This window comes from Geodermatophilus sp. URMC 65, assembly GCF_053502545.1.
The window spans coordinates 2834665-2948390 of sequence record NZ_CP199954.1; the positions used below are offsets into that span (position 1 = coordinate 2834665).

A 113726-nucleotide genomic window follows, 5' to 3' on the forward strand; every position below is an offset into this window, starting at 1 on the left:
TGTAGTCCTGGACGCCGAGCGTCGCCGGGTCGATGGTGAACGTGACGTGCCGGCCACGGACGGCGATCGGACCGGTCGGGGTCACGTCGCGCAGTCGCGCCTCCGAGCCGGCGGCCGGGTTCGTGGTGCGGCCGTTGACGGTGACGGCGAAGTCGCCGCCGGTGCCGGTGGCCGTCGTTCCCCCGCCGTCCTCGGCGGCGGCGGGGTCGTCGCCCTTGGCGGCGGCGGTCCCGGGGGCGAGCAGGACGGTGAGACCGAGCAGGAGGGCCAGCAGGCGGCGCGGGCGGGTGGTCGCGGACACGGGGCTCCTTCGACGGGGGGCGGTGCGTGTGCAACCGCTCACATAGAGTGCATGAAGCGTCAACCAGTCCCGTGGCGGCGCGCCGGGCGGCCGAAATGCGACGGCGGGGCACAGGAGTCCGTTGCTACGGTCGCGGAGCCACCCGAGAGACCGGCGGGCAGCCCCGCACTCGCCTGTGGCCAGGAAGCGCGAGACGTCCCGTGTCACCCCGCACCGTGTTCGGCCCCTACGCCCGCCTGTTCGCCGTCCCCGGCTCGCTGGCGTTCTCCTTCGCCGGGTGGGTCGCCCGGCTGCCCATCCCCATGCTCGGCCTGGGCGCCGTCCTGCTCGTCGCCGGCGAGACCGGCAGCTACGGCCTGGCCGGCGCGGTCTCCGGCACGCTCGCGCTGAGCTTCTCCGTCGCCAGCCCCCAGTGGGCCCGCGCCATGGACCGCCGCGGGCAGGGCGCCGTCCTGCGCTGGGCGATGACCGGCTACCTGGTCTGCGGCTACGGCTTCGTGGCCGCGGTGACCCTCGGCGCGCCGCTGTGGAGCTGGTTCGTGCTGGCCGCGCTGTGCGGGGCCAGCGGGCCCAACATCGGGTCCCTGGTGCGGGCCCGCTGGGCCGAGGCGCTGGCCGAGCCGGGCCGCCGGCAGACCGCCTTCGCCCTCGAGGCGGTCGTCGACGAGGTCGTCTTCGTCGTCGGCCCGCCACTGGTCACCCTGCTCGCGACGCTCATCGCCCCGCCCGTCGGCTTCCTCACCGGCATCACGCTCGGCGCGGTCGGCGGCCTGTGGCTGGCCGGCCAGCGCGCCACCGAGCCCGCCGTCCAGCCGGTCGAGCCGGGGGCGCCGTCCCGGAGGTGGGCCGCCCTCAACGCGACGGTGCTGGTCGTGGCGGTCACCTACGCGGCGGTCGGCACCGTGTTCGGGGCGATGGACGTCGTCGTCGTGGGCTTCGCCGACGAGCAGGGCGCGCCGGCGCTGGCCGGTGTGGCGCTGGCCGTCTACGCGTTCGGCAGTCTCGTCGCGGGCCTGGTCTACGGCGTCGCCCGGCTGCCCGGCACGCTGTCCGCCCGGTTCCTGGCCACCGCCGTCGCCTTCGGCCTGGCCGCGCAGCTGTTGTGGGGCGTCGGCTCGCTGGCGGTGCTGGTGGTCGCGGGCTTCCTCGCCGGCACCGCGATCGCGCCGGTGCTGGTCTCGGGCACCTCGCTGGTCGAGTCGCGGGTCCCGCGCACCGCCCTCACCGAGGCGCTGTCGTGGACGACCACCGGGCTCACCCTCGGCGTCACGGCCGGGTCCGCGCTGGCGGGCGCCGCCGTCGACGCCTGGGGCGCGGAGTCGGCGTTCGCCGTCCCGGCGGGGGCCGCGGCGCTCGCGGCGCTGCTCGCGCTGGCCGGGGCCCCGCTGCTGCGGACGCGCCGCGCGCCGGTGCCCGCCGACCTGGCCCGGGAGGCCGCGTGACCGTCACCGTCCGGCCGCTGGCCGACGACGAGCTGCCCGCTGCGTGGGAGCTGGGCCGGCTGGCCTTCGGCGGGTCGTCGACCGCGCCGGAGTGGGCGCTGCGGCCGGTCCCCGGGATCCTGCGGCTGGGCGCCTTCGACGCGCGCGGCCGGCTGGTCGGCAAGGCCACCGACACCGGCCACGGGCAGTGGTGGGGCGGCCGGGCGGTCGCCACCGCGGACGTCGGCGGGGTCGCCGTCCTGCCCGAGCACCGCGGCGGCGGGGTGGCCCGGGCGCTGCTCGCCGACCTGCTGGCCCGCGGCCGCGAGCGCGGCGCCGCGGTCAGCGCGCTCTACCCGACCGTGTCGGCGGTCTACCGCCGGCTGGGGTGGGAGGTCGTGGGCGCGCTGCAGCGGGTCGAGCTGGACACCGCCTCGCTGCCGTCGGCCCCGGTGCCCGGCGTCGCGGTGCGCCCGGGCGAGCCGGCCGACCTCGCGGTCGTCGACGCGCTGTACGAGACGCTCGCCCGGCCGCGCGCCGGGCTGCTCACCCGCCGCGGCGGTGCGTTCGACCTGCCGCACGAGGGCCGGTGGCCCGACGGGGTGGACGGCGTCACGGTCGCCGAGCAGGACGGCGTCCCCACCGGCGTCCTGGTGTACGAGCGCGGCGCGGGCTATGGGCCCGAGGCGCGGCTGACCGTGCACGACCTGCTCGCGGTCACCGCCGAGGCGGCGCGGGCGCTGGTCGGCGTGCTGGCCGGCTGGCGCACCGTGACGCGCACCGTCCGCGTGCCGCTGCTGGCCGGCGACGCGGTGTCCGGCGTGCTGCCGCTCGAGCGCTCACCGGAGGGGCCCGGGGCGGCGGTCATGCACCGGCCGGTCGACGTGGCGCGCGCCGTCGCCGACCGCGGCTGGCCGGGACACGTGCGCGGTCGGGTGGCGTTCACGCTGCTCGACCCGGTCGTGACGGAGAACACCGGGCCGTGGGAGCTGGAGCTCGCCGATGGCGCCGGGGAGCTGCGCCGTCCCGACCGGGAGCCGGGGCTGACCCTCGACGTCCGCGGGTTCGCGCAGCTCTACTGCGGGACCACCACCGGACGGGCCGCGGCGCTGGCCGGGCTGGTCTCCGGCCCGGAGGACCCGTCCGCGCTGGACCTGCTCGCCTCGGGCCCGCCGGCCCAGCTGCTCGACTACTTCTGACGACGGGTTGAGCGCGGGGCTCGCGGGTAGGCGGGCTGTCGGCAGGCTGCGTACCCACGCGAGTGCGCGGCGCCTCCACCCGTCAGCGAGAGGAGCCCTCGTGGCCACAGTGCCCACGATCCGACTCAACAACGGCGTCGAGATCCCCCAGCTGGGGTTCGGCGTCTACCAGGTCCCGCCGGAGGACACCGCCGACGCCGTCGCCACGGCTCTGGAGATCGGCTACCGGCACATCGACACCGCCGAGATGTACGGCAACGAGAAGGGCGTCGGTGAGGCCGTCGCGCGCTCCGGCATCGACCGCGGCGAGGTCTTCGTGACCAGCAAGCTGAACAACGGCTTCCACCGCCGGGACGACGCGCTGCGCGCCTTCGACCAGTCGCTGGGCGACCTGGGCTTCGAGTACCTGGACCTCTTCCTCGTCCACTGGCCGCTGCCCGGGATCGACGTCGACTACATCGAGACCTGGAAGGCGATGGAGGAGATCTACGCCAGCGGCCGCTGCCGCGCGATCGGCGTCTCCAACTTCCAGACCCACCACCTGCGCCGGCTGTTCAGCGAGACCCAGGTGCGCCCGGCCGTGAACCAGATCGAGGTGCACCCCTACCTCACGCAGGAGGAGCTGCGGGCCTTCGACGCCGACCACGAGATCGTCACCGAGGCCTGGTCGCCGATCGCGCAGGGCAAGGTGCTCGGCGACCCGGCGATCGTGGCCATCGCCGAGCGGCTGGGCCGTACCCCGGCCCAGGTCGTGCTGCGGTGGCACGTGCAGCGTGGGGACGTCGTCTTCCCGAAGTCGGTCTCCCGCCAGCGCATGCAGGAGAACTTCGAGCTGTTCGACTTCGAGCTCGGCACCGAGGACATGGCCACGCTCACCGGCCTGGACCGCGGCGAGCGCACCGGTCCCGACCCGGACACCTTCAACTACATCCCAGGCTGAGGGCGGCTCCCCCAGCTCACACGATCATGGCGTCGTGACCGCTCCGGGCCCGCCGGAGGTGGTCACGACGCCATGATCGTCGGCTCTGACCACTCCCGGAGGGGGCTCAGCGCGGGCCGGGGGCGACTCCTGGCCGCGGTGCGATACGGAGGATCACGGTGTCGTCGTGACGAAGTCGATGAGCTCCTCGACGCGGCCGATCAGCGCCGGCTCCAGGTCCGTCCAGGTGCGCACCCGGGCGAGGATGCGCTGCGCCCAGACGTAACCGGTGTCGTCCTCCCAGCCCAGCCGTCGGCAGACGCCGTCCTTCCACGACTCGCCCTTGGGCACCGTCGGCCAGGCCCGGATCCCGACGACCGACGGCTTGACGGCCTGCCAGATGTCGATGAAGGGGTGGCCGACGACCAGGGCGTGCTCGCCGGGGGCCCCGGCCCCCGTCCGCATGACCTCAGCGGCGATGCGGGACTCCTTGGAGCCGGCCACCAGGTGGTCGACCAGCACGCCGAGCCGTCGTCCCGACGCCGGACGGAAGTCGCGCACGATGCCGGGGAGGTCGTCGACGCCGTGCAGCGGCTCGACCACGACGCCCTCGATGCGCAGGTCGTGGCCCCACACCTTCTCGACCAGCTCCGCGTCGTGCTTGCCCTCGACGTAGATCCGCCCCTCGCGGGCGACGTGCGCGCGGGCGCCGGCGACGTAGGTCGAGCCCGACGCGCTGCGCGTGGGGGCGGCCGGCGCCTGCGGCTTCGGTCGCACCAGCACGACCGGCCGGCCGTCGACCCAGAACCCGGGGCCGAGCGGGTAGGCGCGGACGCGGCCGAAGCGGTCCTCGAGGTGGACGACGTCCTTCTCGCAGCGCACGACCGCGCCCACGAAGCCGGAACTCGGGTCCTCCACGACCAGGTCGCGCTCGGCCTCGACCTGGGGACTCGGCTTCTTCACGGTGCGCGGGTGGACCAGGTTGTCGTACGGCGAGCGGGGAGGCACGCCCTCCAGGATGAGGAGGCGGACCGCGGACCGCGGGGCCGACGCGCCGAGATGGCGCGATGTACGACACGCCCGTGCGACTGGACGTGACCAGACGTGGTCGGTCGTCACGCATCCCGGGTGATCCGCGTCACTCCCCACCGCCTCCTCGCTGAGCTGCCCGGATGTGGTGCGCGCGACACGTCATGGGGTCTCCGGGCGCCCCTCACCAGCACCGACCGGGCGTGTCGGGACGACCGTGGCCGTTTCGTGACCCGCCGGGCGGACACCCCTGTGATCGACAGGACCCACCCAGCTCAGATGGGAGCGACTCCACCATGATCGGCACCGAAGCCATCAGCCGCGTGATCGGCAAGGACGTCTACGACCAGAGCGGCGACAAGATCGGCTCGGCGTCGGAGGTCTACCTCGACGACGAGAGCGGCCAGCCGGAGTGGGTCACCGTGCGCACCGGCCTGTTCGGCACCAAGGAGTCCTTCGTCCCGCTCCGCGACGCCGACCTCACCGACGACGGGGTGCGCGTACCGGTGAGCAAGGCCCAGGTGAAGGGCGCGCCGAAGATCGACACCGACGGGCACCTGTCGCCGCAGGAGGAGCAGGAGCTCTACCGCTACTACGGGCTCGGCTCCGGCCAGGGGACGACCGACACCACGACGGCCGGGAACATCGGCACCGCGGGCATGGCCGGCACCGGGCGCACCGACCGGGACGAGACGACGGGCACGGCTGGGACCGCCGGGATGGCGGGGACCGCCGGCACTGCCGGGAACATCGGCACCGCGGGCATGGCCGGCACCGGGCGCACCGACCGGGACGAGACGACGGGCACGGCTGGGACCGCCGGCATGGCGGGCACCGCCGGCACCGCGGGTCTGGCCGGGACCGACCGCGACCGTGACGGGCGCCCCGACCACACCGGCGAGGCCGGCGTCGTCGGCCGGGACGTCTCCGGTCCCACCACCGACGAGGCGATGACCCGCTCGGAGGAGCGCCTGAACGTGGGCACCCGCTCCGAGGAGGTCGGCCGGGCCCGGCTGCGCAAGTACGTGGTCACCGAGAACGTCACCGAGACCGTGCCGGTCTCCCGCGAGGAGGTGCGGGTCGAGCGCGAGCCGATCACCGACGCCAACGTCGGCAACGCCCTGGACGGCCCGGCGATCTCCGAGGAGGAGCACGAGGTCACCCTGCACGCCGAGCGTCCGGTGGTGGAGAAGGAGGCCGTGCCGGTCGAGCGGGTGCGGCTGGACAAGGAGACCGTCACCGACCAGGAGCGGGTGGCCGCCGACGTCCGCAAGGAGGAGATCGAGGTCGACGGCGCCCAGGGCACCGGCGTGACCGGTGGGGACGACCGCAGCTTCACCCAGAAGGCCAAGGACACCCTCGACCGCGACGACGACGGCCGGATCGGCCGCTGACCGCAGGCACCTGACAGCACCGCCCGGGCCCGGCCCGGGGCACAGACGGCGGTGGCCGGCCGAGGACCTGATCCCGGCCGGCCATCTGCCGTTCCTGCCCCGGAGCAGGTCCACCCGACCGGGCAGGGCCACGTCGGCGGTACGGGTGGGATGCTCGGGACGTGAGCGAGACCACGGTGCGGCCGGTGACCGGCGCGGACGGCGGGATCGGCGGCCCCGACGAGCTCGCCGCGGCCCTCGAGCGGACCGGCTACCTGCCCGACGAGGGCCTGGCGACCGCCGCCTACCTGGCCCTGGTCATGCACCGCCCGTTGTTCCTGGAGGGCGAGGCCGGCGTCGGCAAGACCGCGCTGGCCCAGGCGCTGGCGCGGGTCACCGGTCGGCCGCTGTACCGGCTGCAGTGCTACGAGGGCCTGGAGGCCAGCCAGGCGCTCTACGACTGGGACTTCGGCCGGCAGCTGCTGCACCTGCGCGCCGCCGAGGCCGCGCACGCCACCGGTGACACCGAGACGCTGGAGGCCTCCCTCTACGACCGCCGGTTCCTGCTGGCCCGGCCGCTGCTGCAGGCGCTGGAGGACTCCCCGAGCGTGCTGCTGGTCGACGAGGTCGACCGCGCCGACGACGAGTTCGAGGCCTTCCTGCTCGAGGTCCTCTCCGACTTCACGATCTCCATCCCCGAGCTCGGCACCATCCGCGCGGCCACCCCGCCGCTCGTCGTCCTCACCTCGAACCGCACCCGCGAGGTGCACGACGCCCTCAAGCGGCGCTGCCTCTACCACTGGCTGCAGCACCCGGACTTCGACCGCGAGGTGGCGATCCTGCGCCGCCGGCTGCCGGACGTGACCGAGCAGCTGGCCCGCGAGGTGGCCCGTGCGACGGCGAAGCTGCGCACCCTCGACCTGCTCAAGCCGCCCGGGGTCGCCGAGGCGATGGACTGGGCGACCGCACTGCACACCCTCGGCGCCCGGGAGCTGGACCCCGACGTCGCCGCGCGGACGCTGGGCGCCGTCCTCAAGTACCGGGAGGACACCGACCGCGTGCACGCCCTGGCCCGGGGGGCGCTGTTCGGTGGCGGCTGAGAAAGGACCTCGTCCTCCCCACCCCTCGCAAGCTCGGGGCGGGCCCCGGGACGAGGCCGCCCATCCTCCTCGGGGAGGACCCCGCTCTCCTCACCCCTCGCACACTCGGGGCGAGCCTCCGGGCGGGGCCGCCCGTCCCCGCGATGTCGTCGACACGGTGCTGGGCTTCGCGCGCACCCTCCGGGCCGCCGGGGTGACCGCCTCCCCGGACCGGGTCGAGGCGATGCTGGCCGCCGTCGCCGCGCTCGACGTCCTCGAGGCGACCGACGTGTACTGGAGCGGCCGGCTGACGCTGTGCGCGGGCCCGGACGACCTGGAGCGCTACGACGCCGCCTTCGCCGCGTACTTCGGCGGCGAGACGCCGCGGCCGGTGCCGCCGGCGGCCCAGCAGCGGCAGCGGACGGTCACCACCGCGCCGATGGACCCGGGGGAGGGGCAGGGGGACGACGAGTCGCCGCCGGACCTCGCCGGCCAGGCCAGCGCCGACGAGGTGCTGCGCCACCGGGACGTCGCCGAGCTGACGGGTGCCGAGCGCGAGCAGCTGCGCCGCCTGTTCGCGCTGCTGGTCCCCGCCGCGCCGATGCGGCTCTCGCGCCGACGCCGGCCCAGCCCGCACGGCGCCGTCCACGCCTCCCGCACCGTCCGCCGCGCGCTGCACGACGGCGGCGAGGTCACCCGGCTGCTGCACCGGCGGGCCCGGCCCCGCCCGCGCCGGGTCGTCCTGCTCATCGACGTCTCCGGCTCGATGACCCCCTACGCCGACGCGCTGCTGCGGTTCGCGCACGCCGCCGTCCGGGCGCGCCCGGCCGCGACCGAGGTCTTCACCATCGGCACGCGGCTGACCCGGGTCACCCGGGAGCTGCGGCTGCGCGACCCCGACAAGGCGCTGGCCGCCAGCGGCTCGGCGATCCCCGACTGGTCCGGCGGCACCCGTCTCGGGGAGGTGCTCAAGGCGTTCCTCGACCGGTGGGGGCAGCGCGGCACCGCCCGCGGCGCGGTCGTCGTCGTGTGCAGCGACGGCTGGGAGCGCGGCGGCACCGAGGTGCTGGCCGAGCAGATGGCCCGCCTGCGGCGGCTGGCGCACGCGGTCGTGTGGGTCAACCCCCACAAGGGCCGGGAGGGCTACGAGCCGCTCACCGGCGGGATGCAGGCGGCGCTGCCGTCGGTGGACCACTTCGTGGCCGGGCACAGCCTGGCCGCGTTCCAACAGCTGGCGGGGGTGATCTCCCGTGCCTGAGAGAGGACCTCGTCCTCATCCCTCGCACGCTCGGGACGAGCCTCTGGACGAGGCCGGAGGGGTCATCATGGCTCGATCCCGAGAGGAGGAGCGGTCGGATGCGTGACGTGCTCGAGGACCTGATCGGCTGGTGGCAGGCGGGCGAGACCGTCGGCATGGGCACGGTGGTGGCCACCTGGCGGTCCGCCCCCCGTCCGGCGGGTGCGTCGATGCTCGTCGGACCCGACGGCACCGCTGTGGGCAGCGTCTCCGGCGGCTGCGTCGAGGGCGCGGTCTACGAGGAGGCCAAGGACGTCGTCGAGTCCGGCGTCCCGACCCTCGAGCGGTACGGCGTCAGCGACGACGACGCCTTCGCCGTGGGGCTGACCTGCGGCGGGATCCTCGACGTCTTCGTCGAGGCGGTGTCGCGGGAGTCCTTCCCCGAGCTCGGCGAGGTGGCCGAGTCGGTGGCGCGGCACGAGCCGGTCGCCGTCGTCACCTGCGTCGCCGGCCCGGAGGACCGGGTGGGACGGCGGCTGGTCGTGTGGCCCGACCGCAGCTCGGGCACCCTCGGCCTGCAGCGGCTGGACGACGCCGTGGCCGACGACGCACGCGGCATGCTGGCCGCCGGCCGCACCGGGATGCTGCACGTCGGCCACGACGGCGAGCGCCGGGGGGACGACCTGTCGCTGTTCGTCAACGCCTTCGCGCCGGCCGCCCGGATGATCGTCTTCGGGGCCATCGACTTCGCCGCCGCCGTCGCCCGCGTCGGGGCCTTCCTCGGCTACCGGGTCACCGTGTGCGACGCCCGCCCGGTCTTCGCCACACCCAAGCGCTTCCCCGACGCGCACGAGGTCGTCGTCGAGTGGCCGCACCGCTACCTGCAGGGCGAGGTCGACGCCGACCGGATCGACGAGCGCACCGTGCTGTGCGTGCTCACCCACGACCCGAAGTTCGACGTCCCGCTGCTGGAGGTCGCGCTGCGGCTGCCGGTCGCCTACGTCGGCGCCATGGGCTCGCGGCGCACGCACGAGGAGCGGCTGGCCCGGCTGGAGGAGGCGGGGCTCTCGAAGGAGGAACTGGCCCGGCTCTCCTCCCCGATCGGGCTGGACCTCGGCGCCCGCACGCCCGAGGAGACGGCCATCTCGATCGCCGCCGAGGTCATCGCAGGCCGCTGGGGCGGCTCGGGGGAGCGGCTCACCGGCATCGAGGGCCCGATCCACAAGACCGCGGAGCGATAGGGGCTGCTCCGGCGCTCACGCGGCGCGACCCGGTCCCCTCCAGGGCACCGCACCGAGCGTGCGAGGGGTGGGGAGGAGGGGTCCTCCCCATAGCGGATCAGCGATATCGTCGCTGCTGTGCCGGCCGAGCCTCGTCGCAGCGCCTTCCCCGGACTGGGTGATGTCTCGGCGCGCCGGCACGAGCTGATCGAGCAGCTGGCCCGCGCCCGCCGGGAGAGCGGGCTGAGCCAGACGGAGATCGCCGCCCGGATGGGGACGACCCAGTCCGCCGTCGCCCGGCTGGAGAGCGGCGAGCTGGACGCGCGGCTGTCCACGCTCGAGCGCTACGCGGCCGCGCTCGGCCGCACCGTCGACTGGCAGGTCCGACCGTCCGAGGAGCCCCGATGACCATGCCGCACGGCACCTTCCCGCCCCTGCCGCCGCACCCCCCGGAGCCGCCGCGACCGCGGCACGACCCGTGGCACCCGGAACCGCGCCCGCCCGCGCCGGGCGCGGCGTCGGCGTCCGCGGCCCTGGTCGTCGGCGGGGGTGACTGGCTCGCCGAGCGGCTGCTCGACCAGCGGGTGGTCACCCTCTCCGGCGAGCTGGACACCGGTGCCGTCAACCGGGCGGTCGCCGAGCTGGCGCTGCTCGACGCGACGGGTGACGACCCGGTCCGGCTCCGGCTCTCCGGGGTGGGCGCCGACCTCGAGGGCGCCCTGACGCTGGTGGACGCGCTCGACCTGGTCGGTGTCCCGGTGCACGCGACCAGCCTGGGCACCCTCAGCGGACCGGCGGTCGCGGTCCTCGCCGTCGCCGACCGGCGGGTCGCCGGTGCGCACGCGATGGTCCGGCTGTGCGAGCCCCGGGCGCCGCGCGGCGTCCCCGGCCACGAGGTGGAGGCCTGGGCCGCCGAGCACGCTCGGCAGCTGCGCCGACTGCAGGAGCGGTTGGCCGGAGCCTGCGGGCGGTCCGTGGACGAGGTGGCCGCGGACATGCGCGCCGGGAGACTGCTCGACGCGGAGGAGGCCCGCGCCTACGGGCTGGTCGACCATCAGGCCCCCTCCCGAGCGGGCGAGGGGTGAGGTGAGGGGGTCCCCCGTCTCCCGTACCGGTACGACGTCGAGGTCGTGGCGCTGCTGGCCTCGCCCGTGCACCGCTACGGCGGCCGGCCGGCAGGCCCCGTCCCTCCGCAGGACGGCGACCGGCGCGAGGCGGTCGAGGTGCGGGCCGGGGTCGGCGTGGTCGGGGACCGCTACGCCGGCCGCCCGGCGCACCGCGACGCCCAGCTGACCGTGCTCGCCGTCGAGGCGCTGGAGGCCGTCGCCGCCGAGACCGGCTCCGCCCCGTTCGACCCGCACCTGGCCCGGCGCACCGTCGTGCTGCGCGGCGCGGAGGTGGAGGCGCTGCGCGGGCAGCGGTTCACGCTGGACACCGGGTCCGGGCCGGTGCTGCTCGGCGGCGGGCGGCCGGCCCACCCCTGCGCCTGGATGGACGTCGTCCTGGCGCCGGGCGCGCACCGGGCCCTGCGCGGCCGGGGTGGCGTGCGCTGCGCCGCGCTGTCCGACGCCGAGCTGCGGCTCGGTCCCGCCGTCCTCGGCTCGGCCGTCCCGCTGGACCCGGCGCGGGCCGGGGTGGCGGTCAGCCCAGCAGCGTCCGGACGGCCGCGGGGGCGTGCGTCGGCTTGAGCAGCGGCGCCACCCGGCCGTCACCGGCGGCCGCCAGCGCGGCGCAGTTGGCCACCGACTCCGGCTCCTCCGACAGCGAGAGCACGTGCAGGTGCGCGCCGGCGCGGGCCAGCGCCGCCGCGGCCGGCAGCGGGTCGGGGCTGTCGGTGGGCATCCCGTCGGAGAGCAGCAGCACGTCCCGGGCGGCCGCGCGGGAGCGGGCCATCTGGGCCGCCGCGGTGCGCAGACCCAGGTCCAGGTCGGTGGTGCCGCCGCCCCGCAGGTCGAACAGCCGGTCGATGACGGCGTCCGTGCGCGGGTCGGTGGACAGCGCCCGCAGCACGACCGCCCGCGACCAGAAGGCGACGACGGCCAGCTCGTCCTCGGGCCGCATCCGCTGGGACAGCGCCGAGGCGGTGAGGACGGCGACCGCGAGTTCGTCGCCTGCGACCGAGCCGGAGGCGTCGACGAGCAGCACGCACGCCCGGCCGGTGGAGCGCCAGCCGCGGGTGTGCAGGTGCTCGGCCCGCCAGTGCGGCTCGGCACCGCGTGCGGCGAGCGTCGCGTCCAGGTCGATGTCGCCGCCGGTCTCGTCGCGGCGGGTCACCACGCGGCGGGTGCCCGGGCGGTCGGGGACCCCGGCGCGCGGCGCGCCCACCGGCAGCCGGCAGGCCAGCGCCCGCGCGGCGGCCCGCAACGCCGGGTCGAACGCCCTTCCCATGGCCGTCAGCAGCCGGTTGGCCGCGTCGGGGTCGCGGGTGGTGAGGTCGGCCAGCGCGTCCTCGTCGAGCTCCCCGAGCTGCGGGGAGACCTGCCGGAACTCCGGGTGGGCCCGGGCCAGCTCCTCCCGCCCGGCCCGCCGCGCCATGTGCTGCTGGAGGACCTGCTCGACGTCGTCGGCGTCATCCGCCGGGGCCGGCTGCGGGGGACGGCGTCCCGGGGGGTCCTGCAGGCTCCCGGCGCCGGGCGGGGGTGGGGGCGGCTCGGCCGCGCCGGCGGGGTCGCCCGGTTCCTCGGGCGTCAGGCTTTTCCCAGCTCCTCACCCGCCCGGCGCCAGATGTCCGCGACGACGTCCTCGACCGGCCGGGCCGCGCCGTCGGCCAGGGTCACCTTGCCGGTGAGCGCGGCGAGGGCGGCGTCGAGTCCGGTCGTGTACTCGACGGCCTCGTGCCCGCGGACCGTGGCCAGCTCCAGCGCGATGAGCACCGTGTCCAGGGCGCCGCGCACCGAGGAGCCGATCCGCAGCTCGGGGTGGTCGCGGGTGATCCGGACCGCCCGCACCGCCTGCGCGACCAGCCCCGCCGGCCCGCCGGTCGCGGCGGCGACGACGGCCAGCTCGGCTTCCTCGTCCTGGTAGCCCATCGCCACCCGGCAGGAGCGGTCGTACAGCGCCGGCGTCACCCGCGCGGTCCCCACCGCGTCGAACGGGTTCATGGCGGCGACCAGCCGGAACGTGGGCCGCGCGGTGACCCGGCCGAAGCGCGGCACGTGCATCTCCCGCTCCGACAGCACACCGAGGAGCACGTTCATCGTCTCCTCGGGGACCCGGTTGAACTCCTCGACGTAGAGGATCGCGCCGTCGGTCATGGCCCGGGTGAGCGGGCCGGGCACGAAGTTCTCGGGGCGGTAGTCCTCGGTGAGCACCCGTGAGGCGTCGTGGTGGCCGACCAGCCGGGTGGGGGTGAGCTCGGCGTTGCCCTCGACCAGCACCAGTGGCACGCCGGCACCGTCGGCCAGCGAGCGCAGCAGCGTCGTCTTGCCCGTGCCCGGCGGGCCCTCCAGCAGGACGTTGCGGCCGGCCGACAGCGCGGCGGCGACGACCTCGGCCTCGCGGATGCGGGCGACCACGCGCTCGCGGGCGACCCGGACCATGCCGGTCACGTCGAGCCGCCGGGCGGTGGCGGTGGTGCTCACGGCGTCGTGCTCCTCAGGTGGGTGGGACATGCGACCGGGGCGCCCCCGCGAGGGGACGCCCCGGTCGTGGCCCCGTCCCGGTCCCCGGCCCGCTGCAGGGTCCCGCCGCCAGCTCGTGAGCGATGGGGGGCAGAGGGTCCTTCTCCGAAGGGTGGGGAGGACGGGGTCCTCTCTCAGTCGTCGTAGATGATCACGCCGCGGATGTTCTTGCCGGCCTTCATGTCCTCGTAGCCCTGGTTGACGTCGTCGAGCTTGTACCGGTTGGTGATCAGCTCGTCGAGCTTGAGCTTCCCCTCCTGGTAGAGGCGGAGCATCTTGAGGATGTCGGCGCTCGGGTTCTGGTCGCCGAACAGCGCGCCGCGGATCTCCTTGGTGAACAACGCCAGCATGCTGGGGTTGATCGGGATGCCCACGTCGGTCAGGTCGCCGAGGCCGGTGATGACGACCCGCCCGCCCTTGCCGATCGCCTCGAAGGCCTGCGCGACGTGTTCGCCCTTCAGCACCCCGACGGTGATAAGCGCCTTGTCCGCGCCCTGTCCGTTGGTGACGCTGCGCGCGAAGTCGGCGGCCTCCTCGATGCTCTCGAAAGCGTGGGTGGCGCCGACCTCCTGCGCCTTCTCCCGCTTGAAGGCGATCGGGTCGACGGCGATGACGTGGCTGGCGCCGGCGTGCGCCGCACCCTGGACGGCGTTGATGCCGATGCCGCCGATGCCCATCACGATCACCGTGTCGCCGGCCTTGACCTCGCCGGCCTGCACCGCGGTGCCCCAGCCGGTGCCCACGCCGCAGCCGGTCAGGCATGCGACGTCGAGCGGGATGTCGTCGGGGATCTTCACCGTGGAGCGGACGTCGACGGTCGTCACCTCGGCGAAGGTGCCCAGGCCGCACATCTGGCCGACCGGCGTGCCGTCGCTGGTCTGGAAGCGGAAGCTCTCCGCGTCGTCCCAGCGGGAGCCGACCAGCAGGTTCGCGCCGGAGTCGCAGATGTACTGCTGGCCGTTGGCGCAGTAGCGGCACCGGCCGCAGCCGGGCAGGAACGAGAAGACGACGTGGTCGCCCTCCTTGAACCCCGGGGTGCCCGGGCCGACGGCGGTGACGACGCCGGAACCCTCGTGGCCGCCGAGGAACGGGTAGTGGCCGACCTGCATGTCGCCGGTGGCGATGTGGTCGTCCGAGTGGCAGAGACCGGACGCCGCCAGCTTGACCTGGAGTTCGCCCTGTCGCGGGTCGTCCGCGACCAGGTCGGTGACCTCCCACTGGCCGGGAGCGGAGCGCAGGATCGCGCCGCGGGTGTTCACAGGCACAGAAGACCTCCTCGTCGCCCTCACCGCTGAGGGCCGCCTGCATGCACGAGATGCATGTCCGTGACCGGAACGTTATGGCGTGGGTCACACACGTGGGAAGGCGGGTGCAACGTTGCCGCTACCCCGTCGTCCGTGGGCTGCGAGAGTGACCCCGTGTCGGGGAGCCCGGTGGCCGTCGTCGGAGCGGGGCCGGTGGGGCTGACGGCGGCGCTGCTGCTCGCCCGTCGCGGCCTGCGGGTGGTCGTGCTGGAACGGCAGGCCGCGCCCTACGGGCAGCCCCGCGCGGTGCACCTGGACGACGAGGCCCTGCGCGCGCTCGCCGACGCCGGGGTCGCCGACGGCTTCCTCGCGCTCAGCCGCCCGATGCGGGGGCTGCGGCTGCTCGACGGGCGCCACCGGGTGCTCGCCGAGTTCGCCCGTGCGTCGTCGTCCGGGCCGCACGGCTGGCCGCAGGGGTCGATGTTCGCCCAGCCCGACCTCGAGGAGCTGCTGCTGGCCGCCGTCCGCCGCGAGCCGCTCGTCGAGCTGCACACCGGCTGCGAGGTCGTGGGCCTGACCCAGGACGGGGGCGTGACGCTGGACGCGCTCGACCGGGCCTCCGGCGCGCACTCCCGGGTGCGCGCCGCCGCGGTGCTCGGCTGCGACGGCGCGAACAGCACGGTGCGGTCGCTGGTCGGGGCCCGCATGCGCGACCTGGGGCGCCCCGACCGCTGGCTGGTGGCCGACCTGCGCTCGGCCGAGCCGCTGCCGCTGTGGCCCGGGGTGCACCAGGTCTGCGACCCGCACCGGGCGGCGACCGCCATGCCGGTGTCCGGGGACCGCTACCGCTTCGAGTTCCGCCTGCTGCCCGGCGAGACCCGCGACGACCTGGTGTCCCGGCTGCCCGCGCTGCTGGCCCCGTACGGCGCAGCCGACGCCGAGGTGGAGCGGGTCGCCGAGTACGTCTACCGGGCCCAGGTGGCCGACCGTTGGCGGTCGGGGCGGGTGCTGCTCGCCGGCGACGCCGCGCACCTGACCCCGCCGTTCATCGGGCAGGGGGTGGGGCTCGGGCTCCGCGACGCCCACCAGCTGGCCTGGAAGCTGGCCGCCGTCCTGGCCGGGACGGCGCCCGAGCGGCTGCTCGACACCCACCAGGCCGAGCGCGAGCCGCACGCGCGGGCGATGGTGCGGCTGGCGCTGCTGCTGGGCCGGCTGATGACCGGTGGTGGCCGCGGGGCGGCGGTGCTGCGCCGCGCGGTGCTGGCGGGGGTGGGCCGGGTGCCCGCCGTGGCCCGCTTCGCCACCGACAGCCGCACCCCGCCGCTGCACCGCGGGCCGCTGGTGGTGCGCCGCGGGCGTGCCGGACGGCGCCTGGCGGGTTCCCTGCTGCCGCGGGCCGCCGTGGCGCTCGACGGCCGGACGGTGCCGGTGGACGACGTGCTCGGGGCCGGGACGGCGCGGCTGCGACTGCTGGCCCCCGGTCGGCTGGCGGTGCGCCCTGCGGGGGACCGCGAGGTCGAGGTGGCCGACGTCGACGGCGTGCTCAGCGGGTGGCTGCGGCGGGCCGGGGCGGTCGCCGTCGTCGTCCGGCCGGACCGGATCGTGCTCTCGGCGTCCTGAGCCGCGTGGACCCCCGGGTCCCGGGTAGGGGCAGGGCATGCAGATCGACAAGAACCAGATCCTCGAGCTCCTCCGCAACCAGGGCGACGACGCCAAGGCGCAGCAGGCCGACCAGGAGCTGCCCGGCACCGTCGACACCGACCAGCACGCCGGCATCCTCGAGAAGCTGGGCCTCTCGCCCATGGACCTGATCAGCAAGCTCGGCGGCGGTGGCGGCGGCGGGCTGGGCGGCCTCCTCGGCGGCCGCTGAGCCGACGCTCTGTGCACTCATCGTGGTCTCCGACCCCGTCGAGACCACGATGAGTGCACACCCGGCGAACGAGGGACGCCGCCGCCTCGCCCCTCGGGGACCGCGCTGTGTGCACACACCGCGACGCGGCATGCTGCCCGGGTGAGCTACGACGTCGCCCCCGTCCGCGCCTGCTTCCCCGCCCTGCGCGCCGGGGCCGCCCACTTCGACGGCCCGGGCGGCTCCCAGGTGCCCGAGTCGGTGGCCGCCGCGGTGGCGGCCACCCTCACCTTGCCGATCGCCAACCGCGGGCGGGTCACCCAGGCCGAGCGCAACGCCGACGACGTCGTCCTGGCCGCGCGGCAGGCGGTCGCCGACCTCGTAGCCGGTGACCCCGGCGGCGTGGTGTTCGGCCGCAGCGCGACCCAGCTGACCTACGACCTCTCCCGCGCGCTGTCCGCGGGGTGGGGTGCGGGCGACGAGGTCGTGGTGACCCGGCTGGACCACGACGCCAACGTGCGCCCGTGGGTGCAGGCCGCGCAGGCCCGCGGGGCGACGGTGCGCTGGGCGGAGTTCGACCCGGCCACCGGCGAGCTCGCCCCCGAGGCGGTCGGGCGGGTCCTCTCCGACCGCACCCGGCTGGTCGCCGTCACCGGCGCCTCCAACCTCATCGGCACCCGGCCGGACGTCGCGGCGATCAGCGCGCTCGCTCACGACGCCGGCGCCCTCACGTACGTCGACGGCGTGCACCTCACCGCGCACGTCGCCGTCGACGTCGCCGCGCTCGGCGCCGACCTCTACACCTGCTCGCCGTACAAGTTCCTCGGCCCGCACCTGGGCTGCGTCGTCGCGGACCCCGGCCTGCTGGGGGCGCTGCACCCCGACAAGCTGCTGCCCTCCACCGACGCCGTCCCCGAGCGGTTCGAGCTGGGCACGCTGCCCTACGAGCTGCTGGCCGGCACCACCGCGGCGGTGGACTTCCTCGCCGGCCTGGGTGGGCCGGAGGGCGACCGCCGGGCGCGGCTGGAGGCCGGGATGGCGGCGCTCGAGGAGCACGAGGACCGGCTGCGGGAGCGCATCGAGGACGGCGTCCGCGCGTTGCCCGGCGTCACCGTGTGGTCCCGGGCGGCCCGCCGCACGCCCACCCTGCTGCTCACGTTCGACGGGCGGGACGCCGCCGACGCGTACCGGTTCCTCGCCGAGCGCGGGGTCAACGCGCCCGCCGGGTCGTTCTACGCGATCGAGGCCTCCCGCCACCTCGGCCTCGGTGACACCGGCGGCCTGCGGGTCGGGCTCGCGCCCTACAACGACGACGAGGACGTCGACCGGCTGCTGACCGGCCTGCGCGAGTGGCTCACCTGGCCCGATTCGATGGTGTGCAACCGGACCGTGTGACAGCGGTCACCGGCGGGTTAGTCTGACCGCACCGCCGAGAGCCCGGAGGTCCTCGTGCCCGCTGCCGTGCGCACCCCGAGCGGGGCGACGACCACCGCCGCCGCCCCGGCCGGGTTCGCGTCCCCCAGCGGTGTCGCGGTGCACCCGGCCCCGGCCGTCGCCGCGTTCACCAAGTACCTGGTGCCCGAGGTCGTCTTCGGCTGGGGCGCGCTGTCCGAGGCCGGCTGGGCCGCCCGGCGGCTCGGGGCGCACCGGCCGTTCGTGGTCACCGACGCCGGGCTGGTGCAGGCCGGCTGGTGGGCCGAGCTCGCCGGCCACCTCGCCGAGGCCGGGCTGCGCGCGACCGTCTGGCAGGAGCTCACCCCGAACCCCAAGGACCACGAGGTCGCCGCGGGGGCGCAGCGCTACCTGGAGAGCGGGTGCGACGTCATCGTCGGCCTGGGCGGCGGCTCGGTCATCGACGCGGCCAAGGCGATCGCGGTCGTGGCGAGCAACGGCGGGCAGATCCTCGACTACGAGGGCGTCGACAAGGTCACCGCCGCGATCCCGCCGACCGTGATGTGCCCCAGCACCGCCGGCACCGGCGCCGACGTCTCGCAGTTCGCCGTCATCACCGACACCACCCGCCGGCTCAAGGCCACCCTCATCGGCCGGGCGCTGGTCCCCGACATCTCGATCACCGATCCGCGGCTGCTCACCACGATGCCCGACGACCTCGCCGCCGCGACCGGCCTGGACGCGCTGACCCACGGCATCGAGGCGTTCGTCTCCCGGGCGTCCGGCCCGCTCACCGACGTGCACGCGCTGCACGCCATCGAGCTGATCTGCGGCTCGCTGCGCGGCACCCTCGACCGGCCGGAGGACCCCGCCGCGCGCACCGCGATGGCCCAGGCCAGCCTCGAGGCGGGGCTGGCCTTCACCAACGCGATCCTCGGCGCCACCCACGCCATGAGCCACCAGGTCGGCGGGCTGCTCGACCTGCCGCACGGCGTCGTGAACGGCGTCCTGCTGCCGCACGTCATCCGGTTCAACGCGCGCAGTGCGCCGGACCGGTTCGTCCCCATCGCGCGGGCCATGGGCATCGACGTCACCGGGCTGCCGGCCGACGTCGCCGCCGAGGAGGCTGCCGAGGCCGTCGGCCGGCTGGCCGCGGACCTGGGCTGCCCGCGCGGGCTGGCCGAGCTCGGCGTGCGCGAGACCGACATCGGGACCCTCGCCACCACCACCCTCGGCGACGCGTGCCTGTCGACCAACCCCCGCGACGCCGACTCCACCGACATCGCGGCGCTGTTCCGCAGCGCGCTCTGATGCGCGCCCCGGACATCTCCGAGCTCACCGGGCTGCGCTCGTCCAAGCCGAGCTGGTACGCCGAGTACCGGCAGACCGTCGACGACCTCGACCGCGCGCTGGGCTCGCTGGAGCACATCGCCGGCGTCCTCTCGGCCACCGGGCAGGGCGCCCACGCGCTGTGCCGGGCCGTCGTCGACGCCACCGCCGAGCACCTCGGCGAGCCGTGGGCAGTCCTGGCGCTGTCCGGGACGGCGCTGCCGCTGGCCCGTCCGCGGATGCTCGGTCGCGGCCCGTCGGGGGTCGGGGTGGGCCACCTGGCGCTGCTGCCCGAGGTGGTCCGCCGTCCGGTGCTCGAGGCGCTGGCCGCCGACGCCGTCGAGCCGTGGCAGACCGCGGACGGCGCGGTCGTCGTCCCCCTCGTCGTCGACGGCGAGCCGGTCGGGGCGCTGGTCGCCTGCGGGGGGCCCCGGCGGACGGCGACCGCCGCGGACCTGGCCATCCTGCGGATCGTGGCCAACCAGTCGGCGGTCGCGCTGCTCTCGGACCACCTGCTGGCGCGGTCGGAGGGGCTGCGCCGGCAGACCGAGGAGCTCTACGCGCAGGCCGAGCAGCGGGCCCGCGACCTCGCCGACCGGCACGAGCAGCTGGCCGACGCCGAGCGCCGGCTGGACGTCGCCGCGCAGCGGGAGGCGGTGGACGCCGAGCGGCACCGGATCGCCCGCGAGCTGCACGACAGCGTGGCCCAGCACGTGCTCTCGGCGGGGATGACGATCGAGTGGTGCCGGCCGGAGGTGGCCCACCACAGCGAGGTCTACGAACGGCTCGGACACGCCAAGGCGCTGACCCGCGAGGCGGTGGAGCGGCTGCGCGGCGCCATCCACGCGCTCTCCTCCCACGAGCACGGGGACGACGGCGGGCTGCCCGCGCTGCTGGGCCGGCTCTCCGACGTCGCCCCGGTGCCGGGCCTGGCCGTCGCCGTCCGGGTGGAGGGGCGCCCGCGCGAGCTGCCCGCGGAGGTCGAGCACTCGCTGTTCCGGATCGCCTCGGAGTGCCTGTTCAACACCGCCCGGCACGCGCAGGCCACCCGGAGCACCGTGCGGCTGGCCTACCGGCCCGGCGAGCTGCGGCTCTCGGTCGCCGACGACGGCTGCGGCGACCCCGACGTGCTGCGCCGGGCGCTGCGGGCATCGGGACGCCGGGACGACGGGTACCACCGCGGGCTGGGCAACATCGCCTCCCGCTGCAGGGAGATGGGGGCGACGGTGCGGATCACGCGGGCCCGGATGGGCGGGGTGCGGGTGGAGGTCCGGATGCCGTGGGACGCCGTCGATGGCTGAGCGCGCCGAGGGGGGCATCCGGCTGGTCATCGTCGACGACCACGCGATCGTCCGGCAGGGGCTGCGCTCGATCCTGGAGCGCGAGCCCGACATCGAGGTGGTCGGCGAGGCGGCGTCGGCCGGGGAGGCGCTGGACCTGGTGGCCGCCAGCCGCCCGCACATCGTGCTGCTCGACCTGAAGCTGTCGGCCGGCTCCGATGTCGCCGGCCTGGCCCTGTGCGGGCAGCTCACCGCCGCGACCCCGGCCCCCGGCGTCCTGGTGGTGACGACCTTCCTCGACCAGCAGCTGGTGCTCGAGGCGATCCAGCGCGGCGCCCGCGGCTACGTGCTCAAGGACGTCGACGCGGTCGCGCTGGTCGCGGCGATCCGGGCGGTGCGCCGCGGGGAGAGCGCCTTCGACAGCCACAGCGCGACGATGGTGGTGCGCTCGCTGGCCGCCCCCGCGCCGTCCCCCGTGGCCCCTGCCGGTCCGGACCTCACCGCGCGCGAGCGCGAGGTGCTCACCCTGCTGGCGCGTGGGCTGTCCAACGAGGCGATCGGCAGGGAGCTCTACATCTCGGCGACGACGGCGAAGTTCCACGTCGGCAACGTGATGCGCAAGCTCGCCGTGTCCCGCCGCGCAGAGGCGGTGTACGCGGGCTCCAAGCTCGGGTTGATCTGACCCGACACGCGCGGCACGCCGGGCGACGCCGCACGGCCCGTGACGGCCGCGCCGGGGGCCGCGCCGGACCCGTTGACCGGTGGGACTACGCCCCTAGGTTTGCCCGGCATGACGACGACTGCAGCGGGCTCTGGGCAGGTCACCCTCGGCGACCGGACCGTGCACCGGGTGGGCTTCGGCGGCATGAAGCTCTCCGGGCCGCGCTTCCTCGGGCCACCGGCCGACCGGGGGGCGGCGCTCGCCGTCCTCCGCCGGGCCGTCGAGCTGGGGGTGACCCACGTCGACACCAGCGGCCTGTACGGCCCGCACGTCGTCAACGACCTCATCCGGGAGGCGCTGCACCCCTATCCCGAGGACCTGGTGATCGTCACCCGGGTCGGCGCCCGCCGGACGCCGGAGGGGGGCTGGGAGGAGGCGCTGGCCCCGGACGAGCTGCGCCGGTCGGTGGAGGAGGAGTGCGAGCACCTCGGCCTCGACGCGCTGCACGTGGCCAACCTGCGGATGCCGGGACTCGGCGAGCCGGCGGAGCGCTCCCTCGCCGAGCCGTTCGAGGCGCTGGCGCAGCTGCAGCAGGAGGGGCTGGTCCGCGGCCTCGGGGTCAGCCACATCACCAGTCGGCAGGTCGCGGAGGCGCAGGGCATCGCGCCGCTGGCCTGCGTGCAGAACCACTACAATCTGATCCACCGCACGGACGACGACCTGGTGGCGGAGCTGGCGCGGGAGGGGATCGCCTACACGGCGCTGGAGGGCGTCTCCTACACGTCGTTCTTCCCGATGGGCGAGATGGAGCCGGCGCAGTCCGAGGTGCTGGGGGCGGTCGCGCAGCGGGTGGGCGCGAGCCCGCTGCAGGTGGCGATGGCCTGGCTGCTGGCCCGCTCGCCCAACGTGCTGCTCATCCCCGGCGCCACCACGGTGGCGGAGCTGGAGCAGGCCCTCGCGGCGGCCGAGGTGGTGCTCGGCCCGGCCGAGATCGAGGAGCTGGACCGCATCGAGGGCCTCGGCGGACCTCCCCCCGCGCCGGCGTGGGGCGGTGGGGGCCCGGGCGGCCGGCCTCCGGGTGGTGGGTGGTCGGGAGGCCGGCCGCCGGCCTGACCGCTGAGCGGGAGAGGGCGCGGGAACGGCGCCGGTCGACCGGGATCGGCGAGCCGACAGCGGACGGAGGGACGGCCGGTGATCTCCAGGGACGTGCTCCACGGCAGGCGGCGTCCGGCGCGTGCGGTCCTCGGCGGGGCCGCCGTCGCCGGTGTCCTCGTCCTCGGGGTCGGGGTGGGTGGTGGGGTCGTCATACCCGCCTCAGCGCAGGCAGCGCCGCCGGCGCCGGGGCAACCCGGTGTGGCGGCGACCTGGTCGCCGGGGGACAAGGACGGGTTCGGCACCGCGATCGGCGCCCTGGAGAGCACGGTCTGGTACACGCTGGAGGGCGGGACCCTCAGCGAGGTCTTCGCCCCGGGGATCGACACGCAGAGCTCCCGGGACACCCAGTTCGTCGTCACCGACGGCGCCACCTTCGCCGATCGCGAGGACGAGGCGACCGAGTCGGTCGTCGAGCTGGTCGACCCCCGTGCCCTGGTCTACCGGCAGGTCAACACCGCGACCAGCGGCCGGTACCGCATCACCAAGACCTACACCACCGACCCCGACCGGGCCGCGGTGCTCGTCGACGTCCGCTTCGAGTCCCTCGACAGCCAGCCGTACCAGGTGTACGTGCTGCACGACGTCGGACTGGGCCTCGACGCCAACGACGACACCGGGCGCTCGGCAGACGGGCGGCTGCTGGCCACCGACGGTGCGCTGAGCAGCGCCGTCACCGCCTCGGGCGGCCTCACCGACACCTCCAGCGGATACCTCGGGAGCAGCGACGGCTGGACCGACCTGAGCCAGGACCTCGTCCTCGACGACACGTGGGACGCGACCACCCCCGGCAACGTCGTCCAGATCGGGCGAACCGGCCTCACCGGTCTGGACGGCGGCCAGCAGCTCACCCTGGCGCTCGGCTTCGGGACCACGGAGGACGACGCCGCGCAGGCCGCCGACCAGGCGCTGGACCGGGGCTTCGACTCCGCCCTGCAGGCCTACACCGAGGGCTGGCACGCCTACCTCGACGGCCTCGCCCCGGTGCCGGCCAGCGCCGAGCAGTGGCGCACGGAGTACCAGGTCTCGGCGATGGTGATCGCGGCGTCGGAGGACAAGACCGTCCGCGGGGGCTTCGTCGCCTCTCCCGGCCGGCCGTGGGCGTGGGCCAACGAGCTGCAGCAGTTCCCCGTCTACCACGCCGTCTGGTCGCGCGACCTGTACCAGCACGCGACCGCCCTGATCGCCATGGGCGACGTCGCGGCCGCCGACCGGGCCCTGGACCACCTGTGGACGGTGCAGCAGCGCCCCGACGGGTCGTTCCCGCAGAACGCGCGGCTCGACGGGGAGCCGGTCTTCGGCGGGCTGCAGATGGACGAGGTCGCTCTGCCGATCGTGCTCGCCTGGCAGCTCGGCCGGACCGGGCCGGCGGACTGGGAGCGGGTGCGGCTCTCGGCGGACTTCCTGGTGGCCCAGGGGCCGGCCACCGAGCAGGAGCGGTGGGAGAACCTGGGCGGGTACTCGCCCAACACCATCGCCGCGGAGATCGCCGGCCTGGTCACCGCGGCCGACATCGCCCGCGCCAACGGCGACGGCGCCCGGGCGGACACCTACCTCACCACGGCCGACGAGTGGCGCGCGGGCCTGGCGGAGTGGACGGTGACCACCACCGGCCCGCTGTCGTCCGAGCCCTACTTCCTGCGGATCACCGCCGACGGGGACGCCGACGCCGGCACGCAGATCCAGATCGCCGACGGCGGCCCGCTGGTCGACCAGCGGGAGGTGCTCGACCCGAGCTTCCTCGACCTGGTCCGGCTCGGCGTGGTCCCGGCCGACGACCCGGTCGTCGCCACCACGCTGCGCCTCGTCGACGAGCAGCTCGCCTACGACACCGCCAACGGCCGGTTCTGGCACCGGGCGAGCTTCGACGGGTACGGGGAGCGGCCCGACGGCACCCAGTGGGAGCCGGTGGACCCGGGCTCGCGGGAGACCATCGGCCGCGGCTGGCCGCTGCTGACCGGTGAGCGCGGCGAGTACGAGCTGGCGCTCGGGGGCGACGCCGCTGCCCTCGCCCAGGAGCGGCTGGACACGATGGCCCGCTCGGCCGACGACGGGTCGCTGTTCCTCGCCGAGCAGGTGTGGGACGACCAGCCGCCGTCGGCCGAGGGCACGGAGTTCGTGCCGGGGGAGCCGACGTCCTCGGCGACGCCGCTGTCCTGGACCCACGCCGGCTTCATCCGGCTGGCCCGCGCCATCGACGTCGGCCGTCCCGTCGACACGCCGTCCGTCGTGGCCTGCCGGTACCAGACCTCGCTCTGCCAGAGGTGAGAGAGGACCCCGTCCTCCCCACCCTTCGCGAGCTCAGGACGGGCTCCGGGACGGGGCCACGGGGGGGGGCTAACGGGAGGCGGCGCGGGTGACGACGTCGGTCGCCCAGCTCTCCAGCCCCGAGTGGTCGCGGATGACCTCGACCCGGTCGCAGCTCTCCGCGTAGGCCGGCAGGTCGCAGCCGCCCAGCGCCCACGAGTACCGCGGCTCCGGGGTCAGCCAGATCGTCTCGCGCACCCGGCGGGTCAGGTCGGCGAAGACGTCCAGCCGCGGGGCGTTGCCGTTGCCCCGGCCGTCGCCGAGCACCAGCAGCGTGGAGCGGCGGGTGAACGCGCCGGAGTGGTCGGCGGCGAGCGTGGCGAACACCGCGCCGTAGTCGCTGGAGGCGTCCACGTCGATGACGTCGCCGCCGAAGACCAGGCCCAGCGCGTGCTCCAGCGGGTGCTCGTCGAACAGGTCGGTGATCTCGACGACGTCGTCCACGAACGCGAAGGTGCGCACCTGCGCGAACAGGTCCTGCAGCGCGTGGACGACGTGCAGCGTGAACCGCGCCGTCGTCCGCACCGACAGGCTGACGTCGGCGACCACGACCAGCCGCGGCTTGTCCTCGGCCAGCCGGGTGGTCACCGGCCGGAACGGGACGCCGTCGTAGCGCAGGTTGCGCCGCATCGTGCGCGCGACGTCGACCCGGCCGCGCGGGGACTGCCGCTTCTTGTGCGTCAGCCCGCCGTGCAGCGAGGTGGCCAGCCGGCGCAGCGACTCCTCGATCCGCGCCCGCTCGGCCTCGGTCACCTTCTCCACCGGCGCCCGGGCCGGCTCGCGCTCCTCGATGGCGAGGTCGGTCATCTCGGCGAGCTTCTGCAGGTGCGCGGCGAGCAGCTCGGGCAGGTCCTCGATCACCCCGGCGAGCTGCCGGCGCAGCGCCTCGGCGACCTCCGGGTCCAGGTCGCCGACCGGGTCGGCCAGCCAGTCGCGCAGCGCCTGCTGCTGGGCCACCGAGAGCTCCAGGTCCAGCTGGGTGCCCCCGCCGCGCACCAGGTCTCCCGGCAGGCCCGGGTCGTGCAGCCGGGTGACCTCCAGCTGCACCTTCTGCACGTCGTCGGCCGGCCCGCCGCGGCTCTCCGACGACAGCACGATCTGCTGGGTCAGCGAGGCCAGGTCGACCTTGTCGGCCTCCTGGTGCAGGTTGTACTGCGCCGCGAGGTCCTCGGACTTGAAGAACTCCTTGATGTCGACCGGCTTGCCGTGGCTGTGCCCCTCCTGCACGTCGGCGGCGGGGTCCGGCGACCAGGTCATCCGCTGCAGCTCGCCGGTGTCGGCCAGGTCGTCGTGGGCGTGCCCGTGCCCGTCCTCCTCCTCGACCACCGCCCGCAGGCCGAAGAAGCGGGCGAAGGTGTCGGCGAAGACCTCGGCGTCCCGGCGGTCCTTGAGCAGCGCCGCGCCGAGCGCGGCCTCCAGCGCGGACCGGTCGCTCACCCCGACCGCCGCCGCGGCGGCGGAGGCGTCGATCGCCTCCGCCGTCGAGATCCGCATCCCGCGCAGTCGGAGCAGCCGGATGAACCGGTGCAGGGCCCCCTCCATGTCCGATCAGCGCCCGTCAGACCGGCCGCCGTCGCGCGCCGCCCCCGCGGTTGGGGGCGAAGGAGCGGGCGCCCTGGCCGGCGCGGACCTGACGCGGGGGAGCCGGCCGCCCGGACTCGGTCGGTGCCTGCTGGCCGTAGTAGTTCTCGTCGTGCCGGCCCGGGGCGTCCTTGGCCGCGCGCGCCCGGCGGCCGTCGTCCTCGTGGTCGTGGGTGTGCCCGCCGTGGGTGTGCGCCCCGTGCGAGTGGGTGTGCCCGTGCGCGTGGTCGTGCCCGTGCCCCGGGGACTCGGGGACCGCCGCGTTCGGGTCGACCAGCCGGGGCAGCGCCTCGCGGGAGCGCTGCACGTCGCGCTCGTACTTGGCGACGACGGAGACGGTGTCGCTGAGCACCCCGGCGTCCAGCTCGCTCACGCCCAGGACGGCGAGGGTGCGGGCCCAGTCGATGGTCTCGGAGATGCTCGGGGCCTTGCGCAGGTCCAGGCTGCGCAGCCCGCGGACGATCTCGACCAGCCGCTGCGCCGCCGCGTCGTCCAGGCCGGTCTCCTTCGACCGCAGGATCTCCAGCTCGCGCTCGGCGTCGGGGTACTCGAGGAACAGGTGCAGGCAGCGGCGCTTGAGCGCCGCTGAGAGGTCGCGGGTGTTGTTGGAGGTCAGGACGACGTAGGGCGGCGCCTCGGCCACGAACGTGCCGATCTCGGGCACCGACACCTGGTACTCCGCGAGCATCTCCAGCAGCACCGCCTCCAGGGCCTCGTCGGCGCGGTCGACCTCGTCGACCAGCAGCACGACCGGCTCCGGCGAGCGCACCGCCTCCAGCAGCGGGCGCGGGGCGAGGAAGCGCTCGTTGAAGAACGCGCTGTCGGCACCGGCGATCCGGTCGACGGCGTCCTCCAGCGTGGTGGTGTCCTCCAGCAGCTCGGCGGCCTTGTCCCGCAGGATCTGGGTGTAGAGGAGCTGCTTTCCGTAGTCCCACTCGCAGAGGGCCTTGGTCTCGTCCTGGCCCTCGTAGCACTGCAGGCGCAGCAGCCTGCGCCCGGTGGCGGCGGCCAGCGTCTTGGCCAGCTCGGTCTTGCCGACGCCGGCCGGGCCCTCCAGCAGCAGCGGCTTGGCCAGGCGGGACATCACGAAGGTCGTCGTCGCCAGCCGCCGGTCGGCGATGTAGCCGTGCTCGGCGAAGGCGCGGGCCACGTCCTCAGGGGAGTCGAACTCGGGGGAGGCGGGGACGGCGCCGGCGGGCACGGGCTGGACGGTCATGCAGAGCTCCTCATCAGGAGGGTGGGGCGGGGGAGCGGCCGGCTCCCCCCGCCCCCCCGGAGGTCGGATCAGCTGAGGAGGTCGTCCAGGTCGCCGTTCATGCAGTGCTCGACCACGGGGCGGACGGTCTCGAAGGTGCACTCCTTGGCGTTGCCCGGGGTGCAGGCGTCGCCGAGGACGTGGTTGGTGATGCGGTCGACGTCGGTGTCGTCGCCCTTGATCACCGCGGCGTTCTCGTAGAACGTCGTCGGGCCCTGGCCCAGCCGGTTCTTCGAGTAGCTGTCCTGGGTGACGTCGGTGAACTTCTCCGGGATGCCGACGTCGCGCAGCAGGCGGATCGCGGCGGCCAGCGCTGCGTCGGCGGCCTGGGGGGCGGTCATGCCGTGGGTGTCGACGCCCATGGCCTCGGCGATGTCGGCGAAGCGCTGGTACTGCGTGGGCATGTTGAACGCCCACACGCGGGGCAGCGCGATCGCGTTGTTCAGGCCGTGGTGGGTGTCGTAGAAGGCGCTCACCGCGTGGCTGATCGAGTGGATGATGCCGAGGCCGCCGGAGTTGAACGCCTGGGCGGCGATGTACTGCGCGTACATCATCCCCTCGCGGCCGGCGAGGTCCTGACCGTTCCACACCGCCTGGCGCAGGTGCTCCGAGGTCAGCTTGATGGCGTACAGCGCGTTGCCGAGGGACGGCTGGAAGTTCAGCCGGGAGACGTAGGGCTCGCTGGCGTGCGCGAGGACGTCGAAGCCGCACTGGGCGGTGTAGTCGATCGGGCAGTCGTAGTAGAGCACCGGGTCGTCGATCGCCAGCGTCGTCACCGAGGTGTCGTCGAACGCCACGTACTTGTGCGGGTTGTCCGGGTCGGTCGTGGTGTCGGTGATGACGTAGGCCCAGCTGGTCTCCGAGCCGGTGCCGGCCGTGGTGGAGACGGCGATGTGCGGCGGGTTCCTCGGGTTCTCGGACTGGTTGAAGCCCTCGAACTCGTTCACGCTGCGGCCGTCGTGGGCCACCGAGATGCGCGCGCCCTTGCAGGCGTCGTGGCTGGAGCCGCCGCCGATGGAGACGAAGCTGTCGCACTCGTTCTCCTGGTACAGCGCCACGGCGTCCATGACGTTGTAGTCCTTGGGGTTCGACTCGACCTTGTCGTAGACCACGACCTCGAGACCGTGGTACCTCATCGACTCGGCGATCTTGTGGACGACGTCCGTGCCGCGCAGGCCCGACGTCATGACCAGCGTCCGCCTGAAGCCCAGCTTGAGCGCCTCCGGGCCGATGATCTCGTGCGCGCCGGGACCCATCAGGGCCCGCGGGAACGGGTGGAACTCCTTGATCGGGAAGGGCTTGAGGAGTTCTTCGACCTTCATGGCGGGGGTCCTTCCTGCCTGCCTGCCGGAGCCGTCGGCGCGGACGCTACGAGCGGCGTTCCACGTCGCGGCAGGGGTGGACAGGAGGAACCGGCCGTCCGGAGGAGCAGGTCGGCCCACCCGGCGAGGTGCACCTGCCCGACCGGGCAGGAGAAGGACCCCGTCCGGTCGAGATCGCGCGATCTCGCACGCTCACGGGCCGTCATCCGTGCGAGATCACGCGATCTCGCCCAGGGACGGCGTCAGGCGGAGGTCGGGTTGCGCAGGCCGGGGAAGCCCCGCGCCAGCTGGTCGAAGGCCGCGTGCAGGGCGGCGGCGAGCGTCGTCGTCCCGTCGGCCAGCCAGACCTCGAACGCCGTCGTCGCGGCCGCCCGGGTGCTGGTCGCGACCAGCCGGGGGAGCAGTGCCTCCGGGGACTGACCGGTGCGGCGGGCGACGTGCTCGGCGACCACCCGGTCGATCTCGGCGTAGCGGACCTGCGAGTGGGCCTGCAGCGCCGGCTCGCCGAGGATGAGCGCCATCCGCTGCCGCAGGGTCGGCAGGTGCTCGTCGGCGTAGTCGTTGACCTCGACGTAGGCCGCGCAGATCGAGGCGAGCACCGGCTGGTCGTCGCGGGTGGCCGCCAGGAGCTCCTCCAGTCGGGCGACGTGCGCCTCGAACTCGCCCCAGACCGCGTCGGCCTTGGTGGCGAAGCAGCGGAAGAACGTGCGCCTGCTGATCCCCGCCGCGTCGGCGATCTCGTCAGCGGTGACCTGCTCGAAGCCGGTCCGCGTGAACAGCTCCAGGGCCGCCTGCTGGACGCGGGCGCGGGTGTCGCCGCGCACGTCCGGAGGCGCCTCGGTCACGCCCCCATCTTGCGTCACGGACACGCGGAGGACGGCGCGCCGCGTCGGCAGACCGGTGTTGCCGGTGGCACTCGGTGTCACTAACGTCCCCGCCACCCGTGTAACCCAGATCACAGGAGGCGCCGTGCCCGAGAACGACGACACCCAGGCCGTGAGCAGCCGGGAGGCGGCCCCCGCGGTCGAGGAGGCCCTGGTCGAGGAGTCCCTCGTCGAGGAGGTCTCGATCGACGGCATGTGCGGGGTGTACTGATCGACACCCACGTCGCGGCGCCGGCCGAGCAGGTGCGCGAGGCCGGCGCCGCCCCTCCACCGGGCTCCGGCGCACCCGCGCCCGCCCCCACCGACTTCGACCCGTCGCTGCCCTGGCGGCGGGCCCGTTCCGTGGCGCTGCGCCCGGAGCCCTTCGGCGCGCTCGTCTACCACTTCGGGAACCGGAAGCTGTCCTTCCTGAAGTCGAGAACGCTGGTCGCCGTCGTGGAGACGCTGGCCGAGCACCCCAGCGCCGATGCCACCCTCGTCGCCAACGGGGTCCCCGACGCGCAGCTGCCCGCCTACCGCCGGGCGCTGGCCGACCTCGCGCGGTCCCAGATGATCGAAGAAAGGACCTCGTCGCCCCCCGCAGCTCGCCAGCTCGCAGCGGGCCCCTGCGACGAGGCCGACCCGGAGGCTCGCCCATGACCGCCGTCCTGCCGTCCCGCCCCACCGGTGGGCGCCTCATCGACCAGTTCGAGTACGGGCTGGACGCGCCGATCTGCCTGACCTGGGAGCTCACCTACGCGTGCAACCTGGCGTGCGCGCACTGCCTCTCCTCGTCGGGACGGCGTGACCCGCGCGAGCTGTCCACCGCCGAGGCCGAGGCGGTGATCGACGAGCTGCAGCGGATGCAGGTGTTCTACGTCAACGTCGGCGGCGGCGAGCCGACCGTCCGGCCGGACTTCTGGCACCTGCTTGACTACGCCATCGGCCACGACGTCGGCGTCAAGTTCTCCACCAACGGCGTCAAGCTCGACAAGGCCCGCGCCGAGCAGCTGGCCCGCACCGACTACGTCGACGTCCAGATCTCGCTCGACGGCGCGACCGCCGAGGTCAACGACCGGGTCCGCGGCACCGGCTCGTACGCCACCGCCGTCCGCGCGCTGGAGAACCTGGCCGAGGCGGGGATGAAGGACTTCAAGGTCTCCGTCGTCGTCACCCGGGAGAACGTCTCCCAGCTGGATGCGTTCACGGCGCTCACCGACCGCTACGGCGCCCAGCTGCGGATCACCCGGCTGCGCCCGTCGGGTCGTGGCGCCGACGTCTGGGACGAGCTGCACCCCACGCAGGCCCAGCAGCGCGAGCTCTACTCCTGGCTGCTGGCCAACGGCGAGCGCGTGCTCACCGGCGACTCGTTCTTCCACCTGTCGGCCTACGGCGAGGCGCTGCCCGGCCTGAACCTGTGCGGCGCCGGTCGCGTGGTCTGCCTCATCGACCCGGTGGGCGACGTCTACGCCTGCCCGTTCGCCATCCACGAGGACTTCCTCGCCGGCAACGTGCGCGACGAGGGCGGCTTCCAGCGGGTCTGGCGGTCCTCCGAGCTGTTCGCCGACCTGCGCAGCCCGCAGACCGGCGGCGCCTGCACGAAGTGCGCCCACTTCGACGCCTGCCGGGGCGGCTGCATGGCGGCCAAGTTCTTCACCGGCCTGCCGCTCGACGGGCCCGACCCGGAGTGCGTGCAGGGCTACGGCGAGAGCGCCCTGGCCGCCCGCGACCTCGAGCTGGTCACCCCGCGCAGCTCCGTCGACCACTCGCACACCGGCCCGGTGCGCGGCCAGCCGACGCTGCTCGGCATGCCGTCGATCCCGAGGGCCGCTACGGCCGTGTCCTCACCCACACCGCCCGCCAAGATGTGCGACGAGTCGCCGCTGGCCGGGCTCGAGCTGCGCTGACGGGACTCCTCGACCCGCTGGTCCTGGCGGGCCGGACGGCGCCCTCCCGGGTGCTGTTCGGCCCGCACGAGACCAACCTGGGCCGCGGGCGGGCGCTCTCGGAGGGGCACGTCGCGTACTACGCCCGCCGGGCCGCGGGCGGCTGCGGCGTCGTGGTCACCGAGACCGCGTCGGTGCACGGGAGCGACTGGCCCTACGAGCGGGCGCCGCTGGCCGCCGATTGCGGCCCGGGCTGGGCGGACGTCGTCGCCGCCTGCCGCCCGCACGGCGCGCTGGTGCTCGCCTCGCTCGGGCACACCGGCGCGCAGGGCAGCTCCGGGCACGCGCAGACCGCGCTGTGGGCGCCGTCCGCCGTGCCCGACGTCGTCACCCGCGAGGTGCCGGTGGCGATGGAGCAGCCGGAGATCGACGCGCTGGTCGCGGGCTTCGCGGCGGGCGCCCGGACCGCGGTCGGCGCCGGCGCGGACGGCGTGGAGGTCGACGCCGGCGCGCGCTCGCTGCTGCGCCAGTTCGCCTCCGGCCTGACCAACACCCGCACCGACGGGTACGGCGCCGACCGGATGCGCCTGCTGCGGGAGGTGCTGGTCGCCGTCCGCGCGGAGCTCGGACCCGGGCGGGCGCTCGCGCTGCGCCTCTCCTGCGACGAGGAGGCGCCCTGGGCCGGGATCACGCCCGACCTGGCCGTCGGGCACGTCCACGAGCTCGCCCCGATGGTCGACCTGCTCGTCGTCGTGCGCGGCAGCGGACCGGCGCCCTCGGCGTACCGGCCCGACGGGCACACCGCGCCGGGGTTCAACAGCGACCTCACCCGCTCCGTGCGGGCGGCCGCCGGCGGGACGCCGGTCGTGCTGCAGGGCTCGGTCGTGGACGTCGCCGCCGCGCAGCGGGCGCTGGCCGACGGGGTCGCCGACGCGGTGGAGATGACCCGCGCGCAGATCGCCGATGCCGACCTCGTGCGCAGGGCGCGGGCCGGCGTCCCGGTGCGGCCCTGCACCCTGTGCAACCAGGCCTGCCAGGTGCGCGACGTCCGCAACCCGCTGGTCAGCTGCGTCGCCGACCCGTCCGACGAGGGCGCCCTGCCCGACAGCGCCGGGCGGCGGGTGACCGTCGTCGGCGGCGGGCCGGCCGGGCTGGAGGCCGCGCGGGTGTTGGCATCCGCGGGCGCCGAGGTCCAGCTGGTGGAGCGCACCGGCCGGCTCGGCGGGGCGCTGCAGCTGGTCGCCGCGCTGCCCGGGCGGTCGCGCTTCGCCGACCTCGCCGACTGGCTGGCCGGGGAGGTGGCGCGGCTGGGAGTGCGGGTCGAGCTGGGGACGACCGCGGAGGGCGGGGACGTCGTCGCGACCGGCGCCCGCCGGCCCCCGGGTCCGAGCGCCGCCGACGTGCTGGCCGGTGCGGAGCTGCCGCCCGGCCCGGTGGTGGTGCACGACCCGGTCGGCGGGCCGGTCGGCGTGGGGGTGGCCGAGCTGCTCGCCGCGGCGGGCCGCGAGGTCACGCTGGTGACCCCGGACGCGGTGGCCGGCGAGCGGCTCGGCGGCGACCTGGCGCCGGCCAACGCCCGGCTGGCGCGGGCGGGGGTGCGGCGGGAGACGTCGTCCCGGCTGTGCTCGGCCAGGGACGGCGTCGCGGTGCTGGCCGACCGCTGGACGGGGGAGGAGCGGGCCGTGCCGTTCGCCGTCGTCGTCGACGCGGGCCCCGGCCTGCCGGGTGACGTCCCCCCGGGGGTGCTGGCCGCCGGGGACGCCATCGCGCCGCGCACCGTTCTCGAGGCGGTGCTCGAGGGACGGCGCGCGGCGCGGGCGCTGCTCGCTGCGTCGCCGCGCTAGCGCGGCAGCACGACCGACGCCGCACGGTCGTACGGCAGCAGGTCGGCCACGGTCAACGTGGCGAGGAAGACGAGCAGGACGGCGATGGTGAGCACCGGGCACCTCCGAGGGGGGACGTCCTCCACGGTGGCGCCGCCGGCTGGAGTCCCGGTGCGCGCCGGCTGGGAGCCGGCTGTCAGAGGTCGACCCGCTCGTTCTCCCCGGCGTCGATGCGCTGTCCGGTGGCCTTGGCCTTGACGAAGCTGAGCGCAGTGGCCAGCCGGCCCCCCGCGGCGTCCCAGTACTCGGCGGACCGGCCGTCCACCTTGATCAGCACGACCGACGCGTCGTCCGGCCCCTGGGGCAGCCATGCCTCGACGCCGCCGTTCCACAGTTCGCGCTTCTTGCCGGGGTCGTCGACGACGTGCGCCTCCCCGGTCAACGACACCCAGGTGCCGCCGGATCCGGTGGTCACGTTGACCTGGGGACGGGCGGCGATGTGGGCGACCTTGCGGGAGTCACGCTCGGCGAAGAACCACAGGTCGCCGTCGAACTCGACCTCCTGCAGCGCCATCGGGCGGCTGACCAGGGTGCCGTCAGGCTCGGTGGTGGTGAGGAAACCGAGTCGTTCGTCCTTGAGGAGTTCGGCGACCTTGCGGGTGCCATCGGCGCTCATGAAAGTCCTCTCGGAGTGCGCGGTCGGGTGTCGCACGACTCCTGCCCACGGCCCCTTGCGCCGACACACGCCGTCCGTTGGCGCTCGGTGGACGTCGACGGTGGTGTCAACGCCGACTGCGAGTCTGTGGACGGGCCCTTGAGCTGTGGTTTCGTGTTGTCCTGCACACTCGTGACCGGTATTCTTCGTACGTGCGTTCGAGCGGTGCGGGAGGTGTCGTGGCCGGGGTGCCGGTGCTCGCCGACGACGACCTGCACGCTCTGGACGACGGTGCGCTGCTGGACCGCACCGCGGAGCTGATCCGCGAGCGGAACCGGATCGACGCCGAGCTGGCCCGCACCCTGCGCGTCGCGGATGCGCGACGGGCCTGCGAGCACGACGGGCTGAAGACGATGCCGTCCTGGCTGCGGAACCACATCCGTCTCTCGGCCGCGGCGGCTGCTCAGCTGGTCCGGTGCGGGCGGGCGCTGGAGCACCTGCCGGCGCTGGCGGCCGCGTTCGCGGCCGGGGACGTGACCGCCGACCAGGTCGCCGTGGTCGCGCCGATCGCGCGCGAGGAGCGGCTCGCGGCCGCCGCCGAGCAAGGCGTGGACCTGACCGAGATCGCCACCGCGCTGACGGTGATCGCCACCGCGCAGCCGCACCAGGTGCTCGGCCAGGCGGTGGACCGCTATCTGGCGATGCTCGATCAGGACGGCCCGGAGCCCGACCCCACCGAGGGGCGGCGGCTGGTCATCGTCAAGCACGCCGACGGGTCCGGCACGGGCCGGTTCGACCTGGACGCGGTGGGCCTGGAGAAGGTGCAGACCGCGCTGGAGGCCGTGCTGCAGGCCGGCCGCTGCGCCGCCGACGAGCGCACCCGTCAGCAGCAGCAGGCTGACGCTTTCGTGCAGCTGTGCAACAACCAGCTCGCATCGGGGAACTCGCCGGTCCTGCGCGGGCACAAGCCGCAGATCATCGTCAAGATCAACGCGGAAGACCTGTTCGGCCCCGGCACGAACCCCGGCGCGGGCGAGATGGGGTTCGGCGCGACGATCTCCGCGGCGCGGGCCCCCTGGCTGGCCTGCGACGGGGCTGTCACCCGGATCGTGATGGGCCCCGATGGGATGCCGCTGGACCACGGCCGCACCCTCCGGCTGGTGCCACCGCACGTGCGGCGGGCCGCCGAGGTCCGCGACGGGGGCTGCGTGTTCACCGGCTGCGGGGCCCCGACCTTCTGGTGCGACGTCCATCACCTGCTTGCCTGGATCGACGGCGGCGAGACCAGCCTGGACAACTCCGCGCTGCTGTGCGAGCGGCACCACACGAGGGTCCACCACGGCTTCCGGGTGGAACGACAACCCGACGGCCGATGGCGCACCTGGCGACCCGACGGCACCGAGATCCTGATCGGACCCCAGCGCGCCGGCCCGGGCCGTACCGGACCACCCCTGACCACCGCCGCCTGACCCGACCGACGACGCCGGCGGCCGTCGCACACGCCTCACACCGCGTCGAGGTACCGCCACGCGCCGTCCTCGCGGACGAAGCGGCTGACCTCGTGCTGGCTGCCGGTCTCGCCCTCGTGCCGGTACCAGGCCCGGAACTCCACCGTGCCCTCCGCGGCGAGCAATCCGCCGTCGGTGGTGGCGAGCACGTCGAGGCCGGTCCAGCGCACGGTCGGGTCGAGCTCCACCCACGGCGGACGCGTCGAGGGGTGCCAGGTGTCGAGCAGGTACGCCGGGTCCCCCACGGCGAAGGCGCTGTACCGCGAGCGCATCAGCTGCTCGGCGGTCCCCGCCGTCGCGGTGCCGTCGTGCAGCCGACCGCAGCACTCGGCGTAGGGCAGGCCGGTTCCGCAGGGACAGCGTCGAGGGGCCATGCCTGCGAGTCTCTACCGTCCCGAGGAGCCGGCCGACCGCGGAGGGAGACCACGTGCGACACCTGTCTGCGCCGCTGCGGGTCGGGCCGGTGACGCTGCCCAACCGGCTGGTCTTCCCGGCCCACCTGACGAACTACGCCGTCGACGGCCGGTTCACCGAGCGGCACGCCGCCTACTACGCGGCCCGCGCGGCCGGCGGTGCCGGGCTGGTCGTCACCGAGGAGCTCTCGACCGACCCCGCCGACCGGCCCTACGAGAAGCTCGTCCGCGGCTCCGACCCGGACGCCCTGCCCGGGATGCGTCGGGTCGCCGATGCCGTCCACGCACAGGGCGTCCCGGTGTTCGCCCAGGTCAACCACAACGGCGGGCAGGCGGACTCGCTGCACACCCGCACGCCGGTCCTCGCGCCGTCCCCGGTGCCCGACCCGCTGTTCCGCGAGGTGCCGCGCGAGGCCAGCACCGCCGACCTGGCCCGGCTGGTCGCCGGCTACGCCGACGTCGCCGCCCGCTGTGCCGCCGCCGGGTTCGACGGCGTGGAGGTCCAGGCCTCGCAGTCCTCGCTGGCCCGGCAGTTCCTCTCCCGCGCCACCAACCGGCGCACCGACCGCTACGGCGGCCCGCTCGAGTCCCGCGCCCGCTTCCTCGTCGAGGTGCTCACCGCCGTCCGGGAGGCGCTCGGCCCCGGCCGCGGCCTCGGCGTCCGGTTGGCCGACGAGGAGGGCGCGAGCGGCGGGACGACGCTCCCCGAGGCCGTCGCCACCGCGCGGCTGCTCGCCGGGTGCGGCCTGGTGGACTACGTGAGCACCACCGTCGGCGTCGCGACGGCGAGCCTCGACCGCGTCGTCCCGCCGATGACCGCCCCACCCGGCTACGCCCGGTACCTGTCCGCGGCGATCCGGGCCGCCGTCGACGTGCCGGTGGTCGGCGTCGGCCGGTTCCTCACCCCCGCGCAGGCCGAGCGTGCGCTGGTCGACGGCGACTGCGACCTGGTCGGCGCCGTCCGCGCGCAGATCGCCGACCCCGAGTTCGCCGCCAAGGCGCTGACCGGGCGGGACGGCGAGGTCCGCCGCTGCCTGGGCTGCAACCAGGAGTGCGTCGGCCGCGTGGGCCTGAACCGGCCGCTGGGCTGCGTGACCAACCCGCGCGCCGGCCGTGAGGCGCCGCTGCCGGTACCGGGGCGCCGCCGCCGGGTGCTCGTCGTCGGCGGCGGGCCGGCCGGGCTCCGCGCCGCCGCCACCGCCGCCGCCCGCGGGCACGCGGTCACCGTGTGGGAGCAGGCGCCCGACACCGGCGGTGCGATCCGGGTCGCGGCGTCCGCCCCCGGCCGCGAGGGGCTGCGCCCGCTGGTCGACGATCTCGCCGCCGAGTGCGCCCGGACGGGAGTGACGGTCCGCACCGGCGTGCGCGCCACCGCCGAGGCGGTGCGGGCGGAGGCACCGGACGTCGTCGTCCTCGCCACCGGCGCCCGCCCGGTGCGCCCGGACTGGGCGGGGGACAGCGACCGAGTGGTCGACGTCCGCGCCGTGCTCACCGGCGCGGCCGAACCGACCGGAGACGTCCTGGTGGTCGACGACCTCGGCGCCGCCGCGGCGACCTCGGTCGCCGAGCTGCTCGCCGCGCGCGGCTGCACGGTCGAGGTGGTGACGGCGGCGCTGGTCGTCGGCCAGGACCTCGGCCCCACCCTCGACCGGCCCGGCTGGGAGCGGCGGGCCGCGGGCTGGCGCATCCGGCGGACGACGGAGCGGCTGGTCACCGCCGTCGACGGCCGCACCGTGCGGCTGCTGCACCACCCGACCGGCGCGGTCGAGGAGCGCACCGTCGACTGGCTGGTCGCCGCCACCGCTCCGCGGGCGGACGCCGGGCTGTGGTACGCACTGCGCGGCAGCGGCCTGGAGGTGCACCGGGTCGGCGACTGCCTCGCCCCGCGCCGGGCCGGCGCGGCCACCCTGGACGGGGACCGGGTGGGCGTCGCAGTCTGACCGGTGGCGCTCTGACTACCGTGGCGCCGGTGACCGACGCCGTCCCGACGACCAGGCTCGCCGGCGCCACCTGGCCCTACCTGCCCGAGCGCCCGCTGCTGCTCGTGCCGCTCGGCGCCGTCGAGCAGCACGGCCACCACCTGCCGCTGGCCACCGACACCACCGTGGCCTGCGCGGTCGCCGAGGCCGCCGTGGACGACCTGGACGGCGCCCTGCTCGCCCCGGCACTGGCCTACGGCGCCAGCGGCGAGCACGAGGACTTCCCCGGCACCGTCTCGATCGGCACCGAGGCGCTGACCGGGCTGCTCGTCGAGTACGGCCGCTCGGCGTGCCGCTGGGTCGGGCGGCTGGTGCTGGTCAACGGCCACGGCGGCAACCTCGACGCGCTGCGCACGGCCGGCGCGCAGCTGCGGGCCGAGGGGCGCGAGGTGGCCTGGTTCCCCTGCGGCGTCGCCGGCGCCGACGCGCACGCCGGGCGCACCGAGACGTCGCTGATGTTGCACGTGGAACCGGACGCCGTCCGCGAGGACCGGGCGGTGGCAGGGGAGACCACCCCGATCGCCGAGCTGCTGCCCCGGTTGCGCGCCGAGGGGGTGCGCGCGGTCAGCCCGACCGGGGTCCTCGGCGACCCCGCCGGGGCGTCGGCGGAGGAGGGCGCGGAGCTGCTCGCCGGGATGGCCGGGCGACTGGCCACCGCCGTCCGGGCGTGGGACGTCGACCCCGCCGGCCGGCTGCGCGGCTGACGGAACCGCACCGGCCGCCCGGGGTTATCGTCCGGGGCATGGGGTCCCCGTCCGGCTGGCTGGTCGTCGTCGACTACCAGGAGGTCTTCCGCGATCCGACCTCGCCGTGGACGACGCCGCGCTTCGACGAGATCCGGCCGCGCATCCGCTCGCTGGTCGAGGCCTTCGGCGACCGCGTCGTCTTCACCCGCTTCGTCGTCCCGGACGAGCCGACCGGCGCGTGGGCCGACTACTACGCCAAGTACGACTACTTCACGCAGGCGCACGCCATCCCGCTGTTCCAGCTCTCCGAGGACCCCGGCGACCGCCCCGTCGTCGACGCGCCGACCTTCGGCAAGTGGGTCCCCGCCGTCGCGGAGCTGGTCGGCGACGGCCCGGTCACCGTCGCCGGGGTGGCCACCGACTGCTGCGTGCTCTCCACCGTGCTGCCCGCGGCGGACGCAGGCGTGCTGGTCCGGGTGGTCTCCGACGCCTGCGCCGGCGCGGACGACGAGGCGCACGACGACACCATGCGGATCCTCGGCTGCTACGCCCCGCTGGTCGAGGTCACCACGACCGCCGAGGTCCTGGCCGAGGCATGAGCGGGGGGCTCGCGGTCGCCGCACCCCCGCCCGACCGGCTCCCCGACGGCACCGCCGTCCGCCTCGACCCCCGCGTCCGCCGCCGCGACGGGGGGACGACGCTGCTCGGCGGCTCCCCGCTGCGGCTGCTGCGCCTGCAGCCGCGCGCCCGCGACCTGCTGCACACCGACCGGCTCGTCGTCCGGGACGCCACCACCGCCGCCCTGGCCGCCCGGCTGCTCGACGCCGGTCTCGCCCACCCCGAGCCGGACGGCGACCCGGCGGGGGAGCTGACCGTCGTCGTCCCGGTCAAGGACCGCCCGGCCGAGCTGGCGCGGCTGCTCGCCGCGCTGCGCGCCGACCCCGGCACCGCCGCCGTCCCGGTGCTCGTGGTGGACGACGGCTCCGCCGACCCGGCCGCGGTGACCGCCGTCGCCTGCCGGCACGGCGCCCGGGTGCTGCGGCACGCCACCGCCCGCGGCCCGGCCGCCGCCCGCAACGCCGGCCTGCGCGCGGCGACCACCCCGCTCGTGGCGTTCCTCGACTCCGACTGCGTGCCCCTGCCGGGCTGGTCCGGGCCGCTGGTGCGGCTTCCCGCCGATCCGCGGCTGGCGCTCGTTGCACCCCGGATCACCGCGCTCCCGTCGGACGGCGGCGGCTGGATGGCGCCGTACGAGGCCACGGTCAGCGCGCTGGACATGGGGCCCGACCCGGCGCCGGTCGCCCCGGGGACGGCGGTGTCCTACCTGCCCAGCGCCGCGATGGTGGCCCGCCGGGACGCCCTCGGCGACGGCTTCGACGAGTCGATGCGGGTCGCCGAGGACGTCGACCTGGTGTGGCGCCTGGTCGCGGCCGGCTGGCGGGTGCGCTACGAGCCGTCGGCCGCCGTCGCCCACGAGCACCCGGCGGCGACCGGGGAGTGGCTGCGCCGCCGCGCCTTCTACGGCACCGGCGCCGCGCTGCTGGCCGCGCGGCACGGGACCGCCGTCGCCCCCGTCGTGCTCTCGCCGTGGTCGGCGGCGGCCTGGGCGCTCGCGCTGACCGGACGCCGCTCCGGCGCGCTGGGCTGCGCCGCGGTGCTCGCCGTCGCCACCGCCCGCCTCGCGCCCCGGCTGGCCCGGCCCGGGCAGCGCGCACCGGTCGGGCTCGCGGCGGCGCTCGTCGTGCGGGGCAGCGCCGCGGCGGGCAGGACCCTGGCGCGCAGCGTCACCCGGCACCACTGGCCGCTGGCCCTGGCCGCGGCTGCGGTCTCCAGCCGGGCCCGCCGGCTCGCCGCGGCGGCCGCCGTCGCCGACGCCGTCCTCGCCTGGTGGCCGCACCGTCGCCGGGTCGGCCCGCTGCGCTTCACCGCCGGCCGGCGCCTCGAGGACCTCGCCTACGGCGCCGGTCTGTGGGCCGGCGCGCTGCGGGCCGGGGACCTGCGGGCGCTGCTGCCCGCCCGGCCTGCAGCGATACCTCCTCCGAACCGGTCGCGTACGACCCGTTCCCTGGTGGAATCGCGGAAGGGCGGTCACGATGGGCGGACGATGGACCCGAGCCCGCGGACGACCACATGACGACTGAGCCGTGACGACGCTGAACCCGTGGGTCGCGCTGCCCGACGGCCGGCCCGACCCCGCGCACACACGGCGGCTGCGCGCCGCCCACGAGGCACTCGTCACCAGCTCCGACCCCGCCGCGCCGGACCTGGTGCGCGCCGTCGTCTGGGACTCCTGGCGGCGCAGTCTCGCCGGCGGGGTCGACCCCGACGGCGCCGCCCCGCCGGTCGACCTGCTCGACGACGAGCTGCTGGCCTACCGCGCCGCCCACCCGTTGGCACCGGTGCTGCCGGTCATCCGCAAGCTGCTGGTCGAGGACGCCGAGGCCGACCGGATGATCGTCGCGGTCACCGACGCCGACGGCCGGATGCTGTGGGTCGAGGGTGACCGGCAGCTGCGGGCACGCGCCGAGGCCATGCACTTCGTCGAGGGCGCCCGGTGGTCCGAGGACGTCGCCGGCACCAACGCCCCCGGCACCGCGCTGGCCCTCGACCACGCCGTCCAGATCTACGGCAGCGAGCACTACCGCCGCCCGGTGCAGCCGTGGAGCTGCTCGGCCGCGCCGGTGCACCACCCGGTCACCGGCGTGCTGCTGGGCGCCATCGACGTCACCGGTGGCGACCACGTGGCCAGCCCGCAGGTGCTCACCCTCGTCCGCGCCACGGTCGCCGCCGTCGAGGCCGAGCTGCGCTGGCTGCACCGCGAGGACGCCGCCCGGCCGGACGCCCCGGCGCCCCGCCCGGCCGCCCGCCCCGTCCCGCGGCTGGAGGTGCTCGGCCGCGAGCGCGCCCGGCTGCAGCTGCCGTCCGGCCCCGCGGAGCTCTCGCTGCGCCACTCCGAGCTGCTGCTCCTGCTCGCCGAGGCGGCGGCCGGGGGCGGTGGGCGCACGGCCGAGCAGCTGGCCGCCGAGTGCCACGCCGGCGACGCGGCCGCGGTGACCGTCCGGGCCGAGCTCTCCCGGCTGCGCCGGCTGGTCGGAGCCCACCTGCTCGGCTCCCGCCCCTACCGGCTGACCGGCCCGCTGGAGACCGACCTGGACCAGGTGCGCCGGCTGCTCGCGCGCGGCACCGTCGGCCCGGCGCTCGAGCGGTACCCGGGCGCCGTGCTGCCCCGCTCGTCGGCGCCCGGTGTGGTCGCCGCTCGCGACCGGCTGTCCGCGGCGCTGCGGCAGGCCGTGCTCACCGCCCGCCGTCCCGAGCTGCTGCTGCGCTACACGCGGCTGCCCGAGGCCCAGCACGACGCCGCGGTGTGGCAGGCCTGCCTGGAGACCCTGCCGCCCGGCGCCCCGAGCCGGCCGGCCGTCGCCGCGCACCTGCACCGGCTGCGCCGGGTCCCGCGCGGCCCGCTGCAGCAAGGACCCCCTTGCCCCCCGCCAGTCGCAGGCCCGCGGCGGGCCCCTGCAAGGGGGCCGTCAGGGGCTCGCGGCGAACCTCGGGACGGGGCCGTTCCGGCACGTCGCTGACGCGGGGAATGCGGCTGGACCGGGCCGCCTTGCCCCTCTCACGAGTGCACCGCCTGACGTCCCCCAGCTCAGCCCCCGGCGGGTCGTCGCCGCGGTCGTCGCCCTCGCGCTGGGCGGCTTCGCCATCGGCACGACCGAGTTCGTGACGATGGGCGTGCTGCCGGAGATCGCCGAGGGCGTCGGCGTCGACATCCCCACCGCAGGTCACGTCATCTCCGCCTACGCGCTCGGCGTGGTCGTGGGCGCCCCGGTCATCGCCGCGCTCGGCGCCCGGCTGCCGCGGCGGGGGCTGCTCGTCGGCCTCGTGGTCGCGTTCCTGCTCGGCAACCTCGGCAGCGCGCTGGCCGTCGGGCCCTCCTCGCTGCTGGTCGCCCGCTTCGTCAGCGGGCTGCCGCACGGCGCGTACTTCGGGGTGGCCTCGCTCGTGGCCGCCTCGCTGGTGCGGGACGAGCTGCGGGGCCGCGCGGTCAGCTCGGTCATGCTCGGCCTGGCGGTGGCCAACCTGGCGGGGGTCCCGGCGGCGACCGGGCTCGGGCAGACGCTGGGCTGGCGCGCGGCCTACTGGGCGGTCGTCGTCCTCGCCGTGGCCACCGTGCTGGCGGTGCTGGCGTTCGTGCCGTCCACGCCCGGTCGGGACGAGGTCACGATCGCCACCGAGCTCACCGCGCTGCGGCGTCCGCAGGTGCTGCTGACCCTGCTGGTCGGCACGGTCGGCTTCGGCGGCATGTTCGCCGTCTACAGCTACGTCTCGCCGCTGAGCACGGAGGAGGCCGGGCTGCCGCGCAGTGCGGTGCCGTGGGTGCTGCTGGTCTTCGGCGTGGGCGGCGTCCTCGGGACGGCGCTCGGCGGTCGGCTCGCCGACCTCGCGCTGTTCCGCTCGCTGGTCGGGGCCATGGTGACGATGGGGGTGCTGCTGGCCCTGGTGGCGCTGCTCGCCGGCTGGGCGCCGGGGCTGCTGGCCGCCCTCTTCCTGCTCTCGGCGACCGCCTCGGTGCTGGTGGTGACCCTGCAGCTGCGGCTCATGGAGGTCGCCGGCGAGGCGCAGATGCTGGGCGCGGCGCTCAACCACTCGGCGCTGAACGCGGCCAATGCGCTCGGCGCCTGGCTGGGTGGCGTGGTCATCGCGGCCGGCCTGGGCTGGACCGCCCCGGCCGCGGTCGGCGCGGCGCTGGCCGCGGTCGGGCTCGCCGTGCTCACCGCCTCGGCGGTGCTGCGCCGTCGCGAGCAGCGGATCGGGCCGGTGCGGACGGCGCCCGCACCGGCCCGGTGACGGACCTCCTTGCCCCGCGCCACTGGCAAGCTCGTGGCGGGACCCTGCAAGGAGGCCACGGTCAGGGCTGCAGCGTCTCGGCGAACAGCGGGACGGCGTTCTCCAGCGCGTACTGGGTGCCCAGTGCCGAGCCGCTGGAGAAGGCGTTGGACAGGGTCTGCTCCTCGAGCACCAGGGCGTTGCCCTGCTGCACCGAGGGCAGCGACTGCCACAGCGGGTTGTCGGTGATCTGCGACGCCTCGACGAAGATCGGGAAGACCACGGTCAGGGGCGCGTCGAGCAGCGGCACCTGCTCCTCGCTGATCGACACGAAGAAGCTCTCCCCGGCCAGGTCCTGGATGGCCGGCTCGTTGGTGAAGCCCAGCGCCTCCATGAAGTCGACGCGGGTGTCGCCGCGGACGTAGGCGCCGAAGCCCTCGGAGGTGTAGGCGCCGACGGCGACCTCGGTGCCGTCGAACTCCGGGTGGGCCTCCGCGGCCGCGGTGAACTGCTGCTCGACCTGGGCCTGCAGCTCGTCGGCCTGCTCCTCGCGGCCCAGCGCCCGGCCGACCAGGTCCAGCTGCTGCTGCCAGGTGGTCAGGTACGGGCCCACGCCCTCGGGCTGGCCGACGGTCGGCGCGATGGAGCTGAGCGCGTCGTAGCGCTCCTGCGTGGCGGGGGAGCGGGTGTCCAGGATGAGGTCGGGCTGCAGCGCGGCGACCGCCTCGAGGCTCGGCTCGAGCGTCTCGACGATCTCCGGGGCCTCGTCGTAGCGCCCCTCGGCCCACGGGCCGACGCCCTCGCCGCCGAAGGCCAGCCAGTCGCTCGCGCCCACCGGCTGGACGCCCAGCGCCAGCGCGGTCTCGGCGTCCGACCAGCCGAGGGCCACGACCCGCTGGGGCTCCTCCGGGATCTCGACGTCCCCGAAGGCCGTCTCGACGGTGACGGGGAAGGCGCCGCCGGAGCCCGCAGGGCTGCTGGACGCGGCAGCATCCCCGGGGGACCCCGCGTCGCCGGAGCCGCAGCCGGCGACGAGGACGGTGGCGGCGAGCAGGGCGGCGCCGCGCAGGGACGGGCGAACGGGCATGGGCTTCCCTTCAAGTAGGTGAGGCTCACCTAACTACGCCGCCCTGGAGCCGTTCCACCCGGGTCCGCGCACCGGCGCCGGGCCGAACTGCTGCAACGCCGCTGCAACGTTGCCCGGCTCCCGCAGAGGCGGACTCCACGGCGTTGATTGCGCTGCGCGAGCGGAGGATCATGAGGCAGATCGCCCGCTGGTGCGGCGATCCCCTGATGCGACGGCCTCAGGTAAGCGTGGCCTAAGTCATGTGCTCCTCGACACACTCGCCGCAGGTGGGGCTGTGCCCGGCACCACGCGTGACCCCTGCAGAGGAGCGGAGGAACGGTGACCCAGATCAACGTGCGGGTGGACGGGGTGACGTACACCGACGACGTCGAACCCCGGACACTGCTGGTGCACTACCTGAGGGAGCAGCTGGGGAAGGTCGGCACCGTCATCGGGTGCGACACCAGCAACTGCGGCGCGTGCACCGTCCACCTGGACGGCGCGGCCGTGAAGTCCTGCACCGTGCTGGCCGTCCAGGCCGACGGCGGCGAGGTGACGACCATCGAGGGGCTCGCGCCGAACGGCGGCCTGCACCCGGTGCAGAAGGCGTTCCACGAGATGCACGGCCTGCAGTGCGGGTACTGCACACCGGGGATGATCATGGCCTCGGTCGACCTGCTCAAGGAGAACCCGGACCCGAGCGACACCGAGGTCCGCGAGGGCATCGAGGGCAACCTCTGCCGCTGCACCGGCTACCAGAACATCGTCCGCGCGGTGCAGCAGGCCGCCGGCGAGATGCGCGGCGCCACCGGCGGTTCCGTCTCCCCGGCCGAGGTCGACACCGCGGCCGCTCCGCACGTGGCGGCCCAGTCGTGAGCGAGCTCGCGAGCTCAGCAGTCCACCCAGCCCCGTCGGGCAGCGCGCCGACGAGTGCCAGCGAGGAGGCACGATGACCGCGGTCGAGGACCGGGCCACCACCGAGGCGCCGGAGCGCGAGGTCGGCAAGGCCCGCCGCCGCAAGGAGGACGCCCGGCTGATCACCGGCCGGACCACCTGGACCGACAACATGGTGCTGCCCGGCATGCTGCACCTGGCCGTCGTCCGCAGCCCCGTGGCGCACGCGAAGATCAGCTCGATCGACGTGAGCGCCGCCCAGGAGGCTCCGGGCGTCATCGCCGTCCTCACCGGGCGCGACGTGGCCGACGAGCAGGGCTCGATCCCGTGCGCCTGGCCGGTCACCCCCGACATGGTCAACCCCGGCCACCCGTCGATCGCCGTGGACGAGGTCAACCACGTCGGCGAGGCCGTCGCGGTCATCGTGGCGCGCAGCAAGGCCGCTGCGCAGGACGCCGTCGAGCTGGTGGACGTCGACTACGACCTGCTGCCCGCGGTGCTGGACATGGAGGACGCGGTCGCCGAGGGCGCCCAGCTGACCCACGACCACCTCGAGTCCAACCGCAGCTTCCACTTCGTCTTCGAGTCGGGGGACGCCGGTACCGGCCAGCACAGCGACGAGGCGTTCCGCGACGCCGAGGTCGTGGTCAGCCGCCGGTTCGTGCAGCAGCGGCTGATCCCGGCGTTCATGGAGCCCCGCTCGGTCGTCGTCCAGCCGCAGGGCGACAACTACACGATGTGGTCCTCGACCCAGGTGCCGCACATCCTGCGGATCATGCTGGCGATGGTCACCGGTGTGCCCGAGCACAAGCTGCGGGTGGTCGCCCCCGACGTCGGCGGCGGCTTCGGCGGCAAGCTGCAGGTCACCCCCGAGGAGGTCATCAGCCTGCTCGTGGCCCGTCGGCTCGGGAAGCCGGTCAAGTGGACCGAGACCCGCAGCGAGTCGCTGATGACGGCCCACCACGGCCGGGACCAGATCCAGTACATCGACATCGCCGCAGACCGCGAGGGCAACGTCAAGGGCCTGCGCTGCCGGATCCTCGCCGACATGGGCGCCTACCTGCGCCTGGTCAGCCCAGGCGTCCCGGTGCTGGGTGCCTTCATGTTCAACGGCATCTACAAGTTCCCGGCCTACCGCTTCGAGTGCGACGGCATCTTCACCAACAAGACGCCCACCGACGCCTACCGCGGCGCCGGGCGTCCCGAGGCGACCTTCGCCATCGAGCGGATCATGGACGAGCTCGCCGTCGAGCTGGACATGGACCCGCTGGAGCTGCGCCGCAGGAACTGGATCCGGGCCGAGGAGTTCCCGTTCACCTCGGTGGCCGGGATGACCTACGACAGCGGCGACTACGAGACCGCGACCCAGAAGGCCCTGGAGCTGCTCGGCTACGACGAGCTGCGCGCGGAGCAGCGCCGCCGGCGGGAGTCGAACGACCCGGTGCAGCTCGGCATCGGCGTCTCCACCTTCACCGAGATGTGCGGCCTGGCGCCCTCCCGGGTGCTCGGCTCGCTGTCCTACGGGGCCGGTGGCTGGGAGCACGCCTCCATCCGGATGCTCCCGACCGGCAAGGTCGAGGTGGTCAGCGGGGCGACCCCGCACGGCCAGGGTCACGAGACGGCGTGGAGCCAGCTGGTCGCCGACCGGCTCGGCGTGCCGTTCGAGGACATCGAGGTGCTGCACGGCGACACCTCGGTCTCGCCGCGCGGGCTGGACACCTACGGGTCCCGGTCGCTCGTGGTCGGCGGGGCCGCGGTGGTCAACGCGGCCGAGAAGGTCGTGGCGAAGGCCCGCAGGGTCGCCGCGCACCTGCTCGAGGCGAGCGAGGACGACCTCGACTTCTCCGGCGGGAAGTTCTCCGTCCGCGGCACCCCGGGCGCGGAGGTCTCCATCCAGGAGATCGCGCTGGCCACGTTCGCGGCGCACAACTTCCCCGAGGGCGTGGAGCCCTCGATCGACGCGGACGCGACCTTCGACCCGGAGAACTTCTCCTTCCCGCACGGCACGCACCTCTGCGCCATGGAGGTCGACACCGAGACCGGCATGGTGGAGATCCGCAAGTACGCCTGCGTGGACGACGTCGGCACGATCGTCAACCCGCTCATCGTCGAGGGGCAGATCCACGGGGGGCTGGCGCAGGGCATCGCCCAGGCGCTGTTCGAGGAGGCCGTGTACGACGCCGACGGCAACCTCACCACCGGCACCTTCGTCGACTACCTGGTGCCCTCGGCCGCCGACCTGCCGCACTTCGACACCGGCAACACGGTGCACGAGGCCCCGGGCAACCCGATCGGCGCGAAGGGGGTCGGCGAGGCCGGCACCATCGCGAGCACGCCGGCCGTGGTGAACGCCGCGCTGGACGCCGTCCGGCACCTCGGGGTGCGCGACATCCGGATGCCCCTGACCCCGGAACGGGTCTGGCGGGCCATCCACGGCGGTGGGGACGGCGGCGACCGCGCCACTGCCGGCACCAACGCGTACGGCGGGGCGCAGACCGAGACCACCGCCGGCGTCTCCACCCCCCAGTCCGCCCTCGGAGGTGACCGGTGATCCCCGCTGCGTTCGAGTACGCCCGTCCCACCAGCGTCGACGAGGCCCTGCAGGCCATCGCCGACGGCGGGGACGACGTGAAGGTCCTCGCCGGCGGCCAGTCGCTGATCCCGGTCATGCGGCTGCGGCTGGCCGCGCCGGAGACGGTGGTCGACCTGGGCCGGGTCGCCGAGCTGCGCGGCGTCCGGGACGACGGCGACGCCATCGTCATCGGGGCCATGACGACGCACCACGACGTCATGACCGACCCGCTGGTGCAGCAGTTCGCCCCGCTCATCGCCGAGGCGACCGAGACGGTGGCCGACCGGCAGGTCCGCGCCCGCGGCACCTTCGGCGGGGCCCTGGTCCACGCCGACCCCGCGGGCGACCTGCCGGCGGTGGCCCTCGCCCTGGACGCGGAGTTCGTCATCGCCGGCCTCGAGGGACGGCGGACGGTGCCGGCGGCGGAGTTCTTCGTCGACTACCTGACCACCGCGGTCGGGGAGGGGGAGCTGCTCGTCGAGGTCCGCGTCCCCAAGCTGGCCGGTGAGTGGGGCATGCGCTACGAGAAGTTCAACCGGGTGGCGCAGGCGTGGTCGATCGTGGCGGTGGCCGCGGTCGTCCGGCGGGAGGACGGGCACATCGCCGAGGCCCGGATCGGGCTGACCAACATGGGCACCACGCCGCTGCGGGCCTCCGCGGTGGAGGCCGCGCTGGCCGGTGCTCAGGCCACGCCCGAGGCGATCGCCGCAGCGGCCCGGTCGGCCGCCGAGGGGACCTCTCCCACCAGCGACCTCAACGCCCAGGCGGACTACCGGGAACACCTGGCGCAGGTGCTCACTCGTCGCGCGGTGAGCGCCGCCGCGGGGCTGTAGCGTCGGTCCACCCCTCGGAACCCGCTCGACCCGACTCGGCCGGCCCGCCCTCACCCGGGGGCGGACCGGCCGAGCTCCGTACCCCAGGAGGTAGCACCGTGCAGTTGGAGAACTCGTTCACCGTCCCCGTGCCGATCGACGAAGCCTGGCGGGTGCTGCTGGACATCGAGCGGATCGCACCGTGCATGCCGGGCGCCGCCCTGGACTCGGTCACCGGTGACGACTTCACCGGCCGGGTCAAGGTCAAGCTCGGCCCGATCAACCTGACCTACCAGGGCAAGGCCTCGTTCGTCGAGAAGGACGAGGCGGCGCACAAGGCGGTCATCGACGGCCGCGGCAAGGACCAGCGCGGCAACGGCACCGCGGCCGCGCTCATCACCGCCCAGCTCAAGGCCGAGGGCGACACCACGCGGGTCGACGTCCTCACCGACCTGAACATCACCGGCCGGCCGGCCCAGTTCGGCCGCGGCGTCATGACCGACGTCGGCAACAAGCTGCTCGGCCAGTTCGCCGACAAGCTCGCCGCCCAGCTGGGTGCCGGCGACGCGGGAGTGACGGCCGCACCCGCGACGGAGACTCCGACGCAGAAGGTCGCGACCACGGCGGCAGGTGCCGCCGAGGAGGTCGCCGCCTCCGTGGCGCAGGTGCCGGGGGACGGCGCCGTGGCGGAGCAGACCCGCTCGACCGCGGCGGCGGCGAGGGAGACCGCGGCCGCGGCCGCAGACCGGGCGTCGGGCGGCGACACCGCCCCGGCCGCCGGCGACACCGCCCCGGCCGCCGGCGACACCGCTCCGGCCGCCGTCGTCCCGGGCCCGCCGCCGGCCCGGACGACGACCCCGGCGGCCCCGGCCGCGCGGACCACGGGTCCCAAGCACGCCGAGCCCGAGCCGATCGACCTGCTCGAGGTCGCCGGCGGGGCCGCGCTGACCCGCTACGCGGCGCCGCTGGCCGGTGCCGCGGTGCTGGTGCTGGTCGTCACGCTGGTCGTGCGGCGCCGACGCCGCTGACGGCCGCGGGGTCGCCGGGGTCCGCCCCGGCGACCCCGGCCAGCCAGTCGACGGCGGCCAGGGCGACCACGTGCGGGCTGCGGGTCAGCGCGTGGTCGCCGGGGACGGCGTAGAGCGAGGCGCCGGGTCGTCCGGTCAGCACCGCGGCGAGCTCCTCCGGGCGGCCCAACGCGTCCCGCTCGCCCTGCACGACGCCCAGTGGCACCCCCACGGCGGTCAGTTCGCCGGCGCGGCTGCGCTCGGGCCGGCCCGGCGGGTGAAGGGGGAACGCCAGGCAGAGCACGCCGTCGGCTCCGAGCGCGGCCGCCGTCCGGCAGGCCACCCGGGCGCCGGCGCTGCGACCGCAGACCACCAGCGGTCCGCTCAGCCGGTCGTCGTCCCGCAGCGTGCCGAGGACCGCCGTCCAGCCCTCGTCCAGCCGGGGCGGCGCGGGCGCGATGCGCTTGCCCGCCACCCGCCAGGGCTGCTCGACGCCCAGCACCCGCCAGCCGGCCGCGGCGGCGCCGGCGGTCACCGCGGTCAGGTCGGCCGACCCGATGCCCCCGCCCGCGCCGTGACCGAGCACCAGGGTGCCGACGACGGCGCCCGCGGGCTCGGTGGTGGTGACCCGCGCCGGGCCGAGCGGGGTCTCGACCTCCCGGGTCACGCCGGAGGGAGCGCGAGCAGCGCGTCGACCGCGCCGGCGAGGTCGCCGGCCACCAGCGCGGCGGGGTCGTACACGGCCGGGTAGACGCGCTCGGTGCGTGGGAACCAGGCCGCGGTCAGGCCCGCCCGCAGCGCGCCGTGGACGTCCCAGCCGTGCGCCGCGACCAGCGCCAGCCGCGCCGGCTCGACGTCGCAGACCCCGGCCGCCCAGAGGTAGACCTCGCGGGCCGGCTTCCACGCCCGGATGACCTCGCTGGACAGCGAGCGCTCCACCAGGGGGCTCACCCCGCCGCGCTCCAGCCCGGCCTCGGCGACCCCGGGGGAGCCGTGGGTCAGGGTCACCACACGGACGCCGGCCTCGACCAGCCGGCGCAGGGCGGGCTCGACGTCGGGGTGCGGCGCCAGCTCGAGGAATGCGTCGGCCACCCGGGACCGGTCGGCGTCCCCCAGGTCGGTGGCCTGGGCGAGGGCCGCGTCGAACGCCTCGCGGAAGCGGCACCAGGTGCCGGCCGTGGCGGCGGCGAAGCCGGTGAGCAGGGTGCGGGAGAACACCGCGGGCAGCAGGTCGGCCGGCTGCCCGAGCTCGACCAGTGCGGCGCGCAGCGGGCCGAGGTCGAGCAGCGTCTCGTTGACGTCGAAGGCGACGACGGTGGGGCGGGTGGGGGACATGGAGCCAGGGGGCAGCGGGCTCACGCCGGCCGGCTCTCGTCGGTGCCGGCGCGACGGGCCTGCCGGTGCCGGCGCACGTCCCGCCAGCGCTTGTAGACCAGGTAGCCGATGCCGAGCGCGACCGCGGCCACGACGGCGTAGTCCAGGTAGTGCAGGTTCTGCTGCACGAAGTCGCCGGCCGCGACGCCCAGGCCGATGAGCACGCTGTTCCAGATCAGGCTGCCCGCGGCGGAGTAGACGACGAACTGGGCGAGGGGCATGCGCACGACCCCCGCCGGTACGGAGATGAAGCTGCGCACGATCGGCACCATCCGGCCGAAGAACACCGCCGAGCGCCCGTGCCGCTCGAACCAGGCGAAGGTCTTGTCGACGTCCTCGGTCTCCACCAGCGGCAGCCGGTCGAGGAAGGCGTGCGAGCGGCGCGGGCCCAGCGCCCGGCCGACGTAGTAGAAGAAGACCGCGCCCAGGATCGACCCGAGGGTGGCGCACAGGACCACCGGGACGATGTCGAGCCGGCCGTCGTTGATGAGCACCCCGGCCAGGCCCAGCACCGCCTCGCTGGGGATGGGCGGGACGACCGTCTCCAGCAGGATGGCGAAGCCGACGCCCACCGCGCCCAGCCGCTCCACCATGTCGAGCAGGAAGCCGGTGATGCCGCCCTGGTCGGAGGAGGCCGCGGCGGCGAGGAAGGACATGCGCCCCACGGTAACGGCGCGCTCCGGGCGGCACCGGGAAGCCGCGGGGGTAGGTTCGCCACCCATGCGGCAGCGCTTCACCGCCCGGGCCGTCGTCGTCGGGGACCGCGCCGGCACCGTCGTGCCCGACGCCGCGGTCGACGTCGAGGACGGCACGTTCACCTGGGTCGGCCCGGCCGCCGACGCGCCGGACGCCGAGGACGCCGAGGTCGTCGCCGTCCCCGGGGTGCTGCTGCCGGGGCTGGTGAACGCCCACTCGCACGCGCCGATGGTGCTGTTCCGCGGCCAGGCCGAGGGGCTGCCGCTCGCCCGCTGGCTGCGCGAGGTGATCTGGCCGCGCGAGGCGCAGCTGACCCCCGAGGACGTCGAGGTGGCGATGACCGCGGCCTCGGCCGAGATGCTGCGCGGCGGGGTCACCACCAGCGTCGAGATGTACTTCTCGCCCGAGCGGATCGCCGCTGCCGTCGGCCGCACCGGGGCCCGCGCGGTGGTCGCCAGCCCGCTGCTGCCGCTGCCCGGGATGCCGCCGCTGGCCGAGCAGCTGGCCGACGCGGTGACGCTGGCGACCTCCGTGCCCGGCGACGGCGCCGTGGAGTACGGCATCGGCCCGCACGCGGCCTACACGCTGCCGCTGCCGGTGCTGCGCGACGCCGCGGCCGCCGCCCGGGAGCACGGCCTGCTGCTGCACCTGCACGTCGCCGAGACCGCCGCCGAGGGCGCGGACCTGCTGGCCACCCACGGGCTGTCGGTGCCCGCCCTGCTGGCCGCGCACGACGTCCTGGGCGGCCGGGTGCTCGCCGCGCACAGCGTGCACGTCGACGACGGCGACCTGGAGCTGTGGCGGGAGTACGACGTGGCGGTGGCGCACTGCCCCGCGAGCAACGCCAAGCTGGCCAGTGGCATCGCGCCGGTGCGGGCGATGCTCGACCGCGGCGTCCGGGTGGGGTTGGGCACCGACGGGCCGGCGTCCAACGACGGGCTGGACCTGCTGGCCGACGTCCGGCTGGCCGCGGGCCTGGCCCGGCTCCGGGAGGGCTCGGCCACCGCGCTGACCGCAGCCGAGGCGTTCTGGCTGGCCACCGGCGCGGCCGCCGACGCGATCGGCCGCCCGGACGTCGGCCAGGTCGCCGTCGGCCGCCGGGCGGACCTGGTGCACGTCGACACCCGCGACCTGGTCTTCGAGCCGGTCCTCGACCCGGTGGACCTGCTCACCCACCTGGTCTGGTCGGGCACCTCGCGGCTGGTGCGCGACACCTGGGTCGGTGGGCGGCAGGTGGTGCGCGACGGCGTCTGCACGACGGTGGACGCCGAGGCCCTGCGCGCCGACGTCGCCGAGCGGGCCGTACGGCTGGCTAGGCGCGCAGGCTGATCGTCTCGCCGCGGGTGACCGCGCGGATCTCGCCGGGTGCGCGCCGGGCGGCCACCTCGCGGACGAAGTCGCCCAGCGGCGAGGCGAACCGGTCGTAGTCGTCGTAGTGCACCGGCACGGTGACCGGCGGCTTGAGCAGCTCCACCAGGTCGGCGCCCTGCCGGCCGTCCATGGTCACGGTGAAGCCGAGCGCCTTGGTGCCGCCCAGGTGCGGGATGACGACGTCCAGCGGCCCGCAGCGCTCGAGGACCTCGCCGAGCTCGGGACGGAAGACGGTGTCGCCGCTGATGTAGCCCCGCCAGGACACCTCGCCGTCGCGCAGCAGCTCGAGCACGCTGCCCATCACCGGCGGCAGCAGCTTCGCGACGGGCTGGGGGCCGTGGACGCCGGGGACCGAGGTGATCCGCAGCGTAGCGCTGTCGCGGCTGAGCTCGTGGCGCTGCCAGGGGCCGAGGTCGACGGTCTCCCGGAAACCGCGCCGGCCCAGCGCGCGGGCGGCGGCCTGGGTCGTGATCACCGGCGTGCCGCGGTCGAGGGTGCGGGTGGCGATGCGGTCCCAGTGGTCGGCGTGCAGGTGCGACAGCAGGATCGAGTCCAGCGTCGGCAGCTGGGTGGGCTGCAGCGCGGGCTCGGTGAGCCGCTTGGTCCACAGCCCCTTGCCGAGGTAGGCGCGCTGCCCGCGGTGCAGGAAGTTCGGGTCGGTCAGCAGCGTGAAGGGCCCGAGTCGCAGCAGCGTGGTGGCGTTCCCGCCGAAGGTGAGCGTGACGTCGTCGGCAGGGGACGGCGGGGAGGACTCGGCCATGTGCTGGCGTCTACCCCGGTCGTCTCGCGGCCACGCCGCCCGGAGCCGGTGACCGGGTCAGCCCCCGGGGTGCTCCCAGCCGTGGTCCCAGCAGGCCCGCACGAAGTTGGCGCCCGCCTCGACGACCGCGGCGTAGTCGAGGTCGTCCTCCCGGGTGTCCCGGAAGCGCTCGTAGGGGTCGGTCAGCGGTGTCGAGTCCGACTGCCCGAGCAGGTCGCCGGCCCGCTCGGTGACCGGGGCCCGCTGGTCGGCCGGGCTCCCCGCGTCGATCCAGGCGGCCACGGCGTCGCACGCCTCGGTGGCTGGCCGGTCCAGCCCGCCGCCCCCGCAGGCGGCGAGGGCGAGGGCCGCCGCCAGGACGGCCCAGATCCGGCGTCGGGGCACCCAGCGAGGCTAGTGGCGCCGGTGCCCGGCCGGGCGGCGGACCCCTCGGGCCCGGCGTGGACCCTGCCGCCCGCGCTGGTAGACAGGGGCGGTGGCTGCCTCCCGCGACGTGGACGCGTCCTTCCTCGCCCTGCCGCTGTCCGCGCTGACCGACGCCGCGCTCACCCGGGCCCTCGACCTCGGCTGCGAGCACGCCGACCTCCGGGTGGAGCGGATCCGCACCCAGTCGATCAGCCTGCGCGACGCCCGGCTGGAGTCCCTGGCCGACGGCGAGGACCTCGGCCTGGCCGTGCGCGTGGTCTACGAGGGGACCTGGGGGTTCGCCGCGGGCGTCGTCCTCACCGCGGCGGAGGCCGTGCGGCTGGCCGAGGAGGCGGTCGCCGTCGCGCAGGTGTCGGCGGCGGTCAACAGCGACCGCGTCGAGCTCGCGCCCGAGCCGGTGTACCCCGACGCGGTCTGGGTGTCCGACTACGACATCGACCCGTTCGAGGTGCCCGACGCGGAGAAGACCGGGCTGCTCACCGAGCTGTCCGAGCAGCTGCTGGCCGCCGACGGTGTCGAGCACGTGCAGGCGGTCTGCCAGGCGGTGAAGGAGCAGAAGTACTACGCCGACACCGCCGGCACCCGCACCCGGCAGCAGCGGGTGCGCATCAACCCCGACCTCACCGCGCTCACCGTCGACCGCTCCACCGGCGCGTTCGAGAGCATGCGCACCGTCGCGCCGCCGGCCGGCCGCGGCTGGGAGTACCTGACCGGCACCGGCTGGGACTGGCGCGGCGAGATCGCCGAGATCCCGTCGCTGCTGATGGAGAAGACCAAGGCGCCCTCGGTCGAGGCGGGCCGCTACGACCTCGTCGTCGACCCGTCGAACCTGTGGCTGACCATCCACGAGTCCATCGGCCACGCCACCGAGCTGGACCGGGCGCTGGGCTACGAGGCCGCCTACGCCGGCACCTCGTTCGCCACGGTCGACCAGCTCGGCACCCTGCAGTACGGCTCCGAGATCATGGACGTGACCGGCGACCGCACCGCCCCGCACGGGCTCTCCACGATCGGCTGGGACGACGAGGGCGTCGCCGGGCAGCAGTGGGACATCATCAGGGACGGCGTGCTGGTCGGCTACCAGGTCGACCGGAACACCGCGCGGATGAGCGGGATGACGCGCTCCAACGGCTGCGCCTTCGCCGACTCGCCGCAGCACACGCCGGTGCAGCGGATGGCCAACGTCTCGCTGCAGCCGGCTCCCGACGGGCCCTCCACCGCCGACGTCATCGCCGGCGTCGAGCGCGGCATCTACGTCGTCGGCGACAAGAGCTGGTCGATCGACATGCAGCGCTACAACTTCCAGTTCACCGGCCAGCGCTTCTACCGGATCGAGGGCGGCAGGCTCGCCGGCCAGCTGCGCGACGTGGCCTACCAGGCGACGACGACGGACTTCTGGGGCTCGATGCGCGTCGTCGGCGGCCCGCAGACGTACCTGCTCGGCGGCGCGTTCAACTGCGGCAAGGCCCAGCCCGGGCAGGTCGCCCCGGTCAGCCACGGCTGCCCGGTGGCGCTGTTCGAGAACGTGAACATCCTGAACACCGTGCAGGAGGCCGGGCGATGAGCGGTGCGAGCGCCAGCGAGCGAGGAGAGGGACGATGAGTTCGTGGTCGCGTCCGCAGGACGTCGTCGAGAAGGCGCTGGCCGCCTCCACCGCCGACGGGCAGGTCGCCTTCGTCGTGGAGAGCTCCGAGGCGAACCTGCGCTGGGCGAAGAACAGCCTCACCACGAACGGCTCGATGCGCTCCCGGCAGGTCGTCGTCGTCTCGTTCGTCGACGGCGGGGCGGGGATGGCGGCCGGCACGGTGGCGCGCACCGGCAGCCCGGACGTCGAGGAGCTGGTGGCGGCCAGCGAGCAGGCCGCCCGCGACGCCGGCCCGGCCGAGGACGCCGTCCCGCTGGTCAGCGAGGCGCCGCCCGGCGCCGGCGACTGGGACGCCGAGCCCGCGGAGACCTCGATCGGCGTCTTCCGCGACTTCGCGCCCGCGCTGGGGGAGGCCTTCGGCGGCGCCCGCGACCGCGCCGAGCTGCTCTTCGGCTACGCCGAGCACGCCATGGCCACCACCTACCTGGGGACGTCGACCGGGCTGCGGCTGCGGCACGACCAGCCCAGCGGCCGGGTGGAGCTCAACGGCAAGAGCGGCGACATGAGCCGCTCGGTGTGGGCCGGCGTCGGCACCCGCGACTTCGCCGACGTGTCGGTGGCCGACCTGGTCGCCGACGTGCGGCGCAAGCTCGGCTGGTCGCAGCGCCGGGTCGACCTGCCCGCCGGGCGCTACGAGACGCTGCTGCCGCCCTCGGCGGTCAGTGACCTGATGATCTACGCGCACTGGACGATGGAGGCCCGCGACGCCGACGAGGGCCGCAACGTCTACGCGAAGCCCGGCGGCGGCAACCGGATCGGCGAGCGGCTGGCCGCGCTGCCGCTGACGCTGCGCAGCGACCCGTTCGAGCCCGGCCTGGAGGCCTGCCCGTTCCAGGTGGTGAGCGGCTCGTCGGGCACGGCGTCGGTGTTCGACAACGGCATGGCGACGCCGGCGGTCGAGTGGATCTCCGGCGGTGTGCTGACCAACCTGATCCGGCCGCGGGCCTGGGCGCTGAAGACCACCGCGCCGGCCACCGCCACCGTCGACAACCTGGTCCTCGAGCTGCCGGGCGCCACGGCGTCCCTCGACGAGATGGTCGCGGGCACCGAGCGCGGGCTGCTGCTGACGACGCTCTGGTACATCCGCGAGGTCGACCCGCAGACGCTGCTGCTCACCGGGCTCACCCGCGACGGCGTCTTCCTGGTCGAGGGCGGGGAGGTGACCGGCGCGGTGAACAACTTCCGGTTCAACGAGTCGCCGGTCGACCTGCTCGGCCGGATCACCCAGGCCGGGCGCACCGAGCGCACCCTGCCCCGCGAGTGGAACGACTGGTTCACGCGCGCCGCGATGCCCACCGTGCGGGTGCCGGACTTCAACATGAGCTCGGTGTCGCCGGCCAGCTGAGAGGACTTCCTGCCCTGGTGGCGAGGCCTCCCGGACCCGTACGGGTGGTGCTCGTGGGACTCGCGAGGTGGAGCGACCGGTCCGTCACACTCCTCGCGCATGGTGCCGTGACGTTCTGCGTTCGGTCGCCTACTGTCTGTCTCGCGGGAGCGGGAACTCGACTTCACCAGCCCGCGCGCACGCCGAAACGTGCACCGAGCGGAACGAGGCTCTCCGCTCGCCAACGGACGGGCTCCGGCACAGCCGGACCGGTGAGGGGAGGGTCCCATGACCAGGACTCAGAAGCCGTCGGTCTTCCAGATCGGCAGGGTGTGGGACGACGGGCGCGCCGTCGTCGTCTCCGGCTGGGGCCTGGGCCTGTGTGCCGCGGCCTGCGCCTGCCACCGCCACCCCTCCGTCGGCAGCCTGGCGATCGCCGAGGACCAGACCCAGGGCCTGCTCGGCCTGGTGAGCTACCGCGAGGGCGGCTGCGACTGCTGCGAGCCGTGGACCGCCGTCGAGCTCTCCGCCATCGTCCGCGACCTGCAGATGGTCACCGGCCTCGACGCCTCCGAGCCGCTCGCCGGCTGAAGGCGGACCACCTCTGCCCCCACGCCTCGCGTGCTCGGCGCGGGACCCTGCAGGGGGCCGACGAGCGCTCCACCCGGCCCGGCTCCGCACTCGCGGGGCCGGGTCGCGGTTCTCCTGCACCCGCCCGGGTAGGGCCGTCCCATGCTGGGACGCGCTGCCCTCGGAGGTGCCCTCGCCGGGCTGGCCGGCACCGCGGCCATGACGCTGGCCGAGAAGGTCGAGCAGTCGGTGACCCACCGCCCGGACTCGTACGTGCCCGCGCGCACCCTGACCGCGCTGACCACCCGCCGCCGCCTGCCGGGGTCCGCGCGCCCGCCCGTGCGCAACCACCTCATGCACTGGGGCACCGGCGCGCTCGTCGGCGCCCTGCGCGGCGTGTGGTCGGCCAGCGGTCTGCGCGGCTGGCGCGCCTCGGCCTGGCACACCTCGGTCCGGCTGGCCACCGACCAGACCCTGGAGAACGCCACCGGCGTCGGCGCGCCGCCGTGGACGTGGTCGCGCCGCGACCAGGTCGTCGACATCGGCGGCAAGGCCGTCTACTCCTTCGTGACCGGCGCGGTGGCCGACCGGCTGGTCCCCCTCGCGCCCGACCGCACCCCGTCGGGCTCCGCTCCGCCCCGGCGCCGGTAGCCGGTCCTCCCGCGTCGCACGGGACCCGCGGTACCGCTGTGACGACTGAGGTGCTCACCCCGGTCGGCAGCCCGCGCGCCGTCCCCTACCCCTTGACGTCATGTCCTTACCGTGCGTGCTCACGCGCATGGAACGCCGCCTCCTTCCCGGGGTGGGGCGCGGCGAGAGGGGGCCGGACATGGGCCGCAACCGGACGACGAGCCGGCGCTGGTCGCGCGCCGCCCTGGCCGCCACGGCCACCGTCGCCGTGCTGCTGACCCCGGCGACCGCGAGCGCCGCCCCGGCGTCCGCGGACGAGGCGCAGCGGCTGGTCGCCGAGACCAGCAAGCAGCTGGCCACCCTCGACGAGCAGGTCCACGAGGCCGAGCTCACCGTGGCCGCGCAGCAGCAGACCGCGGCCAACGCCGCCGAGCGGGCGTCCCAGGCCGAGGCCGTGCTCGCCGGCTACGGCCCGCAGCTGGCGGCCATCGCGCAGAGCGCCGGCACGACGCAGTCCCGGATGGCCGCGTTCCTGACGTCCGACTCCGCGGCGGACGTCGTCCAGCAGATGACCACGCTGGACCTCATCGCCGCGCACACCGAGGGCCTGCTGGCCGAGGTGTCGATCGCGCAGCGCGCCGCCGAGCAGGCCCGGGCCGACGCCGACGCCACCGCCGCGCAGGCCACCGCGTCGCTCGCCGAGCTCCAGCGCCAGCGGGCCGAGGTGCAGGCGCGTCAGCAGCAGTACGAGAGCGACTACGCGAGCCTCTCGGCCGCCGAGCAGGCCGCCGTCCGCACCGCGGTCGCCGGCCCGGCGCTGACCGCCGACGTCGGCGCGGTCGTGGCCGCCGCGCCCAGCGGTGACGTCGGGGCCGTGCTCGAGGCCGCGCTCGCGCAGGTCGGCGACCCCTACGTCTGGGGCGGGACCGGCCCCGACGGCTTCGACTGCTCGGGTCTGACCAGCTACGCCTACGCCGCCGTGGGCGTCTCCCTGCCGCACTCCAGCCGCGCGCAGTCGCAGATGGGCACCGCCGTCTCGCGCGGCGAGCTGCAGCCCGGTGACCTGGTGTTCTTCGGCTCACCCGTCTACCACGTGGGCATCTACGTCGGGAACGGGAAGATGGTGCACGCCCGCACCTTCAGCCAGCCGGTGGCCGTGACGAGCGTGGACATCGGCGACTACGTCGGGGCGCGCCGCATCCTCTGAAGCAGGATCCCCTAGCGCGGTTCCGTCCCGACGGCCTTCCTGCAGGGGCCCGCCGCGAGCCTGCGAGCGGTGGGGGGCAGGAGGGTCCTCCTGCTGCAGGGGGGCCAACGGCAGCGCAGGCAGCGACGCCCGTAGCGTCGCGCGCCGTGACCGCGCCCGCGGAGCCCCTACCCACCCTGCGCCCCGACGCGATCGGCTTCGGCGACGCCCTCGTCGTCGGCCTCGCCGCGACCTCACCCGCCTACTCGCTGGCCGCGGTGATCGGGCCGATCGTGGCGCTGGTCGGCGTACACGCCCCCGGGGTCCTGCTCGCCTCGTTCGTGCCGATGCTGCTCATCGCGGCCGCCTTCGCCGCGCTGGACCGGGCCGACCCCGACTGCGGGACGACGTTCTCCTGGGTCACCCGGGCGATGGGCCCGTGGGCCGGGTGGATCGGCGGGTGGGCGATCGCGATGACCGGCGTCCTGGTGGTGGGGTCGCTCGCGGAGGTCGGCGTCCGGTTCGCCCTGCTCGCGGTCGGGCTGGACGGCTGGGAGTCCTCGACCCCCGTCGTCCTGGGGCTGACCGTGCTGCTCGTCGTGGTCATGGCCGCGCTGTGCGTGCTGGGTACCGAGCTGTCCGCGCGGGTGCAGAACGGGCTGATCGTCGCGCAGACGCTCGCGCTGGCGGTGTTCGCCGTCGTGGCGCTGGTGCGCGGTCTGCGCGGGGACAGCCCGTTCGGCGCGCTCACGCCGGCGTGGTCCTGGCTGGACCCGTTCGGGTCGGGCGGGTCGGCGCTGACCGGGGGTCTGCTGCTCGGCGTCTTCGCGTACTGGGGGTGGGAGTCGGCGGTCAACCTGACCGAGGAGACGCGCGGTGGCGCCGCCGGCCGGGCCGGCGTGCTCTCGACCGTCGTCCTGCTGCTGACCTACCTCGGCGTCGCGGTCGCCGTCGTCTGCTTCGCCGGGACGAGCTGGCTGGCCGAGAACGCCGACGAGGAGGAGGCGGTGTTCGCGCTGCTCTCCGAGCGCGTGCTCGGCGGCTGGGACTGGGTGGTGCTGCTCGCCGTCGCCACCTCGGCGATCGCCTCCACCCAGACGACGATCATCCCGGCGTCCCGCACCGGGCTGTCGATGGCCCGGCGCGCGGCGCTGCCGGCCCAGTTCGGGTCGATCTCCCCGCGCCACCGGACGCCGGACGTCTCCACCTGGTGGGTCGCCGGCATCGCGGTGGTCTGGTACCTCGGCGTCAGCGCCCTGTCGGAGAACGCGCTGTTCGACTCGATCACCGCGCTGTCCCTGCTCATCGCGCTCTACTACGCGATGACCGGCATCGCCTGCGCCGTCTACTTCCGCCGGCGGCTCACCCGCAACCTGCCCGACCTGCTGCTGCTCGGCGTCGGGCCGCTGGCCGGTGCGGCGATGCTGGTCTGGCTGCTCGTGCTCTCGGTGCGCGACCTCGCCGACCCGGCGAACAGCTACACCGGCGAGGCCTGGCTGGGGCTCGGGCCGCCGCTGGTGATCGGGGTGGCGATCACGGCGGTCGGCGTCGTCCTCATGCTGCTGTGGCGCCGGCGCGACGCGCGGTTCTGGGACGAGCGACCGCACGTCAGTACGGACGCCGCCCCTCGGCGAGCATCGTGACGAGGGCGGCGATCCGGCGGGCGCGGGTCTGCGGTGTCGCGGCCGTGGCGACCCGGTGCAGGACGGCGTAGCGGTTGCGGCCGTCGAGGCCGTCGAACGCCTGCTGCGCGGCGGCTTCGGCGGCTAGCGCGGCGGCGAGGTCGTCGGGAACGGTGATCGTGGCCGGGCCGGCGTAGGCGCGATCCCAGCGGCCGTCGGCCTGCGCCGCCTCGACCGCGGCCAGGCCGGCCGGGCGCATCCGGCCGGCGGCGATGAGCGCCTCCACCGCGGCCACGTTCTTCTGCGACCAGACGCTGCGCGGCCGGCGCGGTGTGATCCGCTGCAGGTAGGAGGTCTCGTCCAGGCGCTGCGACCTGCCGTCGATCCAGCCGAAGCAGAGCGCCGACTCGACCAGCTCGGCGTAGGTCACCGAGGGGACGCCTGACCCCTTCCTGGCCAGGCGCACGTACAGCCCGGGCGCGGTGGCGTGCTCGGCGTCCAGCCACTCCTCCAGCGCGGCCTGGTCGGGGAAGGCCAGCACCGGCAGGTCGGTCGGCAGCGTCACGGCGGCCATCCTGGCGCCGGCCGACGGCGCGGTCCACGGTCGCCGACGCCCGGGAGGGCATCCGGCGGTGCAACTGCGACGCGCCTGTGCTGTGCTGTCGGCCGTGGCCGAGAACTACATCGCCGAGTTGCCGTTCGGGTCCCCGCACATCGACGACGAGGCCTTCGTCGCGCCGACGGCCGTCGTGGTCGGCGCCGTGACGATGCGGCCGCGGTCGAGCATCTGGTACGGCGCGGTCGCGCGCGCCGATGCCGAGGTCATCGAGATCGGTGAGGGCTCCAACGTCCAGGACGGCTGCACCCTGCACTCCGACCCCGGCTTCCCGCTCGTCGTGGGCCGCGGCGTGACCGTCGGGCACCGCGTGGTCCTGCACGGCGCCCGCATCGACGACGACGTCCTGGTCGGCATGGGCAGCGTCGTGATGAACGGCGCGCACATCGGCTCGGGCTCGATCGTCGCCGCCGGCGCCGTCGTCACCCAGGGCACGCAGGTGCCGCCGGGTTCGCTCGTCGCCGGCGTCCCCGCCAAGGTGATCCGGCAGGCCACGGACGACGACCTGCTGCACATCCGCGGCAACGCGGCCAGCTACACCGAGCGGCTCGACAGCGCCCGCAAGGTGCGCCCGGTCGTCCGCACCAAGCTCCCGCCGGCCGGGCAGACCCCCGGCGACGCGATGGACTGAGAAAGGACCCCCTGCCCCCCGCCACTCGCAGGCTCGCGGCGGGACCCTGCAGGGGGCCGACCGCTGCCCGCGCCGGTGCGGCACGCTCCCGGGTGTGCGTGCACTCCTGTTCGAGTCCTTCGGCGGCCCGCTGACCGTGCAGGACGTCCCCGCCCCCGACCCGGCGCCCGGCGGCGTCGTCGTCCGGGTGGGCGCCAGCGGCGTCTGCCGCAGCGACTGGCACGCCTGGCAGGGCCACGACCCGGACGTCGTCCTGCCGCACGTGCCCGGGCACGAGCTGGCCGGCACCGTCGCCGCCGTCGGGGCGGACGTCCGGCGCTGGCGGGTGGGCGACCGCGTCACCGTCCCGTTCGTGAACGCCTGCGGCCGCTGCGCGCAGTGCGCCGCCGGCGAGCACCAGGTGTGCACCCGGCAGACCCAGCCCGGGTTCACGCACTGGGGCTCGATGGCCGAGTACGTCGCGCTCGACGCCGCCGACGTCAACCTGGTCGCGCTGCCTGACGGGCTGGACGCCACCACCGCCGCCAGCCTGGGCTGCCGGTTCGCCACCGCCTTCCGCGCGGTGGCGCAGGTCGCGCGGGTCCGGCCCGGTGAGTGGGTCGCCGTGCACGGCTGCGGCGGGGTGGGGCTGTCGGCGGTGCAGGTGGCCGTCGCCGCGGGTGCCCGGGTGGTCGCCGTCGACGTCTCCCCGGCGGCACTGCAGCTCGCCGCCGCCAACGGCGCCGAGCACACGGTGGACGGCGGCGGCGACGTCCCGGCCGCCGTCGCCGAGCTCACCGGTGGGGGTGCGCACGTCTCCCTCGACGCCCTCGGCGCGGCCGTGACCTGCGAGAACTCGGTCCGGTCGCTGCGACCGCGGGGCCGGCACGTGCAGGTCGGGCTGCTGCCGCCCGCGCAGGGCCGGCCCGCGGTCCCCATGGACCTCGTCGTCGCCCGCGAGCTGCAGGTGCTGGGCAGCCACGGCATGGCCGCGCACGCCTATCCCGAGCTGCTCGGCCTCATCGCCGCCGGCCGGCTGCGGCCGCAGGCCCTGGTCACGCGGCGGCTCACCCTCGACGAGGCCGGTGCCGCACTCGCCGAGGTGGGCCGCAGCCCGGGGATCGCGGTGGTGACGAGCTCCTAGAGCACCTTGGAGAGGAACGCCTGGGTGCGCGGGTGCTGCGGGTCGGTGAGCACCCGGCGCGGGTCACCGGCCTCGACCACGACGCCGTCGTCCATGAAGACGAGCGAGTCACCGACCTCGCGGGCGAACCCCATCTCGTGGGTGACGACGACCATCGTCATCCCCGACTCGGCGAGCCCGCGCATCACGTCGAGGACCTCGCCGACCAGCTCCGGGTCCAACGCGGAGGTCGGCTCGTCGAAGAGCATGAGCTTGGGCTCCATCGCCAGTGCCCGGGCGATCGCCACGCGCTGCTGCTGACCGCCGGAGAGCTGGTTCGGGTAGTTGTGCACCCGCTCGCCGAGACCCACCCGCTCCAGCAGCTCGACGCCGCGGGCGCGGGCCTCCTCCCTGCGCACCCCCTTCACCCCGACCGGCGCCTCGACGACGTTCTCCAGGGCGGTCATGTGCGGGAAGAGGTTGAACCGCTGGAAGACCATGCCGATGTCCCGGCGCTGCGCGGCGACCTCCCGGTCCCGCAGCTCGTGCAGCTTGCCGCCCCGTTCCCGGTAGCCGACGAGGTGCCCGTCGACCCACAGCCGGCCGGCGTCGACCTTCTCCAGGTGGTTGATGCAGCGCAGGAAGGTCGACTTGCCCGAGCCGGAGGGGCCGATGACGCAGACCACCTCGCCCGGGGCGACCTCCAGGTCGATGCCCTTGAGGACCTCGACGTGGCCGAAGGACTTCCGCACGCCCTCGGCCCGGACCATCGCGCCCCCGTCCCCGGTCACTTCTGGCCCCCGACCTCGGCGGCCCGGCGGGCGGCCCGCTGCCCGCGGGTCTCGGCGGCGCCGAAGCCGCGGCTGAACCGCCTCTCCAGGAAGTACTGGCCGATCATGAGCAGGCTGGTGAGCGCCAGATACCAGAGGATCGAGGCCACGGCCATCGGGATGATCTGGAAGGTCCGGGAACCGATCGCCCGCAGCTGGAAGTTCAGCTCGGTGGTCACCGGCACCGCGATGAGCAGGGAGGTGTCCTTGAGCATCGCGATCGTCTCGTTGCCGGTCGGCGGGATGATCACCCGCATGGCCTGCGGGAGCACGATCCGGCGCATCGTCCGGCCGCGGCTCATGCCGAGCGCGTGCGCCGCCTCGGCCTGGCCCGGGTCGACCGACTGGATGCCGGCCCGCACGATCTCGGCCATGTAGGCGCCCTCGGACAGCGCCAGCCCCAGCAGCCCGGCGACGAACCCCTGGAAGATCTCGTTGCCGTCGAAACCGAACAACCGCCAGTCGGCCTGGAACCCGAGCAGGTCCATCAGCTGCGCATCGAACGGGAAGCCGAACTCGTAGCGGGCGTAGAGCGCGCCGAGGTTGGCGATGAAGAACAGCAGCACGATGCGGGGGATCGCGCGGAAGAACCAGATGTAGGCCCACGCCGCGCCCGAGACGACCGGGTTCGGCGACAGCCGCATCACGGCGAGGACGATGCCGAGCAGCACGCCCAGCACCATGGCCGCGACCGTCATCACCAGCGTGGTCCGCGCCCCGCGGAGCACCGCGGGGGTGAACATGTTGTCGAGCATGAAGCCCCACTGGAACACCGGGTTGGTGGCCAGCATGTGGACGAACATGGCCGCCAGCACGGCGATGACGGCGGCGCCGACCCATCGGCCCGGGTGCCGGACCGGCACCGCGCGGATCTGCTCGGGCGGTGCCGGCCGGGCCGTCGTGTCAGGAGCCTCCGCGGCCATGGGGAGTCCTCCGGGTCAGCCGACGGTGGGGTTGACCGTCGGGTCGTCGATGGCGCCGTCCTCCACGCCCCACCGCTCGAGGACCTGGGTGTAGGTGCCGTCGTCGATCAGCGCCTGCACGGCGTCGGCGACCGCCTGGGCGAAGTCGGCCTGGTCCTTCGGGATCACGTAGCCGTAGGGCGCCGAGTCGTAGATGTCGCCGAGGAGCTCCAGCTGCCCGTTGGTCTGCGCGACGGCGTAGGCCATGACCGGCGAGTCGGCGAGGACGGCGACGTCGCGGCCGGAGACGACCGCGGCCGTGGCGTCGCTCTGGGCGTCGTACTGGTCGATCGTGATCGGCTCCTGCCCGGCGGTCTCGCACGCCTGGGAGCGGGCGGTGATGTCGTCGACCTGCACGGTGCCGCGCTGCACGGCGATGGACAGCCCGCAGGCGTTCTCGGGGTCCACGCCGTCCGGGTTGCCGGCGCGGGTGGCCCACTGGGTGCCGGCGTTGAAGTAGCTGACCATGGTGGCCTGCTGGAGGCGCTCGGGGTTGATCGTGAACGACGAGACGCCCACCTCGTACCGGCCCGAGCCCACGCCGGCGATGATCGAGTCGAACGGCGCGGTCTCGAACTGCGCCTCCAGGCCCAGCTTCTGCGCGACCGACGTGAACAGGTCGACGTCGAAGCCGATGATCGTCTGGCCGTCCTCGGCGAGGAACTCGCTGGGCGCGTACGTGCTGTCGCTGCCCACCGCGATCACGCCGTCCTCGGCCACGGCCGGGGGGACCCGCGTGGCGAGCGCTTCGTCGGCCGCGACGGTCGGCAGCGGCTCGCCGGTGTCCGCCGCGCCGGTGCCACCGCCGGTGCCGGTGCCGGTGCCGCCGGAGTCGTCCCCGCACCCGGCGAGGACGAGGGTGAGGCCGGCGACGGCCGCGAGGGCGGCCCGTCCACGCCGGGTCAGGGATCGGTCAGCCACGGGTTCTCCCTCCACGGGGCCTCGCGGGCGACGAGGCACGGGATGCCGATCCTGCCCTGTGCGCGCTCGGCGCGGCACGGCCAGGGTGCTCACACCGGCGCGGTCACGGCGTCGGGGAGGCCGCCGTCGTCCGCGGCGGCGTGGCCGGCGCCTGCGTGGCCGGGGCCTCCGCGGTCGTCGGCTGCACCGTCGTCGGCGTCTGTCCCGGCGACTCCCCGACCGGCCCGCTCTCCTCCGTCGGCGACGGCGCGGTCGTCGGTTCCGTGGTGGGGGTCGTCGTCGGGGCCGTCGTGGTGGGTGCGGAGGTCTCCGTCGGCTCCGCGGGTCCGGTGGCCGCCGGAGCCGACGTCTGCACCGTCGACCCCGACGGAGCCCCGGCGGGCGGGTCCGGCGGGCGGACGTTGAGGTAGAGCGTGTAGAGCCCGACGAACAGCAGGGCCAGGACGACGGTCGAGGTGCGTGCGCGGCCGAGGTGGTGCGGCACCGCCGTCCACCAGCGGCGCGGCGCGGGCGGCGGCGCGGTGCTCACCGACAGCTCGCGGGTCGGCTCGCCGGGGCCGTTGGTCTCCGGGGTGGTCACCGGGGGCCGTCCGAGGAGGAGGTGGAGAGCCCACCGGTCGGCGCGCCCGCCGTCGGCGCCGGCACGTTGAGGCCGGCCTGCCGGAAGGCCTGGACGACGCGGGCGCGCAGGTCGCGGCCGACCTCGAACTGCTTGCCGGGCAGCGTGCGGGCCACCATCCGGACGTTGACCTGCTCGAGGTCGAGGGTCTCCACGCCCATCACGCTGGGCGGGTCGAGCAGCAGCGGGCGCAACCCCTGGTCGCGGAAGGCCTCCGCGCCGACCTCCTTGAGGATGTCGTTGACCCGGCTGACGTCCAGCGTCGTCGGCACGGGGACGTCGACGACGGCCCGGGCCCAGTCGCGGGAGAGGTTGACGACCTTCACGATCTGCCCGTTGGGCAGGGTGATCACCTCGCCGTTCGACGAGCGCAGCCGGGTGACCCGCAGCGTGACGTCCTCGATCGTCCCCTCGGCCGGGTCACCGGCCCCGACCACGGTGATGGAGACGACGTCGCCGAAGCCGTACTGCCGCTCGGTGATGATGAAGAAGCCCGCCAGCACGTCACCGACGACCCGCTGCGCGCCGAAGCCCAGCCCGACGCCCAGCACGGTCGCCGGCGCCACCAGCCCGCCGATCGGGATGCCCGCCCGGTCCAGGACGGCGAAGACGGCGATCGCGTAGACCATCACGACCAACGTCCAGGTGATCACCTGGGTCAGCGAGTGCCGGTGCTTGGCGGCCTCGGAGCGCACCAGGGCGTCACCGCCGGTCGCACGGGCGTCGATGCGGTCGGTGATCTTCTCGCCGACCCAGGCCACGAAGCGGGCCAGCAGGACCGACCCCAGGACGATGAGGGCGATCTCCAGCCCACGACTGGCGAGCCAGGTCAGCAGTGGGTCCAGCGGTGCCATCGCGCTCCAGCCTCTCCGACGGACCTCGGCAGCGCCACCACCGGGTCAGCGCGGCGCGACGAACAGGGCCTGCGCCGAGCGGCCGATCCGGCCGGTGGCGTCGTGGAGGTCGGCGAAGCACTGCCCGGCGCCGGCCGAGCCGATCGTGGTCGCGGCGTCGACGCCCAGCCACTCCCCGGCCGGCGGGCGCACCAGGGCGACGGTGAGGTCGACGTTGGCGAAGGTGGCCCGCTGCCAGTCCAGGACGGCGGAGATGCCGCTGGCCGCGTCGGTCATCACCAGCAGGTGCTGCAGCGGGCTCATCGGCTCGCCCTCGACCAGGGTGCACAGCGCCCGGGTCCACGCGGCCGCCGGACCGGGCGCGTTGAACGACCCGTGCACGAAGCGCCACTCCAGCGCCCGGTGGTAGGCGACGTCGGTGGTGAAGAAGGCCGGCGTCTCCGGGCGGCTCTCCTCCGGCCCGGGCAGCGGGACGCCGGTCTCCGGTGTCCCCTCGACCGCGGAGCTGCGCATCCGCCAGGCGGTCAACCGCACGAGCGGCCGCCCCGAGGTGTCCGCGGTGAGCACCGCCTCCACCAGCTCGATCCGCCGTCCCGGCCGCAGCAGCCGGGCGCTGACCTGCACCGGGCCCACCGGGACCGGCGCGAGGATGTCGAAGGCCAGCCGCACGGTCTGCCCGTCGGGGATCTCGCTGACCCGTTCGGCCTCGCGGGCCAGCAGGGCGGCGACCGGCCCGGCGTGCTGCAGTCCCGGGTCCCACGGCCCGATGGTCAGGTCGGTGGCGACGAAGCCGTCGCCGTCGGGCACGTAGAGGGCGGTGGGCAGGCCGGCGGTCACGGGTGTCGAGTCTGCCGCTGGGGTCAGCCGCCCGAGCGGCGGGTCTCCCACACGGCGAACGCCGTCCACCCGGCGGCGGCGACCGCGGCGACCACCCACAGCCAGCGCAGCGACCCGGCCGGGTTGGCCATCACCAGCAGGACGGCGACCACCAGCACCGCCCCCGCCAGCGGTGACGTGCGCAACAGGGTGCCCAGGGTGTCGGGCCCGGGCACGGTGATGAACACCACCAGCGCGGCCACGAGGAGGAAGGCGCAGAGGGCGGCCAAGAAGCCCGCCGTCACCCCGAACTCGTTCGGCAGACCGACGGCGCCCAGGCCCCCGAGGACCGCCCCCACCGCCAGCCACAGCAGCAGCCTGCGACGGCGCGCCGACCAGGGCGGACGCGGCTCACTCACGGTCGGGACCTCCCCCTGTCACGGCGCCGCCGTCCCGGCCGGGCGGACGCCTCGCTGCCGGGTGTGTGCCCGGCCCCCGGGGCGTGCACACAGCACCCGGTCGTCCTCCCGAGAGGTCCCGCCCAGACCAGGGCGAACCGCACCCGTCGCACGACGTCCCTACCGTGGACGGGTTGCCGTCGGCGCCCCTGGTGCCGTCCGCGACCCGTCGTCGAACGAGAGAGGGAGTGCGCCGAGACCGGCGCCACGGATCACCTGTGACCACCACACCTGCACACCCCAGACCGTCCGGGTCCGCGGAGACCCACCCCGCCGTCGCCGAGCCACCGCCGTCGCCGGCCGACCGCGAGGGGTCGCTGGACCGGGTCGTCTTCGGGATCTCCGCCGTGGTGGCCCTGGCCTTCGTCGCCTGGGGCTTCGCCGCCCCGGAGGGCCTGGGGTCGGCCAGCGCCACCGCCCTCGAGTGGGTGGAGACCAACCTCGGCTGGCTGTTCGTGCTGCTCGCCTCGGCGTTCGTCGTCTTCGTGCTCTGGCTGGCGGCCGGCAAGTACGGGCGGATCCCGCTGGGCCGGGACGACGAGCGACCGGAGTTCCGGACCGTCTCCTGGGTCGCGATGATGTTCAGCGCCGGCATGGGCATCGGACTGATGTTCTTCGGCGTCAGCGAGCCCCTGTCGCACTACGTCTCGCCCCCGCCGGACACCGTCGCGGCCGAGACGCCCGAGGCCCTGCAGACCGCGATGGCGACCACGATGTTCCACTGGTCGCTGCACCCGTGGGCCATCTACGCCGTCGTCGGCCTGGCGATCGCCTACGGCACCTTCCGCCGCGGCCGGCGGCAGCTGATCAGCTCCGCGTTCGCGCCGCTGTTCGGACAGCGCCGCACCGAGGGCTGGGCCGGGAAGACCATCGACGTCCTGGCCATCTTCGCCACGCTGTTCGGCTCGGCGGCCTCGCTCGGTCTCGGTGCGCTGCAGATCGGCAGCGGCATCGAGATCCTCGGCTGGGTGGGGGACGCCGGCAGCGGGCTGCTCGTGGTCGTCATCGCGGTGCTGACGGCGGCCTTCGTCGCCTCCGCGGTCTCCGGCATCGCCAAGGGCATCCAGTGGCTGGCCAACACCAACATGGTGCTCGCCGTCGTCCTGGCGGTGTTCGTGTTCGTCGTCGGCCCGACCGTGCTGATCCTCAACGTGCTGCCCACCACGATCGGCACGTACTTCGCCGACCTGGCGCAGATGGCCGCCCGCACCGAGGCCAGCGGCGGCGACGCCACGGCCGAGTGGCTGCGCGGGTGGACGGTCTTCTACTGGGCCTGGTGGATCAGCTGGACGCCGTTCGTCGGGCTGTTCATCGCCCGGATCAGCCGCGGCCGGACCATCCGGCAGTTCGTCACCGGCGTGCTGCTGGTGCCCAGCGTGGTGAGCCTCGTCTGGTTCGCCGTGTTCGGCGGGGCGGGGATCGCCGCCCAGCGCGACGGTGCCGACGTCGCCGGGCAGGCCACCGCGGAGGGGCAGCTGTTCGGCGTCCTGGACACCTACCCGCTGGCCACCGTGATGACCGTGCTGGTCATGGTGCTGGTCGCGATCTTCTTCGTCTCCGGCGCCGACGCCGCCTCGATCGTCATGGGGTCGCTGTCCGAGCGCGGCACGATCGAGCCGAGCCGCACGGTGGTCGTCTTCTGGGGCGTCGTCATGGGCGCCGTGGCCGCGATCATGCTGCTGGTCGGCGGCGACGCGGCCCTGACCGGCCTGCAGAACCTGACGATCATCGCCGCGCTGCCCTTCGCGCTGGTGATGGTGGGGATGGCGGTGTCGCTGGCCAAGGACGTCCGCTCGGACCCGCTCATGCTGCGGCGCTCGGTCGCGGCCGAGGCGGTCGAGCAGGCCGTCGTCGACGGCATCACCCGGCACGGCGAGGACTTCGTGCTGGTGGTCGAGGCCGCACCGGACGCCGACCACGACGGCATCCCCGACACCCCGACCCGCAGCACCCCGCTGCCGGCCGCCGAGCGGCGCGGCCCCGACGGCGACCGGACGGCGCGCGACGTCGGCTCGCCCCTGCCCGAGGCCGGCTCGCCGGTCCCCGGCCGCGGGCGATGAGTTCGGCCGGTCGGCCCCGTCGTACCTGCGACGGGGCCGACCGGGCCCCCGCGACGACGGGAGCACACCGTGCGCTGGATCTTCGTCAACCTGCCCGTGAGCGACCTGGCCGCGTCCCGGGCCTTCTACAGCGGCCTCGGCTTCGGCTTCAACGAGCAGTTCTCCGACGAGCGGACGGCGTCGGTCGTCGTCGCGGACAACATCGTGGTGATGCTGCTGACCCGGGACCGCTTCGCCGACTTCCTCCCCGAGGGCGCCGAGGTCGGCGACCCGGCGAAGACGACCACCGTGCTCAACGCGCTGTCGGCCGGGAGCCGGGAGGAGGCCGACGACCTGCTGGCGCGGGCGCTGGCCTCCGGCGGGAAGGCGTGGATGCCGGCGCAGGACCACGGCTTCATGTACGGCGTCAGCTTCACCGACCCCGACGGGCACGTCTGGGAGGCCGTCTGGATGGACCCCGCCGCCGTCCAGTGACCCCCCGGTAGGTGGCTCGGGGCCGGACGGTCGCTACCGTCGGCCCCGTGCCCCGTCCTCCGCTCGGCTCCGCGCTGACCGTCGGCGCCGCGGGCCTGTTCGCCGTCAACGGCACCGTCTCCACGCTTGCCCTCCAGGCGGGGGTGCCCGCGCCCTGGTTGACGGCGCTGCGCTGCGGCGGGGCGGCGGTCGTGCTGCTCGCCGTCCTGGCCGTCGTGGCGCCGACGCGGCTACGGGTCTCGTGGCGCGAGGTGCCCTTCCTCGCCGCGTTCGGCGTGGTCGGCATCGCGTCGACCCAGTACCTCTACTACGTGGCGATCGGCCGGTTGCCGGTCGGCATCGCGCTGGTCTTCGAGATGACCGCGCCGGTGTTCATCGCGCTGTGGGTGTGGCTGGTGCGCGGCGAGCGGGTGCGCCGCCGGCTGTGGGCCGCGCTCGGGTTGTCGCTGTCGGGGTTGGTGCTGGTCGCCGAGGTGTGGCAGGGCGGCGGCTCGCTCGACGTGGGCGGCGTGGCCGCAGCCCTCGGTGCGGCGCTGTGCCTGGCCGGCTACTACCTGATGGGCGAGCGCGGCACGACCACCCGCGACCCGGTGGCGCTCACCTGCTGGAGCTTCGTCGCGGCCGCGCTGTTCTGGGCGGTCGCCGCGCCGTTCTGGCCGTTCGACCCGGCCGTCCTCGGCTCCTCGGTGCCGGTCTCGCTCGGCTCGCTGGAGCTGCCGCTGTGGGTGCTGGTCGGCTGGATCGTCGTCCTCGGGGCGGTGCTGCCGTTCTGGCTGTCCCTGGCGGCGCTGCGCCACCTGCCCCCGACGACGGCCGGGCTGATCGCCACGGTGGAGCCGGTGCTGGCCTCGGTCGTCGCCTGGGTGTGGGTGGAGCAGGTGCTCTCCGGCTGGCAGGTGCTCGGGGGCCTCGTCGTCCTCGTGGGCATCGGGCTGGCGCAGACCGCGCGCGCGGCCCGCCGTGAGGCCGCCGCGCCCGTGCCGGAGGCGGCCCCGGCCTGACCTCGCCGCTCTCACAGCGATCCCGGGGCGGGCTGGCGGGTCGGGTGTCGTCGTGACCGCCGACGGGGACCCGGGGTGCAGTACCCCCTGGGAGCTCCACCCCTGCTTCCACCTGTGAGCAGGGGTGGAGCTCCCACGGAGGGCGTCCGGCAGCCGTGTCCCGGGACGCACTCCGCGTCGGGGACCCGCTCCGAGCCTGCGGAGCGTGGGGAGGACGGGGTCCTTCACGTGACCTCCCGGGCCTCGTCCAGCCAGCCGGCGAGCTCGGACATGTAGGCGGCCTGGGCGGTGTGGTCCATGCCGATGTACTTCCACGGGTGCTCCTGGCCGGCCTGCACCGCGGGCAGCAGGGGATAGGTCGGCTGGGCGCGCATCTGCTCCGGCGTCTCGCCGCCGCGCAGCGAGTACAGGATCACGTCGCTCGGGTACCGGGGGACCTGCTCCCAGCTGACGGTCTCCCAGAAGTAGGTGTCGCCGCCCGGGTCGACGAAGTCGACGCCCAGGTCGGAGTAGAGGCGCAGCGAGGGGTCGTCGGGCGCCTTGCCCATCCACCAGCCGTCCGAGGCGGTGGCGTAGACCGGCAGCACGGTGATCCCGCGCTCGGCGGCCGCGGTGAGCTCCGCCGACGCCGCGTCGTAGTCCTCGCGGGCGGCGTCGATCGTCGCGCTGTCGGCGCCGAGGGACTCGGCGAGCTCGACGGTGCGCTCGATGACGTCGGCGGCCGACCCGCGGTAGGCGATCGCGACGATCGGCGCGATCCGGGCCACCTGTTCCTGCTGCTGGATCGACTCGAACCCGTAGAGCGGCTGCCCGGGGTCCAGGGCGCCCGAGGAGTCGGTCGGGTAGACCGAGGTGACGATGACGTCGGGGTCGGCCGCGGCCAGGCGCTCGAGGTCGATCTGCCCGTAGCTCTCGCCGACGATCGCCAGGTCGGCGAGGTCACGGCCCTCGAAGGCCACGTCGTCCGCCGCTGAGGTCTGGCCGAAGCTGGCGACCGGCTCCACGCCGTAGTTCCACAACGAGGCGACGACGTCGTTGAGGCCCGCGACCCGCTGCGGGACGGCGTCCAGCTCGACGGTGCTGCCGAGGTCGTCGGTGAAGCTCCAGCCGCCCTGCTCCTCCGCCGCGGCCGGTTCGGCGGACCCACTAGAGCAGCCGGTCGTCACGACCAGCGCGGCGAGCGTGAGGGCGGCGCCGGTCAGGCGGCGGGGTCTGCGGTGCAACGGGTCTCCTCCCGTTCGGGCCCGGGGGCATTCCCCTGGCCGGGAGGCTCAGGTTAGCCTTGCCTAAGTAAGCCGCTGCACGGGTGGCCCGGGACGGGGGACGAGTCATGACGCTCACCGCGCAGCCGGAGGTCGGGGCCGCGCCCGCCTGGCGGTTCTTCGACGCCTCGGTGGCCGCCGTCCGCCGGCTGGGCCCGAGTTCCGTGCGGCTGACCCTCACCGGTCCCGAGCTCGCCGGGTTCGGTGCGGCCGGCTGCGATCAGCGCTTCAAGCTGGTGCTCTCCCGCGACGACGCCGGGCTGGACCGGCTGCGCGAGTGCGGTCCGGACTGGTACCCGGAGTACTGCGCGATGCCCGAGGAGCAGCGCCCGGTCATCCGCACCTACACCGTGCGGGCGGTCCGCCCCGAGCGCGCCGAGCTCGACGTCGACGTCGTCCTGCACGGGGTCGAGGACGGGCACGCCGGCCCGGCCGCGAGCTGGGCCGCCGCGGCGGTGCCCGGCGACCGGATCACGCTGCTGGGCCCGGACCGGCCCGGCTCCGGTCGTCCGTGGGGCGTGGAGTGGGCGCCGCCCCCGGCCGCGCGCACGCTGCTGCTGGCCGGCGACGAGACCGCCGTGCCCGCGGTCTGCGCGATCCTGGAGTCCCTCGATGACGCGCCGCGCTCGGTGACCGCGCTGCTGGAGGTGCCCGAGGCCGGCGACGCGGTGGACGTCGCCCTGTCGGCGGGGGCGACGCTGCGCTGGCTGCCGCGGGACGGCGCCGCGCGCGGGTCGCTGCTGGTGCCGGCCGTGCACGAGGCGCTGTGCGAGCTCGGCCTCGCCTCGACGCCGGCCGCGCCGCCGGAGGAGGTCGGCGACGAGCTGCTCTGGGAGGTGCCGGACACGGACGCCGCACCGGGCTGCTACGCCTGGCTGGCGGGCGAGGCCGGTGTGGTGCGGTCGCTGCGCCGCCACCTGGTCGGCGACCTCGGCGTCCCCCTCGGGTCGGTGGCGTTCATGGGCTACTGGCGGCAGGGCGTCGCTGGCTGAACGGCCCCCTCCCGGGTCCCGTCCCGAGCCTGCGAGGGGTGGGGAGGAGGGGGCCTCACCGCAGCCGGCGGACCGGCACCACCATCGGCGTCCCGGCCACCGGGTCGGGCACGATCCGCGCCTCCAGGTCGAAGACGTCGGCCAGCAGCTGCTCGGTGAGCACCTCCTCCGGCGTCCCGGAGGCGACCAGCGCGCCGTCGTCCATCGCGACCAGCCGCTGCGCGTAGCGCGCGGCGAGGTTGAGGTCGTGCAGCACGACGACGACGGTGCGGCCGCGCTCGGCGTGCAGCCGCGCCACCAGCTCGAGGACGTCGATCTGGTGGGAGAGGTCCAGGTAGGTCGTCGGCTCGTCGAGCAGCAGCAGGTCGGTGCCCTGCGCGAGCGCCATGGAGATCCAGGCCCGCTGCCGCTGCCCGCCGGAGAGCTCGTCGACCGGCCGGTCGGCGAGGTCGGCCATGTCGGTCCAGGTGAGCGCCTCGGCCACCGCCGCCTCGTCGTCGCGGGACCACTGCCGCAGCCACGACTGGTGGGGGTGCCGGCCGCGCGCGACGAGGTCGCCGACGGTGAGGCCCTCGGGGGCGACCGGCGTCTGGGGCAGCAGGCCGAGCACCCGGGCCACGTCGCGGGTCGGCGTCCGCGCGATCGCCCGGCCGTCGAGCAGCACCTGGCCGCTGACCGGGCGCAGCAACCGGCCCAGTGCCCGCAGCAGCGTGGACTTGCCGCAGCCGTTGGGGCCGACGACGGCGGTGAACGACCCGTCGGTCAGCTGCAGGTCCAGGTCGCGGACGACCACCCGGTCGTCGTAGGCCAGGCTGACCGACTCGGCGGCGAGACGGACCGTTCCGGTCCCCGGCAGGGTGGGGGTGGTGGTCACAGGGTGGATCGCCGCCTTCCGCGGACGAGGAGCCAGAGCAGGTACGGCGCGCCGACGGCGGCGGTGAGCACGCCGACCGGCAGCGCCTGGGGGAGCACGGTGCGGGTCAGCAGGTCCGCGCCGACGACGAGAGCGGCGCCGAGCAGGCCGGAGGCCAGCAGCGGCGGCCGCGAGCCGCCGGTGAGCCGGATCGCGACCTGCGGGACCACCAGCGCGACGTAGGAGATCGGGCCGGCCGCGGCCACGGCGGCGGCGGTGAGCCCGACCGCGACGAGGACCACGAGCGCCTGGGTGGGGACGAGGCGCACCCCCAGGCCGCGGGCCGTGTCGTCCCCGAACTGGACGACGTCCAGCGCACGGCTGCAGGCCAGTGCGGCCGGCAACAGGACGGCCAGGGCGACCAGCAGCGGCACGGCCTCGCCCCAGGTCCGGGCGTTGAGCGAGCCGGTGATCCACACGTAGGCCGACGCGGCGTCGTAGACCTCGGCGCGGGTGAGCAGCCAGTCGACGAGCGCCGCCGCGACCGCCCACAGCGCGATGCCGACCAGCACCAGCCGGTAGCCGTCGATCCCGGCGCGCCAGGCGAGCAGCAGCAGGAGCAGGCCGGTGACCAGGGCGCCGAGCAGCGCGGCGAGGGGGACGCCGAGGCCGCTCGCCGTCCCGCCGAGGACGATCGCCGCGACCGCGCCGGCCGACGCGCCCTGCGTGATGCCGAGGACGTCGGGGGAGGCCAGCGGGTTGCGGGCGGAGGTCTGGAAGAGCGCGCCCGCCACCCCCAGGGCCAGACCGACCAGCGCGCCGACGGCGATCCGCGGCGCCCGCAGCTCCAGGACGATGAACCGCTGGGTCTGCTCACCCAGGCCGACCAGGGTGCGCAGCACGTCGGTCAGGCCGATCGGGAAGTCGCCGCGGCCGAGGCCGGCCGCGGAGAGCAGGACGACGGCGACGGCCGCGCCGAGCGGCACGGCGACCTGCCGCCAGCGGACCCGGCCGGAGACCGGCCCGATGCGGACGACGGTCCCGCCGGGCCGGCGGACCCGCCCGGTCGTCGCCGTCACGTGCTCGCCAGCCGGCGCCGGCGGATCAGCGCGATGAAGAACGGCGCCCCGACCAGGGCCAGCACGATGCCGACCTGCAGCTCGCCGGGGCGGACGACGACGCGGCCGACGACGTCGGCGATCAGCAGCAGGGCGGCCCCGAGCAGACCGGAGCAGGGGACCAGCCAGCGGTGGGCGGGACCGGTGAACGCCCGGACGACGTGCGGCACCACCAGGCCGACGAAGGCGATGGGCCCGCAGGCCGCTGTCGCCGCGCCGCAGAGCAGGGTGACCGCGGCCAGACCGACCGACCGGGCCAGCCACACCCGCTGGCCGAGGCCGCGGGCGACGTCCTCGCCCAGGCCCAGCAGGTCGAGTGCGGGGGCGTTGACCAGGGCGAGCACCAGGCCGACCGCGATGAACGGCGCCACCTGCCAGGCGACGTCGGCGCCGCGGCCGGCCAGGGCGCCGACCACCCAGAACCGGAAGGCGTCGAGGCTGTCGGTGTCGCTGACCAGGATCGCCCGGACCAGCGCGTAGAACAGCGCCGACAGCGCGGCGCCGGCCAGGGCCAGGGTGACCGGCGTGGCGCCGCCGCGGCCGGCCGAACCGAGCGAGAAGACGAGCACGGTGCCCACCAGGGCACCGGCGAAGGCGAACCAGACGTACCCGGCCGGCGTGCCGACGCCGAGCAGGTGGATGGCCAGGACGACGCCGAGGGAGGCCCCGGCGGTGACGCCGAGCAGGCCCGGGTCGCCGAGCGGGTTGCGGGTGTGGCCCTGGGCGAGCGCGCCGGCGATGCCGAGGGACAGGCCGACCATCAGGCCGAGCGCGGTGCGCGGCACCCGCAGCTCGCGGACGATGACCGTCTCCTCGGTCGGGAGGCCGGGGCCGGTCAGCGCCTGCCAGACCGCGCCGAGGCCGAGGCCGCGGGAGCCGACCGCGATGCTCAGCGTCGCGGCGACGACCACGAGGACGAGCAGCAGGAGCAGGCCGAGCAGGCGGCCGCGCCGCTGCTGGAGCAGTCCGCCGTGCCGCGGAGCCGTGCCCTCCGGGCGGCCCACCCCACCGGGACCCGGCCGCGGGGCGGCGTCGGTCGAGGGGGACACGGGCAGCTCCCGGGGCGGACGGCGAGATAGGAGAGCCTCACCTTAGTCGCGGTGCCGCACCAGGTCAGCCGAGCACCCGGCTCAGCGGTGCTGGCGGCGGCTGCCCCCGTGCCAGTCCTCCTCGACCCCCGCCTCGCCCGGGCGCACGCCGAACGCCGGCAGCTGCGGCCGCTCCCGCAGGCTGCGCTTGAGCTCGGCGAAGCCGGCGAACCCGGCCAGGCCGATGACGTGGTCCCACAGCTCGACGGCCTCGTCCGGGTCGGGCAGCCGGCTGATCACCGGGCCGAAGAAGGCGGTGCCACCGGGCGGGCGGAAGTGCAGGATCGGCGTCCCGACGTCCTTGCCGGTGAGCCGCAGGGCGGCGTCGGTCTCCTCCTGGACCTCCGCGTTCCACGACTCGTCCGTGACGGCGGTCGCGAGGTCGGCCGGCAGCCCCGCCTCGGTGAGCACCTTATCGAGGAAGGGCCGGCTGGTGACCCGCTCCGGCGGCGGCTGGCCGGCCGGGTCCTCGAACACGTGCCGGCCGAGGGTGGCGTAGAGCGGGTCGAGCGCCTGCGCGCCGTGCTCCGCGCGGGCGCGCGCGGCGACCCGGAGCAGGTGCAGCCCGGAGGTGTGGCCGACCTCGTACTCGGGCGGGAACTGCACGTCGTAGTCCACGTGCCGGTTGAGCAGCCGCAGCGAGATCAGCCGCCACTCGACGCGGTACTCGCGCTGCTCGGCCACCATCCGCACCCACTTGCTGGTCATCCAGGCGAAGGGGCAGACGGGGTCGAACCAGAAGTGCAGGTCGGTGTCGCTCACCGGGAGAGGACCTCCTCGATCGCGTACCGCACCTCGGGGGCGTCGGGCTGGGTCGTCGGGCGGAACCGGGCAATGACCTCGCCGTCGCGGCTCACCAGCCACTTCTCGAAGTTCCACTGGACGTCACCCGCCTCGCCGGAGGCGTCCGGCGAGGCGGTCAGCCGTTGGAACAGCGGGTGCGCACCCGGGCCGTTGACCTCCAGCTTCTCGGTCAACGGGAAGGTGACGCCGTAGGTGGCCGAGCAGAACCCGGCGATCTCCTCCGCCGTGCCCGGCTCCTGGCCGGCGAACTGGTTGCACGGCACGCCGACGACGGTCAGACCGCGCCCGCCGTACTCCTGCTGCAGCACCTCGAGCAGGGTGTACTGCGGGGTCAGGCCGCACCGGCTGGCGACGTTGACGACCAGGGCGGCGCCACCGCCGGTCAGGTCCCGGAGGGTGGTCGGCTCACCCTGCAGGGTGGTGAGAGGGGTGCTCAGCAGGTCGCTCACGCGGGTCCTCTTCCTAGTCCAGGCCGCTCAGGTCGTCGGGGACGTCGACCGCGTGCTGGCGCAGCGCCTCGATCGGGACGATCTCGAGGGCCTTCGCGTTGGTGGCCGCCAGGAGGACGCCGGCCGCCACCCCGGCCTGGTAGGCCTGCAGCCACCGCGCGGCGACCACGCACCAGCGGTCGCCGGGACGCAGGCCGGGGAAGCCGTACTCCGGCCGCGGGGTGGTCAGGTCGTTCCCCAGGGCGCGCTGCAGCTCCAGGAACTCCGCCGAGACGACGGTGCAGACGGTGTGGCTGCCCAGGTCCTCGGGGCCGCTGCTGCAGACGCCGGTGCGGTAGAAGCCGGTCAGCGGCTCGGTGCCGCACGGTTGCAGCGGCCCGCCGAGCACGTTGCGCTCGACCTCGGCCCCCTGCTCGCTCATGGGTCCCCATCCTGCTGCCGGACGGCGGTCGGCGCTGCCCGGCCGCCCGGCCCCGGCGCGGCGGGTGCACGCAGCGTCGTCCCGCCGGCTGCCGGGCCGCGATGCGTGCACCCGGTGCTCTCCGGGCCGGGGAGCCGGGTGGCAAGGTGGCGCCGTGAGCGCTGACACGTCCGCCGGCCCCGCGGTCCTCTGGAGCCCCACGCCCGAGTCGATCCGGGCGACCCGCCTCGCGCAGTTCGCCGACCGGGTGGCCCGGCGGCGCGGCATCGACTTCGGCGACCCGCCGGACTACGACGCGATCTGGCGCTGGTCGGTCGAGCACCTCGACCAGTTCTGGGCCGAGGCGGCCGACTGGTCCGGCGTGCTGCCCGGCGTCCCGGACGACCGCGTGCTGACCCGCCGCCAGGTGCCCGGCGCCGAGTGGTTCCCCGGGACGACGGTCAACTACGCCGAGCAGGCGCTGCGCCACCCGGTCGACGGCACGGTCGATCCGCAGAGCGCGGCGCTCGTCGCCGTCGCCGAGGACACCGAGCCGGTCGAGACCAGCTGGGCGGAGCTGCGCGCGCAGGTCGGGGCCTTCGCCGCCACGCTGCGCCGGCTCGGCGTGCAGCGCGGCGACCGGGTGGCCGGCTACCTGCCCAACGTCCCCGAGGCCGTGGTCGCCTTCCTCGGCGCGGCGGCGGTCGGCGCGGTGTGGTCCTCCTGCGCCCCCGACTTCGGCACCCGCAGCGTGCTGGACCGCTTCGCCCAGATCGAGCCCACCGTGCTGGTCGCCGTCGACGGCTACCGGTTCAGCGGCAAGGAGTACGACCGCCGCGACGTCGTGGCGGAGCTGCGCGCGGCGCTGCCCAGCGTCCGGACGACGATCGCCGTCCCCCGGCTCTCCCCGGACGAGCTGCCCGACGGCGCGCTGAGCTGGGCCGACGCGGTCGCCGAGCGCCAGGAGCCGGTCTTCGAGCCGCTGCCCTTCGACGCCCCGCTGTGGATCGTCTACTCCTCGGGCACCACCGGCCTGCCCAAGGGCATCGTGCACGGCCACGGCGGCGTCGTCCTCGAGCAGCACAAGCAGCTGGGCCTGCACGGCGACGTCGGCCCCGGCGACCGGTTCTACTGGTACGCCTCCACCGCCTGGATCATGTGGAACATCGCCACCTCGGCGCTGCTCGTCGGCGCCACCGTGGTCGTCCACGACGGCGCCCCGGCGTACCCGGCGATCGACGCGCAGTTCGCGATCGCCGCCCGCCACCGGCTCACCTACCTGGGCACCAGCGCCGGCTACCTGACCGCGTGCGAGAAGGCCGGCGCCCGGCCCGGCGACACCCACGACCTGTCGGCGCTGCGCGCCATCGGCTCCACCGGCTCCCCCCTGCCTGCCTCGACCTTCCACTGGGTGTACGACGCGGTGAAGCCCGACGTCTTCCTCGGCTCGCTGTCCGGCGGCACCGACGTCGCCACCGGCTTCATCGGCAGCTCGCTGCTGCTGCCGGTGACCGCCGGGGAGCTGCAGCGCCCGATGCTGGCCGTCGCCGCCGCCGCCTGGGACGAGCAGGGCCGGCCGGTCGTCGGCGAGCTGGGCGAGCTGGTCATCACCGAGCCGATGCCGACCATGCCGCTGTACTTCTGGAACGACCCCGACGGGTCCCGCTACCGCGAGACCTACTTCGAGCCCTGGCCCGGCGTGTGGCGGCACGGCGACTGGATGGAGATCACCGAGCGTGGCACCTGCGTCATCACCGGCCGGTCGGACTCCACCCTCAACCGCGGCGGCGTCCGCATGGGGACGGCGGACATCTACGCCGCCGTCGAGTCGATCCCCGAGGTCGTCGACTGCGTCGTCCTCGGCGTCGAGCAGCGCGACGGCGGCTACTGGATGCCGCTGTTCGTGAAGCTGGCCCCGGGGGAGGAGCTCACCGACGACCTCGTCGACCGCATCAAGGCCGCGATCCGCAGCCAGGCCAGCCCGCGGCACGTGCCCGACGAGGTGCTCGTCGTCCCCGCCGTGCCGCACACCCGCACCGGCAAGCGGCTGGAGGTCCCGCTCAAGCGGCTGTTCCAGGGCGTCGACCCGGCCCGCGCGCTCAACGTCGGCGCGGTCGACGACCCCGCGGCGATCGAGCACTACGTCGCCCTGGCGCAGGAGCGCGGCGCCCGCTGACGCAACTCGGCGCCCGTCCCCGCGAAGCGCCCACCGCCCGGTCCGGTCGAGCTGAGGACGTGGCTCAGGCGCGGAACGGCCCGCGCAGCACAGCCCACTGCAGCAGCATGATCGTCTTCGCGTCGGCGATCCGGCCGTCGTCGACCATGGCCAGCGCCTCGTCGACGTCCAGCTCGAGCACCTCGATGTCCTCGCCCTCCTCGGCCAGGCCGCCCCCGGCCGACACCCGGTCGGCCGGGGTGTAGGGCGCGGCGAAGAAGGAGACCCGCTCGGTCACCGACCCCGGGCTCATGAAGACGTCGAACACGTGCTCGAGTGCGCCCACCGCCACACCGAGTTCCTCGGCGGCCTCCCGGCGGATCGCGGAGGCGGGGTCCTGGTCGTCGAGCAGCCCGGCGGCGGCCTCGACGAGCATCCCGTCGGGGGAGCCGTTGACGTAGGCGGGGAAGCGGAACTGCCGGGTGAGCAGCACCGTCCGCCGCGCGGTGTCGTAGGGCAGCAGGGTGGCGCCGTTGCCGCGGTCGTAGGTCTCCCGCTGCTCGGTGGTCCACCGGCCGTCGCGACGGCGCTGGTCGAACGTCGTCCGCCGCAGCACGTGCCAGCCGCTGGCCAGCAGCTCCACGTCGCGGACGACGACGTCCGGGTTGCCGGTGAGGTCGCGGCCCACCCGGTCCAGCCAGGTCCGTCCCCGGGAGTCGGGGACGTCGATGCCCGGGACGCCCACGGGGGTCACCGCGCCACCGCCGGCACCTCGTCGACGCTCGTGTAGACCGCGGCTCCCCGGGCGTGGGCCAGGGCGACCATCTCGTCGGACCCGGCGGAGGCGCCCGGCAGTCGCAGGACGGCGTCGACCCGGGCCACCAGCCGCCGTCCCATCGGGTGGAACACCTCGTCGAACGCGGCGTCCCCCACCCGCGTCGACCCGGCCAGCTCGGCCAGCGGGAGCGCGAGGTCCTCCCCGTTGACGGCGAGGTGACCGGCCCGGAAGAGCTCCAGGCAGGCGCGTTGGATCGCCCGGTGGTTGGCCGCGATGAGGTCGGGGTCGTCGCCGGTGCCCCCGCGGTAGGGGCCGGCGACCAGGATCATCAACGGTTCTGCCACGGTCATGCGCACAGCACCTCCACGTCGGCGTTCTCGAGGGCGGCGAGGGTGTCCTGCGCCGCGGGGGTGAGCTGGGGGTCGCGGGCGCTGCGGTCGGTGACCAGCCGGCCGACCGCGTCCAGCGGGGCGACCGAGGCGAAGGCCCGGACGCCGAGCTTCGAGGCGTCGGCCACCACGAGGCTGCTGCGGGCCTGCTGCAGGGCCACCTGCTTGACCGCGGCGTCCTCGAGCGTGAACTCCGACCAGCCCGCCGTGGCGCTGACCGCCCCGATCGACATGACGAACAGGTCGAAGGTGAGCTGCCGCAGCACCGCGGCGGTGAGCGGCCCGGCCAGGCTGCGCTCGCCCGGCCGGGACTCCCCGCCCACGACCAGCAGCCGGACGCCGGGCCGGTCGGCCAGGGCGTCGGCCACGGGCAGGCTGAGGACGGCGACGGTGAACGGCCCCTCGCCGGCGGCGGCGCGGTCGGCCAGCGCCCGGGCGACGTGCACCGTCGTCGTCCCGGCGTCGAGGAGGACGGTCGCGCCCGGCTCGACCAGCGCGGCGGCGGTCCGGCCGATCCGGTCCTTGAGGCCGGCCTGCCAGTCGGCGCGCGCGGCGAAGCCGGCGGCGCTCTCCGGCTCTGCGACGGCGACCGCGCCGCCGCGCACGCGCTCGACCAGGCCACGCGCCTGCAGGGTGTCGAGGTCGCGGCGCACGGTCATCTCCGAGACGCCCAGCCGGGACGCGAGGTCGGTCAACGACGCCCGGCCGGCGTTGCGGACCAGGCGGAGCGTCACGTCGAGGCGGTCGGTCACGGAGGCATTTCTACCAAAGCCATGTGAGCTTTGTGAAGTATGTGTGAGAAAAATGATCCAGCGTGCCCCGCACCACTCCTGGCAGCGGTGTGCCGTGCGGCATCCGGCCCCTGCAGGAGCGCGCGCAGGTCGGCCACCCGACCGTCCTTGCCGTCCTCCCGATAACCAGGTGCCCGCTGTCGGTGTCCTCCGCGAGCATGGGGACCCGGGCGCCGACGGCGCGCCCGCCGACGACGGAGGGGGAGATGGCCAGGCTGCCGCGTGCGCTCGCGCCCCTGCGTTCCCGGGACTACCGCCTGCTGGCCTCGTCCATGGGCCTGTCGCTGTTCGCGCAGGGCCTGTGGACCGTGGCGCTGGTCTGGCAGGTCGTCGACCTCGGTGGCGGTCCCGGCGCGCTCTCCCTGGCCACCTCCCTGCAGGCCGCCGGCATGCTGGCCAGCACGCTGCTCGGCGGCGCCCTGGCCGACCGGGTGCCGCAGCGGCGCATCCTGCTCGGCGTCGCCCTGCTGCAGACGACGGCGGTCGGGTCGGTGGCGCTGCTGTCGCTGACCGGCGCCCTGGCGCTCGGGCCGCTCGCCGCGGCGTCCCTGGCCGGCGGGATCGCGATGGGGCTGTACTACCCGGCCTACTCGGCGCTGGTGCCCGGCGTCGTCCCGCCCGGCGAGCTGCTCGCGGCCAACGGCCTGGAGGGTGTCGTCCGCCCGGCGCTGGCGATGGCCGCCGGTCCGGCGGTCGGCGGCCTGCTGGTGGCGGCCCTCTCGCCGGGCGCGGCGCTGCTGGCGACGGCGCTGACCTCGGCCGCCGCGGCCGCGTGCGTGGCGGCGCTGCCGACGCTGCCGGTCCGCCGCGAGGGCGAGCACCCGGGGCTGCTCACCGACGTCCGCGAGGGCGTGGCCTACATGGTCCGCACCCCCTGGCTGCTGGCCACGCTGCTGTTCGCCTCGCTGATGGTGCTGCTGATCATGGGCCCGTTCGAGGTCCTGGTGCCCTTCGCGGTCCGCGACCGCGCCGGCGGCGGACCCGCCGAGCACGCCTGGGTGCTGGCCGCCTTCGGCATCGGCGGCGCCCTGGGGTCGGCCGTCGTCGCCTCCTTGCGGCTGCCGCGCCGCTATCTCACGGTGATGAACCTGCTCTGGGGTGCCGGCTGCGTGCCACTGGTCGTCTTCGGGGCGACGTCGGAGCTGTGGGTCATGATCGCGGCGGCCGGGCTGCTCGGAGCGGCGTTCGAGGCCGGCACGGTCATCTGGGGCACGCTGCTGCAGCGGAGGGTGCCCCCGGCGCTGCTCGGCCGGGTCTCCAGCCTCGACTTCTTCGTCTCGCTGGCGTTCATGCCCCTGTCGATGGCGCTGGCCGGCCCGGTCAGCCAGTCGGTCGGCCTGACCGGCACCTTCCTGCTCGCCGGGCTGGTGCCGCCGGTGCTCGCCGTCGTCGCCGTCCTGGCGTGGCGGCTGCCGGCCGACGAGCTCGCCCACCCGCTGGACGAGCCCGAGGCCGCCGAGCCGGTCGCCGCCCCGGCCTGAGCCGGGGTCAGCGACGGGCGTCGATGAGCGCGGCCAGCCCGTCGAGGACCCGGGCGAGGCCGAACCGGTAGGCGTGGTCGGGGTCGTGCGCGCTGCCGTGCGCGGCCCCGGCCGCCGCCCCGACCCGGACGGCGCGCGGGTACCGCGCCGGGTCCAGCACCCGGGCCAGCAGGGGCCCGGCCGCGGCCCACCACTGGGCGTCGTCCAGCCCGCTCTGCCGCCGGGCGGCCCGCGCCTCCGCCACGGCCCGGGCGTTGGCCTGCACGAACGACAGCAGGTGGGTGAGGCAGTCGTCGCGCTCGACGTCGTCCAGCCCGGTGTCGTCGAGAGCGGCCAGCTCGTGCTCGTACTTGGCGGTCGAGCCCGGCCCCAGGGGCGGGCGCAGCGTGGAGACCGCGGCGGCCCACGGGTGGGCGGTGAACAGCGCGCGGTTCTCCTCGGCGACGGCGGCCAGCCGCTCCCGCCAGGGCCGCCCGACGGTGTCGAGGCGGGCCGTCCGCGCGTGGACGGCGTCCAGCATGAGGTCGAGCAGCTCGGCCCGGCCGGGCACGTAGGTGTAGAGCGTCATCGGCGCGACCCCCAGCGTCTGGGCCACCGCGCGCATGGTCACCGCGCCCAGACCGTCCCGGTCGGCGAGGCCGACGGCCGCCGCCACCACCGCGTCGAGGTCCAGCGCCCGCGCCGGCCCCCGCCGCGGACCCTCGGGCGGTTGCCGCCACAGGAGGGCCAGGGTGCGGGAGGGGTCGCCCGCGCTGCTGCGGTCGGTCGGCACGAGGGCATCCTGCCCACGAAAAACCGCGTACAATGTACGGAGTTCGATCCCCGCGTCAGGAGGCCCCCGTGCGCATCACCTCGACCGCCGTCTCGCTGAACGTCGACGACGTCCCCGCCAGCAGCGCCTTCCTCGCCCGCCACTTCGGGTTCCGGGAGGAGATGGCCGCCGACGGCTTCGCCTCGCTGACCCGCGAGGACGCCGGCGTCAACGTGGTCTTCCTCCGTCGTGGCCTGCCCACCCTCCCGGCCGACCAGCGCGACGTGCCCGCTGCCGGGCTGATCCTCGCCTTCGTCGTCGACGACCTGGAGGGCGAGCTGCGCCGGCTGCAGGACGAGGGCGTGGCGATCACCATGCCGCTCACCGTCGAGGAGTGGGGTGAGCGCGCCTTCCAGGTGCGCGACCCCAACGGCGTGATCGTCCAGCTCGTCGACTGGAAGGGCTGACGAAGGACCCCTGTCCCACTACTCGGCCCCCTCCAGGGGCCCGCCGCGAGCGTGCGAGCGGTGGGGGGAGGGGGTCCTTCTACTAGGGCACCGGCTGCCGCCGGCCGGCGAGCGCCCGGTCGACGGCCTCGGCGGAGAGGACCTCCTCGAGCGCCAGGCGCGCCGCGCCCACCACCCCGGCGCGGTGCCCCAGGCCGCTGGCCACCACGCGCAGGCCCCGCGCGGCCTGTGGCTGGGTGCGCTGGTACAGCCGCTCGCACACGGCCCCGACGAAGTGGTCCTGGGCCAGCGCCAGGTCCCCGCCCAGGGCCAGGACGCGCGGGTTGAGCAGGCTCACCGCGGTCGCCAGCACGTCGCCGACCACCAGACCCGCCTCGCGCACCAGCCGGGTGGCCTCGGCGTGGCCGGTCAGCGCCAGCTCGACGACCGCCCGGCTGTCCGGCACGTCCTCACCCTGCTCGCGCAGCGCCCGGGCCAGCGCCCGCCCGCTCGCCGACGCGGCCAGGCAGCCCCGTGCCCCGCAGACGCACGGCGGGCCGTGCTCGGCGCTGGCGATGCGGACGTGCCCGAGGTCGCCCTCAGCGCCGTCCGCGCCACGCAGGACGTGCCCGTCGACCACCACGCCGGCACCGATGCCGGTCGCGACCTTCACGAACAGCAGCGGCGAGGCGGCCGGCTGCTCGGCGTGGTACTCGCCGAGAGCCATCGCGTTGGCGTCGTTGTCGACCACGCAGACGACGCCGAACCGCCGCTCCAGGTGGTCGCGCAGGGGGAAGTCGCGCCAGCCCGGCAGGGCCGGCGTGTGGTGCACGACCCGCCCGGTGGCGACGTCCACCGGGCCAGGCACGCCGACCCCGAGACCGAGGACCCGGTCGGCGCCCACCCCGGCGGCGTCCAGCAGGTGGCGCCAGCGCTGCTCGACCCACCGGAGGAGGGGCTCGGGGCCGTCGGTCAGCCGCAGCTCGTGCACCGTCTCGGCGAGCGGCCGCCCGGCCAGGTCGCACAGCGCGACCGTCGCGTGCGTGACGTTCAGGTCGGCGGCCAGCACCACCCCGTGCGAGCCGTCGAGGCTGAGCACGTGGGAGGGGCGGCCGCGGACGGAGGCCTCCTTGCCCGACTCGCGCAGGTACCCGGCGTCGACCAGGTCGTCGATGCGGGCGGCGACGGTGGAGCGGGACAGGCCGGTGAGCTCGATGAGGTCCCCACGCGTGCGGGCCCGGCCCCGGCGGATCAGTTCGAGCAGCTGCCCGGCGCGCTCCCCCAGCTCCTCACCCCTTCTCCGCCCCGGCGGTCAGCCCGCCGGTCAGCAGCCGTTCGGTGGCGAAGAACAGTATGACGATCGGCAGCGTCAGGATCACCGATCCGGCCATGAGCACGGTGGTGGGGATCTCGATGCTCCCGGCGAGCTGGGACAACCCCAGCGAGACCGTCCACCGCGAGCGGTCCTCGACCAGGAACAGCAGCGCGAAGAGGAACTCGTTCCACGCGATCATGAAGACGAACAGCGCGTTGGACAGGATCGCCGGCATCGCCAGGGGCAGGGTCACCTTCCGCATGATCGTGAACCGCGTGGCGCCGTCCACGGCGGCGGCCTCCTCGATGCTGGCCGGCACGGTCTGGAAGTAGTTGCGGAGCGTGTAGATCGCGACCGCGATCGTCTGCGACACGTACACCAGCACGAGCGGGGCCAGGGTGCCGCGCAGGCCGAGGCGGGTGAAGAACACGAACAGCGGGACGGCGAGCAGGATGCTCGGGAACAGGTAGACGGCGAGGAACAGCACGCTGACCCTGCGCCGACCGGGGAAGCGCAGCCGGGCGATGGCGTACGAGCCCAGGACGGCGAAGACGAGCGTCACCACGACCGTGCCCAGCGCGATCAGGCCGCTGTTGGCGATGAAGCGCCCGAAGCCCTGCCCGCCGGACCCGGTCGGGGCGAGCACGTTGCGGTACGTGTCGACCGTCAGCTCCGAGAGCGTCGGCCACAGCCGGGCCGGCTCCTGCAGCAGGGAGCTGAGGTCTCGGACGGAGAGCAGCGCCATGTAGTAGAAGGGGAACAGCGTGAACAGCGCCAGCCCCACGATCACCACCCAGCGCAGGACTCCGAGCACCCGGGTCTCGACCGTGTTGCGCGACCAGCCCCGCCCCGCGGGGGCCCGGGACGGACGGGTGTCGGGTGCGGCCGGCGAGTCCGCCGGCGCCGTCACCATGCGGGTCATCAGGCCACCTCGTCCTTCGCCGCGAACCGGTAGTACACGGAGACCAGGACGATGAGCACCGTGGCGAGGACCAGCGCCTGCGCCGACGCCGCGCCGATGTCCCCGCGGCTGACCAGGTAGTCGAACACCCGCACGCTGATCACCTCGGTGCCGGCGGCGCCGCCGGTCAGCAGGTAGATGTCGTCGAAGTTGTTGAACGTCCAGATGAAGCGCAGCAGCGCCAGCACCGCGATCGTCGGCAGCAGCTGCGGCCAGACGATGTGGCGGAACACCTGTGTCGGGGTCGCGCCGTCGACCCGGGCGGCCTCCTCCAGCGTGGCCGGCGCGGCCTGCAGCCGGGCGGTGAGGAAGAGGAAGGCGAACGGGAACGACCGCCACATCTCGAAGACGATGACGGTGATCAGGGCGGTCGGGCGTTCGGACAGGAAGGCGATCGGCTCGTCCCAGCCGAGCAGGCCGGTGCCGATCTCGTTCACGATGCCGAACTGCGGGTTGAGCATCACGCCCCACACGAAGGTGGCCGCCACGACCGGCGCCACGTAGGGCAGCAGCAGGGACGCCCGCACGAACGTGCGGCCGCGGAAGGGACGGCGCAGCGCGAGCGCCGCGACCAGTCCCAGCCCGACGGACGCCGCCGTGCCGCACGCGGCGTAGACGAGCGTGGTGACCAGTGCCTGCCAGAACCCCGGGGAGCTGAAGACGTCGACGAAGTTCTCGAACGTGTAGTCCCCGAACAGGCCGGCGGTGCGCAGCCGGATCAGCCGCAGGTCCTGGAAGGCCAGCACCACCGTCCAGAGGATCGGCAGCACCACGAGCACCAGGACCAGGACCACGGTCGGCGAGATCATCGCCAGTCCGGTCCGGGCCTCCCGCCACCGCAGGGTCCCGCGGCCGGAGGGAGCCGGATCGGGGTCGCGGGACCGCCGACGGGGAGAGCGCACCGGAGCCCCGGTCATCGCAGCGCCCTGGTCATTCCAGGGACGAGGCGATCTCGCGGAGCGCGTCGGCCGCCTGCTGAGCCGCCTGCTGCGGGTCGAGCTCGCCACCGGTCATCGCGCTGATCGACTGGGGCACGGGCAGCTCACCGAGGGAGGCCCCGACGAGGGCGCCCTGTCCCTGGGGGATGCCCCACGGGGAGATGGTGTCCGGGGCGTTCCGCAGCGCGTCGAGCACCTCGGCCGAGTAGAAGTCCGACAGCGGTGCCTTCGTGTCCACGCCCGCGGGCAGGGTGGCCCAGGCGTCGATGAATCGCGTCGGCTCGTCGGCGCTGCCCTGCCGGGTCGGCACCTTGCCCTCCGGCGCGAAGCCGATCCACTGCTCGTACCCGTCGCTCATCATGTAGGTGACGAACTGGGTGGCCGCGTCGGTCGGGGCATCGGCGGTCACGGCCCAGGAGACGATCTCGCCGAACTGCGCCGCCTGGTCCCCGTCCGGGCCGGCGATCGCGGTGACCACGCCGCTGTTGCGGGCGAGGAAGGCGGGGTCGGCGGAGCACTCGGGGCAGGTCGGCAGCGCGTCGGCCCGCAGGCCGGCCATCTCGTCGAGGATGAACGACGACCAGACCACCATCGCCGCCTGTCCCGCGAAGTAGGCCGCACGGGTGGTGTCGACGTCCTGGGCGCCGGACACCGAGTAGTCGCTGATCAGCCGGTCGTAGAAGTCGTACGCGGCGACGCACCGGTCGCTGTCGAGGGTGACCTCGCCGCCGTCGTCCACCAGCTGGCAGCCGTTGCCGAGGGCGAGGTGCTCGAAGGTCTGCTGGGTGAAGGCGTCGTTCGGCGCGGTGGCGCCGGTGAATCCGGCCGTCCCGGGGCCGTCGAGGGCGTGCGCGGCGGCGAGGATGTCCTCGTAGGTCTCCGGAGCGGGCAGGCCCGCGGCGTCGAAGAGGTCCTTGCGGTAGACCAGCAGCTGAGCCCACGCGTCGCTGGGGACGGCCAGCTGCGCGTCGCCGTCCCGGGTCAGCTCGAGGGCCTGCTCGGAGAAGGTGTCGGCACCCAGCTCCTCCACCACGGCTGCGGGCACGTCCGGGTTGACCAGCTCGTTCGCGGCCAGTGCCTGGACGCCGGCCAGCGGCAGCGCGCCGACGACGTCGGGGAGCTCGCCCGCGGCGGCCGACGAGGTGAGCAGCTGGTTGAACTGGTCCTCGTCGATGCCCACGAGGTCGACCTCGATGCCGCTGCTCTCGGTGAAGGCGGCGGCGATCTCCTGCTGGGCGGCGAGGCGGTCGGGGAGGTTCTCCAGGGTCCACACGGTGAGCGGGCCGCCGTCGCCGCCCTCGCCGCCACCATCGCCCGAACCGCAGGCAGCGAGCAGGACGGTCACCCCGACCCCTGCCGCTGAGACCTGGACCCGCCGCTTCGTCCCGCCCATCAGCTCTCCTCGGAGTTGCCGGCGTCGGTGCCGGGACTCCGGACAGTAGCCGCTCGTCACATGACCTGGGTCGCGACTCGGTTATGCCGACGGGACACGCATTAAGCGCCGCGGATCACGAATAAAGTGGTCCCGTACCTGCCGACCGCGACGTGGCGGGGGGTCGCGTGAGACTGGCCGTCCAGGAGCAGCTGCTCCCCGGCGACACGATGCAAGCCAGGTGGGAGACCGCGCTCACCTGGGGCTTCGACGCCATCGAGCTCCGCGGCGCGGGCGGGCACGCGCTGCGGGCGCGGCTGCCGGAGCTGCGGGCCGCCCAGCGCGACGGCGTCGTCATGCCGACGGTCTGCGTGGACATGGACCACTTCATCGGCGATTTCGACCGGGAGCGCCGGGCCGACGCGGTGGCGAACATGACCACCCAGCTCGCCGTCATCGGCGAGCTCGGCGGAGTGGGTGCGATGACGCCGGCGTCCTGGGGGATGTTCTCCCGCCGGCTGCCCCCGTTCACCCCGCCCCGGTCGGCCGAGGCCGACCGCGAGGTGCTCCTCGATGCGCTCGGCCGGCTGGGCGAGGTCGCGGCCCGGGAGGGCGTCCTCCTCCTGCTCGAGCCGCTCAACCGCTACGAGGACCACATGGTCAACACCGTCGCGCAGGCCGCCGAGCTGGCGCGGGCGACCGGGTGGGACAGCGTGCGGGTGGGCGCGGACACCTACCACATGAACATCGAGGAGGCCGACCCGCTGGCGGCACTGCGCGCGGACGCCGACCGCATCGGCCACGTGCAGCTCTCCGACAGCAACCGCCTCGAACCCGGCGCCGGTCACCTGGACTGGGCGGCTCTCCTGGCCTGCCTCGAGGAGATCGGCTACGCCGGCTGGCTGGCGTTCGAGTGCCGGCTCTCCGGGAACCCCGCCCGGGTGCTGCCGCGGGCCACGGCGATGCTGAGGTCGGCGCTGCAGGCCGCCGCGTGACAGGAGCCGCCCCGTGACCGCCGTCGACGACCTCGCGGTCCGCCGCGGTGCCGAGCTCGCCGCCCGCGCCGCCGCCGTCCTGCGGGCGAACGACACCGGGGTGATGGTCCGGGCCGCCCCGGACCTCTACCCGCACCAGTGGAGCTGGGACGCCGCGTTCGTCTCGGTCGGCCTCGCGCACCTCGACCCGGACCGGGCGTGCGCCGAGCTGGACCACCTGTTCACCGGGCAGTGGCGCACCGGGATGCTGCCGCACATCGTCTTCGACCCCGACGAGCACGACTACTCCCCGGGACCGGAGCGCTGGGGGTGCGCGGAGCTCACCGGCGACGCCCCGGTGGTCCCCCGGACCAGCGGCATCTGCCAGCCGCCCGTGCACGCCCTGGCCGTGGAGCGCGTCGTGGCGCTCGCCGGGCGCCGCGGCCCCGCAGCGGCCGCCCGTGTCCGCGCCTGGCTGCCCGGGGCCTACCGCCGGCTGCTGGCCTGGCACCGCTACCTGGTGCGCGAGCGCGACCCGCGCGGCACCGGCCTGCTCGCCATCCACCACGGCTGGGAGAGCGGGATGGACAACTCCCCGCGGTGGGACGGGCCGTGGTCCCGCGTCGCCGTCGACCCCGACCTGCCGCCGTACCGGCGCCGGGACACCCGGATCGTCCGCGACACCAGCCAGCGCCCGACCCGCCTCGAGTACGACCGCTACCTGACCGGGGTCGAGGAGCTGCGGCGGGCCCGGTACGACGACGCCCGCATCTCCGCCACGGCGAGCTTCCGGACCACCGACGTCCTCGCCTCCGCCGTGCTCGCGGCGGCGAGCGGTGCGCTGGCCGGGATCGCCCGGCAGCTGGGGGCCGCCGAGGTGGCCGAGCTCGAGGAGCACGCCGAGCGCTTCCGGGCCGGCGTCGCAGGCAGCGTGGACGCCGAGCTCGGGCTGGCCCTGGACACCGACCTGCGGACCGGCGAGCCGCTGCGCGTGGAGACGGTGGCCGGGTTCGCCCCGCTGCTCTGCGGCGGCCTGGGGACGGCGACCGAGCGCGACATGGTGGCGCTGCTGCGGTCCGAGCGCTGGACCGGGCACCCCGGGCTGCGGCACGCCGTCCTGCCGAGCACCAGCCCGGCGGCGCCGGAGTTCCGGCCCCGCGCGTACTGGCGCGGCCCCAGCTGGCCGGTGGTCACCTGGCTCTTCGTGTGGCTGCTGGAGCGGCGCGGCCGGACGGACGTCGCCGCGCCCCTGCGCCGCGCCCTGCTCGACGAGCTGGCCGGGGGCTCGTTCGCGGAGTACCACGAGCCGCTCACCGGGGAGCCGCTGGGCAGCGCCAACCAGTCCTGGACGGCGGCGGCCGCGCTGGACCTGCTGCTCGGTTGCTGAAGGACCCCGTCCTCCCCACCCCTCGCAGGCTCGGGGCGGGCCCCTGGACGGGCCGCACGGGGACGGGAGCAGGGCCGCTCGGTCAACGGGGCCGCAGCACCCGGGCCTCCCACGGCCGAAGGACGGCGGGGTCGCCCTTCCCCAGGTTGCCCAGCACCACCTCGGCGCCGACGGCCGCGGGGAGCAGCCCGTCCAGCGGGTGGGTCGAGGAGCCGAGGTTGCAGACGACCAGCAGCGTCGCGCCGTCCAGGCTGCGGGTGAAGGCGTACAGCTCGTCGTGCTCGGGCAGCAGCATGGTGAAGTCGCCGAGCGCCACCACGGGGTCGTCGTGCCGCAGCGCGATCAGCCGCTTGTGGTGGGCGAACACCGAGGTCGGGTCGGCGCGCTGGGCCTCGGCGTTCCACTCGGTGTGGTCGGGGTTGACCGCGATCCACGGCTTCCCGGTGGTGAAGCCGGCGTTCGGCCCGGCGTCCCACTGCACCGGCGTCCGCGCGTTGTCCCGGCTCATCGTGCGCAGCGCGGCCAGCACGGTCCCCGGGTCCTCGCCGTGCGCCACCGCCTGCGCGAAGTGGTTGAGCGACTCGACGTCCCGGAACTCGTCGATGCTGTCGAACGGGGCGTTGGCCATCCCGAGCTCCTCGCCCTGGTAGACGTAGGGCGTCCCGCGGTGCAGGTGCAGCAGGGTGGCCAGGCAGGTCGCGGAGTCCCGCCGGTACCGCGGCGAGTCGTCGCCGAATCGCGAGACCGCCCGCGGCTGGTCGTGGTTGTCCCAGTAGAGGGAGTTCCAGCCGACGTCGGCCAGCCCCGCCTGCCAGCGGCCGAAGGAGGCCTTGAGGTCGCGCATCCGCAGCGGCCGCGGGCGCCACTTGGACTCGTCGAAGTCCAGGCCGACGTGCTCGAACTGGAACACCATGTCCACCTCGGCCCGCGCCGGGTCGGTGAACAGCCGCGCCTGCTCCACCGTCACGCCGGGCATCTCGCCGACCAGGAGCAGCTGCTCGGAGTGTCCCGCGAACACCTCGCGGTGCATCTCCTGCAGGAACTCGTGGATCCGCGGCCCGCACAGGAAGGACGCCGTCCCGTCGCCGCAGGGGAGGCCCGGCAGCGGGGGGCCGTCGCCCAGCGAGCCGTCCGGGGCGACGTCCTTGCTGATCATGTTGATGACGTCCATGCGGAAGCCGTCGACGCCGCGGTCGAGCCAGCCCCGCATCATCGCGTACACCGCGTGGCGGACCTCCGGGTTCTCCCAGTTCAGGTCCGGCTGCTCGCGCGCGAACAGGTGCAGGTAGTACTCGCCGCTGGCCCCGTCGAGCTCCCAGGTCGGCCCCGAGAAGTACGAGTGCCAGTTGGTCGGCTCGGCGCCGGGCTGCCCCGCCGTCATGCCCGCGCGCGGCGGCCGCCACCAGTACCAGTCGCGCTTCGGAGACGTCCGGGACGCCCTGCTCTCCTCGAACCACGGGTGCTGGTCGCTGGTGTGGTTGACCACCAGGTCCATGACCAGCTTCATCCCGCGCTCGTGCAGGGCGGAGACGAGCTCGTCGAGCTGCGCCAGCGAGCCGAACAGCGGGTCGACGTCGGTGTAGTCGCTGATGTCGTAACCGTTGTCGGCCTGCGGCGAGGGGTAGATCGGCGAGAGCCAGACGACGTCGACACCCAGGTCGGCGAGGTGGTCGATGCGCTGCAGGATCCCGCCGAGGTCGCCGATGCCGTCGCCGTCGGAGTCCTGGAACGAGCGTGGGTAGACCTGGTAGACGACGGCACGGGTCCACCACGGGGGATCGGCGGGCATGCGCCCAGCCCAGCACGCCGAGCGGCGTCCCGCACCCGCTCCGCGCTACGGTCCGACCGTGCCCCCTGGTGTGGTGCTCGTGACCGGCGGCAGCCGCGGCATCGGCGCGGCGACCGCGCGCGCCGCGGCGGCGGCCGGGTGGTCGGTCGCCCTCACGTTCCGGGACGACGAGACCGCGGCCGCCGCCGTCGTGACCGGCATCGAGGCCGCCGGCGGGACCGCGTGCGCCGTCCGCGCCGACGTCTCGGTCGAGGACGACGTCCTGGCCGCCTTCGCCGCCGCCGAGGCCCTGGGCCCGGTGACCGGGCTGGTGGCCAACGCCGGGATCGTCGGCCGGCGGGCGCGGGTCGACGAGCTGACCGCCGACCGGGTGCAGCGCATGCTGGCGGTCAACGTGCTCGGCACCGTCCTGTGCTGCCGCGAGGCGGTGCGGCGGATGTCCACCCGGTACGGCGGTCCCGGCGGGTCGGTCGTGCTGGTCTCCTCGGCCGCCAGCCGGCTCGGCTCGCCGGGCGAGTACGTCGACTACGCGGCCAGCAAGGGTGCGGTCGACACGCTGGGGGTCGGCCTGGCCCGCGAGGTGGCCGGCGAGGGGATCCGGGTCAACGTCGTGCGGCCGGGGATCATCGAGACGGAGATCCACGCCAGCGGCGGCCAGCCCGACCGGGTCGCGCGGGTGGGGCCGACCGTGCCGATGGGCCGGGCCGGTCGCGCCGAGGAGGTCGCCGACGCCGTCCTGTGGCTGCTCGGCGACGGCGCGGGCTACTGCACCGGCAGCGTGCTCGACGTCGCCGGCGGCCGCTGATCAGTCCTCGGGCAGCGTGTGGTGGACCGCCTCGACGTTGTTGCCGTCGGGGTCCCGGAGGAAGACGCCGTAGTAGCCGGGGTGGTACTCCGGCCAGACCCGCGGCTCGTGCAGCACCTCCGCGCCCCGTGCCCGGGCCAGCGCGAACACCTCGTCCACCGCGTCCCGCGACGGCACCCGCAGCGCCAGGTGCACCGGCCGCTCGGTGCCCTCGGCCAGCGGGCTCAGCCACAGCTGGGGGTGCCCGTCGGGGCCGCACATCCCCACCACGGGGCCGCCCGGCGTCTCGTACCGCATCGCCTCGCGCAGACCCGCCGGCGCGAACACCGCGGTGTAGAAGGCCACGGCGGCCGGGACGTCGGCGCACTGCAGGCCCAGGTGGTCGATCACGCCGCCGGACCGTAGCCCGCCCGGCGACCCGGTGGAACCGCTGTTTGGATGGGACGACCGTCGGGACCCACCCGGCACCGACCCCCTGGAGAACCGATGGCCGAGCCCACCCGCCCCGACGTCGAGCCGCCGACCGGCCCCGCGCCCGACGACCTGGTGATCGAGGACATCACCGTCGGAGACGGCCCCGAGGCGAAGGCCGGGGACCTGGTCAGCGCGCACTACGTCGGCGTCACCCACGACGGCGGCGAGCAGTTCGACGCCTCCTGGGACCGCGGCGACCCGCTGGAGTTCCGGCTCGGCGTCGGCATGGTCATCCAGGGCTGGGACGAGGGCATCCAGGGGATGCGGGTCGGCGGACGGCGCCGGCTCACCATCCCGCCGCACAAGGCCTACGGCGACCGCGGCGCGGGCGGGGTCATCGAGCCCGGCGCGACGCTGGTCTTCGTCGTCGACCTCGTCGGGGTGCGCTAGCGGGTCCAGGCGGCGGGGTCGTCCTCGGCGACGACGCTGACCGTCTCGAGGTACCGCCGGACGCCGTCGCGGCTGCGGGTCAGGCAGGCCACGTGCTCCTCGAGCCGGGCCAGCTCGGCCCGCAGCTGCCCGGCGAAGGTGGCGGTGCACGTCGGCGTCCAGCCGTCGACGACGGCGCCGCCGGCCAGCCCCATGTCGAGGACCGCCCGGACGAAACGGGTGGGGAGGCCGGCGTCGAGCAGGGCGCGCACCTGCCGGACCCGGTCGACGTCGGCCTCCCCGAACTCGCGGTAGTCGTTCGCCGATCGCGTCGACGTGAGCAGGTGCTGCTGCTCGTAGTAGCGCAGCATCCGGGCACTGACGCCGGTGCGCCGGGACAGCTCGCCGATCCGCATGCTTGACCTTGACACCGGTGTCAAGGTCGAGCATCCGGTCATGGCCTGTGACACCACCTCCGCACCCGTCCCGACGGCGGCACCCCCCACCGCCTCCCCGCGGCGGACGCTGGCCGCGCTGACCGCGGCTGCGTTCGCCTCGGTCACCATCGAGCTCTCGCCCACCGGCCTGCTCCCGGCCATCGCCGCCGACCTGGCCGTGACCACCTCGGCCGCGGGTGCACTGGTGGCCACCTGGGCGGTCACCCTCGCCGCGACCAGCTTCGCGCTGGTCCGAGCCACCCGCCGGCTGCCCCGGCAGCGGGTCGTCGCGATCGCCCTGCTCGTGTGCGGCGCCGCGACCCTCGCGACCGCCGCCGCGCCGACCCTCGCCGTCGCCGTCGCCGCCCGGGTCGTCGCAGCGGCCGCGCACGGGCTGGTCTGGGCGCTGCTCGTGCCGCACGTGGCGGCGCTGGTACCGGCCGAGCGGCTCGGCCGGGCCGTCTCGACCGTTCTGGCCGGGCCGACGGCGGCCGGTGTGCTCGGCGTCCCCGCGGCTGCGGCGCTGGGCGGGCTGCTCGGCTGGCGGTGGACGCTCGTCGTCCTCGCGCTGCTGACCCTGCCACCCGCGTTCCTGCTGCTGCCGGGGCGCGCGGGAGGTGCGGCGGAGCCCGACGACGGCGGCGGCTCCGCGTGGTGGCGCGACCCGAGCGCCGGGCCGGTGCTGCGCGCCGCCGTCGGCACCGCCGCGCTGCTGGCCGGCCACTTCGCCGCGGCCACCTACGTCGCCGTCCTGGTCACCGACCACGCCGGCCTCCCGGCGAGCGCCGTCCCCGCAGTGCTGCTGGTCCTCGGTCTGGCCGGCATCCTGGGCCTCGCGGTCGCCGGCCCGCTGTCGGACCGCCGGCCGACGACGGCGCTGCCCGTCACCGCGGTCGCGTTCGCCGCCGGGCTGGCCGCGCTGCTGCTGCTCGGGGTGCACCCGGTCGTCGCCTTCGTGGTCGTCGCCGTCTGGGGCGTGCTCATCGGTCTGCTCCCGCCGGTGTTCCAGACCCGCGTCACCCGGCTGGCCGCGCCCCCCGTCCGGGACGCCGCCGGCGCGGTCGCGATCACGGCACTCAACGTCGGCATCGCGGCCGGGGCCGCGCTCGGCGGCCTCGCACTCGCCCGTTCGGGGCCGACCGGGCTGGTGCTGGCCGCCGCCGCGGTCGCCACCGCCGGGGCCCTCGTGCTGGTCGTCCGGCCAACGCGCTGACCCGGGTGGTTGCGCCGGGCAACCGTGGGGCACGGGTGCGGCCATGACCGAGCCGGTGCCCGCCCGCACGCACGCGCTCACCGAGGACGCCCGGGAGGGCGGTGGCGGGTCGGGCGGGGACTCGACCGGCACCGTCGTCGTCGCCGGGCTGGCCAACCTGGGCATCGCCGTCGCCAAGCTCGTCGGCGGCCTGATCAGCCACTCCTCGGCGATGCTGTCGGAGGCGGCGCACTCGCTGGCCGACACGATCACCGAGGTGCTGCTGTTCGTCGCGCTCAAGCGCGGCGACCGGGCGCCGGACGCCCGGCACCCGGTCGGCTACGGCCGGGAGACCTACTTCTGGGCGCTGCTGGCCTGCCTGGCCACCTTCACCCTCGGCGCGGGCTTCTCCTTCTACCAGGGCGTCACGACCATCGTGGCGGGTGAGGAGCAGGGCGACCCGCTGGTGGCCTACGTCGTCCTGGCGGTGTCCTTCGTCCTCGAGGGCACCTCGCTGCTCAAGGCCGTCCGCCAGGTGCGCGGCTCGGCCCGCCGGTGGGGGACGACACCCCGCCGCTACCTCGCCGCCACCACCGACACCACGGTCAAGGCGGTGACCTTCGAGGACAGCGCCGCCCTGGTCGGCCTCGTGCTCGCCGCGCTGGGCCTGTTCCTCGAGCAGGTCACCGGCAGTGCCACGTGGGACGGCCTCGCGGCGCTGGCCATCGGCGTCCTCCTGCTGCTGGTCGCCGGGTCGCTGGCGCGGGCCAACGTCTCGCTGCTCATCGGCCAGTCGCTCCCCCGTCGGCTCGAGGACCAGCTGCGCGCCGAGGTCGCCGGCCTCGACCAGGTCGTCGACGTCCCGGTCCTGCTCACCACGGTGATCGGGCCCGGTCAGGTCGTCGTCTCGGCCAAGGTCGACTTCGCCGACGAGGTGACCGTCGCCGACATCGAGCGCGCCTCCGACGAGGCCGAGCGGCGGTTGGTCGCGCGGTACCCGGGGGTGCGCTACGTCTTCCTCGACCCCACGCCCGGGGACGGCCGGGCGCGGGCGGGGGCCCATCGGCCGGAATGAGCCCGGCCGGCGTGCGGTTCGTGCGCTCCGTGCGCATCGAGGTCTGGTCCGACGTCGTCTGTCCCTGGTGCTACATCGGCAAGCGCCGGCTGGAGGCCGCGCTCGAGCGGTTCCCGCACCACGAGGAGGTCGAGGTCGTCTGGCGCTCCTTCCAGCTCGACCCGAGCATCCCCGAGGGCGAGACCCACGAGACCCTCCCGGCGCTGGCCACCAGGTTCGGCCGCCCGGTCGAGGACGTGCGCGGGATGATGCGGCACGTCGAGGAGACCGCCGCCGGTGAGGGCCTGCACTACGACCTGGCGAGCGGGACCAGCGGCAACACGCTGCTGGCCCACGAGCTCATCCACCTCGCCGCCGAGCGCGGTCTCCAGGGTGCCGTGAAGGAACGGCTGCTGCACGCGCACTTCGAGGAGGGCCGCTCGGTCTTCGACGTCGACCCCCTCACCGCGCTGGCAGTGGAGGTCGGCCTGGACGAGGCCGAGGTGCGCGCCGCGCTCACCGACCACCGGTACCGGCCCGCCGTCCTCGACGACATCCGCACCGCGCGGGAGCTCGGCGCGACCGGCGTCCCCTTCTTCGTCGTCGACCGCAGGTACGGCGCGGCCGGCGCCCAGCCCGTCGACCTGCTGCTGCAGGTGCTCGAGCAGGCGTGGGCCGACGCCGCGCGGTCAGGTCAGCAGGTCGCAGGCCGCCCGTAGCGCCCGCTCGGCGTCGGCGGTCATCACCCGGACGACGTCGGCCGCGGGCCGCTCGCCGGTGACCAGCCCGACCGACTCCCCGGCGTAGAGCGGCGCTGCGGACAGGTCGCCGGTACGCCGGGCCTCGACCACGCTCCGGGCGGCGTCGGGGTCGCGGGCGAGCTCGGCCTCCCGGCCGTGCCACTCGCGGCTGAACTCGTTGGCCACCGCGCGCCCCGGCCACCGCTCGGGCCAGGCCAGGCCCTGCGCCACGTCGAAGGCGCGGGTCAGCACGGTGTCCTCGCCCGCGGCCGCGCAGACGCGGGCCCGGGCGGCGGGGGAGTTGAGCCCCTCGGGGCAGGCCAGCAGCGGCGTGCCGATCCACACCCCAGCGGCGCCGGCTGCCAGGGCCGCGGCCATGCCGGCACCGGTCGCGATGCCCCCGGCCGCCAGCACCGGGCGGTCGGCCAGGGTCAGCACCTCCTGCAGCAACGGCAGCGTGGCCCGGTGACCGGTGTGCCCGCCGGCCTCGGTGCCCTGGGCGACGAGCAGGTCGACGCCGGCGGCCTGGGCGCGCCGGACGTCGTCGGCGGTGTTCACCTGGGTGGCGACGGCGATGCCCGCGTCGTGCAGCGGGCCGACGGAGGACGCGGGGTCGCCGAAGGAGACCGAGACCAGCGTCGGGCGGGCGGCGATCGCCGCGTCGAGCAGCTCGGGGCGCTCGGCCAGTGCCCAGACCATGAGGCCGATGCCGAACGGCAGGCCCTCAGCCGCGGGGATCGCGGCCTGTTCGGCGACGAAGTCCGTCGTGGCGGCGTTGCCGATGCCGATCATCCCGAGACCCCCGCCCAGGGAGACGGCGCGTGCGAGCGAACCGCCGGCCACACCGGCCATCGGGGCTCCGACGACCGGTGCGGCCAGGTCGAACGTGCGGGTCAGCGGTGTACGGATCACACCGTCATCGTGCCGGTTGCTCGGCTACTGGGTGGCGGGTCCGCCCTGCTCGGTCCCGGAGATCTGCCGCAGGAACTCGTGGCAGCGCCGCGCCCGCCCGGAGTCCTCCTCCATGACCTGGCGGAAGAACGCCGCGATGTCCTGCAGCCCGGCGTTCTCCGCGTCGCGGACGTACTGGCCGTAGTCGTGCCCGGCCTTGAGCGAGTGGTACTGCACCGAGATGAGGTCGTAGGTGACGTCCTCGAAGCCGGTCTCACCGGTGGCCATAGCGGTCCTCCTCGCTGAGGGACTGGGGGCCCGAGGGTTGCCCGGTCGGCGAGTCCTGAAACGGACTGCCCCGTCTCAGTCGCGCGGCGCCTCGGAGAACGCGCCGCCGGTCACGTCCCCGCCACCGGCGTCGTCGGCCGCGTCCCGGCCGGCGGTCAGCCCCTGCTCGGCCAGTTCGTCCTCCCCGGTCGAGACGGCGTCGTCCTCGGTCGAGGCGAGGTCTCCGCCCTGCCCCAGTGCGCCGGGGTCGGCCTGCAGGGTGCGGGGGTCGTTGAGCGGGTCGGGGACGTCCGGGTCGGTGACGGTCATGGACTCCCGGTGCCCGGCCGGTCGACGCGCCAACCCCTGGTCTGTTGCGTAACCGATGTGTTACACATCCGTCCGTGGAGGCGCTCGCCGCACTCGCCGACCCGACCCGGCGCGAGCTGGTCGCCCTGCTGGCGCGGGGGGAGCTGGCGGCGGGGGAGCTCGCGGCGCGGTTCCCGGTGAGCCGCCCGGCGATCAGCCGGCACCTGCGCGTGCTGCGCGAGGCCGGACTGGTCCGCAGCCGGGTGGAGGGACGCCGACGGCTCTACGCGCTCGACCCGCGCCCGCTGCGGGAGCTCGACGACTGGCTGGCGCCCTACCGCGACCTGTGGGCCCAGCGGTTGGACGCACTGGACACCGAGATCGCCCGCGGCCGGCGGGCCAGGAGGAGCGGAGAGACCCCATGACCGTGCAGGACGCGATGGCCCGCCGCGGCGTCGTCACCACCGAGGCCGACGGCCGACAGCGCCTGGAGTTCCGCCGCTCCTGGCCCGACCCGGTCGAGGACGTGTGGTCGGCGCTCACCGAGCCCGACCGGATGGCCCGCTGGATCGGCACCTACGACGGCGAGCGCGGTCCCGGCGGCACCGGCACCTTCACGATGACCCACGAGCAGGATCCGGTCGGCGAGGCGGTGACGGTCGTCGAGTGCGACCCGCCGCGGCGCCTCGTCGTCTCCTGGGTGGACCAGGACGACTGGACGGTCGAGCTCGACCTGTGGGGCGAGGGCGGCCGGACGGTCCTGCGCTTCCGCCAGGTCTTCGCCGCGGACGCCGACGTCACCGACTTCGCCGCCGGCTGGCACTGGTACCTGGACAAGCTCGACGCCGAGGTCGGCGGGCGCCCCGTCCCGAGCGACTGGGACACCTTCGCCGCCGACGTCGCCGCGCCGGTCTACGGGATGTCGACCGGCTCCTGAGCTCCCGGGCGGCGTGGACGGCGACGTCCGGGTCGTCCTGCGCCTCCCGGGCCACCGCGACCAGGTCGGGGCGGGTCGGTGCGGTGTCGACGGGCAGGGTCGACGCGGTCCCCACCAGGGACTTCCGGCCCGCGAGGTAGACGTCTTATACGTAACATCTCTCACGGTTACAGTGGACGTCCCCGCCGTTAGGCTGTCCGGACCCGGAACCCCACCGGCGCCCGTGGCGCCACGGCGGCCCGGACGACAGCTGAGCAGGACGAGCACCAGCGCCGGCGGCACACCCCCCGGCGTACCCAGAGGATGGAGACGCCGTGACTTCTGTGGCCACCCCCGGTCTCGACAACGCCCCGACCACCCACGCCCGGCTGCTGGCCTGGGTGCGCGAGATGGCCGAGCTGACCACCCCGGACCGGGTCGTGTGGGTCGACGGCAGCGACGAGGAGTGGGAACGGCTCACGCGGCAGCTGGTCGACGCGGGCACCTTCACCCGCCTGGAGAAGAAGCCCAACTCGTTCTGGTGTGCCTCCGACCCCAGCGACGTCGCGCGCGTCGAGGACCGCACCTTCATCTGCTCGGTCGACGAGGCCGACGCCGGTCCGACCAACAACTGGATGGACCCGGGCGAGATGAAGTCGATCATGACCGAGCTGTACCGGGGGTGCATGCGCGGCCGGACGATGTACGTCATCCCGTTCTGCATGGGCCCGGTCGAGGCCGAGAACCCGATGTTCGGCGTCGAGCTGACCGACTCGGAGTACGTCGTCGTCTCGATGCGCGTGATGGCCCGCATCGGCGGCGCGATCCTCGAGGCGATGGGTGAGGACCGGCCGTTCGTGCCGGCGATGCACTCCCTGGGCGCCCCGCTCGACGAGGGCCAGCAGGACGTGCCCTGGCCCTGCAGCGACACCAAGTACATCGTGCACTTCCCCGAGGAGCGGGCCATCTGGTCCTACGGTTCCGGCTACGGCGGCAACGCGCTGCTGGGGAAGAAGTGCTACTCGCTGCGCATCGCCTCGGTGATGGCGCGCGACGAGGGCTGGCTCGCCGAGCACATGCTGATCCTCAAGCTGACCAGCCCGCAGCAGAAGACCTACTACGTCGCCGCGGCCTTCCCCTCGGCCTGCGGCAAGACCAACCTGGCGATGCTGGAGCCGACCATCCCCGGCTGGAAGGTCGAGACCCTCGGCGACGACATCGCCTGGATGCGCTTCGGCGAGGACGGCCGGCTCTACGCGCTCAACCCCGAGTACGGCCTCTTCGGCGTCGCCCCGGGCACCGGCTGGGACACCAACCCCAACGCGATGCGCACCATCGACAAGGGCAACTCGGTGTTCACCAACGTCGCGCTCACCGACGACGGCGACGTCTGGTGGGAGGGCATGACCGAGGAGCCCCCGGCACACCTGACCAGCTGGAAGAAGCAGGACTGGACGCCGGAGAGCGACGAGCCCTCCAGCCACCCGAACAGCCGCTTCTGCACGCCGATCACCCAGTGCCCGATCCTGGCGCCGGAGTACACCGACCCGAAGGGCGTGCCGATCTCGGCGATCCTCTTCGGCGGCCGTCGCAAGACCACCATCCCGCTCGTCACCGAGGCCCGGGACTGGAACCACGGCGTCTTCATGGGCGCCACGCTGTCCTCGGAGACGACGGCGGCGGCCACCGGCGCCGTCGGCGTCGTCCGCCGCGACCCGTTCGCGATGCTGCCGTTCATCGGCTACAACGCCGGTGACTACTTCCGTCACTGGGTGGAGACCGGCAAGCAGCACGACGCCACCAAGCTGCCGAAGATCTTCTACGTCAACTGGTTCCGCCGCGACGAGGACGGCGGCTTCCTGTGGCCGGGCTTCGGTGAGAACAGCCGGGTCCTCAAGTGGGTCGTCGAGCGGCTCGAGGGCACCGCGGCGGCCGAGGAGACCGCGGTCGGCCACGTGCCGACGCCGGACTCGCTGGACGTCTCCGGGCTGGACATGTCGCGCGAGCAGGTCGAGAAGGCCCTCGCCGTGAACAAGGACGAGTGGCGCGCCGAGGTCCCGCAGATCACCGAGTGGTTCCAGAAGTTCGGCGACAAGCTCCCCAGCACCATGTGGGACGAGCTCGCCATCCTGGAGCACCGGCTCGCCTGAAAGAGGACCCCTGCAGGGGGCCGAGCAGGGCCCCGCACCGGTCAACGGCGACCGGCGCGGGGCCCTGCGCCGTCCCGGGGTCATGTGCGCTGCACCGGCACGACTGCCGCCGGGCCGCGGGGGCGCCGGTCGGTTAGCGTGGGTCGTACCGGCACCCCCTCACCTGAGACGACAGGCCACCTCCCCGTGTCCAATCCCTACCTGCACGTGCTGCGCACGCCGCACGCGCTGCCGATGGTGCTGGCCGCCTTCATCGGCCGCCTGCCGCTGTCGATGGTCGGACTGGGCTCGGTGCTGCTCATCGCCTCGGAGACCGGCAGCTACGGGCTCGGCGGGGCGGTCGCCGCGACCGGGGCCGTCACCACGGCGATCTCGGGGCCGCTGCTCGGCCGCTGGGCCGACACCCACGGCCAGCGCCGCACGCTGCTGCCGGTGCTCGCCGTCTTCATCGCCGCGGGCTGCGTGTTCCTGCCCGCGGTCAAGGAGGACTGGCCCCGCTGGATCCTGTTCGCCTCGGCCGGGCTGGCCGGCGCCTGCATCCCGCCGGTGGCCTCGATGATCCGGGTGCGCTGGACCCACCTGCTGCGCGGCACGCACCGGCTGCCGGCCGCGCTGGCGATGGAGTCGGTGGTCGACGAGTTCGTCTTCATCGTCGGCCCGGTGCTGGTCACCTTCCTCTCCACCACCGGGCACGCCACCTCCGGGGTGGTCACCGCGTTCGTCCTCGCCATCATCGGCAGCCTGCTGTTCGCCGCCCAGAGCCGCACCGAGCCGCCACCGCACGGGCACGCCGCCCGCAGCGGCCCGTCGGCGATCCGCACACCGGGCATCCGGGTGCTCTTCGTCGTCGGCGCCGCCGTGGGCACGGTCCTGGGCAGCCTGGAGATCGCGCTGGTCGCCTTCGCCGACGAACGCGGCGCCATGGCGCTGTCCGGCGTCCTCATCGCCGCCCTCGCAGTCGGCTCCATGGCCAGCGGCATCGGGTGGGGGAGCGTGCACTGGCGGCACCCCCTGCGGCACCGGCTGGTCGTCGCCCTGGGGGTGCTGACCGTGCTGAGCCTGCCGCTGGCGCTGGTGGGCGACGTGTGGGTGCTGATCCCGTTCGTGGTGCTCGCCGGGCTGGCCGTCTCGCCGTCCCTGATCAGCTCGTTCACGCTGGCCGAGGTCCTGGTGCCGCGCTCGGCGACCACCGAGGCCTTCACCTGGATCGGCACGGCGCTCGGCCTGGGCGTCGCGGTGGGGTCCTCGGCGGCCGGCAAGCTGGTCGACACGGTCGGGGCCAACAGCGCGTTCCTGGTGGCCACCCTCGCCGCCGCGGTCGCCACGGTGGTGGTCGCGGCCACCCAGCGGCTGCTGCACGTGCCGGCCGAGCACGCCGCCGAGCCGGCGATGGCCCGCTGACGTCGGTCAGGATGGGGCCCGTGGAGACCCCGCCCGCCCCCCGGTCCATCGACGAGGTGCTCGAGGAGACGCGCGGCCGCCTGCACCGCCTCGAGCCGGTCGAGGCGGCGGCGCGCATGGCGGCGGGCGCCCTGCTCGTCGACACCCGCCCGGTCGCCCAGCGGGCGGCCGACGGCGAGGTGCCCGGCGCGCTGGTGGTCGAGCGCAACGTGCTCGAGTGGCGGCTGGACCCGGCCAGTGACGCGCGGCTGCCCGAGGCCGCCGACCACGACGTCGAGGTCATCGTGCTGTGCAACGAGGGCTACGCCTCCAGCCTCGCCGCCGACTCGCTGCGGGCCCTGGGCCTGCACCGCGCCACCGACGTCGTCGGCGGCTACCGGGCCTGGGCCGCGGCCGGCCTGCCCACCACGCGGGACGCCGAGCGCTGACCCGCGCCCGGCCCGCTGCGGGCGGTGGCCGGCAGCTGCGCGTCCCGCCCGAGCGCCTGGGGCGCTGGCTGGACGGCGTCGCCGCCCGGCACGGCGCCTTCGACAACGTCGAGCTCGTCGACGGGGCGGTACGGGTGACCTGCGCGGACAGCACCGACGTCACCCTGCGGGCGCCGTTCGACTGGCGGCCCGGGCCCGCTGCGACGTCCCCACCCACCCCGCCGGTGCTCACCTCGTTCAGCGCGGCGGTGCGGGTCCCCCACCGCGCCGCCGTCCTCCTGGTCCGCCGCGGACGGTGGGCGGTCGGGGTGTTCGACGGGGCCGACCTGGTGGTCTCCAAGGTCGACGCCCGCCAGGTCCAGGGGCGGACGGCGGCCGGCGGCTGGTCGCAGCAGCGCTTCGCCCGGCGGCGGGCCAACCAGACCGACGCCGTGGTGGGCGCCGCGGCCGAGACCGCCGTCCGGGTGCTCGGGCCGCACGCCGGCGAGGTCGAGGCGTTGTTCACCGGCGGCGACCGCGGCCTGGTGGACGACGTCCTGGCCGACCCGCGGTTGCGGGCGCTGGCCGCGCTGCGCCGCGGGCCGGCCCTCGAGGTCGGCGAGCCCACCAAGGCCGTGCTGCTGGAGACCCCGTCGCAGTTCCGGGCGGTCGACGTGCACATCGTGGAGCCGGGTGAGCGATGACTTCGTCGTCCTACCGGACGACACCGCGGCCAGGTGCCGTCCCCCGGTTGCGCTGAGCCCCACCCGCCCTTCCTCGGGGAGCCCTCCGGGCCCCCGCTCATCAGGGCGAACACCTCACGGCGTCAGCACCAGGCGGATCGGATCGCCCTCCTTGTGCGCGAGCATCTCGACCCCGCGGGCGGCCTCGGTCAGCGGCAGCGTGCCCGAGATCGACCGGGAGAGGTCCAGCCGGCCGTGCCGGACCAGTGACACCAGCTCCTCCACGTGCGTGGGCTCGGAGCCGTAGTGGCCGAGGACCCGCTGCCCGAAGTAGCTGAACTGGGTGCCGTTGCGGATGGTCAGCGGCTGGTCGGTGAGCCCGACGAGGACCAGGGCGCCGTCGCGCTCCAGCGTCCGCACGGCCTGTTCGCGCACCGGCGCGACCCCGGCGAAGTCGAAGGCGTACGCCAGCCCGGCGCCGCCGGTCAGCTCCCGCACCCGCGCGGCGACGTCGTCCGCGGGGTCCAGGGCGAGGTCGGCGCCGAAGGCGAGCGCCCGGTCCCGCGCGGCGGCCACCGGGTCGACGGCGACGATCGGCGCGGCCCCGGCCAGGCGCAGCAGCTGGACGGCGTGCGCGCCGAGCCCGCCGATGCCCCAGACGCCGACCGGCTGGCCGGCGCGGACCCCGGCGGTGCGCACGATCGAGGCCCACGGCGTCGAGACCGCGTCCGGCACGATGCACGCCTGCTCGAACGGCAGGCCGTCGGGGATGGGCACCAGCGTCGGCACCGTCGCCAGCGCGTACTCCGCCCAGCCGCCGTCGTAGTCGACGCCGCGGGTGTGCACCCAGCCGTCCTTCGCCTCCCCGGCCTGCAGCAGCACCCGCTGCCCCACGGTCGCCCCGGTCACGCCGTCCCCCAGCCCGGCGACCGTGCCGGCCACCTCGTGGCCGAGGGTCACCTCGTCGCTGGCGAGGAACAGCGGGGAGAGCTGGCCCTCGATGAGGTGGACGTCGGACAGGCAGATGCCGGCGGCGGCCACCTCGACCAGCACCTCACCGGGGCCCGGAGTGGGCCGGGGGACCTCCTTGACCGCGAAGGTGCGGGTGCGCACGTCCAACCGTCCGGCCAGCATCGTCTCGGGCATGCGGCCATCCAACGCCGCGGTCGCCGGGTCCCCGACGAGCGGGGGCCCGGCCGGTAGGACGACGGACGAGATCGGCCGGTAGGCCGACGGGCGGAACAGGAGTAGCGTCCTCCGACCGTGTCCTCCGCATCGAGCGAGACGACCGCCCCCGATGCCGTCCTCGCCGCCGAGCGCGCCCACCTGGTGCGCGCGGCCGACTGCCTGACCGTCATGCGCGCGAGCGCCTCCGCCGTCGTGGACGCCGGCGTCGACGCCTGGGCCTCCGAGCGCCTCGGCGCCGCGCGCGCCGAGCGGCTGCGGGCACTGGCCGCCGACCCCGGCGTCCCGCCGTTCTTCGGGCGCACCGACACCGACACCGAGACCTTCCACATCGGCCGTCGGCACGTGCGCGACGCCGACGGCACACCGGTCGTCATCGACTGGCGGGCGCCGATGAGCCGGCCGTTCTACCGGGCCAGCGCCGCCGATCCGCAGGGCCTGGTGCGCCGCCGCCGCTTCGGCTTCTCCGGCGGAGAGCTCACCAGCTACGAGGACGAGCTGCTCGGAGCTCGCGACGAGCAGGCCCGCCTGCAGGGGCCCGCCGCGGGCCCCCCTGCAGGGTCCCGCCGTGAGCGGGCGAACGGTGGGGGGCAGGGGGGTCCTTCTCCGGTGGGGGGCAGGGGGGTCCTTTCTCTGCTCGAGGAGGAGATCGAGCGCCCGCGCTCCGGCCCGATGCGCGACATCGTCGCCACCATCCAGCCCGACCAGGACGCCATCGTGCGGGCGCCGCTGGCCGAGTCGATCTGCGTGCAGGGCGCCCCCGGCACCGGCAAGACCGCCGTCGGCCTGCACCGCGCGGCCTACCTGCTCTACACGCACGGCGGACAGCTGGCCCGCACCGGCGTCCTCGTCGTCGGGCCCAACCGCGCGTTCCTCCGCTACATCGAGCAGGTGCTGCCCACCCTCGGCGAGGTCGACGTCGAGCAGACCACCGTCGCCGAGCTGACCGCCCGGGTGCCGGTGCACGGCGCCGACACCCCGGAGGTCGCCGTCCTGAAGGGCGATGCCCGTCTGGCCGAGGTGCTGCACCGCGCGCTGTGGGGCTCGATCGCCAAGCCGGCGGACGACGTGCAGGTGCCGCTGGCCGGGCGCCGCCGCCGGGTGCCGGTCGAGCGGCTCAAGCGCCACGTCGACGACCTGCGCCGCCGCGGACGGGCTTGCGAGGACCAGCAGGTGCTGCACCACGCCGCCGGCCGGGAGCGGCTGGCCATGCTGCTGGCCGAGGACGCCCGCCGGCAGGCCGAGGCCGCCGGTGGCAGCCCCACGGACGCCGAGACCCGCCGGGCCGCCCGCAGCGCGGAGGTGCGCGCGTTCTGCGACGAGGTCTGGCCGGCGTGGGATGCCGCCGAGCTGGTGCACGCCCTGCTCACCGACCCCGCCCTCCTGGCCCGGGCCGCCCGCGGCGTGCTCGACGACGCCGAGCAGGCGCTGCTGCTCCGCCCGGCCGGCCCCCTGCGCAGCGCCCCCTGGACCGAGGCCGACGCGGTGCTGGTCGACGAGGTCGCCGGCCTGCTGGAGCGCACCGCCGGCTACGGGCACGTGGTCGTCGACGAGGCGCAGGACCTCTCGCCCATGCAGTGCCGGGCGATCGCCCGCCGCCTGGCCGCCGGGTCGCTGACCGTGCTCGGCGACCTCGCCCAGGCCACCAGCCCGTGGTCGGCGGCGGACTGGGGTCGCACGCTCGCCGGTCTGGGGCGCCCCGACACCGATGTCCGGCCGCTGACCCGCGGCTACCGCGTTCCCGGCGAGGTGCTCGAGTACGCCAACCGGCTGCTGCCGGCGATCGCGCCGGGCCTCCCGGCCGCCACCGCGGTGCGCCGCGGCGCCGGCTCGCTGCGCATCCGCGCCGACGGCCCGCTGCCCGAGGTGGTCCGCGAGCTCGCCGCGACGCCGGGCTCCATCGGCGTCGTCTGCGCCGACGCCGCCGTGCCCGAGGTGGCCGGCGCGCTGGTCGCCGCCGGGCTGCCCGCGGCGGTGCTGGGGGACGACGGCGAGGCGGGCCTGCTCGCCGTCGTCCCGGCGACACTGGCCAAGGGGCTGGAGTTCGACGCGGTCGTCGTGGTGGACCCCGCCGCGATCGCCGCCGCCGAGCCGCGCGGACTGCACCGCCTCTACGTCGTCCTCACCCGGGCGGTGAGCACACTGGTGGTGCTGCACGCCGGGGACCTGCCGGAGCTGCTGGCAGCAGCGTGACGCGTGTGCCGTGCGGGTCCGGGCGGACCGGCCTGCGCGGCGCGCATGGTTGTGACCGACACCGATCCCTGATCGAGTGGCACTCCACGGAAGGGGGCCCATGGACCTGCGCACCGACGCACGGGTCAGGACGCTGCTCAAGCTCGCCGCCACGGTCGTGGTGGCCGGAGCACTCGTCGCGGGACTCCTCTTCCCGTGGGTCGGCGGGCCCGCGGTGGCCGCCCAGCAGTCGACCAGCCTGCTCGGCGACCTCCCCACCGAGCTGACCGTCGACGCCCCGCCGGCCAACACCGTGCTGCTGGCCGCCAACGGCGAGGTCATCACCTCCTTCTACGAGGAGAACCGCGCCCCGGTGACCGGCGACCGCATCGCCGAGGTGATGAAGCAGGCGATGGTCGCCATCGAGGACGCCCGGTTCTACGAGCACCACGGCCTCGACGTGCAGGGCACCGCCCGCGCGCTGCTCACCAACATCGCCGCGGGCGGCGTGCAGGAGGGCGGGTCGACGCTCACCCAGCAGCTGGTCAAGCAGACCCTGCTGCAGACCGCCGACACCCCGGAGGAGCGCCGCGCGGCCACCGAGCAGACGATGGGCCGCAAGCTGCGGGAGGCCCGGCTGGCGCTGGCCCTCGAGGACAGCTACTCCAAGGACGACCTGCTCACCCGCTACCTCAACATCGTCTACTTTGGGCAGAACGCCTACGGCGTGCAGCCCGCCGCACAGGCGTTCTTCGGCGTCGACGCCGCCGCCCTCACCCTGCCCCAGGCCGCGCTGCTGGCCGGCCTGGCGCAGAGCCCGACGCAGGACGACCCGTTCACCGACCCGGAGGCGGCCACCGCGCGCCGCAACGAGGTCCTCTCCCGGATGGTCGAGCAGGGCCGCGTGTCCCCGGCCGACGCCGCCGCCGCGCAGGCCGCGCCGCTCGGCCTCGCCCCCGCCCCGGCGCCGCGCCGCGGCTGCGTCGAGGCGACGGTCGGCGCGTTCGTCTGCGACTTCGTGCAGCGCTACCTGATCCAGGAACTGGGGCTGACCCAGAAGGAGCTGGACAACGGCGGCTACGTCGTCCGGACCACGCTGGACGCCGACCTGCAGCGCGCCGGGGACGCCGCCGTCCTCGAGACGCTGTCCATGGGCAACTCGCTGGCCGGCATGTTCACCGCCGTCGAGCCGGGCACCGGCCACCTGCTGGCGATGAGCGTCAACCGGGTGTTCGGCTACGACCGGGAGGACCCCGCGCAGGAGTCGTTCAACCTCAACCTCGCCGCCAGCAAGGGCTCCGGCTCGACCTACAAGGTGTTCACCGCCGCGGCCGCGCTGGACCGGGGCTACTCCGGCTACTACACGCTGACGACGTCGGACCCCTACGTCTCCCGGGTCTACCGGGACGGCGCCGGCCGCTACGACGTCGAGAACGCCGGCACCTACCGCTCGACGCTGGACCTGACCACCGCGCTCTACCAGTCCTCCAACACCTACTTCCTCGCCCTCGAGGACGCCCTCGGCAGCGTCGAGGAGCCGGTGCGGATGGCCGAGCGGATGGGGCTGTTCCAGTTCAGCGACCCGGCCCTGCCGCAGCAGATCATCGACGAGAACCGCGGGTCGTTCACCTTCGGCGCCGAGGCCACCAGCCCGCTCGCCCTGGCCAGCGCCTACTCGACGCTGGCGGCCGGCGGGACGCAGTGCGACGTCGTCCCGGTGACCGCGGTGCTCGACCAGCACGGCGAGCCCGCGGTCGGCTCGGACGGCGAGCCGCTGGCGGTCGGCGACCGCTGCACCCCCGAGGCGATCAAGCCCGGCGTGGCCAACACGCTCAACCAGATGCTGCGCAAGGACGTCGAGCCGGGGTACTCCGGTGCGACCGGCACCCGCGCGTACGTGCCGGGCCACCAGATCGCCGGCAAGACGGGGACGTCCCAGGACAACGACTCGATCGCCTTCGTGGGGTACACCCCCGAGATCACCGCGAGCGTCATGGTGCTCAACCCCAAGCGGAAGCAGAACGTCGGCGGCTTCGGCGGGGGCAAGGCGGCCACGGTCTGGCGCACCGCGATGGCGCCGGTCCTGGAGGCCCGCGGCAGCGGCGAGTTCCCGCCGGCCGACGAGGTCGTGATGAACGGCAACACCCGGCCGGTGCCGGGCTGCACCTCGGTGCGGGCCTGCCGCACGGCGCTGTCCGACGCCGGCTTCGAGCACCGCACCGTCGAGGTGGACAGCTCCCGGCGCTCCGGCGTCCTGCTGGGCACCAGCCCGCCGCGTGGCGGCCGCGCGGTGGAGGGTCAGGTCGTCTCCATCCTGGTCAGCAACGGCGAGGACTACGTCGAGCCGCGGCCCGATCCCGAGCCGGCGCCGCGATCGCGGCAGCCGCAGGCGCCCGAGCCGTCGGACGAGCCGCCGCCGTCCGACCCCGAGCCCGTCGAGACCGACCCCGGCCCGGAGCAGGGCGGGGACGGCGGCGAGAGCCAGGACGGGGGGGACCAGGACGGCGAGAGCCAGGACGGCGTTGGTGAGGGCCGGGACGGGGGGCAGGACTGGGGCCCGGACCGGGGTCAGGGCGAGGGCTGAGCTCCCCTGCGGAGCCGGTCGTCGAGGGACTGGGTGAGCAGCCAGCCCCCGATCACGACCAGGTGCAGCAGGAACAGCCACAGGCTGATCGCCACGACCGCGCCGACCACCGTCAGCCCGCCGAACGGCGCGCCCAGCGCCAGCGGCAGGGCCAGGAAGATCACGAAGCCCTGCAGGAAGCCCGACAGGCAGGCGGCGGTGAACAGCACGCCGGACACCAGCGCCGGCCAGCGCAGGTTGCCGGCCGCGACCACGCCGAAGCCCCACAGCAGCGGCACGGTCAGCGCGAAGAGCACCGAGTAGTAGCCGACGGCGAAGGCGCCCAGCGCGCTCCCCTGCTCGGTGAGCTCCACCATCGCCGACGCCGCCACCAGCAGCGGGTACATCAGCAGCGGCGTGGCCACCACCAGCGGCAGCGCCAGCAGCCGGCCGCGCCAGCCGGTCAGCCGGTCCTGGCGGGGGGTGAAGCGCAGCAGCGCCCGGCGCAG

At 75.1% G+C, this 113726-nt stretch carries 112 protein-coding genes and 1 pseudogene (2 of these 113 only partly in view); 64 read left to right on the forward strand and 49 right to left on the reverse strand.

From position 1 onward, the window contains the following. On the reverse strand, positions 1-301 hold the beginning of the coding sequence (locus tag ACWIX7_RS13745) for a hypothetical protein (RefSeq protein ID WP_448622084.1). 572 nt of this gene lie to the left of the window's left edge; 301 of the gene's 873 nt are visible here — the first part of the coding sequence; it begins with the start codon at positions 299-301; its stop codon lies off the left edge, out of view. A gap of 200 nt (positions 302-501) precedes the next feature. Between ACWIX7_RS13745 and ACWIX7_RS13750 the strand changes: the two genes are divergently transcribed. The 3 genes from ACWIX7_RS13750 to ACWIX7_RS13760 all read left to right on the forward strand — a co-directional run bounded on the left by ACWIX7_RS13750 (position 502) and on the right by ACWIX7_RS13760 (position 3861). Further along, the gene (locus ACWIX7_RS13750) at positions 502-1743 is read left to right on the forward strand and encodes an MFS transporter (protein ID WP_448622085.1); all 1242 of its coding nucleotides are present in this window, start codon (positions 502-504) and stop codon (positions 1741-1743) included. After that, positions 1740-2921 (forward strand): GNAT family N-acetyltransferase, encoded by a 1182-nt coding sequence (locus tag ACWIX7_RS13755; protein ID WP_448622086.1) that lies wholly within the window; start codon positions 1740-1742, stop codon positions 2919-2921. Before ACWIX7_RS13750 ends, ACWIX7_RS13755 begins: the two co-directional genes overlap by 4 nt. 100 nt (positions 2922-3021) lie before the next feature. Continuing rightward, positions 3022-3861: an aldo/keto reductase gene (locus ACWIX7_RS13760; protein WP_448622087.1), complete on the forward strand. Its 840-nt coding sequence runs from the start codon at positions 3022-3024 to the stop codon at positions 3859-3861. Positions 3862-4014: 153 nt separating this feature from the next. Here ACWIX7_RS13760 and ACWIX7_RS13765 read toward each other — a convergent pair whose 3' ends face one another. Beyond that, on the reverse strand, positions 4015-4848 hold the full coding sequence (locus tag ACWIX7_RS13765; RefSeq protein WP_448622088.1) for a DUF3097 domain-containing protein: 834 nt from the start codon (positions 4846-4848) through the stop codon (positions 4015-4017). Positions 4849-5165: 317 nt separating this feature from the next. Here ACWIX7_RS13765 and ACWIX7_RS13770 point away from each other — a divergent pair, with 317 nt between their 5' ends. From ACWIX7_RS13770 to ACWIX7_RS13800, 7 genes are all read left to right on the forward strand, one after another. After that, a complete protein-coding gene (locus ACWIX7_RS13770; protein WP_448622089.1) occupies positions 5166-6263 on the forward strand; it encodes a DUF2382 domain-containing protein in 1098 nt (365 codons plus the stop codon). A 161-nt stretch (positions 6264-6424) separates the two neighbouring features. Continuing rightward, entirely contained in the window at positions 6425-7342 is a 918-nt protein-coding gene (locus tag ACWIX7_RS13775; protein ID WP_448622090.1) for an AAA family ATPase, read from the forward strand. A 157-nt stretch (positions 7343-7499) separates the two neighbouring features. Beyond that, on the forward strand, positions 7500-8579 hold the full coding sequence (locus tag ACWIX7_RS13780; protein ID WP_448622091.1) for a vWA domain-containing protein: 1080 nt from the start codon (positions 7500-7502) through the stop codon (positions 8577-8579). Between the two features lie 98 nt (positions 8580-8677). Continuing rightward, positions 8678-9799 (forward strand): XdhC family protein, encoded by a 1122-nt coding sequence (locus ACWIX7_RS13785; protein ID WP_448622092.1) that lies wholly within the window; start codon positions 8678-8680, stop codon positions 9797-9799. Between the two features lie 117 nt (positions 9800-9916). Then, positions 9917-10186, forward strand: a complete 270-nt coding sequence (locus ACWIX7_RS13790) for a helix-turn-helix domain-containing protein (protein WP_448622093.1) — start codon at positions 9917-9919, stop codon at positions 10184-10186. Next, complete coding sequence (locus ACWIX7_RS13795) at positions 10183-10863, forward strand: ATP-dependent Clp protease proteolytic subunit (protein WP_448622094.1); 681 nt, start codon at positions 10183-10185, stop codon at positions 10861-10863. Before ACWIX7_RS13790 ends, ACWIX7_RS13795 begins: the two co-directional genes overlap by 4 nt. Before the next feature lie 45 nt (positions 10864-10908). Continuing rightward, positions 10909-11466, forward strand: coding sequence for a molybdenum cofactor biosysynthesis protein (locus ACWIX7_RS13800; RefSeq protein WP_448622095.1), 558 nt, complete (start codon positions 10909-10911; stop codon positions 11464-11466). Here the strand turns inward: ACWIX7_RS13800 and ACWIX7_RS13805 are convergent. The 3 genes from ACWIX7_RS13805 to ACWIX7_RS13815 all read right to left on the reverse strand — a co-directional run bounded on the left by ACWIX7_RS13805 (position 11420) and on the right by ACWIX7_RS13815 (position 14663). After that, positions 11420-12313 carry a vWA domain-containing protein gene (locus ACWIX7_RS13805; RefSeq protein WP_448622096.1) on the reverse strand — a complete coding sequence of 298 codons (894 nt, stop codon included), beginning with the start codon at positions 12311-12313 and terminating at the stop codon, positions 11420-11422. The two genes, ACWIX7_RS13800 and ACWIX7_RS13805, sit on opposite strands and share 47 nt — an antisense overlap. A 152-nt stretch (positions 12314-12465) precedes the next feature. After that, positions 12466-13359 (reverse strand): AAA family ATPase, encoded by an 894-nt coding sequence (locus ACWIX7_RS13810; protein WP_448622097.1) that lies wholly within the window; start codon positions 13357-13359, stop codon positions 12466-12468. 173 nt (positions 13360-13532) lie between these two features. Beyond that, on the reverse strand, positions 13533-14663 hold the full coding sequence (locus tag ACWIX7_RS13815; protein WP_448622098.1) for an NDMA-dependent alcohol dehydrogenase: 1131 nt from the start codon (positions 14661-14663) through the stop codon (positions 13533-13535). Between the two features lie 168 nt (positions 14664-14831). Between ACWIX7_RS13815 and mhpA the strand changes: the two genes are divergently transcribed. From mhpA to ACWIX7_RS13855, 8 genes are all read left to right on the forward strand, one after another. Then, the gene (mhpA, locus tag ACWIX7_RS13820; protein ID WP_448622099.1) at positions 14832-16262 is read left to right on the forward strand and encodes a bifunctional 3-(3-hydroxy-phenyl)propionate/3-hydroxycinnamic acid hydroxylase MhpA; all 1431 of its coding nucleotides are present in this window, start codon (positions 14832-14834) and stop codon (positions 16260-16262) included. A 37-nt stretch (positions 16263-16299) separates the two neighbouring features. Continuing rightward, positions 16300-16512: a hypothetical protein gene (locus tag ACWIX7_RS13825; protein ID WP_448622100.1), complete on the forward strand. Its 213-nt coding sequence runs from the start codon at positions 16300-16302 to the stop codon at positions 16510-16512. Positions 16513-16653: 141 nt separating this feature from the next. After that, the gene (locus ACWIX7_RS13830; RefSeq protein ID WP_448622101.1) at positions 16654-17886 is read left to right on the forward strand and encodes a cysteine desulfurase-like protein; all 1233 of its coding nucleotides are present in this window, start codon (positions 16654-16656) and stop codon (positions 17884-17886) included. Between the two features lie 54 nt (positions 17887-17940). Next, complete coding sequence (locus ACWIX7_RS13835; RefSeq protein WP_448622102.1) at positions 17941-19194, forward strand: iron-containing alcohol dehydrogenase; 1254 nt, start codon at positions 17941-17943, stop codon at positions 19192-19194. Continuing rightward, positions 19194-20513, forward strand: coding sequence for a histidine kinase (locus tag ACWIX7_RS13840; protein WP_448622103.1), 1320 nt, complete (start codon positions 19194-19196; stop codon positions 20511-20513). The genes ACWIX7_RS13835 and ACWIX7_RS13840 overlap by 1 nt, the downstream gene beginning before the upstream one ends. Further along, the gene (locus ACWIX7_RS13845; RefSeq protein WP_448622104.1) at positions 20506-21174 is read left to right on the forward strand and encodes a MadR family response regulator transcription factor; all 669 of its coding nucleotides are present in this window, start codon (positions 20506-20508) and stop codon (positions 21172-21174) included. The genes ACWIX7_RS13840 and ACWIX7_RS13845 overlap by 8 nt, the downstream gene beginning before the upstream one ends. A gap of 108 nt (positions 21175-21282) precedes the next feature. Continuing rightward, the gene (locus ACWIX7_RS13850; protein WP_448622105.1) at positions 21283-22266 is read left to right on the forward strand and encodes an oxidoreductase; all 984 of its coding nucleotides are present in this window, start codon (positions 21283-21285) and stop codon (positions 22264-22266) included. A gap of 78 nt (positions 22267-22344) precedes the next feature. Next, positions 22345-24573, forward strand: a complete 2229-nt coding sequence (locus tag ACWIX7_RS13855) for a glycoside hydrolase family 15 protein (protein WP_448622106.1) — start codon at positions 22345-22347, stop codon at positions 24571-24573. Positions 24574-24642: 69 nt separating this feature from the next. Here ACWIX7_RS13855 and ACWIX7_RS13860 read toward each other — a convergent pair whose 3' ends face one another. The 4 genes from ACWIX7_RS13860 to mftR form a co-directional block, all read right to left on the reverse strand. Continuing rightward, positions 24643-26154, reverse strand: a complete 1512-nt coding sequence (locus ACWIX7_RS13860) for a VWA domain-containing protein (RefSeq protein ID WP_448622107.1) — start codon at positions 26152-26154, stop codon at positions 24643-24645. A 16-nt stretch (positions 26155-26170) separates the two neighbouring features. Beyond that, complete coding sequence (locus tag ACWIX7_RS13865; protein ID WP_448622108.1) at positions 26171-27409, reverse strand: AAA family ATPase; 1239 nt, start codon at positions 27407-27409, stop codon at positions 26171-26173. A 68-nt stretch (positions 27410-27477) separates the two neighbouring features. After that, positions 27478-28770, reverse strand: a complete 1293-nt coding sequence (gene mdo, locus ACWIX7_RS13870) for an NDMA-dependent methanol dehydrogenase (RefSeq protein ID WP_448622109.1) — start codon at positions 28768-28770, stop codon at positions 27478-27480. A 242-nt stretch (positions 28771-29012) separates the two neighbouring features. Further along, positions 29013-29615 carry a mycofactocin system transcriptional regulator gene (mftR, locus tag ACWIX7_RS13875; RefSeq protein ID WP_448622110.1) on the reverse strand — a complete coding sequence of 201 codons (603 nt, stop codon included), beginning with the start codon at positions 29613-29615 and terminating at the stop codon, positions 29013-29015. Between the two features lie 124 nt (positions 29616-29739). Here mftR and mftA point away from each other — a divergent pair, with 124 nt between their 5' ends. From mftA to ACWIX7_RS13895, 4 genes are read left to right on the forward strand one after another with little or no spacing between them, the layout of a single operon-like run. Then, positions 29740-29865: a mycofactocin precursor MftA gene (gene mftA / locus ACWIX7_RS13880; RefSeq protein ID WP_091221520.1), complete on the forward strand. Its 126-nt coding sequence runs from the start codon at positions 29740-29742 to the stop codon at positions 29863-29865. After that, positions 29850-30293, forward strand: coding sequence for a mycofactocin biosynthesis chaperone MftB (gene mftB, locus ACWIX7_RS13885; RefSeq protein WP_448622111.1), 444 nt, complete (start codon positions 29850-29852; stop codon positions 30291-30293). The genes mftA and mftB overlap by 16 nt, the downstream gene beginning before the upstream one ends. Beyond that, entirely contained in the window at positions 30290-31540 is a 1251-nt protein-coding gene (mftC, locus tag ACWIX7_RS13890) for a mycofactocin radical SAM maturase (protein WP_448622112.1), read from the forward strand. The genes mftB and mftC overlap by 4 nt, the downstream gene beginning before the upstream one ends. Then, on the forward strand, positions 31501-33363 hold the full coding sequence (locus tag ACWIX7_RS13895; RefSeq protein ID WP_448622113.1) for a mycofactocin system FadH/OYE family oxidoreductase 1: 1863 nt from the start codon (positions 31501-31503) through the stop codon (positions 33361-33363). Before mftC ends, ACWIX7_RS13895 begins: the two co-directional genes overlap by 40 nt. Positions 33364-33538: 175 nt before the next feature. On the opposite strand, the gene ACWIX7_RS13900 is transcribed toward ACWIX7_RS13895, so the two are convergent. Further along, the gene (locus ACWIX7_RS13900; RefSeq protein ID WP_448622114.1) at positions 33539-34018 is read right to left on the reverse strand and encodes a pyridoxamine 5'-phosphate oxidase family protein; all 480 of its coding nucleotides are present in this window, start codon (positions 34016-34018) and stop codon (positions 33539-33541) included. Positions 34019-34236: 218 nt separating this feature from the next. On the opposite strand from ACWIX7_RS13900, the gene ACWIX7_RS13905 reads away from it, so the two are divergent. After that, positions 34237-35466 (forward strand): DUF222 domain-containing protein, encoded by a 1230-nt coding sequence (locus ACWIX7_RS13905; protein ID WP_448622115.1) that lies wholly within the window; start codon positions 34237-34239, stop codon positions 35464-35466. Between the two features lie 35 nt (positions 35467-35501). On the opposite strand, the gene ACWIX7_RS13910 is transcribed toward ACWIX7_RS13905, so the two are convergent. After that, positions 35502-35879, reverse strand: coding sequence for a YchJ family protein (locus tag ACWIX7_RS13910; protein WP_448617038.1), 378 nt, complete (start codon positions 35877-35879; stop codon positions 35502-35504). A gap of 53 nt (positions 35880-35932) precedes the next feature. On the opposite strand from ACWIX7_RS13910, the gene ACWIX7_RS13915 reads away from it, so the two are divergent. The 6 genes from ACWIX7_RS13915 (at position 35933) to ACWIX7_RS13940 (ending at position 43431) form a co-directional block, all read left to right on the forward strand. Further along, positions 35933-37858 carry a mycofactocin system FadH/OYE family oxidoreductase 2 gene (locus ACWIX7_RS13915; protein ID WP_448617039.1) on the forward strand — a complete coding sequence of 642 codons (1926 nt, stop codon included), beginning with the start codon at positions 35933-35935 and terminating at the stop codon, positions 37856-37858. Between the two features lie 29 nt (positions 37859-37887). Continuing rightward, the gene (gene mftE, locus ACWIX7_RS13920; protein WP_448617040.1) at positions 37888-38601 is read left to right on the forward strand and encodes a mycofactocin biosynthesis peptidyl-dipeptidase MftE; all 714 of its coding nucleotides are present in this window, start codon (positions 37888-37890) and stop codon (positions 38599-38601) included. Positions 38602-38639: 38 nt separating this feature from the next. After that, complete coding sequence (locus tag ACWIX7_RS13925; RefSeq protein WP_448617041.1) at positions 38640-39182, forward strand: cysteine hydrolase family protein; 543 nt, start codon at positions 38640-38642, stop codon at positions 39180-39182. Then, positions 39179-40717 carry a mycofactocin biosynthesis glycosyltransferase MftF gene (gene mftF, locus ACWIX7_RS13930; protein WP_448617042.1) on the forward strand — a complete coding sequence of 513 codons (1539 nt, stop codon included), beginning with the start codon at positions 39179-39181 and terminating at the stop codon, positions 40715-40717. Before ACWIX7_RS13925 ends, mftF begins: the two co-directional genes overlap by 4 nt. Before the next feature lie 10 nt (positions 40718-40727). Beyond that, positions 40728-42161: a GAF domain-containing protein gene (locus tag ACWIX7_RS13935; protein WP_448617043.1), complete on the forward strand. Its 1434-nt coding sequence runs from the start codon at positions 40728-40730 to the stop codon at positions 42159-42161. A gap of 109 nt (positions 42162-42270) precedes the next feature. Beyond that, positions 42271-43431: an MFS transporter gene (locus tag ACWIX7_RS13940; RefSeq protein ID WP_448622156.1), complete on the forward strand. Its 1161-nt coding sequence runs from the start codon at positions 42271-42273 to the stop codon at positions 43429-43431. Positions 43432-43492: 61 nt separating this feature from the next. On the opposite strand, the gene ACWIX7_RS13945 is transcribed toward ACWIX7_RS13940, so the two are convergent. Next, positions 43493-44497 carry an iron-siderophore ABC transporter substrate-binding protein gene (locus ACWIX7_RS13945; RefSeq protein WP_448617044.1) on the reverse strand — a complete coding sequence of 335 codons (1005 nt, stop codon included), beginning with the start codon at positions 44495-44497 and terminating at the stop codon, positions 43493-43495. 318 nt (positions 44498-44815) lie between these two features. Here ACWIX7_RS13945 and ACWIX7_RS13950 point away from each other — a divergent pair, with 318 nt between their 5' ends. The 4 genes from ACWIX7_RS13950 (at position 44816) to ACWIX7_RS13965 (ending at position 49782) form a co-directional block, all read left to right on the forward strand. After that, positions 44816-45352 carry a (2Fe-2S)-binding protein gene (locus ACWIX7_RS13950; protein WP_448617045.1) on the forward strand — a complete coding sequence of 179 codons (537 nt, stop codon included), beginning with the start codon at positions 44816-44818 and terminating at the stop codon, positions 45350-45352. Positions 45353-45425: 73 nt separating this feature from the next. Beyond that, complete coding sequence (locus ACWIX7_RS13955; protein WP_448617046.1) at positions 45426-47921, forward strand: xanthine dehydrogenase family protein molybdopterin-binding subunit; 2496 nt, start codon at positions 45426-45428, stop codon at positions 47919-47921. Next, positions 47918-48775 carry an FAD binding domain-containing protein gene (locus ACWIX7_RS13960; protein WP_448617047.1) on the forward strand — a complete coding sequence of 286 codons (858 nt, stop codon included), beginning with the start codon at positions 47918-47920 and terminating at the stop codon, positions 48773-48775. The genes ACWIX7_RS13955 and ACWIX7_RS13960 overlap by 4 nt, the downstream gene beginning before the upstream one ends. Before the next feature lie 98 nt (positions 48776-48873). Beyond that, complete coding sequence (locus tag ACWIX7_RS13965; protein ID WP_448617048.1) at positions 48874-49782, forward strand: SRPBCC family protein; 909 nt, start codon at positions 48874-48876, stop codon at positions 49780-49782. Here ACWIX7_RS13965 and ACWIX7_RS13970 read toward each other — a convergent pair. Genes ACWIX7_RS13970 through ACWIX7_RS13980 form a run of 3 tightly spaced genes read right to left on the reverse strand, consistent with a single transcriptional unit; the run spans position 49751 to position 51791 of the window. After that, positions 49751-50428 carry an alpha/beta hydrolase family protein gene (locus tag ACWIX7_RS13970; RefSeq protein WP_448617049.1) on the reverse strand — a complete coding sequence of 226 codons (678 nt, stop codon included), beginning with the start codon at positions 50426-50428 and terminating at the stop codon, positions 49751-49753. The two genes, ACWIX7_RS13965 and ACWIX7_RS13970, sit on opposite strands and share 32 nt — an antisense overlap. After that, positions 50425-51096, reverse strand: coding sequence for an HAD-IA family hydrolase (locus ACWIX7_RS13975; protein ID WP_448617050.1), 672 nt, complete (start codon positions 51094-51096; stop codon positions 50425-50427). Before ACWIX7_RS13975 ends, ACWIX7_RS13970 begins: the two co-directional genes overlap by 4 nt. Before the next feature lie 20 nt (positions 51097-51116). Then, complete coding sequence (locus ACWIX7_RS13980) at positions 51117-51791, reverse strand: DedA family protein (protein WP_448617051.1); 675 nt, start codon at positions 51789-51791, stop codon at positions 51117-51119. Between the two features lie 64 nt (positions 51792-51855). Between ACWIX7_RS13980 and ACWIX7_RS13985 the strand changes: the two genes are divergently transcribed. Further along, a complete protein-coding gene (locus ACWIX7_RS13985) occupies positions 51856-53160 on the forward strand; it encodes an amidohydrolase family protein (RefSeq protein WP_448617052.1) in 1305 nt (434 codons plus the stop codon). On the opposite strand, the gene ACWIX7_RS13990 is transcribed toward ACWIX7_RS13985, so the two are convergent. Together ACWIX7_RS13990 and ACWIX7_RS13995 are read right to left on the reverse strand one after the other, a co-directional pair. Beyond that, positions 53144-53962 (reverse strand): MBL fold metallo-hydrolase, encoded by an 819-nt coding sequence (locus ACWIX7_RS13990; protein WP_448617053.1) that lies wholly within the window; start codon positions 53960-53962, stop codon positions 53144-53146. The two genes, ACWIX7_RS13985 and ACWIX7_RS13990, sit on opposite strands and share 17 nt — an antisense overlap. Before the next feature lie 57 nt (positions 53963-54019). Continuing rightward, a complete protein-coding gene (locus ACWIX7_RS13995; RefSeq protein WP_448617054.1) occupies positions 54020-54346 on the reverse strand; it encodes a hypothetical protein in 327 nt (108 codons plus the stop codon). A gap of 91 nt (positions 54347-54437) precedes the next feature. Between ACWIX7_RS13995 and ACWIX7_RS14000 the strand changes: the two genes are divergently transcribed. From ACWIX7_RS14000 to ACWIX7_RS14025, 6 genes are all read left to right on the forward strand, one after another. After that, complete coding sequence (locus ACWIX7_RS14000; protein WP_448617055.1) at positions 54438-55952, forward strand: TldD/PmbA family protein; 1515 nt, start codon at positions 54438-54440, stop codon at positions 55950-55952. A gap of 34 nt (positions 55953-55986) precedes the next feature. Next, complete coding sequence (locus ACWIX7_RS14005; RefSeq protein WP_448617056.1) at positions 55987-57378, forward strand: metallopeptidase TldD-related protein; 1392 nt, start codon at positions 55987-55989, stop codon at positions 57376-57378. A 267-nt stretch (positions 57379-57645) separates the two neighbouring features. Beyond that, positions 57646-57948, forward strand: coding sequence for a hypothetical protein (locus ACWIX7_RS14010; RefSeq protein ID WP_448617057.1), 303 nt, complete (start codon positions 57646-57648; stop codon positions 57946-57948). 141 nt (positions 57949-58089) lie between these two features. After that, positions 58090-58578, forward strand: coding sequence for a hypothetical protein (locus ACWIX7_RS14015; protein WP_448617058.1), 489 nt, complete (start codon positions 58090-58092; stop codon positions 58576-58578). 178 nt (positions 58579-58756) lie between these two features. Then, positions 58757-59764, forward strand: a complete 1008-nt coding sequence (locus ACWIX7_RS14020) for an NlpC/P60 family protein (RefSeq protein ID WP_448617059.1) — start codon at positions 58757-58759, stop codon at positions 59762-59764. A 146-nt stretch (positions 59765-59910) separates the two neighbouring features. Then, positions 59911-61386, forward strand: a complete 1476-nt coding sequence (locus ACWIX7_RS14025) for an APC family permease (RefSeq protein WP_448617060.1) — start codon at positions 59911-59913, stop codon at positions 61384-61386. Here ACWIX7_RS14025 and ACWIX7_RS14030 read toward each other — a convergent pair. Then, on the reverse strand, positions 61352-61930 hold the full coding sequence (locus ACWIX7_RS14030) for a YdeI/OmpD-associated family protein (protein WP_448617061.1): 579 nt from the start codon (positions 61928-61930) through the stop codon (positions 61352-61354). The two genes, ACWIX7_RS14025 and ACWIX7_RS14030, sit on opposite strands and share 35 nt — an antisense overlap. Before the next feature lie 103 nt (positions 61931-62033). Here ACWIX7_RS14030 and ACWIX7_RS14035 point away from each other — a divergent pair, with 103 nt between their 5' ends. Next, positions 62034-62612: a gamma carbonic anhydrase family protein gene (locus tag ACWIX7_RS14035; protein WP_448617062.1), complete on the forward strand. Its 579-nt coding sequence runs from the start codon at positions 62034-62036 to the stop codon at positions 62610-62612. Between the two features lie 94 nt (positions 62613-62706). Continuing rightward, positions 62707-63735, forward strand: coding sequence for a zinc-dependent alcohol dehydrogenase family protein (locus tag ACWIX7_RS14040; protein WP_448617063.1), 1029 nt, complete (start codon positions 62707-62709; stop codon positions 63733-63735). Here the strand turns inward: ACWIX7_RS14040 and ACWIX7_RS14045 are convergent. The 7 genes from ACWIX7_RS14045 to ACWIX7_RS14075 all read right to left on the reverse strand — a co-directional run bounded on the left by ACWIX7_RS14045 (position 63732) and on the right by ACWIX7_RS14075 (position 69135). Further along, positions 63732-64505, reverse strand: a complete 774-nt coding sequence (locus tag ACWIX7_RS14045) for an amino acid ABC transporter ATP-binding protein (protein ID WP_448617064.1) — start codon at positions 64503-64505, stop codon at positions 63732-63734. The genes ACWIX7_RS14040 and ACWIX7_RS14045 overlap by 4 nt on opposite strands. Further along, a complete protein-coding gene (locus ACWIX7_RS14050; RefSeq protein WP_448617065.1) occupies positions 64502-65467 on the reverse strand; it encodes an amino acid ABC transporter permease in 966 nt (321 codons plus the stop codon). Before ACWIX7_RS14050 ends, ACWIX7_RS14045 begins: the two co-directional genes overlap by 4 nt. 15 nt (positions 65468-65482) lie before the next feature. Next, positions 65483-66427 (reverse strand): ABC transporter substrate-binding protein, encoded by a 945-nt coding sequence (locus tag ACWIX7_RS14055; protein ID WP_448617066.1) that lies wholly within the window; start codon positions 66425-66427, stop codon positions 65483-65485. 103 nt (positions 66428-66530) lie between these two features. Beyond that, positions 66531-67007, reverse strand: a complete 477-nt coding sequence (locus ACWIX7_RS14060) for a hypothetical protein (protein ID WP_448617067.1) — start codon at positions 67005-67007, stop codon at positions 66531-66533. Continuing rightward, positions 67004-67900, reverse strand: a complete 897-nt coding sequence (locus ACWIX7_RS14065; RefSeq protein ID WP_448617068.1) for a mechanosensitive ion channel family protein — start codon at positions 67898-67900, stop codon at positions 67004-67006. Before ACWIX7_RS14065 ends, ACWIX7_RS14060 begins: the two co-directional genes overlap by 4 nt. A 45-nt stretch (positions 67901-67945) precedes the next feature. Then, positions 67946-68737 (reverse strand): thioesterase family protein, encoded by a 792-nt coding sequence (locus tag ACWIX7_RS14070; RefSeq protein WP_448617069.1) that lies wholly within the window; start codon positions 68735-68737, stop codon positions 67946-67948. 23 nt (positions 68738-68760) lie between these two features. Continuing rightward, complete coding sequence (locus ACWIX7_RS14075; RefSeq protein WP_448617070.1) at positions 68761-69135, reverse strand: hypothetical protein; 375 nt, start codon at positions 69133-69135, stop codon at positions 68761-68763. A 257-nt stretch (positions 69136-69392) separates the two neighbouring features. Here ACWIX7_RS14075 and ACWIX7_RS14080 point away from each other — a divergent pair, with 257 nt between their 5' ends. The 3 genes from ACWIX7_RS14080 to ACWIX7_RS14090 all read left to right on the forward strand — a co-directional run bounded on the left by ACWIX7_RS14080 (position 69393) and on the right by ACWIX7_RS14090 (position 72709). Then, positions 69393-71234 (forward strand): BCCT family transporter, encoded by a 1842-nt coding sequence (locus ACWIX7_RS14080; RefSeq protein ID WP_448617071.1) that lies wholly within the window; start codon positions 69393-69395, stop codon positions 71232-71234. A gap of 69 nt (positions 71235-71303) precedes the next feature. Beyond that, positions 71304-71708, forward strand: a complete 405-nt coding sequence (locus tag ACWIX7_RS14085; RefSeq protein WP_448617072.1) for a VOC family protein — start codon at positions 71304-71306, stop codon at positions 71706-71708. A 47-nt stretch (positions 71709-71755) separates the two neighbouring features. After that, positions 71756-72709, forward strand: a complete 954-nt coding sequence (locus ACWIX7_RS14090; RefSeq protein WP_448617073.1) for an EamA family transporter — start codon at positions 71756-71758, stop codon at positions 72707-72709. Positions 72710-72933: 224 nt separating this feature from the next. Here ACWIX7_RS14090 and ACWIX7_RS14095 read toward each other — a convergent pair whose 3' ends face one another. Next, positions 72934-73932 carry an ABC transporter substrate-binding protein gene (locus ACWIX7_RS14095; RefSeq protein ID WP_448617074.1) on the reverse strand — a complete coding sequence of 333 codons (999 nt, stop codon included), beginning with the start codon at positions 73930-73932 and terminating at the stop codon, positions 72934-72936. 107 nt (positions 73933-74039) lie between these two features. Between ACWIX7_RS14095 and ACWIX7_RS14100 the strand changes: the two genes are divergently transcribed. Beyond that, the gene (locus tag ACWIX7_RS14100) at positions 74040-74963 is read left to right on the forward strand and encodes a siderophore-interacting protein (protein ID WP_448617075.1); all 924 of its coding nucleotides are present in this window, start codon (positions 74040-74042) and stop codon (positions 74961-74963) included. Positions 74964-75018: 55 nt separating this feature from the next. Here ACWIX7_RS14100 and ACWIX7_RS14105 read toward each other — a convergent pair whose 3' ends face one another. From ACWIX7_RS14105 to ACWIX7_RS14130, 6 genes are all read right to left on the reverse strand, one after another. After that, positions 75019-75837, reverse strand: coding sequence for an ABC transporter ATP-binding protein (locus ACWIX7_RS14105; RefSeq protein WP_448617076.1), 819 nt, complete (start codon positions 75835-75837; stop codon positions 75019-75021). Further along, positions 75834-76895 carry a FecCD family ABC transporter permease gene (locus ACWIX7_RS14110; protein WP_448617077.1) on the reverse strand — a complete coding sequence of 354 codons (1062 nt, stop codon included), beginning with the start codon at positions 76893-76895 and terminating at the stop codon, positions 75834-75836. The genes ACWIX7_RS14105 and ACWIX7_RS14110 overlap by 4 nt, the downstream gene beginning before the upstream one ends. Then, complete coding sequence (locus ACWIX7_RS14115) at positions 76892-77983, reverse strand: FecCD family ABC transporter permease (protein WP_448617078.1); 1092 nt, start codon at positions 77981-77983, stop codon at positions 76892-76894. Before ACWIX7_RS14115 ends, ACWIX7_RS14110 begins: the two co-directional genes overlap by 4 nt. 81 nt (positions 77984-78064) lie before the next feature. Continuing rightward, positions 78065-78784 (reverse strand): mycothiol-dependent nitroreductase Rv2466c family protein, encoded by a 720-nt coding sequence (locus tag ACWIX7_RS14120; RefSeq protein WP_448617079.1) that lies wholly within the window; start codon positions 78782-78784, stop codon positions 78065-78067. Next, the gene (locus ACWIX7_RS14125) at positions 78781-79275 is read right to left on the reverse strand and encodes a glutathione peroxidase (RefSeq protein ID WP_448617080.1); all 495 of its coding nucleotides are present in this window, start codon (positions 79273-79275) and stop codon (positions 78781-78783) included. Before ACWIX7_RS14125 ends, ACWIX7_RS14120 begins: the two co-directional genes overlap by 4 nt. 13 nt (positions 79276-79288) lie before the next feature. Further along, entirely contained in the window at positions 79289-79696 is a 408-nt protein-coding gene (locus tag ACWIX7_RS14130; protein WP_448617081.1) for a DUF2237 family protein, read from the reverse strand. A gap of 154 nt (positions 79697-79850) precedes the next feature. Between ACWIX7_RS14130 and ACWIX7_RS14135 the strand changes: the two genes are divergently transcribed. Beyond that, positions 79851-81851 (forward strand): acetoacetate--CoA ligase, encoded by a 2001-nt coding sequence (locus ACWIX7_RS14135; protein WP_448617082.1) that lies wholly within the window; start codon positions 79851-79853, stop codon positions 81849-81851. A gap of 64 nt (positions 81852-81915) precedes the next feature. Here the strand turns inward: ACWIX7_RS14135 and ACWIX7_RS14140 are convergent, their stop codons facing one another. From ACWIX7_RS14140 to ACWIX7_RS14150, 3 genes are read right to left on the reverse strand one after another with little or no spacing between them, the layout of a single operon-like run. Beyond that, positions 81916-82584: an NUDIX domain-containing protein gene (locus tag ACWIX7_RS14140; protein WP_448617083.1), complete on the reverse strand. Its 669-nt coding sequence runs from the start codon at positions 82582-82584 to the stop codon at positions 81916-81918. Next, positions 82581-82958 carry a DUF4406 domain-containing protein gene (locus tag ACWIX7_RS14145; RefSeq protein WP_448617084.1) on the reverse strand — a complete coding sequence of 126 codons (378 nt, stop codon included), beginning with the start codon at positions 82956-82958 and terminating at the stop codon, positions 82581-82583. The genes ACWIX7_RS14140 and ACWIX7_RS14145 overlap by 4 nt, the downstream gene beginning before the upstream one ends. Next, a complete protein-coding gene (locus ACWIX7_RS14150; protein WP_448617085.1) occupies positions 82955-83749 on the reverse strand; it encodes a DeoR/GlpR family DNA-binding transcription regulator in 795 nt (264 codons plus the stop codon). The genes ACWIX7_RS14145 and ACWIX7_RS14150 overlap by 4 nt, the downstream gene beginning before the upstream one ends. Before the next feature lie 245 nt (positions 83750-83994). Between ACWIX7_RS14150 and ACWIX7_RS14155 the strand changes: the two genes are divergently transcribed. Next, positions 83995-85269 (forward strand): MFS transporter, encoded by a 1275-nt coding sequence (locus ACWIX7_RS14155; protein WP_448617086.1) that lies wholly within the window; start codon positions 83995-83997, stop codon positions 85267-85269. 7 nt (positions 85270-85276) lie between these two features. On the opposite strand, the gene ACWIX7_RS14160 is transcribed toward ACWIX7_RS14155, so the two are convergent. Next, positions 85277-86041, reverse strand: a complete 765-nt coding sequence (locus ACWIX7_RS14160; RefSeq protein ID WP_448617087.1) for a TetR/AcrR family transcriptional regulator C-terminal domain-containing protein — start codon at positions 86039-86041, stop codon at positions 85277-85279. Positions 86042-86109: 68 nt separating this feature from the next. Between ACWIX7_RS14160 and ACWIX7_RS14165 the strand changes: the two genes are divergently transcribed. Next, positions 86110-86487, forward strand: coding sequence for a VOC family protein (locus tag ACWIX7_RS14165; RefSeq protein ID WP_448617088.1), 378 nt, complete (start codon positions 86110-86112; stop codon positions 86485-86487). An 82-nt stretch (positions 86488-86569) separates the two neighbouring features. Here the strand turns inward: ACWIX7_RS14165 and ACWIX7_RS14170 are convergent, their stop codons facing one another. The 5 genes and pseudogenes from ACWIX7_RS14170 to ACWIX7_RS14190 form a co-directional block, all read right to left on the reverse strand. Further along, positions 86570-87565: an ROK family protein gene (locus tag ACWIX7_RS14170; protein WP_448617089.1), complete on the reverse strand. Its 996-nt coding sequence runs from the start codon at positions 87563-87565 to the stop codon at positions 86570-86572. Positions 87566-87616: 51 nt separating this feature from the next. Beyond that, positions 87617-87751: pseudogene (locus ACWIX7_RS14175) on the reverse strand (winged helix-turn-helix transcriptional regulator); the annotation flags it as partial. Positions 87752-87755: 4 nt separating this feature from the next. Then, positions 87756-88703, reverse strand: a complete 948-nt coding sequence (locus ACWIX7_RS14180; protein WP_448617090.1) for a carbohydrate ABC transporter permease — start codon at positions 88701-88703, stop codon at positions 87756-87758. Beyond that, positions 88703-89551 carry a carbohydrate ABC transporter permease gene (locus tag ACWIX7_RS14185; RefSeq protein WP_448617091.1) on the reverse strand — a complete coding sequence of 283 codons (849 nt, stop codon included), beginning with the start codon at positions 89549-89551 and terminating at the stop codon, positions 88703-88705. Before ACWIX7_RS14185 ends, ACWIX7_RS14180 begins: the two co-directional genes overlap by 1 nt. 121 nt (positions 89552-89672) lie before the next feature. After that, complete coding sequence (locus tag ACWIX7_RS14190; protein ID WP_448617092.1) at positions 89673-91073, reverse strand: ABC transporter substrate-binding protein; 1401 nt, start codon at positions 91071-91073, stop codon at positions 89673-89675. Between the two features lie 167 nt (positions 91074-91240). Between ACWIX7_RS14190 and ACWIX7_RS14195 the strand changes: the two genes are divergently transcribed. Then, positions 91241-92047 carry a sugar phosphate isomerase/epimerase family protein gene (locus ACWIX7_RS14195; protein WP_448617093.1) on the forward strand — a complete coding sequence of 269 codons (807 nt, stop codon included), beginning with the start codon at positions 91241-91243 and terminating at the stop codon, positions 92045-92047. A gap of 13 nt (positions 92048-92060) precedes the next feature. Further along, positions 92061-93413 carry a glucosylglycerate hydrolase gene (gene ggh / locus ACWIX7_RS14200; RefSeq protein WP_448617094.1) on the forward strand — a complete coding sequence of 451 codons (1353 nt, stop codon included), beginning with the start codon at positions 92061-92063 and terminating at the stop codon, positions 93411-93413. 82 nt (positions 93414-93495) lie between these two features. Here the strand turns inward: ggh and ACWIX7_RS14205 are convergent, their stop codons facing one another. Next, the gene (locus tag ACWIX7_RS14205; RefSeq protein ID WP_448617095.1) at positions 93496-95202 is read right to left on the reverse strand and encodes a glycoside hydrolase family 13 protein; all 1707 of its coding nucleotides are present in this window, start codon (positions 95200-95202) and stop codon (positions 93496-93498) included. A 58-nt stretch (positions 95203-95260) separates the two neighbouring features. Here ACWIX7_RS14205 and ACWIX7_RS14210 point away from each other — a divergent pair, with 58 nt between their 5' ends. Continuing rightward, positions 95261-96007, forward strand: a complete 747-nt coding sequence (locus tag ACWIX7_RS14210; RefSeq protein WP_448617096.1) for an SDR family oxidoreductase — start codon at positions 95261-95263, stop codon at positions 96005-96007. Here the strand turns inward: ACWIX7_RS14210 and ACWIX7_RS14215 are convergent, their stop codons facing one another. Then, entirely contained in the window at positions 96008-96397 is a 390-nt protein-coding gene (locus ACWIX7_RS14215) for a VOC family protein (protein WP_448617097.1), read from the reverse strand. Between the two features lie 96 nt (positions 96398-96493). On the opposite strand from ACWIX7_RS14215, the gene ACWIX7_RS14220 reads away from it, so the two are divergent. Then, positions 96494-96871: an FKBP-type peptidyl-prolyl cis-trans isomerase gene (locus ACWIX7_RS14220; protein WP_448617098.1), complete on the forward strand. Its 378-nt coding sequence runs from the start codon at positions 96494-96496 to the stop codon at positions 96869-96871. On the opposite strand, the gene ACWIX7_RS14225 is transcribed toward ACWIX7_RS14220, so the two are convergent. Continuing rightward, on the reverse strand, positions 96868-97266 hold the full coding sequence (locus ACWIX7_RS14225; RefSeq protein WP_448617099.1) for a MerR family transcriptional regulator: 399 nt from the start codon (positions 97264-97266) through the stop codon (positions 96868-96870). The genes ACWIX7_RS14220 and ACWIX7_RS14225 overlap by 4 nt on opposite strands. A gap of 40 nt (positions 97267-97306) precedes the next feature. Here ACWIX7_RS14225 and ACWIX7_RS14230 point away from each other — a divergent pair, with 40 nt between their 5' ends. From ACWIX7_RS14230 to ACWIX7_RS14240, 3 genes are read left to right on the forward strand one after another with little or no spacing between them, the layout of a single operon-like run. Further along, on the forward strand, positions 97307-98500 hold the full coding sequence (locus ACWIX7_RS14230; RefSeq protein WP_448617100.1) for an MFS transporter: 1194 nt from the start codon (positions 97307-97309) through the stop codon (positions 98498-98500). Positions 98501-98543: 43 nt separating this feature from the next. Next, positions 98544-99554, forward strand: a complete 1011-nt coding sequence (locus tag ACWIX7_RS14235) for a cation diffusion facilitator family transporter (protein ID WP_448617101.1) — start codon at positions 98544-98546, stop codon at positions 99552-99554. 11 nt (positions 99555-99565) lie between these two features. Continuing rightward, positions 99566-100252 carry a DsbA family oxidoreductase gene (locus ACWIX7_RS14240; protein ID WP_448617102.1) on the forward strand — a complete coding sequence of 229 codons (687 nt, stop codon included), beginning with the start codon at positions 99566-99568 and terminating at the stop codon, positions 100250-100252. On the opposite strand, the gene ACWIX7_RS14245 is transcribed toward ACWIX7_RS14240, so the two are convergent. From ACWIX7_RS14245 to ACWIX7_RS14255, 3 genes are all read right to left on the reverse strand, one after another. Beyond that, on the reverse strand, positions 100223-101185 hold the full coding sequence (locus ACWIX7_RS14245; RefSeq protein WP_448617103.1) for an NAD(P)H-dependent flavin oxidoreductase: 963 nt from the start codon (positions 101183-101185) through the stop codon (positions 100223-100225). The genes ACWIX7_RS14240 and ACWIX7_RS14245 overlap by 30 nt on opposite strands. 24 nt (positions 101186-101209) lie before the next feature. Beyond that, positions 101210-101452 carry an acyl carrier protein gene (locus tag ACWIX7_RS14250; RefSeq protein WP_448617104.1) on the reverse strand — a complete coding sequence of 81 codons (243 nt, stop codon included), beginning with the start codon at positions 101450-101452 and terminating at the stop codon, positions 101210-101212. A gap of 75 nt (positions 101453-101527) precedes the next feature. Beyond that, complete coding sequence (locus tag ACWIX7_RS14255; protein ID WP_448617105.1) at positions 101528-101761, reverse strand: hypothetical protein; 234 nt, start codon at positions 101759-101761, stop codon at positions 101528-101530. A gap of 74 nt (positions 101762-101835) precedes the next feature. Here ACWIX7_RS14255 and ACWIX7_RS14260 point away from each other — a divergent pair, with 74 nt between their 5' ends. The 6 genes from ACWIX7_RS14260 to ACWIX7_RS14285 all read left to right on the forward strand — a co-directional run bounded on the left by ACWIX7_RS14260 (position 101836) and on the right by ACWIX7_RS14285 (position 107318). After that, positions 101836-102165 carry an ArsR/SmtB family transcription factor gene (locus ACWIX7_RS14260; protein WP_448617106.1) on the forward strand — a complete coding sequence of 110 codons (330 nt, stop codon included), beginning with the start codon at positions 101836-101838 and terminating at the stop codon, positions 102163-102165. Further along, positions 102162-102677: an SRPBCC family protein gene (locus tag ACWIX7_RS14265; protein WP_448617107.1), complete on the forward strand. Its 516-nt coding sequence runs from the start codon at positions 102162-102164 to the stop codon at positions 102675-102677. Before ACWIX7_RS14260 ends, ACWIX7_RS14265 begins: the two co-directional genes overlap by 4 nt. Positions 102678-102991: 314 nt before the next feature. Continuing rightward, positions 102992-104806, forward strand: coding sequence for a phosphoenolpyruvate carboxykinase (GTP) (locus ACWIX7_RS14270; RefSeq protein ID WP_448617108.1), 1815 nt, complete (start codon positions 102992-102994; stop codon positions 104804-104806). A 186-nt stretch (positions 104807-104992) separates the two neighbouring features. Then, on the forward strand, positions 104993-106207 hold the full coding sequence (locus tag ACWIX7_RS14275; RefSeq protein WP_448617109.1) for an MFS transporter: 1215 nt from the start codon (positions 104993-104995) through the stop codon (positions 106205-106207). A 20-nt stretch (positions 106208-106227) separates the two neighbouring features. Next, on the forward strand, positions 106228-106635 hold the full coding sequence (locus ACWIX7_RS14280; protein ID WP_448617110.1) for a rhodanese-like domain-containing protein: 408 nt from the start codon (positions 106228-106230) through the stop codon (positions 106633-106635). A 35-nt stretch (positions 106636-106670) separates the two neighbouring features. Then, on the forward strand, positions 106671-107318 hold the full coding sequence (locus ACWIX7_RS14285) for an acVLRF1 family peptidyl-tRNA hydrolase (protein WP_448622157.1): 648 nt from the start codon (positions 106671-106673) through the stop codon (positions 107316-107318). A 114-nt stretch (positions 107319-107432) separates the two neighbouring features. Here ACWIX7_RS14285 and ACWIX7_RS14290 read toward each other — a convergent pair whose 3' ends face one another. Further along, on the reverse strand, positions 107433-108443 hold the full coding sequence (locus ACWIX7_RS14290; RefSeq protein WP_448617111.1) for a zinc-binding dehydrogenase: 1011 nt from the start codon (positions 108441-108443) through the stop codon (positions 107433-107435). A gap of 117 nt (positions 108444-108560) precedes the next feature. Between ACWIX7_RS14290 and ACWIX7_RS14295 the strand changes: the two genes are divergently transcribed. Together ACWIX7_RS14295 and ACWIX7_RS14300 are read left to right on the forward strand one after the other, a co-directional pair. Then, entirely contained in the window at positions 108561-110675 is a 2115-nt protein-coding gene (locus ACWIX7_RS14295; protein WP_448617112.1) for a HelD family protein, read from the forward strand. A 100-nt stretch (positions 110676-110775) separates the two neighbouring features. Further along, a complete protein-coding gene (locus ACWIX7_RS14300) occupies positions 110776-113238 on the forward strand; it encodes a transglycosylase domain-containing protein (protein ID WP_448617113.1) in 2463 nt (820 codons plus the stop codon). Here the strand turns inward: ACWIX7_RS14300 and ACWIX7_RS14305 are convergent. Continuing rightward, positions 113223-113726: the 3' portion of a YihY/virulence factor BrkB family protein gene (locus ACWIX7_RS14305; RefSeq protein WP_448617114.1), read on the reverse strand. Its footprint extends 345 nt past the window's final position; the window shows 504 of its 849 coding nt (coding positions 346-849); its start codon lies off the right edge, out of view — the gene reads right to left on this strand; it ends in the stop codon at positions 113223-113225. The two genes, ACWIX7_RS14300 and ACWIX7_RS14305, sit on opposite strands and share 16 nt — an antisense overlap.

Bases quoted from the DNA above. Each gene is read 5' to 3' on its own strand.
- ACWIX7_RS13865 (WP_448622108.1), bottom strand. From the start codon at position 27,409: ATGACCGTCCAGCCCGTGCCCGCCGGCGCCGTCCCCGCCTCCCCCGAG.
- ACWIX7_RS13770 (WP_448622089.1), top strand. From the start codon at position 5,166: ATGATCGGCACCGAAGCCATCAGCCGCGTGATCGGCAAGGACGTCTAC.
- ACWIX7_RS14100 (WP_448617075.1), top strand. From the start codon at position 74,040: ATGACGCTCACCGCGCAGCCGGAGGTCGGGGCCGCGCCCGCCTGGCGG.
- ACWIX7_RS14255 (WP_448617105.1), bottom strand. From the start codon at position 101,761: ATGACCGTCACCGACCCGGACGTCCCCGACCCGCTCAACGACCCCCGC.
- ACWIX7_RS14005 (WP_448617056.1), top strand. From the start codon at position 55,987: ATGAGTTCGTGGTCGCGTCCGCAGGACGTCGTCGAGAAGGCGCTGGCC.
- ACWIX7_RS14020 (WP_448617059.1), top strand. From the start codon at position 58,757: ATGGGCCGCAACCGGACGACGAGCCGGCGCTGGTCGCGCGCCGCCCTG.
- ACWIX7_RS13910 (WP_448617038.1), bottom strand. From the start codon at position 35,879: ATGGCCCCTCGACGCTGTCCCTGCGGAACCGGCCTGCCCTACGCCGAG.
- ACWIX7_RS13980 (WP_448617051.1), bottom strand. From the start codon at position 51,791: ATGTCCTTCCTCGCCGCCGCGGCCTCCTCCGACCAGGGCGGCATCACC.
- ACWIX7_RS14220 (WP_448617098.1), top strand. From the start codon at position 96,494: ATGGCCGAGCCCACCCGCCCCGACGTCGAGCCGCCGACCGGCCCCGCG.
- ACWIX7_RS13900 (WP_448622114.1), bottom strand. From the start codon at position 34,018: ATGAGCGCCGATGGCACCCGCAAGGTCGCCGAACTCCTCAAGGACGAA.
- ACWIX7_RS14010 (WP_448617057.1), top strand. From the start codon at position 57,646: ATGACCAGGACTCAGAAGCCGTCGGTCTTCCAGATCGGCAGGGTGTGG.
- ACWIX7_RS13955 (WP_448617046.1), top strand. From the start codon at position 45,426: ATGACCGCGGTCGAGGACCGGGCCACCACCGAGGCGCCGGAGCGCGAG.
- ACWIX7_RS13990 (WP_448617053.1), bottom strand. From the start codon at position 53,962: ATGGCCGAGTCCTCCCCGCCGTCCCCTGCCGACGACGTCACGCTCACC.
- ACWIX7_RS14225 (WP_448617099.1), bottom strand. From the start codon at position 97,266: ATGCGGATCGGCGAGCTGTCCCGGCGCACCGGCGTCAGTGCCCGGATG.
- ACWIX7_RS14065 (WP_448617068.1), bottom strand. From the start codon at position 67,900: ATGGCACCGCTGGACCCACTGCTGACCTGGCTCGCCAGTCGTGGGCTG.
- ACWIX7_RS14155 (WP_448617086.1), top strand. From the start codon at position 83,995: ATGGCCAGGCTGCCGCGTGCGCTCGCGCCCCTGCGTTCCCGGGACTAC.
- ACWIX7_RS13805 (WP_448622096.1), bottom strand. From the start codon at position 12,313: ATGGCGCGGCGGGCCGGGCGGGAGGAGCTGGCCCGGGCCCACCCGGAG.
- ACWIX7_RS13985 (WP_448617052.1), top strand. From the start codon at position 51,856: ATGCGGCAGCGCTTCACCGCCCGGGCCGTCGTCGTCGGGGACCGCGCC.
- ACWIX7_RS14235 (WP_448617101.1), top strand. From the start codon at position 98,544: ATGACCGAGCCGGTGCCCGCCCGCACGCACGCGCTCACCGAGGACGCC.
- ACWIX7_RS14130 (WP_448617081.1), bottom strand. From the start codon at position 79,696: ATGAGCGAGCAGGGGGCCGAGGTCGAGCGCAACGTGCTCGGCGGGCCG.
- ACWIX7_RS13795 (WP_448622094.1), top strand. From the start codon at position 10,183: ATGACCATGCCGCACGGCACCTTCCCGCCCCTGCCGCCGCACCCCCCG.
- ACWIX7_RS14265 (WP_448617107.1), top strand. From the start codon at position 102,162: ATGACCGTGCAGGACGCGATGGCCCGCCGCGGCGTCGTCACCACCGAG.
- mftF (WP_448617042.1), top strand. From the start codon at position 39,179: ATGAGCGGGGGGCTCGCGGTCGCCGCACCCCCGCCCGACCGGCTCCCC.
- ACWIX7_RS14230 (WP_448617100.1), top strand. From the start codon at position 97,307: ATGGCCTGTGACACCACCTCCGCACCCGTCCCGACGGCGGCACCCCCC.
- ACWIX7_RS14180 (WP_448617090.1), bottom strand. From the start codon at position 88,703: ATGACCCGCATGGTGACGGCGCCGGCGGACTCGCCGGCCGCACCCGAC.
- mdo (WP_448622109.1), bottom strand. From the start codon at position 28,770: ATGAAGGTCGAAGAACTCCTCAAGCCCTTCCCGATCAAGGAGTTCCAC.
- ACWIX7_RS14050 (WP_448617065.1), bottom strand. From the start codon at position 65,467: ATGGCCGCGGAGGCTCCTGACACGACGGCCCGGCCGGCACCGCCCGAG.
- ACWIX7_RS13840 (WP_448622103.1), top strand. From the start codon at position 19,194: ATGCGCGCCCCGGACATCTCCGAGCTCACCGGGCTGCGCTCGTCCAAG.
- ACWIX7_RS13945 (WP_448617044.1), bottom strand. From the start codon at position 44,497: ATGCCCGTTCGCCCGTCCCTGCGCGGCGCCGCCCTGCTCGCCGCCACC.
- ACWIX7_RS13975 (WP_448617050.1), bottom strand. From the start codon at position 51,096: ATGTCCCCCACCCGCCCCACCGTCGTCGCCTTCGACGTCAACGAGACG.
- ACWIX7_RS14190 (WP_448617092.1), bottom strand. From the start codon at position 91,073: ATGGGCGGGACGAAGCGGCGGGTCCAGGTCTCAGCGGCAGGGGTCGGG.
- ACWIX7_RS14185 (WP_448617091.1), bottom strand. From the start codon at position 89,551: ATGATCTCGCCGACCGTGGTCCTGGTCCTGGTGCTCGTGGTGCTGCCG.
- ACWIX7_RS14300 (WP_448617113.1), top strand. From the start codon at position 110,776: ATGGACCTGCGCACCGACGCACGGGTCAGGACGCTGCTCAAGCTCGCC.
- ACWIX7_RS13845 (WP_448622104.1), top strand. From the start codon at position 20,506: ATGGCTGAGCGCGCCGAGGGGGGCATCCGGCTGGTCATCGTCGACGAC.
- ACWIX7_RS14250 (WP_448617104.1), bottom strand. From the start codon at position 101,452: ATGGCCACCGGTGAGACCGGCTTCGAGGACGTCACCTACGACCTCATC.
- ACWIX7_RS14145 (WP_448617084.1), bottom strand. From the start codon at position 82,958: ATGACCGTGGCAGAACCGTTGATGATCCTGGTCGCCGGCCCCTACCGC.
- mftC (WP_448622112.1), top strand. From the start codon at position 30,290: ATGACCGCCGTCCTGCCGTCCCGCCCCACCGGTGGGCGCCTCATCGAC.
- ACWIX7_RS13860 (WP_448622107.1), bottom strand. From the start codon at position 26,154: ATGGAGGGGGCCCTGCACCGGTTCATCCGGCTGCTCCGACTGCGCGGG.
- ACWIX7_RS14205 (WP_448617095.1), bottom strand. From the start codon at position 95,202: ATGCCCGCCGATCCCCCGTGGTGGACCCGTGCCGTCGTCTACCAGGTC.
- ACWIX7_RS14015 (WP_448617058.1), top strand. From the start codon at position 58,090: ATGCTGGGACGCGCTGCCCTCGGAGGTGCCCTCGCCGGGCTGGCCGGC.
- ACWIX7_RS13825 (WP_448622100.1), top strand. From the start codon at position 16,300: ATGCAGATCGACAAGAACCAGATCCTCGAGCTCCTCCGCAACCAGGGC.
- ACWIX7_RS13925 (WP_448617041.1), top strand. From the start codon at position 38,640: ATGGGGTCCCCGTCCGGCTGGCTGGTCGTCGTCGACTACCAGGAGGTC.
- ACWIX7_RS13850 (WP_448622105.1), top strand. From the start codon at position 21,283: ATGACGACGACTGCAGCGGGCTCTGGGCAGGTCACCCTCGGCGACCGG.
- ACWIX7_RS13785 (WP_448622092.1), top strand. From the start codon at position 8,678: ATGCGTGACGTGCTCGAGGACCTGATCGGCTGGTGGCAGGCGGGCGAG.
- ACWIX7_RS14290 (WP_448617111.1), bottom strand. From the start codon at position 108,443: ATGCCCGAGACGATGCTGGCCGGACGGTTGGACGTGCGCACCCGCACC.